The organism is Trinickia camelliae, from assembly GCF_053525655.1.
On record NZ_JBCHAA010000002.1, the window covers coordinates 170,997 to 286,339 of the forward strand.

93 protein-coding genes and 1 riboswitch (2 of these 94 cut by a window edge) are annotated in these 115,343 nt (G+C 63.2%); of the genes, 34 read left to right on the forward strand and 59 right to left on the reverse strand.

The features are described 5' to 3' along the window. Positions 1-818: the 3' portion of an efflux RND transporter periplasmic adaptor subunit gene (locus tag AAHK20_RS04270; RefSeq protein ID WP_449180197.1), read on the forward strand. The gene continues 298 nt to the left of window position 1, outside the view; only the last 818 of its 1,116 coding nucleotides appear in the window; the start codon falls outside the window, past its left edge; the stop codon is at positions 816-818. Next, positions 815-3,862 carry an efflux RND transporter permease subunit gene (locus AAHK20_RS04275; RefSeq protein ID WP_449180198.1) on the forward strand — a complete coding sequence of 1,016 codons (3,048 nt, stop codon included), beginning with the start codon at positions 815-817 and terminating at the stop codon, positions 3,860-3,862. The genes AAHK20_RS04270 and AAHK20_RS04275 overlap by 4 nt, the downstream gene beginning before the upstream one ends. On the opposite strand, the gene AAHK20_RS04280 is transcribed toward AAHK20_RS04275, so the two are convergent. Further along, entirely contained in the window at positions 3,836-5,446 is a 1,611-nt protein-coding gene (locus AAHK20_RS04280) for an EAL domain-containing protein (protein ID WP_449180199.1), read from the reverse strand. The two genes, AAHK20_RS04275 and AAHK20_RS04280, sit on opposite strands and share 27 nt — an antisense overlap. 240 nt (positions 5,447-5,686) lie before the next feature. Between AAHK20_RS04280 and AAHK20_RS04285 the strand changes: the two genes are divergently transcribed. From AAHK20_RS04285 to AAHK20_RS04295, 3 genes are all read left to right on the forward strand, one after another. After that, entirely contained in the window at positions 5,687-6,496 is an 810-nt protein-coding gene (locus tag AAHK20_RS04285) for a helix-turn-helix transcriptional regulator (RefSeq protein WP_449180200.1), read from the forward strand. A 139-nt stretch (positions 6,497-6,635) separates the two neighbouring features. Continuing rightward, the gene (locus AAHK20_RS04290) at positions 6,636-7,268 is read left to right on the forward strand and encodes an alanyl-tRNA editing protein (RefSeq protein WP_449180201.1); all 633 of its coding nucleotides are present in this window, start codon (positions 6,636-6,638) and stop codon (positions 7,266-7,268) included. A gap of 107 nt (positions 7,269-7,375) precedes the next feature. Next, complete coding sequence (locus AAHK20_RS04295) at positions 7,376-8,740, forward strand: TAXI family TRAP transporter solute-binding subunit (protein WP_449180202.1); 1,365 nt, start codon at positions 7,376-7,378, stop codon at positions 8,738-8,740. A gap of 7 nt (positions 8,741-8,747) precedes the next feature. Here the strand turns inward: AAHK20_RS04295 and AAHK20_RS04300 are convergent, their stop codons facing one another. Beyond that, the gene (locus AAHK20_RS04300; protein WP_449180203.1) at positions 8,748-9,518 is read right to left on the reverse strand and encodes an IclR family transcriptional regulator domain-containing protein; all 771 of its coding nucleotides are present in this window, start codon (positions 9,516-9,518) and stop codon (positions 8,748-8,750) included. A 234-nt stretch (positions 9,519-9,752) separates the two neighbouring features. Here AAHK20_RS04300 and shiA point away from each other — a divergent pair, with 234 nt between their 5' ends. After that, positions 9,753-11,060, forward strand: coding sequence for a shikimate transporter (gene shiA / locus AAHK20_RS04305; protein ID WP_449180204.1), 1,308 nt, complete (start codon positions 9,753-9,755; stop codon positions 11,058-11,060). A gap of 66 nt (positions 11,061-11,126) precedes the next feature. On the opposite strand, the gene AAHK20_RS04310 is transcribed toward shiA, so the two are convergent. The 10 genes from AAHK20_RS04310 to AAHK20_RS04355 all read right to left on the reverse strand — a co-directional run bounded on the left by AAHK20_RS04310 (position 11,127) and on the right by AAHK20_RS04355 (position 30,762). After that, positions 11,127-12,056 (reverse strand): glycine-rich domain-containing protein, encoded by a 930-nt coding sequence (locus AAHK20_RS04310; RefSeq protein WP_449180205.1) that lies wholly within the window; start codon positions 12,054-12,056, stop codon positions 11,127-11,129. A 19-nt stretch (positions 12,057-12,075) separates the two neighbouring features. Further along, the gene (locus AAHK20_RS04315; RefSeq protein WP_449180206.1) at positions 12,076-15,417 is read right to left on the reverse strand and encodes a bifunctional diguanylate cyclase/phosphodiesterase; all 3,342 of its coding nucleotides are present in this window, start codon (positions 15,415-15,417) and stop codon (positions 12,076-12,078) included. 504 nt (positions 15,418-15,921) lie between these two features. Further along, positions 15,922-17,010, reverse strand: coding sequence for a porin (locus AAHK20_RS04320; protein ID WP_449180207.1), 1,089 nt, complete (start codon positions 17,008-17,010; stop codon positions 15,922-15,924). A gap of 401 nt (positions 17,011-17,411) precedes the next feature. After that, positions 17,412-21,446, reverse strand: a complete 4,035-nt coding sequence (gene tssM, locus AAHK20_RS04325; protein WP_449180208.1) for a type VI secretion system membrane subunit TssM — start codon at positions 21,444-21,446, stop codon at positions 17,412-17,414. 37 nt (positions 21,447-21,483) lie between these two features. Beyond that, positions 21,484-22,740, reverse strand: coding sequence for a type VI secretion system protein TssL, long form (gene tssL / locus AAHK20_RS04330; protein WP_449180209.1), 1,257 nt, complete (start codon positions 22,738-22,740; stop codon positions 21,484-21,486). Between the two features lie 36 nt (positions 22,741-22,776). Next, positions 22,777-23,712 (reverse strand): hypothetical protein, encoded by a 936-nt coding sequence (locus AAHK20_RS04335; protein ID WP_449180210.1) that lies wholly within the window; start codon positions 23,710-23,712, stop codon positions 22,777-22,779. Positions 23,713-23,975: 263 nt separating this feature from the next. After that, positions 23,976-24,611 (reverse strand): hypothetical protein, encoded by a 636-nt coding sequence (locus AAHK20_RS04340; RefSeq protein ID WP_449180211.1) that lies wholly within the window; start codon positions 24,609-24,611, stop codon positions 23,976-23,978. Between the two features lie 66 nt (positions 24,612-24,677). Beyond that, positions 24,678-25,355 (reverse strand): hypothetical protein, encoded by a 678-nt coding sequence (locus AAHK20_RS04345; RefSeq protein ID WP_449180212.1) that lies wholly within the window; start codon positions 25,353-25,355, stop codon positions 24,678-24,680. Between the two features lie 618 nt (positions 25,356-25,973). Further along, positions 25,974-28,220, reverse strand: coding sequence for a M23 family metallopeptidase (locus tag AAHK20_RS04350; protein WP_449180213.1), 2,247 nt, complete (start codon positions 28,218-28,220; stop codon positions 25,974-25,976). A gap of 19 nt (positions 28,221-28,239) precedes the next feature. Continuing rightward, complete coding sequence (locus tag AAHK20_RS04355) at positions 28,240-30,762, reverse strand: type VI secretion system Vgr family protein (protein WP_449180214.1); 2,523 nt, start codon at positions 30,760-30,762, stop codon at positions 28,240-28,242. A 332-nt stretch (positions 30,763-31,094) separates the two neighbouring features. Between AAHK20_RS04355 and AAHK20_RS04360 the strand changes: the two genes are divergently transcribed. Continuing rightward, positions 31,095-31,799, forward strand: coding sequence for a TagK domain-containing protein (locus AAHK20_RS04360; RefSeq protein ID WP_449180215.1), 705 nt, complete (start codon positions 31,095-31,097; stop codon positions 31,797-31,799). On the opposite strand, the gene AAHK20_RS04365 is transcribed toward AAHK20_RS04360, so the two are convergent. Beyond that, entirely contained in the window at positions 31,750-32,643 is an 894-nt protein-coding gene (locus AAHK20_RS04365; RefSeq protein ID WP_449180216.1) for a LysR family transcriptional regulator, read from the reverse strand. The genes AAHK20_RS04360 and AAHK20_RS04365 overlap by 50 nt on opposite strands. A 128-nt stretch (positions 32,644-32,771) precedes the next feature. Between AAHK20_RS04365 and AAHK20_RS04370 the strand changes: the two genes are divergently transcribed. From AAHK20_RS04370 to AAHK20_RS04385, 4 genes are all read left to right on the forward strand, one after another. After that, the gene (locus AAHK20_RS04370) at positions 32,772-33,650 is read left to right on the forward strand and encodes an alpha/beta fold hydrolase (protein ID WP_449180217.1); all 879 of its coding nucleotides are present in this window, start codon (positions 32,772-32,774) and stop codon (positions 33,648-33,650) included. 39 nt (positions 33,651-33,689) lie between these two features. After that, the gene (gene leuC / locus AAHK20_RS04375; protein ID WP_449180583.1) at positions 33,690-35,108 is read left to right on the forward strand and encodes a 3-isopropylmalate dehydratase large subunit; all 1,419 of its coding nucleotides are present in this window, start codon (positions 33,690-33,692) and stop codon (positions 35,106-35,108) included. Further along, positions 35,105-35,719: a 3-isopropylmalate dehydratase small subunit gene (gene leuD / locus AAHK20_RS04380; protein ID WP_449180218.1), complete on the forward strand. Its 615-nt coding sequence runs from the start codon at positions 35,105-35,107 to the stop codon at positions 35,717-35,719. Before leuC ends, leuD begins: the two co-directional genes overlap by 4 nt. A gap of 121 nt (positions 35,720-35,840) precedes the next feature. Continuing rightward, a complete protein-coding gene (locus AAHK20_RS04385; protein ID WP_449180219.1) occupies positions 35,841-37,175 on the forward strand; it encodes a dicarboxylate/amino acid:cation symporter in 1,335 nt (444 codons plus the stop codon). Positions 37,176-37,184: 9 nt separating this feature from the next. Here the strand turns inward: AAHK20_RS04385 and AAHK20_RS04390 are convergent, their stop codons facing one another. The 9 genes from AAHK20_RS04390 to AAHK20_RS04430 all read right to left on the reverse strand — a co-directional run bounded on the left by AAHK20_RS04390 (position 37,185) and on the right by AAHK20_RS04430 (position 46,150). Beyond that, positions 37,185-38,996, reverse strand: a complete 1,812-nt coding sequence (locus tag AAHK20_RS04390) for a chloride channel protein (protein ID WP_449180220.1) — start codon at positions 38,994-38,996, stop codon at positions 37,185-37,187. 149 nt (positions 38,997-39,145) lie between these two features. Then, complete coding sequence (locus tag AAHK20_RS04395; protein ID WP_449180221.1) at positions 39,146-39,958, reverse strand: mechanosensitive ion channel family protein; 813 nt, start codon at positions 39,956-39,958, stop codon at positions 39,146-39,148. Positions 39,959-40,089: 131 nt separating this feature from the next. Continuing rightward, a complete protein-coding gene (locus tag AAHK20_RS04400; RefSeq protein WP_449180222.1) occupies positions 40,090-41,124 on the reverse strand; it encodes a C45 family autoproteolytic acyltransferase/hydrolase in 1,035 nt (344 codons plus the stop codon). A gap of 17 nt (positions 41,125-41,141) precedes the next feature. Then, positions 41,142-41,870: a glutamine ABC transporter ATP-binding protein GlnQ gene (glnQ, locus tag AAHK20_RS04405; RefSeq protein ID WP_449180223.1), complete on the reverse strand. Its 729-nt coding sequence runs from the start codon at positions 41,868-41,870 to the stop codon at positions 41,142-41,144. Continuing rightward, positions 41,867-42,523, reverse strand: a complete 657-nt coding sequence (glnP, locus tag AAHK20_RS04410) for a glutamine ABC transporter permease GlnP (protein WP_449180224.1) — start codon at positions 42,521-42,523, stop codon at positions 41,867-41,869. Before glnP ends, glnQ begins: the two co-directional genes overlap by 4 nt. A 60-nt stretch (positions 42,524-42,583) precedes the next feature. Next, positions 42,584-43,336, reverse strand: coding sequence for a glutamine ABC transporter substrate-binding protein GlnH (glnH, locus tag AAHK20_RS04415; protein ID WP_449180225.1), 753 nt, complete (start codon positions 43,334-43,336; stop codon positions 42,584-42,586). A gap of 282 nt (positions 43,337-43,618) precedes the next feature. After that, positions 43,619-43,909: a muconolactone Delta-isomerase gene (gene catC / locus AAHK20_RS04420; protein ID WP_137337489.1), complete on the reverse strand. Its 291-nt coding sequence runs from the start codon at positions 43,907-43,909 to the stop codon at positions 43,619-43,621. A gap of 121 nt (positions 43,910-44,030) precedes the next feature. Next, positions 44,031-44,936, reverse strand: coding sequence for a catechol 1,2-dioxygenase (catA, locus tag AAHK20_RS04425; protein WP_449180226.1), 906 nt, complete (start codon positions 44,934-44,936; stop codon positions 44,031-44,033). 53 nt (positions 44,937-44,989) lie between these two features. Continuing rightward, positions 44,990-46,150, reverse strand: coding sequence for a muconate/chloromuconate family cycloisomerase (locus tag AAHK20_RS04430; RefSeq protein WP_449180227.1), 1,161 nt, complete (start codon positions 46,148-46,150; stop codon positions 44,990-44,992). 93 nt (positions 46,151-46,243) lie between these two features. Here AAHK20_RS04430 and AAHK20_RS04435 point away from each other — a divergent pair, with 93 nt between their 5' ends. Next, entirely contained in the window at positions 46,244-47,131 is an 888-nt protein-coding gene (locus tag AAHK20_RS04435; RefSeq protein ID WP_449180228.1) for a LysR family transcriptional regulator, read from the forward strand. A gap of 18 nt (positions 47,132-47,149) precedes the next feature. Here AAHK20_RS04435 and AAHK20_RS04440 read toward each other — a convergent pair whose 3' ends face one another. Beyond that, entirely contained in the window at positions 47,150-47,806 is a 657-nt protein-coding gene (locus AAHK20_RS04440) for a lysozyme inhibitor LprI family protein (protein WP_449180229.1), read from the reverse strand. A gap of 18 nt (positions 47,807-47,824) precedes the next feature. Continuing rightward, positions 47,825-48,742: a LysR family transcriptional regulator gene (locus tag AAHK20_RS04445; protein ID WP_449180230.1), complete on the reverse strand. Its 918-nt coding sequence runs from the start codon at positions 48,740-48,742 to the stop codon at positions 47,825-47,827. A gap of 103 nt (positions 48,743-48,845) precedes the next feature. On the opposite strand from AAHK20_RS04445, the gene AAHK20_RS04450 reads away from it, so the two are divergent. After that, on the forward strand, positions 48,846-49,583 hold the full coding sequence (locus tag AAHK20_RS04450; RefSeq protein WP_449180231.1) for an SDR family oxidoreductase: 738 nt from the start codon (positions 48,846-48,848) through the stop codon (positions 49,581-49,583). 62 nt (positions 49,584-49,645) lie between these two features. Here AAHK20_RS04450 and AAHK20_RS04455 read toward each other — a convergent pair whose 3' ends face one another. After that, positions 49,646-51,280 (reverse strand): NADP-dependent glyceraldehyde-3-phosphate dehydrogenase, encoded by a 1,635-nt coding sequence (locus AAHK20_RS04455; RefSeq protein ID WP_449180232.1) that lies wholly within the window; start codon positions 51,278-51,280, stop codon positions 49,646-49,648. An 87-nt stretch (positions 51,281-51,367) separates the two neighbouring features. Here AAHK20_RS04455 and AAHK20_RS04460 point away from each other — a divergent pair, with 87 nt between their 5' ends. Continuing rightward, positions 51,368-52,249 carry a DMT family transporter gene (locus AAHK20_RS04460; protein WP_449180233.1) on the forward strand — a complete coding sequence of 294 codons (882 nt, stop codon included), beginning with the start codon at positions 51,368-51,370 and terminating at the stop codon, positions 52,247-52,249. Here AAHK20_RS04460 and AAHK20_RS04465 read toward each other — a convergent pair. Then, positions 52,221-53,066 (reverse strand): urea carboxylase-associated family protein, encoded by an 846-nt coding sequence (locus AAHK20_RS04465; RefSeq protein ID WP_449180234.1) that lies wholly within the window; start codon positions 53,064-53,066, stop codon positions 52,221-52,223. The genes AAHK20_RS04460 and AAHK20_RS04465 overlap by 29 nt on opposite strands. Positions 53,067-53,124: 58 nt before the next feature. After that, positions 53,125-54,870, reverse strand: coding sequence for a serine hydrolase (locus AAHK20_RS04470; RefSeq protein ID WP_449180235.1), 1,746 nt, complete (start codon positions 54,868-54,870; stop codon positions 53,125-53,127). Between AAHK20_RS04470 and nuoN the strand changes: the two genes are divergently transcribed. Further along, a complete protein-coding gene (gene nuoN, locus AAHK20_RS04475) occupies positions 54,850-56,325 on the forward strand; it encodes an NADH-quinone oxidoreductase subunit NuoN (protein ID WP_449180236.1) in 1,476 nt (491 codons plus the stop codon). The two genes, AAHK20_RS04470 and nuoN, sit on opposite strands and share 21 nt — an antisense overlap. A gap of 97 nt (positions 56,326-56,422) precedes the next feature. On the opposite strand, the gene AAHK20_RS04480 is transcribed toward nuoN, so the two are convergent. Further along, positions 56,423-58,636, reverse strand: a complete 2,214-nt coding sequence (locus AAHK20_RS04480; protein ID WP_449180237.1) for a TonB-dependent siderophore receptor — start codon at positions 58,634-58,636, stop codon at positions 56,423-56,425. A gap of 183 nt (positions 58,637-58,819) precedes the next feature. On the opposite strand from AAHK20_RS04480, the gene AAHK20_RS04485 reads away from it, so the two are divergent. The 4 genes from AAHK20_RS04485 to AAHK20_RS04500 all read left to right on the forward strand — a co-directional run bounded on the left by AAHK20_RS04485 (position 58,820) and on the right by AAHK20_RS04500 (position 62,262). Beyond that, positions 58,820-59,458, forward strand: a complete 639-nt coding sequence (locus AAHK20_RS04485; RefSeq protein WP_449180238.1) for a LysE family translocator — start codon at positions 58,820-58,822, stop codon at positions 59,456-59,458. A 266-nt stretch (positions 59,459-59,724) separates the two neighbouring features. After that, positions 59,725-60,273, forward strand: coding sequence for an RNA polymerase sigma factor (locus AAHK20_RS04490; protein ID WP_449180239.1), 549 nt, complete (start codon positions 59,725-59,727; stop codon positions 60,271-60,273). Beyond that, complete coding sequence (locus AAHK20_RS04495) at positions 60,270-61,181, forward strand: anti-sigma factor family protein (protein ID WP_449180240.1); 912 nt, start codon at positions 60,270-60,272, stop codon at positions 61,179-61,181. The genes AAHK20_RS04490 and AAHK20_RS04495 overlap by 4 nt, the downstream gene beginning before the upstream one ends. 259 nt (positions 61,182-61,440) lie before the next feature. Then, entirely contained in the window at positions 61,441-62,262 is an 822-nt protein-coding gene (locus AAHK20_RS04500) for a hypothetical protein (RefSeq protein ID WP_449180241.1), read from the forward strand. A gap of 17 nt (positions 62,263-62,279) precedes the next feature. Here the strand turns inward: AAHK20_RS04500 and AAHK20_RS04505 are convergent, their stop codons facing one another. Beyond that, entirely contained in the window at positions 62,280-63,134 is an 855-nt protein-coding gene (locus AAHK20_RS04505) for a helix-turn-helix domain-containing protein (RefSeq protein ID WP_449180242.1), read from the reverse strand. Positions 63,135-63,509: 375 nt separating this feature from the next. Between AAHK20_RS04505 and alr the strand changes: the two genes are divergently transcribed. Further along, complete coding sequence (gene alr / locus AAHK20_RS04510) at positions 63,510-64,640, forward strand: alanine racemase (RefSeq protein WP_449180243.1); 1,131 nt, start codon at positions 63,510-63,512, stop codon at positions 64,638-64,640. A gap of 72 nt (positions 64,641-64,712) precedes the next feature. Here the strand turns inward: alr and AAHK20_RS04515 are convergent, their stop codons facing one another. Continuing rightward, positions 64,713-66,923 carry a xanthine dehydrogenase family protein molybdopterin-binding subunit gene (locus tag AAHK20_RS04515; RefSeq protein ID WP_449180244.1) on the reverse strand — a complete coding sequence of 737 codons (2,211 nt, stop codon included), beginning with the start codon at positions 66,921-66,923 and terminating at the stop codon, positions 64,713-64,715. Between the two features lie 3 nt (positions 66,924-66,926). Next, positions 66,927-67,388, reverse strand: a complete 462-nt coding sequence (locus AAHK20_RS04520) for a (2Fe-2S)-binding protein (RefSeq protein ID WP_449180245.1) — start codon at positions 67,386-67,388, stop codon at positions 66,927-66,929. Positions 67,389-67,768: 380 nt separating this feature from the next. Between AAHK20_RS04520 and AAHK20_RS04525 the strand changes: the two genes are divergently transcribed. Further along, a complete protein-coding gene (locus AAHK20_RS04525; RefSeq protein ID WP_449180246.1) occupies positions 67,769-69,040 on the forward strand; it encodes an MFS transporter in 1,272 nt (423 codons plus the stop codon). Here the strand turns inward: AAHK20_RS04525 and AAHK20_RS04530 are convergent. Further along, positions 69,037-70,074 (reverse strand): AraC family transcriptional regulator, encoded by a 1,038-nt coding sequence (locus AAHK20_RS04530; protein ID WP_449180247.1) that lies wholly within the window; start codon positions 70,072-70,074, stop codon positions 69,037-69,039. The genes AAHK20_RS04525 and AAHK20_RS04530 overlap by 4 nt on opposite strands. A 186-nt stretch (positions 70,075-70,260) precedes the next feature. Between AAHK20_RS04530 and AAHK20_RS04535 the strand changes: the two genes are divergently transcribed. Then, the gene (locus AAHK20_RS04535) at positions 70,261-70,545 is read left to right on the forward strand and encodes a hypothetical protein (RefSeq protein ID WP_449180248.1); all 285 of its coding nucleotides are present in this window, start codon (positions 70,261-70,263) and stop codon (positions 70,543-70,545) included. A gap of 144 nt (positions 70,546-70,689) precedes the next feature. Here the strand turns inward: AAHK20_RS04535 and AAHK20_RS04540 are convergent, their stop codons facing one another. Further along, the gene (locus AAHK20_RS04540) at positions 70,690-71,490 is read right to left on the reverse strand and encodes an NAD-binding protein (protein ID WP_449180249.1); all 801 of its coding nucleotides are present in this window, start codon (positions 71,488-71,490) and stop codon (positions 70,690-70,692) included. A gap of 182 nt (positions 71,491-71,672) precedes the next feature. Continuing rightward, positions 71,673-71,776: riboswitch (SAM-I-IV-variant riboswitch) on the forward strand. Between the two features lie 43 nt (positions 71,777-71,819). Between AAHK20_RS04540 and AAHK20_RS04545 the strand changes: the two genes are divergently transcribed. Continuing rightward, positions 71,820-72,161: a hypothetical protein gene (locus AAHK20_RS04545; protein ID WP_449180250.1), complete on the forward strand. Its 342-nt coding sequence runs from the start codon at positions 71,820-71,822 to the stop codon at positions 72,159-72,161. 793 nt (positions 72,162-72,954) lie between these two features. Here AAHK20_RS04545 and AAHK20_RS04550 read toward each other — a convergent pair. Both AAHK20_RS04550 and AAHK20_RS04555 read right to left on the reverse strand, forming a co-directional pair. Then, positions 72,955-73,077 carry a hypothetical protein gene (locus tag AAHK20_RS04550; protein WP_449180251.1) on the reverse strand — a complete coding sequence of 41 codons (123 nt, stop codon included), beginning with the start codon at positions 73,075-73,077 and terminating at the stop codon, positions 72,955-72,957. Positions 73,078-73,374: 297 nt separating this feature from the next. Next, on the reverse strand, positions 73,375-73,731 hold the full coding sequence (locus AAHK20_RS04555; protein ID WP_449180252.1) for a hypothetical protein: 357 nt from the start codon (positions 73,729-73,731) through the stop codon (positions 73,375-73,377). On the opposite strand from AAHK20_RS04555, the gene AAHK20_RS04560 reads away from it, so the two are divergent. Continuing rightward, positions 73,697-75,412, forward strand: coding sequence for a hypothetical protein (locus AAHK20_RS04560; protein ID WP_449180253.1), 1,716 nt, complete (start codon positions 73,697-73,699; stop codon positions 75,410-75,412). The genes AAHK20_RS04555 and AAHK20_RS04560 overlap by 35 nt on opposite strands. A 24-nt stretch (positions 75,413-75,436) precedes the next feature. Here the strand turns inward: AAHK20_RS04560 and AAHK20_RS04565 are convergent, their stop codons facing one another. From AAHK20_RS04565 to AAHK20_RS04595, 7 genes are all read right to left on the reverse strand, one after another. Continuing rightward, positions 75,437-77,623: a prolyl oligopeptidase family serine peptidase gene (locus AAHK20_RS04565; protein ID WP_449180254.1), complete on the reverse strand. Its 2,187-nt coding sequence runs from the start codon at positions 77,621-77,623 to the stop codon at positions 75,437-75,439. A gap of 147 nt (positions 77,624-77,770) precedes the next feature. After that, on the reverse strand, positions 77,771-78,202 hold the full coding sequence (locus tag AAHK20_RS04570) for a DUF1801 domain-containing protein (protein ID WP_449180255.1): 432 nt from the start codon (positions 78,200-78,202) through the stop codon (positions 77,771-77,773). 161 nt (positions 78,203-78,363) lie between these two features. Next, positions 78,364-79,017, reverse strand: a complete 654-nt coding sequence (locus tag AAHK20_RS04575) for an OmpA family protein (protein ID WP_449180256.1) — start codon at positions 79,015-79,017, stop codon at positions 78,364-78,366. Further along, the gene (locus tag AAHK20_RS04580) at positions 79,017-79,781 is read right to left on the reverse strand and encodes a flagellar motor protein (protein ID WP_449180257.1); all 765 of its coding nucleotides are present in this window, start codon (positions 79,779-79,781) and stop codon (positions 79,017-79,019) included. Before AAHK20_RS04580 ends, AAHK20_RS04575 begins: the two co-directional genes overlap by 1 nt. Position 79,782: 1 nt before the next feature. Next, on the reverse strand, positions 79,783-81,030 hold the full coding sequence (locus AAHK20_RS04585) for a cyclic nucleotide-binding domain-containing protein (RefSeq protein ID WP_449180258.1): 1,248 nt from the start codon (positions 81,028-81,030) through the stop codon (positions 79,783-79,785). 226 nt (positions 81,031-81,256) lie between these two features. Beyond that, positions 81,257-82,849, reverse strand: a complete 1,593-nt coding sequence (locus AAHK20_RS04590; RefSeq protein ID WP_449180259.1) for an MFS transporter — start codon at positions 82,847-82,849, stop codon at positions 81,257-81,259. Between the two features lie 124 nt (positions 82,850-82,973). Continuing rightward, the gene (locus tag AAHK20_RS04595) at positions 82,974-84,455 is read right to left on the reverse strand and encodes an MDR family MFS transporter (RefSeq protein WP_449180260.1); all 1,482 of its coding nucleotides are present in this window, start codon (positions 84,453-84,455) and stop codon (positions 82,974-82,976) included. Between the two features lie 205 nt (positions 84,456-84,660). Here AAHK20_RS04595 and AAHK20_RS04600 point away from each other — a divergent pair, with 205 nt between their 5' ends. Genes AAHK20_RS04600 through AAHK20_RS04620 form a run of 5 tightly spaced genes read left to right on the forward strand, consistent with a single transcriptional unit; the run spans position 84,661 to position 90,605 of the window. Further along, the gene (locus AAHK20_RS04600) at positions 84,661-85,137 is read left to right on the forward strand and encodes a ferritin-like domain-containing protein (RefSeq protein WP_449180261.1); all 477 of its coding nucleotides are present in this window, start codon (positions 84,661-84,663) and stop codon (positions 85,135-85,137) included. Between the two features lie 25 nt (positions 85,138-85,162). Further along, a complete protein-coding gene (locus tag AAHK20_RS04605) occupies positions 85,163-86,173 on the forward strand; it encodes a Vgb family protein (protein ID WP_449180262.1) in 1,011 nt (336 codons plus the stop codon). Positions 86,174-86,202: 29 nt separating this feature from the next. Beyond that, positions 86,203-86,892, forward strand: a complete 690-nt coding sequence (locus AAHK20_RS04610; RefSeq protein ID WP_449180584.1) for an ABC transporter ATP-binding protein — start codon at positions 86,203-86,205, stop codon at positions 86,890-86,892. Between the two features lies 1 nt (position 86,893). After that, positions 86,894-89,434, forward strand: coding sequence for an FtsX-like permease family protein (locus tag AAHK20_RS04615; protein ID WP_449180263.1), 2,541 nt, complete (start codon positions 86,894-86,896; stop codon positions 89,432-89,434). A gap of 4 nt (positions 89,435-89,438) precedes the next feature. Continuing rightward, on the forward strand, positions 89,439-90,605 hold the full coding sequence (locus tag AAHK20_RS04620) for a lipocalin-like domain-containing protein (protein WP_449180264.1): 1,167 nt from the start codon (positions 89,439-89,441) through the stop codon (positions 90,603-90,605). A gap of 31 nt (positions 90,606-90,636) precedes the next feature. On the opposite strand, the gene AAHK20_RS04625 is transcribed toward AAHK20_RS04620, so the two are convergent. The 3 genes from AAHK20_RS04625 to mdtD all read right to left on the reverse strand — a co-directional run bounded on the left by AAHK20_RS04625 (position 90,637) and on the right by mdtD (position 93,611). Continuing rightward, complete coding sequence (locus AAHK20_RS04625; protein WP_449180265.1) at positions 90,637-91,482, reverse strand: GNAT family N-acetyltransferase; 846 nt, start codon at positions 91,480-91,482, stop codon at positions 90,637-90,639. 21 nt (positions 91,483-91,503) lie between these two features. Further along, complete coding sequence (locus tag AAHK20_RS04630) at positions 91,504-91,983, reverse strand: YbhB/YbcL family Raf kinase inhibitor-like protein (protein ID WP_449180266.1); 480 nt, start codon at positions 91,981-91,983, stop codon at positions 91,504-91,506. 227 nt (positions 91,984-92,210) lie between these two features. Beyond that, entirely contained in the window at positions 92,211-93,611 is a 1,401-nt protein-coding gene (gene mdtD, locus AAHK20_RS04635) for a multidrug transporter subunit MdtD (protein ID WP_449180267.1), read from the reverse strand. Positions 93,612-93,715: 104 nt separating this feature from the next. Here mdtD and AAHK20_RS04640 point away from each other — a divergent pair, with 104 nt between their 5' ends. Next, positions 93,716-94,576: a LysR family transcriptional regulator gene (locus tag AAHK20_RS04640; RefSeq protein WP_449180268.1), complete on the forward strand. Its 861-nt coding sequence runs from the start codon at positions 93,716-93,718 to the stop codon at positions 94,574-94,576. Positions 94,577-94,626: 50 nt separating this feature from the next. Here AAHK20_RS04640 and AAHK20_RS04645 read toward each other — a convergent pair whose 3' ends face one another. From AAHK20_RS04645 to AAHK20_RS04655, 3 genes are all read right to left on the reverse strand, one after another. Then, a complete protein-coding gene (locus tag AAHK20_RS04645; protein WP_449180269.1) occupies positions 94,627-95,064 on the reverse strand; it encodes a DUF29 domain-containing protein in 438 nt (145 codons plus the stop codon). Between the two features lie 86 nt (positions 95,065-95,150). Then, on the reverse strand, positions 95,151-95,528 hold the full coding sequence (locus AAHK20_RS04650; RefSeq protein WP_449180270.1) for a type II toxin-antitoxin system VapC family toxin: 378 nt from the start codon (positions 95,526-95,528) through the stop codon (positions 95,151-95,153). Next, entirely contained in the window at positions 95,528-95,764 is a 237-nt protein-coding gene (locus AAHK20_RS04655) for a type II toxin-antitoxin system Phd/YefM family antitoxin (protein WP_449180271.1), read from the reverse strand. The genes AAHK20_RS04650 and AAHK20_RS04655 overlap by 1 nt, the downstream gene beginning before the upstream one ends. Before the next feature lie 196 nt (positions 95,765-95,960). Between AAHK20_RS04655 and AAHK20_RS04660 the strand changes: the two genes are divergently transcribed. Both AAHK20_RS04660 and AAHK20_RS04665 read left to right on the forward strand, forming a co-directional pair. Next, positions 95,961-97,979 carry a bifunctional DedA family/phosphatase PAP2 family protein gene (locus tag AAHK20_RS04660; RefSeq protein ID WP_449180272.1) on the forward strand — a complete coding sequence of 673 codons (2,019 nt, stop codon included), beginning with the start codon at positions 95,961-95,963 and terminating at the stop codon, positions 97,977-97,979. Positions 97,980-98,018: 39 nt separating this feature from the next. Continuing rightward, on the forward strand, positions 98,019-99,071 hold the full coding sequence (locus AAHK20_RS04665; RefSeq protein WP_449180273.1) for a VTT domain-containing protein: 1,053 nt from the start codon (positions 98,019-98,021) through the stop codon (positions 99,069-99,071). Here AAHK20_RS04665 and AAHK20_RS04670 read toward each other — a convergent pair. Continuing rightward, complete coding sequence (locus AAHK20_RS04670; protein ID WP_449180274.1) at positions 99,068-100,378, reverse strand: aspartate aminotransferase family protein; 1,311 nt, start codon at positions 100,376-100,378, stop codon at positions 99,068-99,070. The two genes, AAHK20_RS04665 and AAHK20_RS04670, sit on opposite strands and share 4 nt — an antisense overlap. A gap of 176 nt (positions 100,379-100,554) precedes the next feature. On the opposite strand from AAHK20_RS04670, the gene AAHK20_RS04675 reads away from it, so the two are divergent. Further along, positions 100,555-101,454: a LysR family transcriptional regulator gene (locus AAHK20_RS04675; RefSeq protein WP_449180275.1), complete on the forward strand. Its 900-nt coding sequence runs from the start codon at positions 100,555-100,557 to the stop codon at positions 101,452-101,454. Between the two features lie 76 nt (positions 101,455-101,530). Here the strand turns inward: AAHK20_RS04675 and AAHK20_RS04680 are convergent, their stop codons facing one another. Next, positions 101,531-103,570, reverse strand: coding sequence for a M3 family metallopeptidase (locus tag AAHK20_RS04680; protein ID WP_449180276.1), 2,040 nt, complete (start codon positions 103,568-103,570; stop codon positions 101,531-101,533). A gap of 302 nt (positions 103,571-103,872) precedes the next feature. On the opposite strand from AAHK20_RS04680, the gene AAHK20_RS04685 reads away from it, so the two are divergent. After that, positions 103,873-105,237 carry a sensor domain-containing diguanylate cyclase gene (locus AAHK20_RS04685; RefSeq protein WP_449180277.1) on the forward strand — a complete coding sequence of 455 codons (1,365 nt, stop codon included), beginning with the start codon at positions 103,873-103,875 and terminating at the stop codon, positions 105,235-105,237. A gap of 98 nt (positions 105,238-105,335) precedes the next feature. Here the strand turns inward: AAHK20_RS04685 and AAHK20_RS04690 are convergent, their stop codons facing one another. The 9 genes from AAHK20_RS04690 to AAHK20_RS04730 all read right to left on the reverse strand — a co-directional run. Continuing rightward, the gene (locus tag AAHK20_RS04690; protein WP_449180278.1) at positions 105,336-105,488 is read right to left on the reverse strand and encodes a hypothetical protein; all 153 of its coding nucleotides are present in this window, start codon (positions 105,486-105,488) and stop codon (positions 105,336-105,338) included. Positions 105,489-105,586: 98 nt separating this feature from the next. Then, positions 105,587-108,880 carry an efflux RND transporter permease subunit gene (locus tag AAHK20_RS04695; protein WP_449180279.1) on the reverse strand — a complete coding sequence of 1,098 codons (3,294 nt, stop codon included), beginning with the start codon at positions 108,878-108,880 and terminating at the stop codon, positions 105,587-105,589. A 9-nt stretch (positions 108,881-108,889) separates the two neighbouring features. Next, on the reverse strand, positions 108,890-110,083 hold the full coding sequence (locus AAHK20_RS04700) for an efflux RND transporter periplasmic adaptor subunit (protein ID WP_449180280.1): 1,194 nt from the start codon (positions 110,081-110,083) through the stop codon (positions 108,890-108,892). A 28-nt stretch (positions 110,084-110,111) separates the two neighbouring features. Continuing rightward, the gene (locus AAHK20_RS04705) at positions 110,112-111,707 is read right to left on the reverse strand and encodes an efflux transporter outer membrane subunit (protein ID WP_449180281.1); all 1,596 of its coding nucleotides are present in this window, start codon (positions 111,705-111,707) and stop codon (positions 110,112-110,114) included. Between the two features lie 97 nt (positions 111,708-111,804). Then, on the reverse strand, positions 111,805-112,455 hold the full coding sequence (locus tag AAHK20_RS04710) for a TetR/AcrR family transcriptional regulator (RefSeq protein ID WP_449180282.1): 651 nt from the start codon (positions 112,453-112,455) through the stop codon (positions 111,805-111,807). A gap of 125 nt (positions 112,456-112,580) precedes the next feature. Then, on the reverse strand, positions 112,581-113,135 hold the full coding sequence (locus AAHK20_RS04715; RefSeq protein WP_449180283.1) for a flavodoxin domain-containing protein: 555 nt from the start codon (positions 113,133-113,135) through the stop codon (positions 112,581-112,583). Positions 113,136-113,336: 201 nt separating this feature from the next. Beyond that, positions 113,337-113,726: a membrane lipoprotein lipid attachment site-containing protein gene (locus AAHK20_RS04720; protein WP_449180284.1), complete on the reverse strand. Its 390-nt coding sequence runs from the start codon at positions 113,724-113,726 to the stop codon at positions 113,337-113,339. A 119-nt stretch (positions 113,727-113,845) separates the two neighbouring features. Continuing rightward, complete coding sequence (locus AAHK20_RS04725; protein WP_449180285.1) at positions 113,846-114,265, reverse strand: DUF1810 domain-containing protein; 420 nt, start codon at positions 114,263-114,265, stop codon at positions 113,846-113,848. 178 nt (positions 114,266-114,443) lie between these two features. After that, positions 114,444-115,343, reverse strand: partial view of an MFS transporter gene (locus AAHK20_RS04730; protein ID WP_449180286.1) — the 3' portion only. Its footprint extends 363 nt past the window's final position; 900 of the gene's 1,263 nt are visible here — the last part of the coding sequence; the start codon falls outside the window, past its right edge; its stop codon occupies positions 114,444-114,446.

The following is a 115,343-nucleotide window of genomic DNA, read 5'->3' on the forward strand; positions in this document are numbered from 1 at the left end:
TCGAAGCCGATCCGTCCGCCGTACTGGCTGCCACGCAGGCGAAGAGCGCGCTGACGCTCGCGCAAGGCGAACTCGGCCGCACGCAATCGCTGTACGACAAGGGCCTCGCCACGCAATCGCAGCTCGCCGCCGCGAAGAAAGCGCTGCTCGACGCGCAGCAAGCGCTGCGCGCACAAGACCTGATGGGCGTCGCCGCGGGTAGCAAAACGATCGTCGCGCCGTTCGACGCGGTCGTGCTGCAAGTGTCGGTCGCGCCCGGCGATCAGGTTCAGGCGGGCGCCCCTCTCATGCAATTGAGCGCGTCGGCCAGCAGCAAGGACGCGCGCCCGAACGTGATGCTCGGCATCGAGCCGTCCGATGTGGCCGCCGTGCATGTCGGCGACACCATCACGCTGCACGGGCTCTCGACAGCGCTCGCGAAATCCTCGGTGACGGGCCGCGTGGTCATGGTCGGCGCGTCGGTCGATGCGCAGAGCCAGCTCGTCAACATCGGCGCCAGCGTGCCGGTCAACCAGACCGCGTTCATCCCCGGCACGCGCGTGGCCGCCGATATCGCAACGCTCGCCGGCACGCACTGGATCGTGCCGCGCTCGGCGGTGTTGAAGGATGACAAGGGCGAATACGTCTACCAAATCACGCCGAATCACAAAGCGCGCCGCGTCTCCGTTGCGACGAAGATTGAAGACGGCGACCACTACGGTGTCGACGGCACGCTCGACCCCTCGCAGCCGCTCGTCGTCAGCGGCAACTATGAATTGAAGGACGGTATGGCGGTACAGCTCGCAGGCAACGTTGCAGTTGGGGGCGCTGCACGATGAATTTCGGCCAATGGATGCAGATGCACCGGCGGTCGTTGCTGTTCGTGATCGCGCTCGCCGCGCTGGCCGGCGCGCTGACCGCCTTCCGTCTGCCGATCTCGCTGTTCCCGAACGTCGCGTTTCCGCGCGCGGTCGTTTCGCTCGATGCCGGCGACCGCCCCGCCGAACAAATGGCGACGCTCGTCACGATGCCCGTCGAGGAGGCGCTGCGCCGCGTGCCGAACGTGCTCGACGTGCAATCGACCACGAGCCGCGGCTCCGCTCAGATCTCGCTCAACTTCGCCTGGGGCACGGACATGGCGCAGGCCACGCTGCAGGCGCAATCGGCGATCAGCGAGATTCTCGCGTCGCTGCCGCAAGGCACGACCATGCAGGTGCGGCGCATGGACCCGACCGTGTTCCCGGTGCTCGCCTACAGCCTCACGTCGAAAGCGCAGTCGCTCTCCGCGCTGCACGATCTCGCGCAGTTTCAGATCCGGCCGTTGCTGTCGTCGGTGGCGGGCGTGGCGCGCGTCGACGTGATGGGCGGCGCGCAGGACGAGTTCGAAGTCGAGACCGATCCCGAGCGCCTCGCCGCGTACAAGCTCACGCTCGCCGATGTGTCGAAGGCCATCGGTGCGAGCAACGTGCTGTTGGCGACGGGCCGCATCGAGGATCACTACAAGCTCTACCTCGTCATCGCGAACACGACGATCACCCAGCTCGACGAGTTGAAGCACGTCGTCGTTGCCACGAACGGCGCGACGCAGATCCGCCTCGGCGATGTCGCGACGGTCCGCCAGGGCGTGATACCGCAATGGATGCGCGTGACCGCCGACGGTCAGGACGCCGTGCTCATCAACATCTACCAGCAGCCGGGCGCGAACAGCGTGGCGATGGCCAAGGCCATCCGCGCGAAGCTCGGCGGCTTCCAGAAGCAGATGCCGCCCGGCGTGCATCTCTCGAATTGGTACGACCAGAGCGAGCTCGTGGTCGCGTCGGCGAGCAGCGTGCGCGACGCGATCATGATCGGCGTCGTACTCGCCGCGTTCACGCTGTTCGCGTTCCTGCGCAACTGGAAGATCACCGCGATCGCGGTGGCGCTCGTGCCCATCGTGATGGCCGCGACCATCCTGCTGCTCGACGTGTTCGGCATGGGCTTCAACATCATGACGCTCGGGGGCATGGCGGCCGCCGTCGGCCTCGTGATCGACGATGCGATCGTGATGATCGAGCACATCGTGCGGCGCATGCGCGAAGCGGGCGCGCACGCCTTCCACGGCCGCGTGATGAGCGCGGCGCTCGAATTCACGCGGCCGCTCGCGGGCTCGTCGGCGGCGACGCTGATCATCTTCGTGCCGCTCGCGTTCCTGTCCGGCGTGACGGGCGCGTTCTTCAAGGCGCTTTCGGTGACGATGGCAAGCGCCCTCTTCATTTCGTTTCTCGTCACGTGGCTCGCGGTGCCGATCCTGTGCGACCACTGGCTGAAGGCGAAGGACGCCGAAGAGCACACCGAATCGCGCTTTGCGCTGTGGATGAACCGGCGCTACGCGTACCTGATCGAGCACGTGACCGCGAAGCCGTTGCTGGTGCTGATCGGACTCGTGCCGCTCGTCATCGTGGCGGCGCTGGCGTTCACGCGGGTCGGCAGCGGCTTCATGCCGACCATGGACGAAGGCGGCTTCGTGCTCGACTACCACACCGAGCCGGGCACCTCGATCACCGAGACCGACCGCCTGATGCAGCAGGTCGAAGCGATCATCCGCGCGAATCCGAATGTCGCCACCTACTCGCGCCGCACGGGGGCGGGACTCGGCGGCGACCTCAACGAGCCGAACAAGGGCGACTTCTTCGTGCGGCTGAAATCGGGCAAGCGCGAGCCGATCGAGACCGTGATGGAGGAAATCCGCACGAAGATCGAGACCCAGGTGCCGGGCGTCAACATCGAACTCGCGCAGTTGATGGAAGACCTGATCGGCGATTTGACCGCCGTGCCGCAGCCAGTGCAGATCAAGATCTATTCCGACGATCAGGACACGCTCGACACGACCGCGCAAAAGGTTGCGGCGCGCATCGGCAAGATCCCCGGCATCGTCGACGTCGACAACGGCATCAACCCCGCCGGCGACGCGCTCGAACTGCACATCCGCCCCGACGCCGCCGCGGCGGAAGGCATGGACCCGCAGTCGATCGCGCAAGCCGTGTCCGACATGGTCGAAGGCAACGTCGCGACGCAGTTCCAGACGGGGCCGAAGACAGTCGGCGTGCGCGTGCGCGTCGCGAATGCGATGAAGCTCACCGATACGCAACTGTCGCAGTTACAGATCCGCGCGCCGGACGGCCACCTGTTCGCGCTGCGCCGCGTCGCGGATCTTTTGAAGGTGACCGGCCAGCCCGAGATCAGCCGCGACAACCTGAAGCGAATGGTCGCGGTAACAGCGCGCATCGACGGCCGCGATCTCGGCTCGACGATCGCCGATGTACAAAAGGCGCTCGGCGAACCCGGCCTGCTGCCCGCGAGTCTCTACTACGAACTCGGCGGCCTCTATCAGCAGCAGCAGATCGCGTTCAAGGGCCTCTTGACGGTGTTCGGCGCGGCGGTCGCGCTCGTGTTCGGCTTGCTGCTGTTCCTGTACGAGCGCTTCCGCGTCGCGCTCGCAGTGATGGCGATGCCGTTGCTCGCGGCGGGCGCGGTCTTCGTCGGCCTGTGGGTGACGGGCATCGAACTGAACATCTCCGCGATGATGGGCATGACGATGATCATCGGGATCGTGACCGAGGTCGCGATCTTCTATGTGTCGGAGCTGCAGGGGCTCGTGCGCGACGAAGGCGTGCCGTTCAGGCAGGCGCTGATCGACGCGGGCCGCAACCGCCTGCGTCCGATCGCCATGACCACGATCGCCGCGATTCTCGCCTTGTTGCCGCTCGCGTTCGCGCTGGGACAGGGTTCCGCGATGCAACAGCCGCTCGCGGTCGCGATCATCTCCGGCCTGATCGTGCAGTTGCCGCTTGTGCTGCTGCTTCTGCCGGTGCTGCTGCTATTGCTGATGAAAAAGGTCGACTGACCGCTGAGCCGCCGGGGCGGAAGGCGCGCAGCGGGTGCGCAAGTATTCGACGAGCGCGCTTGCCGGCATCGGCGCGCCGAAAAGCCAGCCCTGGCCGTATTGAACGTCGCGCTGCGCGAGGTAATCGGCCTGCGAGGTGTGCTCGACGCCTTCCGCAACGATCGCGACACCGAGCGCATGCGCCATCGAAATGATGTGCGGCGCGACGATGCTGGTAGCCGCTTCTTGAGCGATCGTATCGATGAACGACTTGTCGATCTTGAGCACGTCGACTTTGAAGTTCTGCAGGTAGGCGAGGCTCGAATACCCGGTCCCGAAGTCGTCGATATAGACCGGGTGCCCTGCGTTTCTGAATGCCTCGATGGTTTTGCGGGTCGCGTCGGCATCGAGGAAACTGCGCTCGGTCGCTTCGATGCGAACCTGCTCGGGATGGATGCCGGTGTCCTTCAAGCGCGACGTCAACACGCGCAGGAAGCGATCGCTCTGAAGATCCGCGACGCCGACGTTGATGGACACGTAAAACGCGGAGTGCGAACGCAAGAGCGGCGTCAGCTCGGCGAGCATTTTCCGCAGGACGAGATCGGTTAGCGGCTGGATCAGGTCGCTCTCTTCGGCAACGGGAACGAACATCTCGGGGGAGATGTAGCGCCCGTCGACGAGCCACCTGACGAGCGCTTCCGCCCCGACGCATTCCCGGTCCGAGAGCCTGACGATGGGCTGGTAGTACACGTCGATGTCCCCGCGCTTGATGGCCCGTTCGAGCAACGCCGGAAACGACATCCGGCGCGACAGCAGCCGGAACACCCTCCACCCCACCAGCGCGCCCGCCAACACGCCCAGCGACAACCACGCCGCAAGCAGGTTGGCCGAGCCCGACAGCAAGCCGACGCGCGGCGACTTGACCACCACGCCCAACGATCTCGCCGGCGAACGCGCCACCGCGTACAGCCAATCGCGGCTCGACACCCTGCCCTGCCGCTTCCAAGCGTCCAGCATCTCGGCGCTGTCCGCGCCGGGCGAGAGCGCAAAGATCGCATTCGTCTCGACATTGACCGCCGCGACCGGCCGGTGAACCTGGTCGACGACATCGACGTACGACTGCGGATCGATCGACACGTACTCGCCGTTGCGGCCGATCATGAGATCTTCGCGCGCCACGCCGAGCGGGCTCTTTTGATGGAACCACACTTGGTAACCGTCTTCGCTCTGCCAATCGGGCGGGGGCAGCGTGAAGTGTTTGTCTCTGACATCGCCGAGCAGCGGGGAACATTGATATTCCCCGCCGCCGTAGACACCGGAATCCTGAACGTAGCGGTAAGTGAAGCTGACGCGGGCCAATTGCTGGAGAAAGGCCGGCGAGCATTTTTGCTCGGCTATCGCGGCGATGTCGGCGATCGCGGTAAACGCCTGACGCGTGACGAGTTCCGAACGCAGCACGGCTTTGTCCGCGTACTCCTGGAGCTCGCTTTGCTCCCTGCGCGCCGCATCGCGATTGGCGACGTAGAGGCTGGTGACAACGGGGGCGAGAGTCGCGACGCAAGCGACGAAGGCAACGGAGACGGAGATCAGCGAGAGACGGCGCATAAAGTTTGCCTCTGTCAAACCCGGATACGTGCCTGCGCGTGACGCGCGCGCTTCAGTGGGTCGCGGCTCGAACCGCACTCATATGATCATATATCCCGATGACGTTTTTGCGCGGTGATTTTGTCGTATCACGCATCCCTAACGGGCAAAATGCGCCCTCGCTCGCGGCGCTATACTTAGCGGCACCACCTCTAGCCGCCTTAAGTAAACCTTAAGGCGCCTCAAGCGCTCCCCCCCGAAATGGCCGATCACGTTCAGTACCAACACATCGCCGAAGTCCCCGGCCTCGTGCTTGGCGCTGCGCGATTTTCCGAGTTCAGCTTCGAGCGCCACTTCCATCTCGACTATCACATCGGCTTGGTCACCGAAGGCATCCAGCGCCAGAGGTTCGGGGGGAAGACCGTTTTGCTCGGTCCCGGCTGCGTATCGCTGATGCCGCCAGGCGTTATCCACGATGGCGTTGGCGAAGGCAGCGGCGCTTTCACGCTCAAGACGTTCCGGCTCTCCCCCGACCTTCTCGGCGACGTTGCCGAGGAGATCGGCGGCTCACCACGTGAGCCGGAACTGGCCGGAACCGTGCTCGAAGATCCGGTGCTGGCCGGGCATCTGCTGCGCTTGCACGACGCCATGCGGCGCAACAACGGCGCGATCACGCTGGACGTGCAGTCGCAATGGCTGACGCTGATGGAGTGCTTGTTCGAGCAGTCGCGCGCAGTGGTTCCGCAAGATGTCAAAGGCGCGCTTTTGCCGGTGCAATGGCAGCGGGTCAGAGACTACTGCTTTGCGCATCTCGACGAAAAGATCACGCTGGAGGAATTGGCCTCGGTGTGCGGCTTGGGGCGCTTTCACTTCCTGAGACAGTTCAAGCAAACCGTGGGCATGACGCCGCATGCGTGGCTCGTGCGGCTGCGTCTCGAACAGGCGTGCTCGCTCCTGGCGCAAAGCTCGCAAACGATCGCCGAAGTCGCGCAGGGCGTGGGCTTTTACGATCAAAGCCATTTCAATCGCGCTTTCCGGCAGGCGTTCGGCGTGCCGCCTTCGAATTACTAGGCTCGCTAAACTCGAAGCACGCCGCGCCTGCACTTCTTTCGTCCAGTCAATTTTTTACAATCGCGCCCGCTGCGATCCCACTACGATGCGCCCATCGTCGGGGAAACGGTTTCCTCGCAGAAAGGAAGGATGTTCGAACATGACGGAACGGCACTATCTGCACAGCGACAAACTGGAGATGCACGCCTCGGTGATCAGCTGCTCGCCGGCGGAAGACGGGACCTATCAAATCGTTTTGTCGGCGACGCTGTTTCATCCTCAAGGTGGCGGCCAGCCGTCCGATCTGGGAACGATCGCGGACGCCAAAGTCATGCGAGTGAGTCACGCAGACGACAACGTCATTCACTACTGTGATCGGAGCGTCGCGCTGGGCGACGCCTATCTCAAGGTAGCCGCCGAGCCTCGCGCCTTGCACGCCCGGCTGCATTCCGCCGGCCACTTGATCAGCTATTGCGGCGAGCCGCTCGGATGGCGCGCCGTGAAGGGCCATCACTGGCCGGGAGAAGCACGCGTCGTTTTTGAAAGCATGGACGACGCGCCGGCGTTCACCGCCGATGCGATCGAACAGCAGGCCAACGCTCAGATCGCGTCGGATCTGCCTCGCCACATGTCGCAAGAAGGCGAAACACGCAAAGTCGGTTTTGGCCACCTGCCCGCCTATCCCTGCGGCGGCACGCACGTTGCGTCATTAGGCGTCTTAGGAAAGGTCAGGATTCTCAAGGTCAAAGAGAAGAAAGGCCAACTGTGGGTGCACTACGATGTCGAAAGCTGAGCGCGGCTCCTATACTGAACACTTGGCCCCGCCAGATGTGACGCAAGTGGCGGCATGGATGCGTCGCGCTGCACGACGCGGCTCGATGCCTCCACTCAGGAGGCCCGATGATGTCTTCCGACGACGACCGCCCGGAGCCTGAACATCCCCACCCTGCCCATTACGCGGCAATCTCGTGGCTCGACCTGGGCGTGTCGATCGGCTTGACGCTGATCGTCGGCGCCGTCGCGATCTGGGTGGCCATCCGCGTGATCCAGCCGGCGCCGCCGAGCACGCTGACCATCACCGCCGGCCCCGAAGGCGGCTCGTTCTGGAACACCGCCCAGCGATACAAGGAGATCCTCGCGCGCAACGGCGTGACGCTGCACGTGCTGCCGTCGCTGGGCTCCCTGCAAAATCTGCAGCGTCTCGCGAGCCCCGGCTCGCATGTCGACCTCGGATTCGTGCAGAGCGGAGTCGGCAGCCTGCCGAGCGTGATCGCGCCCGATACGAAGTCGGCGGGCTTGATGTCGCTCGGCAGCATCGGCTATTCGCCGCTTTTCATCTTCTATCGCGGCCCGGAACTGACGCGGCTCTCGGAATTCAAGGGCAAGCGCCTCGCGATCGGCCGCGAAGGCAGCGGCACCCGGCAGCTCGTGCTGTTGCTGCTGAAGGCAAACGGCGTGACGACCGCCGGGACGCAATTGCTGCCGCTTGCCAACGAGGACGCGGTACACGCGCTGATCGACGACAAGATCGACGTGGCATTCCTCACCGGCGATGCGGCGCAGCCGGAAGTCATGGGACAGCTGATCCGCACGCCCGACATCCGGCTTTTCAATTTCACGCAGGCCACGGCGTATACGCGGCGATTTCCGTTCTTGAGCCAAGTCGAGGTGCCGATGGGCGCGTTCGATCTCGGCGAGAACCTGCCTGCCGAAGAGACCCACACGGTCGTCACCGATGTCGAGCTGATCGCCCGCAATACGCTGCATCCCGCGCTATCCGACCTGCTGGTCGCGGCGGCGTACGAGGTTCATTCAGGCGCGGGATTGCTGGAGCAGGCGGGAGAATTTCCGTCGGCGGTGGCGCACGATTTCCCGTTGAGCCCGGACGCCGCGCGCTACTACAAGTCAGGCGAGCGCTTCCTGTATCGCACGCTGCCGTTTTGGCTCGCGAGCCTCGTGGACCGGCTGATCGTCTTGATCGTGCCGATCGTCGTGGTGCTGATCCCCGCGGTGCGCTTCGTGCCGCCGCTGTACGCATGGCGTGTCAAGTCGCGTATCTATCGCCGGTATGGCGAGCTGATGGAGCTCGAGCGCGACGCGCTCGAAGACCCGACGGGCGCAAAGCTCGGCGAGCTCGCCGAGAAACTCAACGCGATCGAAAAAGCGGTGAACACGATCAAGATGCCGCTCGCCTACGCCGATCAGTTCTACATACTGCGCGAACATATCAGCTACGTGCGCGAGCAGATCGGCGCGACGCGGTAGCCGGCCGCTACAACACGTTCATCACCGCCAGCGCCGTCTCCTGCAACGGCCCCAGCACACGCTTGAGCGCCGCCTCGACCGTCTCCCCGCCGAGCGGCATGTTCGTGCTGAGCGCGGCGACGACTTCGCCGCGCCGGTCCTTCAGCGGCACCGCGATGCCGCGCACGCCGAGTTGCAATTGCTGCTCGATGACCGCGTAACCATCGGCGCGCGCCTGGGCGATTTTTTCGAGCAAGCGCGCCTTGTTGGTCAGCGTGTGCGGCGTGAACGGCGCCAGCTCGGTGCCGTTCAACCATTCGCGCACGGCCTCCTGATCCGGCAGGCCCGCCAGCAGCACTACGCCGGGCGACGTCAGCGGCACCGGCACGCGCGCGCCGAGCACGAACCCCGTCGACATCACGCGCGACGTGCCGTTGCGCGCGATGAACACCAGTTCCCATTCGTCGAGCACGCTGACGTAGACCGATTCGCTGATCGTCGCGCTCAATTGCTGCAAATACGGTTGCAACATCCGAGGCAAACGCGCCGAATCGAAATACGACCAGCCGACTCGCAGCACGCGCGGCGTGAGGCCGAAGAGCTTGCCGTCGCTTTGCACGTAGCCGAGGTGTTCGAGCGTCAGCAAATAGCGCCGCGCCGCGGTGCGCGTCATGCCGGTGCGCGCGGCGGCCTCGCTCGGCGTCATGCGCGCGTGCTCGGCGTCGAACGCTTCGAGGATCGCCAGGCCTTTTTCGAGGCCGGCGATCCAGTCGCGCTTGTCCAATGGTGGCTTGGTCATGGGTGGATGCCTCTCTCCCGCTGTCTCCGGACTAACCCGCAAAGCGCGCGATAATCGCACACTTCGTTTCGATAATCGCACAACTTTGAGCCCGTGAGCATTGCCTCGCCGGGCGCGCCTCCCTATTCTCTAGTCACCGCGCAGCAAACTAACCGTTCCGGTCACGTCGAGCCAGCCCGCTCCAGAACGCCTCAACGCTCGCGCGCGCATTTTTCCAACATTTGAGACATCGTCATGACCTTCGCCATCCGCACTCCCCACATTCCAGCCGTGGCCGACCGCGACAAGAGCCGGGCTCGCAAGGCAGCCGTCGGCAGCTTCGTCGGTGCGGTCGTCGACTGGTACGACTTCCTGCTCTACGGCATCGTCGCAGCGCTCGTCTTCAACACCGAGTTCTTTCCAAAGGTCAGCCCCGCGATGGGCACGCTCGCCGCGTTCGGCACCTTCGGCGTCGGCTTTCTGTTCCGGCCGCTCGGCGGTTTCGTGTTCGGCCACTTCGGCGACCGGCTCGGGCGCAAGCGCATGCTCGTCTTGACCGTCATGATGATGGGCCTCTCGACCGCGCTGATCGGCTTGTTGCCGGCCTTCTCGTCGATCGGCTGGTGGGCGCCCGCGCTGCTCGTCGCGCTGCGCGCGATCCAGGGCTTCGCGGTGGGCGGCGAATGGGGCGGGGCCGCGTTGATGGCCGTAGAAAGCGCGCCCGAGAAAAAGCGCGCGTTCTACAGCAGCGGCGTGCAGGTCGGCTACGGCGTGGGCTTGATCCTCGCGACCGGCATCGTCTCGATCCTCGAAGCCAAGCTCGGCTCCGACACCTTCAAGAGCTGGGGATGGCGCATTCCGTTCGTGTTCAGCGTCGTGCTGGTGCTGATCGGCTTGTGGGTGCGGGCGAGCATGGAGGAATCGCAGGAGTTCATGCACGAGGTCGTCGAAAAGAAGCACCGCAGCAAGCTGCCGATTCTCGAAGCGCTGCGCCAGCATCCGAAGGCGTTCCTGCTGATCATCGCGCTGCGTTTGGCCGAGCTGTTCACGATGTACATCGTCACCGCGTTTGCGCTCAGCTATTCGACGACCAATCTGCACATGTCGTCGCAGTTCTTCCTGAACGTCGGGCTGCTCGTCGGCGCGATCAGCATCTTCACGATTCCGACCTTTGCGGCCCTCGCGGACCGCTACGGCCGCCGCCGCGTGTACATCATCGGCGCGGTGATCGGCTTGCTGAGCGCGGTGCCCTTCTTTGTCGCGCTCGAAGCACGCTCCACGCTCTGGATCGTGATCTTCGCCGTGATGCTCGCGAACGTCGCGCACGACATGGTGGTCAGCGTGCAGCAGCCGATGTTCACCGAGCTCTTCGGCACCGAGTACCGCTATAGCGGCGCGGGCGTCGGCTATCAGGTGGCGAGCGTGGTCGGCGGCGGCTTCACGCCGTTCATCGCGGTGGGGCTCGTGAGCCTCGCGGGCGGGTCGTGGCATCCGGTGGCCGCGTATCTCGCGATCGGCTGCCTGCTGTCGGTGCTCGTCGCGGCGCGGATGAAGAAGAGTTGAGCGGACGGCGCGCGTGGGCGTGCCGCCGCTAAAGTGCGTTGATGCCTTTTTCCCCGGTAAGCAAGATCAGGCGTTCAGGGCCCGCAGCGCTGCGGGCTCGATCGTTGTGGCCGCAACGATCTGGACGGCGCAGTAGGCAGGGGTCTCGGCTACGGCGCAGTAGGCGGGTTTGGTCGATGCGGATACTGCGCAATACGCGGGTTTGCTCGATGCGGATACTGCGCAATAAGCAGGCTTGCTCGACGCGGATACCGCGCAATAGGCCGCCTTGCTTGAAGCCGACACGGCACAATAAGCCGCCTCGCTCGACGCGGACACCGCGCAGTACGCGGGCTTGCCGGCCGCCGACACCGCGCAATACGCAGCCTTGTTCGATGCCGACACTGCGCAATACGCCGGCTGGCTAGCCGCAGATACCGCGCAGTAGGCCGCTTCACTCGATGCGGACACTGCGCAATAAGCAGGCTTGCTCGAAGCCGACACCGCACAATAAGCCGCCTTCCCCGACGCAGACACCGCACAATAAGCCGCTTTCCCCGCAGCCGACACCGCGCAATACGCTGCCGCCTCCACCACCGGCTTCGCGCAATACGCCCCCGCCTCTGCCTCCTCCGCCTGAAACTCCGACGCCATCAGCTTGTTGGTCTCCTCGGCCATGCTCAAGAGCCGCGCCTCGTCTTCCGGCCCATCGATGCCGACATACGGATCGTGATGCAGCACACCCCCGAAAATGCGCTCGCAATCGGCCGCATAGCGCTGCGTGTCGAGAATGTGCGCGTGCCAGAAATCGTCGACTGCCTCGCTCGGCACGACCGGCATCCGCGGATACTTCGCCGCGAGCTTCAAGAAGCGCCGATACCCCTCTTCCGCGTGCGCGAGCGTCTCGGTCGTCCACGTGCTGCGCTTGCCGTGCAGCATCTTTTGCTTCATGCGATCGAAATCCAGCTCGTCGATGGCCTGCCACAGCGCGGTAATGTCTTGCCCCCGTTGTTCCATGATTTTTGCCCCCTTCCTTTCAGGTGTGATACGCGCGTTCCAGGTTGTCGTCCTGGACGCGCAACGCAGCCGGCCTGCGCCTTTCGGCGAGACCGGTTTCCAGCCTTCGATTGACGAAACTGCCAACCTCGTCGGCGGGAATGGGTCGGCTGAAGAAGTACCCCTGTACTTCGTCGCAGCCTTCATTGCGCAGGAAATCGACCTGCGCCTCGGTTTCCGCGCCCTCGGCGATCACTCGGAGCCCGAGGCTGTGCCCGAGCGCGATCACGGCGCTCGTGATCTGCGCGTCGCCGCGGCTGTCGGGGATGTCGCGAATGAAGGAGCGATCGATCTTCACGACGTCGATCGGGAAACGCGTCAAATACGCGAGCGATGAATACCCGGTGCCGAAGTCGTCGATCGACAAGCGGACACCGGTTTGCTTCAAGCTCGACAACCAGCGCGCCGCCTGTTCCGGCTGGCGCATGACCATGCTTTCGGTCAGTTCCAGCTCGAGGAAATCGCCGGGCAAATGCGCTTCGTCGAGCGCTTCGAGAATGTGGTCGAGCAGATCCGGCGTCGCGAATTGCGCGGCGGACAGATTGACCGCCACGCGGATCTGCCCGACGCCGGCCGCGCGCCATTCGGCGCTTTGCCGGCACGCTTCACGCAGCACCCAAGCGCCGAGCGGCACGATCACGCCGGTCTCTTCCGCGAGCGGAATGAAATCCGACGGCATCACGAGACCCAGCGCGGGGCTCTGCCAGCGCAGCAGCGCTTCGACGCCCGTGCAGCGGTTCGTCGCGAGGCACACGCGCGGCTGGTAGCGCAGCGTGAACTCCTGGTTCTCGATGGCCTGCCGCAGATGCGCCTCCATCTCGACGCGCCGCTGCAGCGACATGCTCATCTGCCGCTGATAGAGCTGATAGGTGTTCTTGCCGCGCTGCTTCGCGCCGTACATCGCGATGTCGGCGTGCTTGAGGAGCGTTTGCGCGTCGTCGCCGTCGTCGGGGAACGAGCTGATGCCGATACTCGCGCTCACTTGCAGTTGCAAATCGCTGACCAGTACCGACCTCGCAAGCGCGGCCTGGATGGCGTCCACGGTGCGGATAATGCTGGCGTGATCGCTATGCTGCTTCACGAGCACCGTGAATTCATCGCCCCCTAAGCGCGCGATCATTTCCGCGTCCTTGACCTCTTCGACCAGACGGTCGGCTACCGCGCGCAGCAGCGCATCGCCGACGTTGTGTCCGAGCGAATCGTTGATGTCCTTGAAGCGGTCGAGATCGATGAACAACACGTGCAGCGTCGTGCCGTCCTCGCGTGCGTGCGAGAGCGCGTCGTCGAGGCGCTCCTTGAACATCAGGCGGTTGGGCAAGCCGGTCAGCGCGTCGTGATTCGCGATGAAGTGGAGATTGTCTTCGGCCTGCCGGCGCTGCAGGAAGTGGCTCATCTGGCTTGCAATCGAGCGCGCCATCGCGAGCGCATGCGGCTCCGCGTGGCCCCGCTCGCGCGAATAGAATTCCGCCGCCCCGAGCACCACCGAGCCCGTGCGAAGCGGAAACGCGAACACGGTGAGGATGCCCGCATCGGCAAGCCAACGCGCGTGCGCGAGCTGTGCCACCTGTTGTCCCGCGTACCAGGACGGCGCGGCAGGCAGGTCGTCGGTATCCGGCGCGATCGGCGAGCGCGACGCCAGCCACGGTTCGAGCTCGCGGCATGGCGCGACGTACGTCGGCCGCAGCGACTGCTTGAGACCCGCGCGCGACGGCCAGAACGCGCCGGCTTCCCAGCCCATTCCCTGCGCGAGCGAAGCAACCACTTGCTCGAAGATTTCGACTTCGTTCGTCGCCGTCGCAAGCTGCAGCGTGATCGCATGCTCGAGTTCGCGCACCCGTTCCGCCGATTTCTGCTTCGTGATTTCCAGCGCGGTGCCGCGCAGCATGCGCTGATCGTTCGAGCCGTACGCATAGCCGATCATGCGCAGCCACCCGCGCCGGCCGCGCTTCGAGCGATAGCGGCACTCGAATTCGAATGCGGCGCGAGTTTGCAGCGTGTGCTTCACACGCTCGATCAGCGCGAGCCGGTCCGCCGGTTCGATCGCGCGCATCAGCGCCGTCAGCGTCGGCTTACCGCTGTGCCAGCCGATGAGGCGCGCCATCTCGTTCGAAAGATGGATCACGCGGCGATCGAGGTCAACGCGCCAATCGCCCAGATGCGCGATGCGCTGCGCTTCGGCGCGCGCCTTTTCGCTTTCGCGCAGCGTGTGCGTGATCTGATTCGCGAGCTTCACGGCGCGCACGCGCGAAGTCGAGAGTGCGTAGGCGAGCCCCGAGAGCAGCATCGTGATGATCGCGCCCACCAGGAACGCGAGCCCTGGCAAGAAGCGCTGTGGACCGCTCAAGGCCATCGGGTCCGCGTCGAACACGATCAGCCAGCGGCGTCCGCCGAACGACTGCACGACGCGGCGCTCGAGACGCGGATTGTCGCGAGCGATCGCCGAGACCGCATCGGCCGATTTCGCGCGGGCAGGCGAGGACTGGACAATGCCGCTCGCGGCCGCCGCCGTCCGTTGCGCGCTCGTCGCGGTCGAGACGCCCGCGATGCTGTCGAAGAGCAGCGTCGACGGCGTGGGCGGCACAGCAGGCTTGCGAAACGAGCCCGCATCGTAGATGCGGAATTGAATCAGGCGCAGCGTTTCTTCGCTAAGCAGACCGGCCAGTAGATCGCTCACGCGAATGCCCGCACCGACTGAGCCGATATACGCGCGGCGCCGCTCGTCAACGGTCGTGAGCGGCAAGCCCCGTCGATACACCGGCATGCGCACCGCGAGCCCCACTTCTTGCCCGCCGCCATCGACGAAGATCAGCCGCCCGCTGCTGATCGCTTCGTTGTTGTCGCGCGAGCGCTCGAGCGCGGCGAGCCGGCGCGCGTCCGCACCCATGTCGATGCCGAGCGAGTGCAGATTCTTCGCAAGCGGCTCGACATAGCTCAACACGTAATACCCGGCGCGCGCACCCGGCGGGCGAATGGAGAAATCGATGCCGGCTTTCTGCAAAACCGGATCGCTCTTCTGGTGCGCGACGAATGCGGCCATGTCCTCGCTACGCACATAGGGCGCGTAATTCAAGGTCTGAAAACCCGGATAGCGGCCCGGCAAATCAAGGCCGTCGACAAAATCGCGAAACTCGACGCGCGCGACTTCGTCCTTCGCGCCAAACAGCGCCTGCATCGTCACGAGCACGTCGGAATAGAGCCGCACGCGCATGGCGATCTTCTGCTCGGCATCGCTCGTATCGTTGTCGAAGCGCAGCCTCGACTCGCGATAGACCAACTCGGAGCTCACGAGATACATCGTCACCGTTGCGCCCATGCCCAGCATGAGCACACCAAGTGCAAGACCGGTAGAGCACCGGTTTCGTATCAGCCGGCGCATGAGTCCGAGTGTTTTGCGCATACCTCCCCCGAGGCGGGTCCCTTTCTCGCGCTCATGCTGGTGCGCGCTGTCAATGCATGCCCCGATTCAGCGCGTAATACACGCACTAAATCGCAAAGGCTGAACTTATATCGCTTTCAGAAAGACGAATTGCGTGGTTTAGCCGGTGGCTTCGGCGATTTAAAGTAAAACTATTTCGCCAAAGTGAACCGAAAATGTGCAGCGCGGCCTCTCGCGGTCCTGGGTCTCAGGGAGGGAATCCGTTAATCGGTTTGTTTTCTTTAGTATGGTATCGACGTTCGATCGGATTCAATCCGGCGAATACCCTAACGAAAACCCCGCAAGTCGATGAATTGGCGTGCGCCCTGAGATCTCTGCATTGCAAACAACACGATCGTTCTTTTCAATTGCTCGAAAAAGCCGTTTTTTTGCTTGGTTTCGTGTAAGCGGCTAGAACAAATGACGTATGCCAAGCGAAACGACCGTCTGGGTGTTGGTGCTCGACGCCGGCAACAGGAATAACTGAGCTCGTGTACCGCTGTTTGCGTGTAAATACACCGCATTCAAATAGACGTCGGTACGCTTCGAAAATGAGTAATCGGTACCGATTGCCACCTGATTCCAATGGTTTTCCCCAAGCTTGGAATACGCATAACTGGCCGCCAGCGCCCACGCATAAGTCACGAGATATTTCGCGCCGCCTTCCGCGGTGCGCAACACGTCGGATTCGCCGTGCTGCTGTAAATCGACTAACGTAAATAGGCCATGAAGATTAACCGGCCCGAGCTGATATCCGGCGCCGAATCCCGCCACGGTGACTTTGTCGAACGTCGCCGGTTTCGCCAACAGGCCGAGCTGACCCGTGCCTACCAGCGATTCGCCGAGCACCGAAGTGCCCATGCCGAACGTCTGCACGTAGTTGTGCATCGCCACGTAGGCCGCCGCGAGACGTAACTGACCAAGCGCGTACTGCAGGCCGAATGCATTCGCGCTATCGGCCGAAAAGTTTCCTGCCTGCCCGCCGAACGAATACAGCGCACCGGCCCGCAGGCCATAGAACTCCGGCGTCTGATACTTGACCGCGTTATTGATCCGCTCGCCGCCCAGACGGTCGAGATCGCCCAAGTGAAATGCAAAGACCGAAGGCGTGATCGACCCCGCCGAAAACTCCGTCAGATACGGCGTCATGAAGTCGTATTGGCGGCCGAGCGTGAGGCTTCCGAAACGATCGCTCTCCACGCCGACGAACGCTTGCCGGCCCCACTCCAATCCGCCTTGGGCCAATTGACCGTTATTGAGGGTGAAACCGTTTTCGAGCCGGAATATCGCGCGATAGCCGCTGCCAAGATCTTCCACACCGCGCAACCCCCAGCGATCCGATTGGCCGACGCCGCTGAATTGCGCCCATGCGCGGCCGCCGCCTTCGTTGCTCACGTAAGTCAGCGCGTCGTCGACGATGCCGTAGAGTTGTACGCTGCTTTGCGCCTGCACCGTATTCGCGAGCGCAAAAAACAACGCGCCCAAAACGAGGCGTTTCATGTTTTCCCCCGGTCGACGGTAAGCCGTCTTGTTTAAGCGACGAATGGCTGCGGCAATGCAACTGGCTACAGAGAAATCGTTTTTGCGCGAAATTGTGCGCGGCTGGTTTTCGCGAGACGGGTACGAATGTTAGGTAACGACTATAGGAGACGATGAGATCGAGGCGGTCCGATGGAAAAGCATGAATCGTTCTTGATAGCAGTAATTCCAGCACTTATTGCGCCACGGCAATACCTGCTAGAGATGACAGGCCGGGTTGTTCCCGATCGTGTGTGTTCGTTCTGCTTTTTCTATCTGCTATCTATATAGCGAATGCGAATGCGAATGCGGCAAGGCGATGACGCTGCAGACGATCGGGGGCATGGACGGACTACTCGTTCTTCGTCGAAGGCACTGCCGGGCTAAGCGCCTCCTCCCGGCAAGCCGGGCGGCAATCCCGGCGGCGGCCCGGTATCGATCAGGCCGAACGTTGGCATCGCGCTCGGACATTTGAAGCTCGTCAACACGTCGCTCGTCAACGGATTGGCGACGCTGCCGGGGCTCGCGATATCGAGCACCGCGGTGCGCCCGTCGAAGTCGAAGGCGACACGGGTGCGTCCCGGCACGGTGGAATCGACAATGTGCCCTTTGCGCAGGAGCCGCATCAACGCCCAGGGGCCGTCCGCCTCGACGGCCGAGGTTTCCGGCCGGATGCGCGGACTCGCCGAGATCACCGCATGCACGCCGCCGCGCGGACCCGGCCAGCTCGCCATCAAGGGCACCACCGGGCCATGCTGATAAAGCAGCGTTTGCCCGTCGATGTCGATCACGAGGCTCGTCACGTTCGGATCGAGCTCGGGCACGCGGATCTCCGCCTTCCACGTCTGCTGCTTCTGGCCGGCGTCGGCGAAGAACACGTCGCGGATCGCCTTGGCGTGCTGGAACGGTTCGAGATCGGGCCCCTGCACCGGCTCGGTCGCGCCCGGCAGCGTCTTGTAGCGCCACGGCCGCGCCGAGGTATCGACGAACGGCGCAAGCGTCTTGGTAAAGAAGTCGTCGATCACGCCGCCTTGCGCGAAGAGACGCGTGAAATCGGCGTTGCCGATTTCACGCTTGCCGTCCGCTGCGAACGGGTAGTTGCCGTCGACCACCAGCCTGCACGTATCGCCGATCACCGCCTCCATCTGCCGCGACAGCAATTGGCCGATGCCGCGATTGACCTCGCGCGAGCCCTGCACCGCCAAGTCGAGCAGCACCGCGCGGAACGGCGTGGGCATCGCGTTGGCCGTCATCTTCAGCTTGGCTGCGGTGTCGCTCGCGGGCGGCATGCTGTTGTTGCCGAGCGCGTTGTCGGCGACGGTCAACGCGGTGTAGTAGTCGTTCAGCAGGTTTGAGATGCCGTCGAGGCCGGTTTTGTTGGCTTGTGATGCCGCGGATTGCGTGGCGTCCTGCGTGTCGGCGCTGCCGGTCACGACCTCGCGCAGCGCGGCGAAACGGTTATCGACGAGTTCGCGTTCGATTGGCTCGATCAGGCGGATGGAGGGCGGCTGGGGAGTGCCGGTTTTCTCGCTGAGCGGGTTGGCGGGTTTGTCGTCGGGTGCTGCGACGGAGCGGGTTAGCGTGGTTTCGTGAACTGCCGCGCGCGCCAAGCGTGTAAGCGGGGAATCGGGGGCGGCGAAGTCGCGCAGGACTTTGAGGCTGAATTCGAGGCTTGTGCCTTTGATTGTGCGAATGTCGGCTAGAAAGGCGTCCCAACGCTGGGCGTATTCGGTCAGGTATTGCTTGCGGATCGCTTCGGTCAGTGGATCGTTGGTAAGAAGCTCGTTGCTTCGTTTGCCTGTCGTTTTTTCCGGGCCGCCGTCGAGATATTGACGGCCCATGACCCACGCGTCGTCGGCGCGCGCTGCTTGCACGAATTCGGGCAAACGCTTGTCGAACAGATTGCGATAGCCGTCGAAGGTGAAGAGGCCTGGGACGCCGCGCGAGAGCGGTGAGCCGCTCGCGCGTGTGAAGACCGTGCCCGCTTGCGGGCTTACCGCGCGAAGTAGTGTGAACTCGTCGGGCGCTTCTTTTTGCATCGCGGCTTTTGCGCGTTCGTAGAGGCGCTCTGTTGCGTTGCTGGCGTCTAGAAAGGCGCGTGCTTGCTGGATCAGGGCGTCGTTGCGGATCAGCGGTGATTGGACGATGCGCGCGCCGGAGAAGAGTTGTTGGAGATGGTCGAGCATCGAGGCGCGTGCGCCGAATGCGGCTGCGCTGTCGGGTTTGGACCAATCGTTGAGTACCCATGCTTTGACGTCGTCGGCGTTGAATCTTTGCTTGTCGTAGAGCATCAGGTAGACGCGCAAGGTGTCGTAGGCGGTTTTTGCGTCCTGCTGGGCTATCGCTTGGGAAATGACGGATTCCTGGCGGTGGACGATTTGCGGCAGGAGGAGGTTGTCTTCGAGAGCATCGTAGAGGCCCTGACTTTCCGCTACGAAATCGGCGAGCGTGTAGAGGCCGAAGCGATAGCTCATTGGCGGAGCCGTTAGATCGAGGCCGGGATAGGCGGGTAACTTTTGCGCGTCGGTCAGAGTGTCGGGTATCGCGTCCGACTTGGGCTCTTTGTAAAACTGCTCGACGCGTGCGGCTAGCAGCCGGGCCTTGCGGGTGCTCGAATCGAGGTAGGCGCGGTTGTTATCAAAGCTGATCCAGAGTCCTGCTGCAAGGCCTGTAAAGAGCAGCGAGGCAACCAGGTGACCGGATGTGCGCAATAGGCGCTGGCGGTGCTCGAAGCGGCGGTTGGGACGGACCAGGTTGGCGTCGCGAAGAACCTGCTTGGTAAGCAAGTCGTGCAGGAAATAGCCCTTGTTGCCGACATAGTTCGAAGCGCGCGACGGCAATTGGGCTCCCCTTGCCGTTTCCAAATTGCTGATGATCGCCCGCGTTTCGGCTGGGTGTTCATCCCCGGTCTGCGCTGCACTTGTGAAATACACGCCACGTAGCGTCGTGTACTTCTGCGTGTCGTCATACGGCGAATCGGCGAATACGCGCCCTACCAACTCATTGACCCGAAGCGTCAATGCGGAGAATTCTTCGGGAAACACTTCGAGCTTGCGACGTGCGAGTACGTCGTACTCTTCTTGCAAGCGCGCGTTGACGCCATCAGAGATTCGGTCGGCAAGACGCCTGAACTCATCGCGGCAATAATCGCGAATGTTTGCCGCTATGAGCGTTTCCTTGCCGTACGGCAGCGCGAAACCCCATGTCTGGGCGCGACCTTCCAAAGTAAGAGGACTGAAGTATTCGGTGAATCCCGGCAACTGATCCATTTTGGTGATCAGCAGGTAGACGGGAAAACGAATGCTCAATTGAGTCCGCATCTCGCCAAGGCGCTCGCGCAGTGAGGCCGCACTGGCACTGCGCGCGTTTTCGTCCTCGCTCACCAGCTCCGCCATATCGACCAGCAAGAGCGCACCGTTGATCGGCGCACGCGGCCGGTGCTTGCGCAGAAGTGCTAGAACGTTTCTCCATTCTGCTGCGTCTGCATTGTTCGAAAGCTTTTCTGTATCTCTTGAGATGGAAGGCGTCTCAAGCGGCTCAGCCACCGTCCCCTGATCGCTGACGGGCTCGTCACCCGCTTCGTGTGCCCCACCGTATTCGCCAGAAGACGAATGCTCTGCTTGAGCGCCTAAGGGTCGAGCCAACGCTTCCGGTTTCGACGCTCCGGCATTACGCGTATATCGGCCCGCGGTATCGATCAGCACCGTGTCGTTTGTAAACCACCAATCAACTGACTTAGTGCCCTTCGCGCGACCGCTCACCATCTGTTGCATCTGCTGGGCAAGCGGAAAGGAAAGACCGGCATTCAGAAGGGCGCTAGTTTTGCCAGAAGCCTGTGCACCCAGCGCGATGTACCAGGGCATCTCATACAGATAGCGGTCACGTTGAAACAGTCGCCTAACCTCGCCAGCGCCCATGCGCATCTTTTTTAGCTGCCCCAACGCGCTGTCAAAGATATCGTCGACTTGCTCCAATTGACCGGCAGTGTGAGGTTGCTCCTTTTTTGCACCATATCCGAGAAGCTTCTTGACGAATCGCTCGTTGTTAAGCGCCTTTCTCCATAGCCGGAAAATGCTGTAGACCACGAATACCGTCAGCACGATCGCGACCGCGATAACCCGAACCGAAGTTGGCGCAAACGGCTCTGCGTGACGAAAGCTCAGCAAGGGGGCTGCGTACCAGATCAGCAGACACAGGAAGGCGATGAACACCACACCCGTAGACCAGCCTCTCAACCACAGACAGGCACCGGTAAATACCAAGGTGATCATCACGACGCGTGCCCCCACGCTCGCGAACGGTTCAACACCACCAAACGCGATGGACGGCCCATAAAACCAGATGAGGAGCGCAACAGCTGCCAGTGAGATGACCGCTAACGACTGGCGTGTCGCCAGTAACGACAAATACTTCTTCATACTCGAATCCTGAGTGACCTTATTTTTCTTGGGCGCGTCATGACCGTGCGACGGTGATCTCAACCCGCCGGTTCTTTGCCCGTCCTTGTGCAGTAGCGTTGTCGGCTATTGGATCGACATCGCCCATGCCGACTGCCACCATGCGACTCGCGGGAATACCGAGGGACTGCAGCATTTGCGTGACGTGGATGGCGCGCGCTTCGGAAAGCGTCTGATTCGACGTAAATTCGCTATGAGTCACAGGTACGCTATCGGTGTACCCTCGCACCGTGACGTTGCCCGGCACTTTGACCATCTCGCCGGCAACTTTGATGAGTAGAGGATGTATCGCTGGATTGATGGCGGCTTTACCGGGCAGGAACATCGCGTCGCCACGCAGCGTTACCGTGCTGTGTCGACCGCTTTCGTCCACGGTCACCATGCCGGCATCGATCTCTCGCTGCAGCAGGGCATCGAGGTGTAATGGCGGCGCGGCGGGGAGCGGCCTCATATGCTCGATTACCGTAAGTTGCTCCCGTGCGATCGCTTCATGTCTCGCCAGTTCGAACTTGTAGTATCCGAACATGACAAGCAAAACGATCGAAAGTACAACGACCGTGACCCAAACCGGAAACTGAAAGAACGACATACGCTGGCCTCGGATATCGGTCCCGATACCTACGGAGAGTGCAACCGGCACCGGCTCGCGACGCGACATGATTTCCTCATAAAGCCGTTTGCGCACGGTTTCGTGCTTTCTGTGGCCGTCAGGATCATGCCGATACTGCCCTTCAAAGCCATAGCTGAGTATTCGATAGACCACTTCGAGCAGGTTCACGTGATCGTCCGGATCGCTCATTAAACGGCCAATCAGAAGGTAGATCTTTTGGCCGCCATGAACGTCCTCGTGGAAAGCGGTAGCGAGCCCGTTGGCAATCCATGCGACGCCGCTGTCGCTCTTTCCCCAGGCGGTTTGCGCTGCGATCTCGTCGAGCGCAGTGCATAGGCAGTAGCGTGCGCCTAGCATGTGGTCCCGGCGAATGTTCGCTGCTTCGCATAGCACCTGAAATGCTTGTAGTTCCCGTTCAAGCAATGACCTCAACGTCACTATGTCATCGGGTTCGAGGTATTCAGGCATCTCGACCAACGCACGCAGCAGAGGGTGTGTTGCTTCGAGCAAAGGGTTCTTTGCGCGCTTGATGGCGATTAGACGGATGTCGAAATCGGTGGTTGGTCGCGGTGAACCGTTTGGCAACTTCGAGTGGGTTGCCCATAAGGCTCTCGGGTTCGGATGGGTTGTATTTTGGTTATTCATTTGGATCTTGCTATATCGATGCCCGTACGGAAAGCCCTACCGGCAACGCACCTTGGCGATCGGCCCCCCGTCTACTGCGATGCCTATGTCATTTCGGTTATCGTCAGTGCCGACACTCATTCTTGTATAGCCATATACGGGCAGGTATCGCTTACCGTCGTATCGATAGTAGGCGTACGAATGCTCGCCCATATTCATTCGCGCAGACGTGACGAGATCGGGCATGCCATTGCAGACGGTTTCCAGGACACTGAACGGGCCATCATCGATAGCCAAGAGTCGCTCAAGCCTGGCGTGGCGCATATGGAAAAGCCATTCGGACGTGTTGACCTGACTTCCTTCCATCGCACACCTCACGAACAGCAACCGGCCGCGCGGACCGTGGCAAGTTCGAGCAATCACGTCTGCTCCGCCGCAAGCAATGGAAAACTCCTTGCTCACTGCCGCGTCAAACGGCGTCAACGCCTTCGCAATGGAAGTATCAACCGGATCTGCATCGCATAGCCTACCGTCCCGCGATGTGGGGTTCGCTTCTACATACACCGGTGACAGCGTATCGATGACTGCATTCAGCTCACTATCCAAGCAGTGGGTGTTTCCGCAGCGGCCAATAACCCGGTTCTGCGCCTTGATCTTTGCATCGAGACTCCATGGGTCATTCACGACCGCGATCGATGCGTACTGGAGAAAGCGTGCCTTGAAAAGCTTTTCGACCAACGCCGGATTGTTGCATGTACCTGGCGGTAGTGCTTTCCGCGCCTCGGCCACATCATGCTTTATAGAGTTATCGTCTAGGTCAAAGCCAGACACACCAACATCCGAACAGGGCTTAAGCAACAGCTGCGTCGAAAGGTAAGCGCCATGAGCTTGTTCGCTGCGCGGAATCACAAACTTTCCCTGTGACCAGGTAGGGCATACGGCCATGATGCCCAATATCAAAAAAGCAAGTTTTGATATTTTTATATAGTTCATTGATTCAGTATTTCCATTAGTTTAGCTGATCAAATTTCGAAGACCACTTTACCGGGCACAGTAAAGACTTGATACTCAACAAGCGGTCTGAATCAGATTTTCTGCTTACTGCGACGCTCGGAGCCTTTGAAGCAATTCGAGAACGAATTAGTTCAGTTTCTTATCCAACGCAGGATGCGGCGTGCATACTCGATTCCTTTATCTCGGCTCTTTTCTCGATCGTGCGGGCCTACTATCGCAACGAATCCGAAAGACATTTGCCTTTACCAACAAGAGCTCTCTCCGTTCATACAAGAAGTTGCACGCCGAATCGACATAGTTCTCCGACGCTTCGTAACTGTCTCATTAGATGGCAATAGATCCATCATCACGGCAGTGACCGTTTTGTCGTCAACGTCACTAAATCCAACAGCTTTTGTCGGAATAAGTCTCCCACCCCTCAATTCATAAAAATATCGAGTGGCTCGATACGTCCCTGTACTCGACACAAGTGCCGAATATGCGCCACGCACGAACTTATCAGGTTGCAATTCTGGCGCTTCACCAAGATCAACGACGGACACTCTGGTGGAAGAGATTTTCCAATAGTGCATACCATTACCATCTCGCCCCTTCCCCGTTGAAACACCTAGTCCTTGACTATTGCCCTCTCCGAACTTAATCGCTGTATCGAGAACCAGAACATAAGCGGAACCGTCATAGCTCGCCCGAAGTTCTTCCCTCTCTTTTCCATTCACCACGATGCTTATCGATATAACCCCCGTGTTGTCTGAATCACCGCATGCTATTGCACGGGCTTGCCCATCGACAATATTAGGCAAATTCGCAGTGACCACTTGTCGTTCTGTACATTGCTCAACCGCATTACCTTGGTCGATGAAGCAAACTATCAACAACATACCTATTACCTGGCGTCGCATAACGCTCCTTACACGCACTCTATCCTCGATGATCACTTATTCTTTTTAGCTTCCGCTTTCTATTGATCTTCTCAGGTTTGCGCACGTATTCAGGGCCACAATTTCTCCCTGCTGCTTGCGATACTCAATGCAAATTGGCTTTCTTTGGCTAGCGAAAATCCGTTTCGCTGCGCACTGTTCTTTCCAAGCAACCGCACCAAATTTATCGGTGCAGATTGAGCCAGCCCTCATCAACCGCAGTTCTCGCACGGTGGCGAATTTATCACCGACTAACGAATCGGTTCGCTCCCAATAACTATCGGCGTCGGCACTGTACGATCGGTAGTCAGTATCTGAAATCCTATCTGCCCTTATGAGAATATTTCCGGCGAATGAAACAGTGCCTCCTCTTATGAGGAACGTCGTGAGCTGTGCATTCAATCCCATACGTCCCGGATTAAGCATGACTAGCGCGGAAGAACTATCGGAGTCGAATTTCTCTAACAGCCATGTGGCTTGGCCGCAGTCATCGACATCATCGAGTTGATATGTCAGTAAAGGATAGACTCCGATTGACGCTGAACGACTAACTATCACGTGAGGCAAGTCGGCCGTATCGTCGCAGCGAAATTCCAGAGCATCCTTTCCTAAAGTGACAACGAACGACCGCTCCGAATCTATCTGAGCATGCGCCGCCGAAGCGGAAATCGCCAATAATTGCATAGCAAGACGCAAATACCTCATTACTAAAACCCCTTAATTCAGCCTGAAAATTCTCCAATCTTTTCTGGTCCGCGTAAATTCTTCGGGTACTAAGGAAATTCAATCTTGTCCAAAGTATTCAGAAAACGCTCTCTATTCGCGTAGTCAAAACACTCGGATGCGGCCATAGGTTCTTTTTTCGACAACTGGTTTCGTATAGCCGTTCCACACTCCATTCCATACCCAGCCACCTGACCTTGGGCCACATACCGGACATCCTCAAATAAAACGACCCAATTTCTATACCTGACCCTTTCTTTCAATACACGCCGACTGAAAATCAGATCTGACTCTGGTGGAATAGCAAGTAACGTAGAAATTAGCGACACCCTTCCATTTACTACTCGCACTCCAACTCGCTTAAATAGGGCCTCCTTACTGCTCGATAGCGCCATAAAGAAGTACCGCTTGTCGAACTCTGTTGAATATAGCGACATCGGTTCGGCTTGCTGATACTTCAGCACGAGCACCCCACCTTCATTCGCACAATTTGATAGATTTAGCTCGTCCAACGTTCCAACTACGCTCTTACACAGGGGGGCCAATGCCTGCGCATTGACGTGCGAAAACAGGATGAATAATACGAGTGAAACTAAAAATCTACTTATCATTAAGCGCTCTCCAAATTGAATCAAAAGCATCTTGTCGCTCTTTACGATGCAGAGGAACCTTGTTCTGATTACCTCTGTTCACAAGACCTCCAACCCTAGTAACATTTTCTGCGCTATCCCCTCCATCCGCCACACGATTTCCGACTTCCCTGGCCCAAAAGAATCCTGACGCGTCGCAAACGTTGTAATCGTTCGTTGCGAGCAGCTCAGGGTGAGGGTCCATCAAGAAATCACACCCCCTATATTTGCTGTATCCGGCATAATTTCGGCGACCCGTAATTTGTAGAAAACCTCTCCCACGAAATCTAGCCCCGTCGCCCTCTTTTCCTCCTGCATTTGCGTTCGCAACTCCGTTATCCATCCCCTTGGCCTTTTGTGCGACCTCGGATGGACGCCGAATCGAATAACTCGACTCGGTGTCACCTTCTCGAACCAGCCCCCGTCTTTTAGCTATTCCCTTACGAAAATCGGACAAAGCTTCGGCAGGGGTAATGACCTCATACATGGTTCGAAAATAGTCCTCACTGCCAGACTCCTGACGAAATTGCCACCACTCTGTTTCGTGACCAATTTGCGCGAGAAAATGTGCCATACGCAACCGCTTGCGTGCGATCAAGTACTTCCGGTTCAGTTTGTTCATCTCGGTTCGAAACGCATTGGCGCGAACCTTGCCGGATGATGAGACAGTCCTCAGCGTTGTAAGAAGATCCGTCTCGCCTAGCCAACCGCACTTTCCGAAGTGCTCCACAAACGCCTTCGGCGGAAACCGCCAGCACTGCTCAGCAGACGGCAACTCTGCATCGCGAATGTCTTCCCAGAACGCCAGCGCCTGAATGTGTGCCTTGAGTGCCGAGAACTCGTTATCCGATAGTGACCTCGGCCAAGCGTCACTGGGACGCTTCAGCCACCCCATGCGTGTCTCGATCAAGTTGTCGTCCTTCGACCACTCGCTCGGAAACTTGCAGATCGCGCGCGACAGCCGCTCTTGCACCACCGCGCTGTACAGCGCCTCTTTCGCCTCCGCATGTGTGACGTGACCATCGCCGTTCAAATCGAGCCACCGCTTGATGGTCGGCGAATCGCACAGGCTATCCGGCGTCACATCGTCGCTGATCAAGCTCCAGCCAGCCCAATGCGGAAAATCCGCGTCGCTGTACACGCCGATTTCCGGACCGTTCAAGTTGAGCCAGCCCGTCGCCTCAGGCGTAACGATCCGGCGCCAGTGGCCGAACTTCGCGTTCGCCGGCAGCTTGTCCGGCCCGACGATGCGACCAAACCTCAGCATCTCGTAGATCGAGCTCGCCGAAGGCACCGCCGCATAGTTCGCGCGCAGCGCTTTGTTCAGCTCGACATACTTAGCGCTTATGGTTGTCGAACGTTTGTACAGGTTGTATTCCTGCTCCGGCTCCCGCTGCTGACCAACCTCGACATATCGCCCGCCCTGCTCACGAAACGTCGTCAGCACACAGTCGCCGCGCTCATAGCGCATACGTACCAGCAACTCGCAGCGGGTGCCTCCGGCGACCAGCGATGCTTGTGGAGATAGCGCCGGACCGGGCACCGATTCGCTGTCGTCTCGTCGATAGGGGTGCGGCTCTTGGGCGAAAAGCTTAGCGCCCGCGGGCACCTTGAACCACATGTCGCCGTATATGGCATCTGTGCGCCCAGCGCCCGCGCTAAGCGTCGTGCTCGTGCGCCCCACTAGCTTCTTCAGATTCGCTTCATCACAGACAATCTCGAAGTGCATCTGCCCCAGTTGACCGTAGATCGCGCCCGCCACGCCCAGCACGTCCTTGCGGTAGACCTTCTTGCCTACCGCAAGCGCGCCGACCACCGTCTGCAAGTGCATGTAGATCGAGAAGTACGTGACCTTTGCGTTCTCCCCTTCGCCGATCTCGGTGGTGTGCTTGAGCACGACGCAGCCATCGTCGGTACGTACACCGCGATAGGACAACGCCGCCTTCTCCGTGTCATCCGTCTCGCGCACGAACACCACGACGCCATCGGCAATCGCGCGTACACGCTCGGCATCGCCCCTCGCGTCACGTGGCACCATCAGATGCGCACCGCCATGCCAGCCAAGGCTGAAGCTGACCGGATACGCGCCGTTGCCCGGCGCGCATTGCTGCATGCCCGCTTCGCAAACGTTGTGTTCCGGAGGTATGGCATCTCCGGCCACGACAGAATCCATTTCATGCCCCGCCGATTTCGGCAGGAATGGTGGGCTGATGATCATCGATTGAACCCTCGTGCTATCAAATCGAATACGGAAATGACCGGTCCATCGCTTGGGACGAAGACAGCGGGAATTCAAGCGGCTTAGCCTGAGCCATGGCCGTGTTGTGATCGGACGCGTGAACCATGTGCTGCCCATCCGTGAAGCCCAAGATGCCGGCCGGGCTGATCTCGAGCTCGGAACCGCCTCCGTTGATTCGGATGCCTTTTTTTGCCTTGAGGACGATCCAGTCGCTTGTGCTCATGATTTCGACCGCACGCTTCGCAATCACCTCTACATCGTCGCTTTGCGCCTCGACGCGGACCTTGCCGGACGCCGCAATCAACTTGATGCCGAGCTTGTGCACGAACACCGAAAAACGCTCGGCCACACTTGCGAACCACGACCTGCCTACCGCCACACCGACATGGCCGCCTGTCGTGAGCCCCAAGTGCTCATCGCTTGCGAGGTGCGTGCTGCCCGCGGTGGTCGTCTGTATGCCAACGGGACTTGCAAGCGTCAAATGCGGGGTCGTGAACTCGGGGAAGGCGCCGGCTGTTTTTCCTTCACCACGGATAGCATCGTTCTGGACCTTGATCGCCTTGGTGATGTCGCTTTGATCGGTGTTCGAATCCTGAGCCGAATGCTGCTGAGCAAGGCGCGTCAGGTTCTCTTGCTTCGCAAGAGCCTGTGCAAGACGCTCCACCGTCTCGCCCATGTCCTTTGCATGTCCTTGAGCGCCGGTGCGCGCCTCCGTCGTCACCAACATCCCCTGAGCTGCTCTGATGACCCCGTGCGCATCGGTCCTCAGCTCATAGCCCTCTCCGCGAGCATCCTGCCGCCCGACATTCCCCGGCACCCGCGTAATGCTCCCGAGATTCAACTGCGACAGCGCGTGATCGCTCGACAACTGCGCCTGGATCTGGCCGTGCGTGTCGTCCATCAACAGATGGTTGGCCCGCTCGCCTTCGATCTCGTGGCTGCGAAACCCGGACAGTGCCCGATTCCCCGGCAATTGCCACGAAGGCATGTGCAACTCGTTCACCGCCAGATTCGTGATGATCGGCAAATCCGGATCGCCGTTCAGGTGATTGACGACGACCTCCTGCCCGATGCGCGGTACGTGCATCGCGCCGAATTGGTCGCCCTGCCACGTCGACGCGACGCGCACCCAGCAACTCGAACGCTCGTCATTGCGGCCTTGCCGGTCCCAAATGAACTGCACTTTCACGCGACCGTAGGCGTCGGTCCAAATCTCTTCACCCTGCGGCCCCACCACGCGCGCCGATTCCGGCCCACGCGTATACGGCTTTTCGATGGAGCGCAGCGAGCGAAACACCTCGCTCGACGGCTGGATCTCAAAGTCGCACTCGCATCGATACCGCTGGCCGGTACCGCTCTCTTCGGCCACCTCGTCGACTTTGAGCTTGCTCGATACGACGAGGTACTCGCGATTGGCCGCTTCTTGCGGGTAGTGCGTGAGGTTGAAAGTCCGGCCGCACGTCAAGCCGCGCAAGTTGCCCTTGCCGTACGCGCGCAATCCTTGGCAGCGCTCCGCCTGCACTTGTACGAGCGCCAGATACTCGCCTTCCGTCAGCGGCTCGTTCGGCGTGCCCGCGAGCCCTTGCGCGCCCGCCAGCGGCTGTGCGTAGTCGCCCCACGTGTAGCGCTCGCGCATCGCGAAGCCAGTCTCGCGCGGGTCCTCGCGCTTCGTCGTGAGGTCGGCGCGCGGATGCGTGTAGTCGTAGTCGACGGTCGACACCGCGCCTGTCGTCAGCGCGTTTGTCACCTTGAGCGCGTGGATATGCTCCTCGTCGATGCGCTTGCCATCGGGCACCATGTAGCGGATCGTCTCGTAGGCCGGTCCGTGCGCCTTGTGCGCGCCGATCGAATCGCACAGCACGAGGCGGTGCTTGCCGCCGCTGTGCTCGAACCAGAAGTAGATCCCCCATTCCTCCCATAAGCGGCGCAGGAACTTGTAATCGCTCTCCCAGTGCTGGCGCTGAAGGTCGCGCTTGGGCCAGGCATCGTTCGGGCGCGGCGTCGTGAGGCGCCATTCCACCGGGAACGGATAGGCGGCGAGCACGGCATCGGTGATCTCCACCACCGACTTGTCCTGGAACAGCTGGCAGTCCCGATTCTTCGTGGCGAGCCACAGCCAGGACTGCAGCTTCAGCGCGTAGACAATCGAGCGGCCTTCCTCACGCACGAGGCTCGCCTCGGTGACAAGGCCCGTGATCTCGCGCGTTCCTGCGCCGATGTTCGCGCGGCCCTCGTCGCCCGCGAGACCCGGTATCCACTGGCCTTTGCCCTCGAGCTGGATCGATACGGTGACCTCGGTGCCGATCAGTTTGTCGAGTTCGAGGTTCGCGGCGACGCTGGGTGAAAACGCGAGCGAATCGGGAGTTTTGAGCTCCAGCGTGTAATCGAAGAGCTCGCCGAGTGCTTCCTCGCCGCTGAAGCGCACGGGTGTCAGCAGAGGCTGTCCGGCATACGCGGGTAACGCCGCGCCCGACACCGACAGCGTGCGCGCGGCGTCGAATAGATCGTTCATCGAACCCATGTTGGTCTCCGTTTTGCGTCGTGCTTGTCGATTGCTTCGGACGCAATTGGCGAAACGTGTGATTAGGCGGAGATCGAATTAATCACGATAACGACATTAGAAGTCAATTGAATAAGTACTCTCTCAGATTTTTCTAATTAGAAAATGCTATTTGCATGATTTTTTAAGAATTAAACACTTCATTTCAGCATGCCTCCGTAACAGAGCACAAGCGAGCAAGCCAATAAGAGAAGGCTTAAATTTCTACTTATTCTCAAAGAAGCGAGAATTCCCCATACTCTTCGCATTGGCTAAAATCCCATCCTTTTAAAAAAATCCCTCAAGCACATCGCATGCGAATCGCCAACCTATTCAAACGCAAAAACACACCGTCGATGCGCGTCGAGCCAACAACGCCTTTAAGCGCCGATCCATCACCAAACGAGCGCTACCACGCCCGCAACACGATCGACGCATTGCTTGCAAACGAGAAATACGATGGTTGGGAAAAACCAGAGAACGACGATCTACTCTTTGGCCTGATCGACACGCGGTTAGGCGCCGACCGTCGCGCGCACATGCTGCTTGCCGACGATAACGCGTCAGACGCCAACGACCTCATCGAAGCATTGCACGAGCAGTACCGCCGAGCCCTGAGCGGCCTCGAGCCTTCACTGATGAGCGCGGAGCCAGCTCAACGCACCGCGTCAGATAATCCGTCGCCGCTAGTGCCGCACGAAGCACCAACATCCACCGAATCGGTCGAGACGCTGCTTTCCCGCGCCCGCGTCATGGAGGACGCATTCGGCCCGCTACGCCAACGCGATGTCGAAGATCTCGCCGAGCTCGACTCACCCCCCGAAATCCTGCGGCTTTTTGCCCCCGCCGGATATCACGCCACGCCAGCCCGCAAACGGCGCGCTTTACCGCCTGAACTAACGCGGCGCGACCATCAGGCCGCGGGCATCGACAGCCCGCTCTCCGCACCCGACGCCGAGTTCCAGCACGTCACTGTGCCTTCTGCAAATACGCCCCCAGAAAATCAACAAACGTCCTGAGCTTCACCGACAACTGATTCCGCTCCAGATAAATCGCGTGGATGTTCGCGTTCGGCAGCGACCATTCGCCCAACAGCGGCACGAGTTCTCCACGCTGCAGATGCTCATCGATCTCCCACTGTGAGCGCACAGCAATGCCACGCCCCTCAAGCGCCCAGTTCAACACCGCGCTGCCGTCATTGCTCGACAACGGCCCGTCGACCTTAACCGTCTCCGCACGCTTGCCGCGCGAAAAGTGCCACGTTCCATAAGCCGAATCGTTCTCACGCAGCACGATGCACGCATGCCGGGCCAAATCATGCGGCACCGATGGCTTCCCATGCCGCGCGACATACGCCGGCGACGCGCACACGATGCGCCGGTTCTTCAGCAGCAGACGCGCATTGATGCGCGCATCAGGCACCTCGCCAAAGCGAATGCCCACATCGAAGCCCTCTTCCTGCAAATTCATCGGCCGGTCGGTGAGATGCAACTGGATCTTCATCGCGGGAAAGCGCGCGACGTATTCGGACACCGCCGGGGCAATGCGCGCCCGCCCGAAACCGAACGACGCATTCACGCGCAACAAGCCCGTCGGCTCAGCGCGGCTGCGCGTGACGAGCTGTTCCAGTTCGGACAAGTCGTCGAGGATGCGCGAGCCGTTCGCGAGATAAAGCTCGCCCTCCGGTGTGAGCGTAAGACGCCGCGTCGTGCGGTTCGTCAGACGCACGCCAAGGCGCCGCTCCAGTTGCGCGAGCCGTTTGCTGACGGCCGGCGGCGTCACGCCGAGCTCGCGCGCCGCCGCCGCGAGATTGCGATGCCGCGCCACCAGCGCAAACAAATTCAGATCGGAGAAGCCATCCATCACGTCACTCCCACGCGCCACTCGACGCGCGCTTCGATTCGTTCCTAAAAGTTACGACCGGATTGCTTTTGTGGAAACCCAATCGTTCATGGCAGCAATTAGACTGCAAGCACCCTCGGGAGACAACCATGTTCGAAGGCTTCAAGGATGCGTCGATCCACGTCGACGGCATCAAGATTCACGCAATCAAAGGCGGCAGCGGCCCCGCGCTGTTGCTCTTGCACGGTCATCCGCAAACGCACGCGATCTGGCACAAGATCGCGCCCACACTGGCCGAGCGCTTCACGGTGATTGCCGCCGACCTGCGCGGCTATGGCGACAGCGGCAAGCCGCAAGGCGCCGCCGACCACGCGAACTATTCGAAGCGCCGCATGGCGCTCGATCTGATCGAACTCATGCGCAGCCATGGCTACGCATCGTTCGCGGTGATCGGTCACGACCGAGGCGGACGCGTCGCCGCGCGCATGGCGCTCGATCATCCGGACGCCGTCACGCGTCTCGTCACGCTCGACGTCGCGCCGACGCTCGCGATGTACGAAAAGACCTCGTTCGATTTCGCGCGCGCCTACTGGCACTGGTTCATGCTCGTGCGGCCGGCGCCGTTCCCCGAAACGCTGATCCGCGCGGACCCGGACCTCTACCTCCAGCAGACCATCGGCGCGCGCAGCGCGGGTCTTGCGCCGTTCACTGCCGCGGCCTACGCGGAATATCTGCGCTGCCTGTCCGATCCCGACACGGCGCACGGCATCTGCGAGGACTACCGCGCAAGCGCGACGATCGACCTCGATCACGACCGTGCGACGCTCGAAGCGAAACAACAGATTGCCTGCCCGTTCATGGCGCTGTGGGGCGCGCACGGCGTCATCGAGCAATGTTTCGATCCGCTCGCCGAATGGCAGGCGTATGCGCAGCACGTGCAAGGCGAAGCGCTGCCTTGCGGCCACTACATCGCCGAAGAAGCACCGCAGCTTTTGTTGGATCGCGTGTTGCCCTTTCTCGTGCGATGAGCTTGCGCAATGAGCAAGCCGTCCCTTCAAGTGAACGCCATGTCGAACCGAACCCTCTACCAAAAGCTCGTCGATTCGCACCTCGTGTCGCGCATCGATGAGCAGAACGTGCTGCTGTACGTCGATCTGCATCTCATGAACGAGTACACCAGCCCGCAAGCCTTCAGCGCGCTCGAAGCCCGCCATCGCGCAGTGCGCCGGCCGCATCAGCAACTGGCTGTCGTGAGCCACATCATTCCGACGCACGCCGAGTCGCCGCGCGTGATTCGCGACGCCGCGTCGTTTCTGCAAGCACAGAACCTCAAGCGCAATTGCGATCGCGCTGGCATCCGTCTCTTTGCGGCCGATGATCCGCTGCAGGGCATCGAGCACATCGTCGCGCCGGAACTCGGGCTGATTCGCCCGGGCATGGTCGTGCTGTGCGGCGACAGCCACACCACGACATACGGCGCGCTCGGCGCACTCGGCTTCGGCATCGGCACGTCGGAGGTCGAGCATGTGCTGGCGACGCAGACGCTCGTCTACCGGCTCGCGCAAACCATGCGCATCACGATCGACGGCGCGCTGCCGTACGGCACGTCTTCGAAGGATGTCGTCATCTGGCTCATCAGCCGCATCGGCGCGCAAGGCGCGCGGGGCTACGCGGTCGAATTCGGCGGCTCGACGATTGCGTCGCTTTCCGCCGAAGCGCGCATGACGTTGTGCAACATGACTGTCGAAGCCGGCGCGCGCGCCGCGCTGATCGCGCCTGACGCAACGACGTTCGACTACGTGCGCGCCCATACCCCCTCGCTCGACGAAGCCGCTTGGCAAACAGCGCTCGAAGACTGGCGCGGCCTCTACTCCGACGCCGATGCCAGCTTCGACGCCGAGTACCACTTCGATGCGCACGACATCGCACCGTTCGTCACCTGGGGCACGAGCCCCGACCAGGCCGTCGCGATCGATCAGCCGATCCCCGACGAAGCCACTCAATCGACACCGGAAGCCACGGCGTCGCTGCGCCGCGCGCTCGACTACATGGGTCTCACCGCGCGCCAACCGCTTGCGGGCACGCGCATCGATCGCGTGTTCATCGGTTCGTGCACCAACGGGCGCATCGAGGATTTACGCACGGTCGCCGCCATCGTGCGCGGCAAGCGCGTCGCGAACGGCGTGCGCGCGATGGTCGTGCCGGGTTCGGGCAGCGTGCTCCGCGCCGCCGAACAGGAAGGCATCGCGCAGACGCTGATCGATGCGGGCTTCGAATGGCGCGAGCCGGGCTGCTCGATGTGCCTCGCGATGAACGACGACGTGCTCGACGCCGGCGAACGCTGTGCCTCGACGACGAACCGCAATTTCGAAGGCCGCCAGGGACGCGGCGGCCGCACGCACCTGATGAGCCCCGCGATGGCGGCCGCCGCCGCGTTGACGGGCTGCATCACCGATGTCCGCACTCTGGAGGCACACACGTCATGACGCGACTCACGATCATCGAAGGCAGCGCCGCGCCGCTGCCGATCGATAACCTCGACACCGACCAGATCATGCCGAAGCAGTTCCTGCGCATCATCGACAAGGCCGGTCTCGCCGATGGCCTGCTCTACGACCTGCGCTTCGACGAACACGGCGCGCCGCACGCCGAGTGCGTGCTCAACCAGTCGGCTTTCGCGAATGCACGCATCCTGATCGGCGGCGCCAATTTCGGCTGCGGATCGAGTCGCGAGCATGCGGTGTGGGGCTTGCAGCAATACGGCTTTCAGGCGGTGATCGCGCCGAGCTTCGCGGAGATCTTCTATTCGAACGCGATGAACAACCGCTTGCTGCTTGTGCAACTCGAACGCGCCGCCTTCGATGCGCTGTTGCGCGAATCGATCGAGGCGCCCGGCGCATCGCTTTCCATCGATCTCGAACGGCAAACGGTGACTAACGCGTCGGGACAGCAGTACGCGTATCCCATCGGCGCGCGTCACAAGCGCATGGTGATAGAAGGCATGGACACCGTCGATCTCACGTTGGCGTCAGTCACCGATATCGAAGCGTTCGAACGCGCGCACTTCGCACGGCATCCCTGGGCTCAGGTGATGTGACCGCCAGGCCGTCGCGTCATCACACGAAGCGACAAGGCCGCCCCTCATCGATCTGAACCGCCGATTCCCTTTCTCATGAAGAAGGGAACGGCCTCGCTTTGCCCGCAAAAACGGAGGAGACATGAAGCGCAGACCCTTTTACACGATTCTGTACGTGCAAGTGCTGTTCGCCATCGCCGCAGGCGTGCTGCTCGGCCACTTCGCACCGCACGCGGCCGTCGCATTCAAGCCGCTCGGCGATCTGTTCATCAAGCTCGTGCGCATGATCATCGGCCCCGTGATCTTCTGCACGGTCGTTACCGGCATCGCGGGCATGCAGGACATGAAGAAAGTGGGACGCGTCGGCGGCAAGGCGCTGCTCTATTTCGAGGCCGCGTCGACGTTCGCGCTGGCGATCGGCTTGCTCGCCGCGCACGTGCTCGCACCGGGCAAGGGCTTCAATGTCGATCCGGCGACGCTCGACGCCAGCGCCGTCTCCGGCTACGCCGCGCAGGCAACGCACGGCGACGGCATCGCCGGCTTCATCATGCACATGGTTCCCGAGACCTTCCTCGGCGCGCTCGTGCAAGGCGACATCCTGCCCGTGCTGCTCATCGCGATGCTGTTCGGCACGGCGCTCGCGCTAATGGGCGAGACCGCCGCACCCGTGACGAATCTGATCGAGACGCTCTCGAAGGCGTTCTTCCGCATCGTGCGCATGATCACGAGTCTCGCGCCCATCGGCGCATTCGGCGCGATGGCGTTCACGATCGGCCGCTACGGCATCGTCTCGCTGCTGCCGATGGTGAAGCTGATCGGCGCGTTCTATCTGACGTCGTTCCTGTTCGTCGCGATCGTGCTCGGCTTCGTCGCTCGGCTGTGCGGCTTCAGCCTGTGGCGTTTTCTCGGGTATATCCGCGACGAATTGCTGATCGTGCTCGGCACGTCGACATCGGAGGCTGCGCTGCCGCAGCTGATGGACAAGCTCGAGAAGCTCGGCTGCCCGCGCGGCATCGTCGGGCTCGTCGTGCCGACGGGCTACTCGTTCAACCTCGACGGCACCAACATCTACATGACGCTGGCCGTGCTGTTTCTCGCGCAGGCCACCAACACGCATCTCACGCTCACGCAGGAAATCACGCTGTTGCTCGTGACGATGTTGACGTCGAAGGGTTCGACCGGCGTCACGGGGGCGGGCTTCATCACGTTGGCCGCGAGTCTCTCCGCCGTTCCGACCGTGCCGGTCACCGCGATGGTGCTGATCCTCGGCATCGATCGGTTCATGTCCGAGTGCCGCGCGCTTACGAATATCGTCGGAAATGGCGTGGCGTCGATCGTCGTGTCGGCATGGGAAGGTGGTCTCGATCGCGAGAAGCTCGCTATGGCGTTGAATGACACGCCCTCAACCCGCCCCGCCCGACCACGTCAGCGCGGCGGCGCGCCTGCCCGCCTTGCGCCCGACGATCTCGCAGATTGACGCGGCTACTCAGTGCTTCACATCCGCATGCTCGCTGGATGTGTCCAGTGGTTTGTTGGTCGGCGCGAAAAGCGTGCTCCGCGGAATCCACACCTGGCGGAATTGCTCGAGTTCGCGCTCCTCGGTGAACACCGACAACGACGGCTTGACCAGATCATGCCGAGAAACGATGCCGAGCAATCGGTACGAACTCTTGTCTTCGACGACAGGAACGCGGTCGAGTCCCGTGATGGCCAGGCGAGCGGCCACATCTCGGCAGGTTTCGCCAGGCAGCGCGACTTCGGGCCGTGCGAGCGCGAAGATCGAGCCGATCGGGGTATCGCACTGGCCCGGCGGAATCCGATCGAGCAGCGTCCGGTCCATCATGCCCACCAGGAACCCCGAGGCGACGACGGGGTACGCACGAAACTTCTGCGTCGATCCGAAGTAATCGCGAAACACCTCGGCAACGGTTGTCTTGGCATCGATCGTCTTCGCCGCGCGGGTCATGACCTCGTCGACGTAGTGTCGTTCGAGCGGATCGATGCTGTACTCGCGATAGATGTGATAGCCGCGGCGCGCAATCTTCTCGGTCAGGATCGAGCGGCGCATGAGCAGGACCGTAAAGCCATAGGCGACCGCAGCCGCCGCCAAGAGGGGAAGCAAGGCATTGGCGTCGCCGGTCAACTCGAAGGCGAACACGGCGGCCATCACGGGCGCGCGCATCATGCCGCCGAGCGCGGCGGCCATGAAGATGAGCGGCCACACCGCCGGGTCGCCGCCGGGCATGTATGGCGCGGCAAGCGCGCCGACGCCCGCGCCCATCATCAGCAACGGAGCGAGGACGCCGCCCGAGGTGCCCGAGGCCAGCGCAATGACCCAAATGACGGCCTTGACGAGCACGATCGAAATCACGGCGTGCACAGCAAGATGGTTTTGCAGCAAGTCGCCGATGACGTCATATCCGACACCGAGCGTGCGCGGCTCAAAATATCCGCCGATGCCGACGGCGATGGCTCCCAACGCCGGCCACCACATCCAATGAATGGGCAGCTTGTTGAAGAGATCCTCCACTTTGTAGAGCGTTGTAGACAATCCCCACGACAACGCGCCGGCAATCACACCTGCGACGGCCGACGCGATAAAGCCGATCGGGCCGAGCGGCATCGTCTGCAGCGGGAACAGCGGACCGCTCCCCAACAGCAGCGGCCGCGTAAAGCCAGCCACGACACAGGCAATGGCGACCGGCAGGAGGCTGCGGGGCCGCAGCTCGAACAGCAGAAGCTCGATGGCGAGCAGCACGGCCGCGACCGGCGTGCCGAACACGGCGGTCATGCCAGCGACCGCCCCCGCCACGAGCAGCGCCTTGCGTTCGGCGCTCGACAGATGGAAGTGTTGCGCGACGAGCGAACCGATGGCGCCGCCCGTCATGATGATCGGGCCTTCCGCGCCGAACGGGCCGCCGCTGCCGATGGCAATGGCGGAGGCGAGCGGCTTCAAGACGGCCACTTTCGGCGACATCTTGCTCTTGCCGAACAGAATCGCTTCGATGGCCTCGGGTATGCCGTGGCCGCGAATCTGCTCCGAGCCGAAGCGCGCGATCAAACCCACGATCAGCCCGCCGATCACCGGCGCCGCGACGACGAACCACCCAAGCGTGTTCTGCGACGGAGAATGGTTCGCCGTCGATATCGTCTGGAAGAAGAACAGATTCGTGAAAAAGCGGATGAGGTGCAGCAGAAAATCGGCGGCGAGCGTGCTCAGCACGCCGCCGACGGCAGCGATGATGCTGATGCGCAGCAGTCGGACATCGGTTGCGAAATCGCCCTTGTGCTCGCCCATGATTTGCCTTGCCTGGTAGCCGAAGATCGGATGCGTCCGTGGCGTATATATATCACGTTGTGATGTAACACGCTCGAATGCGACCGCTGGCTGCCAGGCTGGCGCGCTTGCGTACCCTCACAAGCGCGCGGAACGTCAGGGCGACTGACTCAAGAGATCGTCCGCCGCGCCAGCGGCGTTTCCGGCGTCGGATAGCCGGCTTCGCGGAACGTCTCGATGATCGCGCGGTTCGTGTCGAAATAGACCTGCCAGTACGTGCCGTTGTGCGTAAAGGGACGCACGCAAAGCAGCGGACCTTCCGGCGTGAACGACAGCACTTCGATGTCGGGCGCGGGTTCTGTTGCAACGTTCGGAATGCGTGCGATAGCGGCGCGCAGCCGGTTGGCGGCATCGATCGGATCGACGCCGTTCGCGATCTTCGCCGTCAGCTCGACGCGCCGCACCGGCAGCGCGCTGAAGTTCGAGATCGTGTCGGAGAAGATCTTGTTGTTGCCGACGATCGTCGTCACGTTGTCGGGCGTGATGATCGTCGTGCCGAAGAGGCCCAGCTCCTTGACCGTGCCGGTCACCCCGCCTGCCGTCACGAAGTCGCCGACCTTGAATGGACGCAGTAGCTGCATGAAGATGCCCGCCGCGAAGTGCGCGAGCAGACCGCCCCAAGCGGTGCCGATCGCGAGGCCCAAGCCGGCGAGCAGCGCGGCGAACGAAGTTGTCTGGACACCGAACACCTGCAAGATCGCAAGGACCAGCAGCAGGGTCAGCACAGTGCTGAGAATCGAAGCGAGGTAGTGCGCAAGCGTGGCATCAACCTTGCCGTTCTTTGCGAGCAGCTTGCGCAGCAGGCCGGTGATCAGGCCGATGACCCATCGGCCGATGATCCACAACACAATCGCGCCGACGATTTTGGTCCCGAAGTCGATGCCCCGGGTCATGATGAATGCACGTACGCTTTCGAAGTCCAAGGTGCCCTCGCTGACGTTTTTAGTCTTCGCAAGTTATAGGCGAGGACTCGCGCGTTAGCAAGGGTCGTTCCTGTTTGGGACCATGGAAACCCGATGCAATTGACAATCCTTGTCGTTCGAAACGCTTCAGGCTAATGCGCCTCTCGCACGACGATGCGTTGCTGGTAACGAAGCTCGCCTTGCTGGCGAACTTCGAATTCCACCGCATCGCTTTGAATGGCGAACAGCGCCGTGGCAAGCGTGTTTTCGTCGTCGGGGTCGGCCGGGTCGTCGCGGTAGATCGGCAAGCCTGCGGGCGCTTTGTCGAACAGCACTTGCAGCAGGCTCAGTCCGCTCACGCCGTGGCCATCGGGCAGGATGCGTTCGAGGCGGGCTTGGCGGTCGCGTGACGAATCGGTGACGATCTGCACTTCGGTCTCGCAGCCGGCGTGAATCAGGTGGTTCGCGTGGCCGGAAATCTTCGCGACCTCTTGCACCGAACAGCGCGCCACGCTTGCCTCGACGCTCAGCAGCCGCTCGTCGCCCGCGCAGCCGAGCGTGTGATGAAACCCGCTTGCGCGCGGTGCGTCGGCGAGCACGCGCACGGCCGCATCGAGCGACGTTTCGTCGAGCACGGCGCGTGTGAGGATCATCCGCGGCACACCGGCAACCGGATGCTTGATGCGGATGTTGTTGATCGCCTGCACGAGACCGGCGCGATTCACGGCGAACGTGTGCCCCGGCAGCGAGCCCGGATAGTAGAAGCTCACGAAGCCCGGCTTGCCGTCGGGCCTGACGTCGACCAGCATGCACTTGTCGCGCAGATACGGGTCGCCGTCTTCGTTATGCGCGATGAAGCGCACGTCGCCGGTGCGTGCAGCCAGCGTGGTGCAGCCGTCCGGCGCGTTGTGGATCAACTCCCCTCGGCAGTTCCAGAGAAAGACGTCTTCGGCGGACCATCCGAGGCCCTCCGCCATCCCGTCGAGTTCGGCGACGATCGCCGGATACGAAGCCTCGGCGGCCTCACGCAACGCTCGCACGAATGCATGGCCGCGCCATCGGATCACGGCGCGCCACGCGCCGCTCTGCGCCATGTAGGCATCCATGACGGGCCGCGCAAGCGCGCCCAAACGCCGGCCGATTTCGTACGGCTCCCCGGAAATGACGGTGGGGTTCAGAACCTGCATGAACGGCACAACCTCGCTTAAGAAACGTGTTTGAGAAAGTCTTTGAGCCGCTGCGTCGGCGGTTGGTCGATCAATGCGGCGGGCTCGCCGTCCTCCGCGATGCCGCCTTGATCCATGAACAATAGACGCGTACCCACGCGTTTGGCAAAGCCGATTTCGTGCGTGACGACGACCATCGTCATGCCTTCGGTCGCCAAGTCCTGCATCACCTTGAGCACTTCGTGACGCAGTTCGGGGTCGAGCGCCGAGGTCGGCTCGTCGAACAACATCAGCTTGGGCCGGATCGCCAGCGCGCGCGCAATCGCGACGCGCTGCTGCTGCCCGCCCGACAATTCCGAAGGATAGTGATTGGCGCGCGATTCGAGCCCGACCTTGTCGAGCAGCGCCATCGCCTGATCACGCGCCTCGGCCCGCGACGCGCCGCGCACCTCGACGGGCCCGAACATGACGTTCTCGAGCGCCGTCATTTGCGGGAACAGGTTGAACTGCTGAAAGACCATGCCCGCTTCCAAACGAATGCTTCGGATCGTCGAGGCATGACCCTTCACGCTCTGACCATCGACGAGCAGCTCGCCGCTCGTGATCTTTTCGAGCGCGTTGATACAGCGAAGCATCGTGGACTTGCCCGAGCCCGACGGCCCGACCACCACGACCACTTCTCCCGCATCGATCCGCAGGCTGATGTCCTTCAGAACCGGCAAGTGCCCGAAGCTCTTCGAGACGTTATGAAACTCGATCATGCTCATAGGATGCGCATCCTTCTCTCGACGAGGCGAAGCATCAGCGTCATCACGCCGGTGAGAACCAGGTAGATCGCGGCGACGGCCGTCCAGATCTCGACGGCCTGAAAGTTGCCGGCGATGATCTCCTGGCCTTTGCGCGTCAACTCGCCGACGCCGATCACGATGAACAGCGACGTGTCCTTCAGGCTCACGATGCACTGATTGCCGAGCGGCGGAATGAGCCGGCGAAACGCAAGCGGGCCGACGATCTTCAGCAGCACGCGCGGCATCGAAAGACCCATCGAGAGCCCCGCTTCGGTGAGCCCCTTCGGAATCGAAAGCAATGCGCCGCGCACGACTTCGGCCAGATAGGCGCCGGAGTTGACCGTGATCGCGATGATGGCCGCCGTCAGACCGTTGATGCGGATATGCGCCAGCAGCGGCAAGGCGAAGTAGAGAAACATCACCTGCACGACGATAGGCGTGCCGCGTATCAGCTCGATGTAGACCTGAGCCAGCACGTTGAGCACCGAAGGCCCGTAGGCGCGAAACATCCCGGCGATCGCGCCGACGACGAAGCCGCCCACGAGGCCGAAGATGGCGATGAAAATCGTCAACCGGACTCCATCCAACAAGTCCGGCAACGCTGTCCAGATAGCAGACCAGTCGAATTGCACAACCCGCTCCTATTGAGTTCGACCTCGGCGAAGCACAAGCGCGCCGAGGTCATCCAACGATTACGACTTGGGCGGCTCGGCGCCGAACCACTTCTTGTACAGCTTCGCGTAGCGGCCATCCGCCTTGATCTTGACGAGCTCCTGGTTGACCGTGGCCACGAGCGGGCTGCCCTTCGGGAAGCCGATACCGTACTTGTCGCCGCTCACCGGATTACCCGCCACCTTCACCTTGCCCTTGCCTTCGTTGTTCACGAAATAGAGCACGTTCGGCGTATCGTGCATCGCCGCATCGACGCGGCCGGCTTCGAGTGCGAGATAAGCCTGGTCGATGTTCGGGAACTGGCGAATTTCCTTCGGCTTCAGGTGCGCCTTGATCCAATCGATGGTCGCCGTGCCCGTCTTGGCCGCGATGACCTTGCCGTTGAGGTCGTCGATCGATTTGATGCTCGTTTTGTCGGTCTGCACCATCGCGGCGAGACCGCTGTCGTAGTACGGGTCGGAGAAATCGATGGCCTTCTTGCGTTCCTCCTTGATCGTCATGCCCGACAGCGCGACGTCGATATTCTGCGTCTGCAACGCCGGAATCAGGCCGGCGAAGTCCATCGGCTGAATCGTGTATTTCCAGCCTTGGTCCTTGGCGATTTCGGTCCAAAGGTCGAGGTCGAAGCCGACGTATTTGTCGCCTTGCTTGAACTCGAACGGCATGAAGGACGTGTCGCATCCGACGATCAATTCTTTGCTTTCCGCGTGAGCGACGCTCGTACCGAGCATCGCAAGCGCGACGACAGACATCAGGAAGGAACGACGTCCCATGATTTTCTCCGCAGTGGTTGGCGATGCGCCCGGACAACGCCGGGGCAAACGACACACGTCAGGCCGCGCTTCAACATGCGATGTTTCATGCAGCGATCACGCAACAAGTGTTGTCAAGGCGGATACTACAACAACAAAAAGAACATCAACAAGAATTTGCGGAACGGAAAAACCCTGAGCACTGTCGGGCGCTCAGGGTTTCAAAGGGAGGGAACGGCTGGAGAAGGTGAGGCGGAGGCTCGTCTGACGAAAACACGCACCTGGGCGGTGCGATGCCGCTTTTCAGCGGTCGTCGTCGTGAATCGACGACGGATGCCGGCACAGCGCATCCACTTCGATTTCCATGAAACGGAACAGCGGCAGTTGGAACAGCAGATCGTTGAGCTGCGCCGCGCTCTCGACATCGAATACGCTGTAGTTCGCGTACTGTCCGGCGATTCGCCACAGATGCCGCCATACGCCTTCCCGCTGGAGCTTTTGCGCAAAAGCCTTTTCATCGGCGATGAGGCGCTGCGCCGTTTCGGGCGGCAGGTCGTGCGGCAGCTTAACGACCATCTTGACGTGAAATAGCATCGGATTCCCCGTTGGCAAGTTAGCAATCGCGTATCCGCCTTGTGGGCGGCCCGCTACGTATCAAAAGCGCTGCGGGCCTCGAGAAAGGCCCGCAACGCACTTCACCTGCTTCAAGCGACCTTTACGCGATCTCGGCGCGCACGCGCTCGACTTCGGTCGACGGCAAGCCTTGACGATCATGCACGAGCGTGAAGTCGAAGTCGATCAGCGAGAACTGACCTTTAACGTCGTACGGCTCGCCTGCCGCGCCTTCTTCCTTCTTCACCGCCGGCACGAGACCTTCGCGCGTCGCGAACGCGAAGTCGTCCCACAGGTACGGGTCGCCGTCGATGTTGATCTGCGTGGTCAGCTTCCGGTAGCCGGGCGCCGAGACGAAGAAGTGGATATGCGCCGGACGATGGCCGTGACGGCCCAGCAGATCGAGCAGTTGCTGCGTCTTGCCTTGGGGCGGCACGCTGTAGCCGATCGGCACCACGCTGCGGAAGCTGTACGTGCCGTCCGCGTTCGTGCGGATCGAGCGGCGCAGGTTGAACTCGGGCTGCGAGGCGTCGAAGTACGAGTAGTTGCCGAGATGGTTCGCGTGCCATACCTCGACGAGCGCGCCGCCGACCGGCGTGCCGTCTTCGGCCACCACGCGTCCGCGCATCACGAGCGTGTCGCCCGGCTCGTTGCCGTTGTCGAGACGCGCGTGTCCCAGCGATTCCGGCGCGCCGGCCACGTAGAGCGGGCCCTCGATGGTGCGCGGCGTGCCGCCCGTCAGGCCGGCTTTCTGCTCCGCTTCGTCGAGACGCACGTCCAGGAAGTGCTCGAAACCCAGGCCCGCGGCGATCAGCCCAAGCTCAGGAGCCGCCTCGCCGAGATAGTTGAGCGCGGCCCAGAATTCGCTCGGCGTCACGTCGAGGTCTTCGATCGTGTAGAAGAGGTCGCGCACGATACGATTGACGATCGCTTTGGCGCGCGCGTTGCCTTCTTGGGTGGCGCTTGCATCGAACGTGCTCAGCAATGCGTCAATAGCTTTCCTGTCCATCTGTGTCTCCTTGATAGGTTCAATGTGCTTGGCTGCAGTTTTAAGGCTTCGCGTCAACGGGTGACCGTCACGCTCGCACCACGTGTCGCGTCGCGGCGCAGCCGGCCGATCCGCTCCCAATCGAGTTCAATGCCGAGCCCCGGTCCATCGGGCAAGGCCAGCGAAAAATTCTCGTAACGCAACGGCTCCGTCAGAATCTCTTCGGTCAAGAGGAGCGGGCCGAACAGCTCGGTGCCCCATTTGAGCTCGTCGAACGTGCTGAAAAGCTGCGCCGACGCGATCGTGCCGACCGCTCCCTCCAGCATCGTGCCGCCGTACAGATCGATGCCCGAAGCGAGCGCGATGGCCGCCACGTCCGCGGCGCCGGTCAAGCCGCCCGATTGCGCGATCTTGACCGCGAAGACATCGGCGGACTTCGTGCTGGCGAGCGCAAACGCGTCGACCGGTCCATGCAGCGCCTCGTCCGCCATCACCGGCACGCGATCCAGCGCCGTGAGCCGCTTGAGCCCGCGCGGGTTGCCGGTATCGATCGGCTGCTCGACCAGATCCACGCCCGCGTCCGCCAGCCGTCCGATCGCCCAGACCGCTTCCGCTTCGCTCCACGCCTGATTCACGTCGACGCGCACTTCGGCGCGGCTGCCGAGCGCCGATTTGATCGCCGCGACGTGCGCCACGTCGTCGGCGACGGCGCGCGCGCCGATCTTCAGCTTGAACACGCGATGACGTTTCATCTCCAGCATCGCTTCCGCTTCGTCGATATCGCGCCGCGTGTCGCCGCTCGCGAGCGTCCAGGCGACGTCGACCGAATCGCGCACCCGTCCGCCGAACAACTCCGACAGCGGCACGCCGACCCGCCGCGCCTGTGCATCGTAGAGCGCGGTCTCGATCGCGCACTTCGCAAAGCGATTGCCCTGGAACAGCGCGCGCAGCTGCTTCATCGCCGCGCCGGGACGCGTCGGGTCCATGCCGGCGAGCATCGGCGCGAAATAGGTGTCGATGTTCGTCTTGATGCTTTCCGGGCTTTCCTCGCCGTAAGCGAGCCCGCCGATCGTCGTGCCCTCGCCCCAGCCCGTTATACCGTCCGAGCATCGAATTCCGACCAGCACCAAGGTCTGACAATTCATCGTCGCCACCGACAGCTTGTGCGGGCGAATCGTGGGCACGTCGACCAGAATCGTCTCGACGGCCTCTATTTTTAGGGGTTTTGCTATCATGCGGCTCTCTCCTCCTGTTGCAAATCATAGTAAGAGCAGCGGGCGGACGAGTCCAACACCGATTCGATCTACTTTCATACTCTGCGGGTATGCATGGAAATCCGTCTACTCCGGTACTTCGTGGCGGTCGCCGAGGAAATGAACATCACGCGCGCGGCCGAGCGTCTGCACATGACGCAGCCGCCGCTGTCCCGCCAGATTCAGCAGATCGAAGAAAGCGTGGGCCTGGCGCTGTTCGAGCGCGGCTCGCGGCCGCTGAAGCTCACCGAAGCGGGCCGCATCTTCTACGCGCAGGCGCAGCGCCTGATCGCCGAAAGCGATGAGCTGCTGCCGCTGACGCGCCGCCTCGCGCAGCTGGCCGATCGCATCATCATCGGGTTCGTGTCGTCGACGCTGTATGGGCCGCTGCCGGAGGTGATCCGCGCGTTTCGCGAGGCCGCGCCTCACATTCAGCTTTCACTCGTGGAGATGTTCACGATCGAGCAGTTGAGCGCGCTGAAAGGCGGACGCATCGACGTCGGCTTCGGCCGCCTGCGCTTCGACGACCCGCAGCTCGCGCGCGAAGTGCTGTTCGACGAGCCGCTGATCGCCGCGCTGCCGGAGGGGCATCCGCTGGCGGCGGGCGACACGCCGGTCACGCTCGAAGCGCTCGCGGCGGAAACGCTGATCGTGTATCCGTCGACGCCGCGGCCCAGCTTCGCCGATCAGCAGCTCTCCGCGTTTCGCGACCACGCGCTCGAGCCCGGCAGCACGCAGGAGGTGCGCGAGTTGCAAACGGCGCTGGGACTGGTGGCCGCGCAGGTCGGCGTGAGCCTCGTGCCTGCGGGTGTCGATGGGTTGCGAGCGCGCGGCGTCGTGTATCGCCCGCTCGCGGACGCGCATGTGAGTTCGCCGATCATCATGAGCCGGCGCGTGCAGGATCAGAGCGAAACGACGGCGCTGTTCTGTGAGATTGCGCGGAAGTTTTTTGCGCCGGCGTAGTCAGGATCAGCGGTGGGCTTAGCGATCCGGCGCGGCGTTCGGATCGCGATCGGCAGCCACGTAGGTGCCGTCGTAGAAAACATTGTGCCCGGCGCCGCACGTGGGGGCGTCGCCTTTCTGGTCCACCTCGAGATGGTTCAGCACGCGCTTGAAGATCAGCACGCAGCCTTCGGTGTCGCTGTCCGCGTCGCCGACGTAGCGCGCGGCGTCTTCATCCACGAGCGATGCCTTGCCCAGCAATTCGCCCGAATTCGAACCGGCCCACGCGCTGACTTCGAACTCGAACTCGCCCTTCTCGACGTCGCGAATCACCAATTCCGATGCCGCCATGCCGCTCGAATCCACCCGCCACCAATGCGCGTCCCACTCAAACGGCTGGCTGCCGGCGCGCAGCACCGTGAGGCGCTCCGAGTATTGCTGGCGCAGGCAGCCGTTGTCGCTCGCGCAGCGGTTGCGCTCGGCGAGCCACGCGAGCTGGTCGGCTTTCCAGTCGTCGGCGTCGTCGGAAGTTTTGAGCACGTGATCGTAAGCGTCGCCCAGTTCGCGGTCCATCTTGGTCAGCAGCGGGTCCGCGCAGACGCGCTGCTCGGTCGGCGACTTCGCCTTCGAGCAATCGAAGCCTGCCGCCGATGCCAGCATCGGCGGCAACAGCATCAGGAAGAGCAGTTTTTTCATCGAAATCCTTGGGGTCTCTCAGGCAAACACGTCCATTCCTTGCACGAGCCGCTTGGCCAGGCGCGGCTGCCGCAGTTGCTCCAGCCACCATTGCAACGCGCGCCCTTCGCGATCGCCGCGCCATCCTACATACAACACGTTGGGCTCGCGAGGATCGGCCGTGCGTTTTTCCACTAAATCGCCGCGCTTGAGCAGCGACGCCACGCGATGGCGCGGCACCCAGCCGACGCCAAGCCCGTCGCGCTGCGCGACGATCTTCGCATGCATCGACGGCACGGCGAGCGCCGCTTGGCCGCCGAGCACGCCATAGGCGCGCGCGCCGGAAACGCGCGCAGAATCGGCCACCGCGACAGAGCGATGCTGCGCGATCTGCTCGCGCGCAAGCGGCCCGTCGACGCCCGCCAGCGGATGACGCGGCGACACCGCGAACACCCACTCGACTTCGCCCAGTTCGAACCAGCGCAAGCCCGCAATGGCGGGGGGCTCGTTGGTCGCGCCGACGATCAAGTCGGCGCGACCGTCGCGCAGCGCCTCCCAGGTGCCGCCCAACACCTCGTGCGTGACACGCAGCTTGACGCCGGAATCGAGCGCATCGAACGTGCGGATCACCGGAATCAGCAGCTCGAACTCAAGAAGCTCGTCGGTCACGATCCATAGACGGTCTTCCCAGCCGCTCGCCACCTGCTTCACGCGCTGCGTGAGGCGCGCCACGTCCTGCATGAGCCGCCCCGCCTCGTCGACGAGCAGGTTCCCGGCCGGCGTCAGTTGCAGGCGGTAGCGCCGGCGGTCGAACAGTAGCGCGTCGAAGCGCGATTCGAGCTGGCGCGCCGCGTGCGAGATGGTGGACGGCGCCTTGCCGAGACGCGCCGCCGCGCGCGACAGGCTGCCGCTTTCACGGATCGCTTCGAGCAGCGCCAATTCGTCTTCGGACAACATATTCGATTCCTTCGAACGAGTTCATCGCGCCCATCGTATGGCAAACGCGTCCGGCGAGTCCACCATGTGCTCACCTCATTCGATTTTGTTCAAGGAGAACATCATGGCACGCTTCACTGGCAAAACTGTCCTCGTCACCGGCGGCAACAGCGGCATCGGCCTCGTCACCGCACAAGCCTTCGCGGCCGAAGGCGCACGCGTCGTCATCACCGGGCGCGATAGCGCCTCGCTCGCAGCGGCGCAAGCCACGCTGGGCGGCAACGCGCTCGCCGTGCAAAACACCACCGGCACGGTGGCCTCGGCACGCGAACTGGCGCGCGTGCTGACCGCGGAAAACATCAAGCTCGACGCCGTGTTCATCAATGCGGGCGTCGCGAAGTTCGCGCCGTTCACCGACGTCGACGAAGCCATGTGGGACTTGACCTTCGACAGCAACGTCAAAGGCGCGTACTTCCAGCTCCAAGCGCTCGTGCCGCTGCTCAATCGCGGCGCCTCGATCGTGCTCAACGGCTCGATCAACGCGCATATCGGCATGCCGGCGTCGTCGGTCTATGCGGCCAGCAAGGCGGCGCTGAACACGTTCGCCAAGACGCTGTCGGCCGAACTGCTGCCGCTCGGCGTGCGCGTCAACGTGGTCAGCCCCGGCCCGGTGACCACGCCGCTTCATGTGAAGCTCGGCCTCGATGAGAGCACGGCGGCAGCGATGAAAGGCCAGATTCCGCTCGGCCGCTTCGGCACGTCGGAGGAAATTGCCGCTACGGTGCTGCATCTCGCGTCCAGCGAATCGGCGTTCATCGTCGGCACGGAGATCATCGTCGACGGCGGGATGAGCCAGCTTTAAGCGGCGCGGGGGTAAATGGGGAAAGCCGTCGCTCCAGAGCGGCTTTCCCTCCCTTCATCGAATCAAAGAATGAACCCGGTGTTGATGAACTTCGATTGATGGTTGTTGACGATCGAATCGAGCAGCGCTTTGCTCGCGTCGGTTTCCTTCGCCGCGACCATCGAGCGGATCGAGAAACAGCGCAGCGCGTCAGTGACAGATAGCGTGCCTTCGGCCGAGTCCTTCCGCCCCGCGAACGGGAACGTATCAGGCCCGCGCTGACATTGGCAGTTCAGATTCACGCGGCACACCTGGTTCACCAACGGATCGACCAGCTCGCCGATCTGCTCCGGGTTCTGTCCGAAGATGCTGACCTGCTGGCCGTGATCGGACGTGATCACGTAGTCGAGCGCCGTTTCGAGGTCGTCGAACGGCGTCACGGGAATGAGCGGCCCGAACTGCTCCTCGCGGTAAAGCATCATGCCTTCGGTCACCGGATAGACCACCGCGGGATAGAAGAGCGTCTTGCAGAACACGCCGCCGCCAGCGCCTTCGTTCACCACCGTTGCGCCCTTGGCCTTCGCGTCGTCGATGGCCGCGGTCATGTAGGCGGTGCGGTGCATGCCGGGCAGCGGCGTGATGTTGACGCCCGCCTCCCACGGCATGCCGACCTTGAGCTTGCCAAGCTCCTCGACAAAGCGCTTCAAGAACGGCTCGACGATCGACCGATGGACGAGCAGCATCTTGAGCGCCGTGCAGCGCTGACCGTTGAACGACAGCGCGCCGAGCAGGCACTCCTTCACGGTCAGATCGAGATCGGCGTCGGGCAGCACGATCGCGGCGTTCTTCGCGTCGAGCCCGAGGATCGCGCGCAGCCGGTGCGACTTCGGATGCTGCTTCTTCAAGTGATCGGCGACCTTGCTCGAACCGATCAGCGCGAGCACGTCGATCTTGCCGGACGCGAGCATGTGCGGCACCACGACAGCGCCCGGCGCATAGATCGTATTGATCACGCCCTTCGGGAACGCGGTGCGGAACGCGTCGAGCAGTGGCTCGAACAGCAGCGTGCCATATTGCGGCGGCTTGAACACCACCGTGTTGCCCATCAGCAGCGCGGGGATCAGCGTCGCGAACGTCTCGTTGAGCGGATAGTTGTACGGCCCCATGCACAGCACGACGCCTAGCGGCGTGCGGCGGATCTGGCCGATCGTGTGCTCGTTGATGACGAAGCGCGAGTTGCTGTTGTCGAGATCCTTGAGGGCTTCGATCGTCTGCACCATGTAGGTGATGGTGCGGTCGAACTCCTTGGCCGAATCGGCCGCGCTCTTGCCGATTTCCCACATGATGAGGTTCACGATCTCCTTGCGCCGCGCGACCATTTGCCGGATGAAATCCTGCATGCAGGCAATGCGCTGCGCGACGGTCATCGTCGGCCATTCGCCGCGCCCGTGGTCGTAGGCGCGCACGGCGGCATCGAGCGCGGCGTCGCTCTCGGTCTCGCCCATGACCGGGTAGCTACCGATTTCGACCTGCTCGACTTCGCCGGATGCCGCGCGCACGCAGACCGGCGACAGCACCGTCTTGCACTGGCCGTCCCACGATTTGATCTCGCCGTCGACCAGCGACACGCGCTGATGAATCGGGGCCGGCATGCCGGCTGCCTCCGGCACGTGGCCCGCTTCGGGAAAGAGCTGCTTCAAGTCGTCAAACGTGATCATGGGTGTCGCTCCGCTTGAGGGTTGTCGGACTTCGGAGCCATGCTAACGCCAAACCCGCCGTTCACGGCCAGATCGCAAGGACGCAAAGTGAAAACGAACGAACAGCTGGCCGGAATCGGCTATGGATTGCTCGCCGCGCTAATTTGGGGCGGGTTCCCGGTCGTGACGCGGCTCGGCGTCACGCACTCGGGACTGGATTCCTACGATATCGCCTTCGTCCGTTACGTGGTCGCCGGGGTGCTCCTGTTCCCGTTTCTGCTTCGCCGCGGCCTGGGAGGCGTGAGTCTGCCGACCGCCGCGCTGATGGTCGTCGGGGTCGGCGCGCCTTACATCCTGGTGGTGGCCACGGCCTTGAGCCGCGTGCCGGTCGGATACTTCGCGCTGGCGCCAGGCAGCATGATCGCGTTCACCGCGATTCTCAGCCACTTCGTCGTGAAGGATCACCTCTCCGCGACGCAGAAAATCGGCATTCTGACCATCTTGATCGGCATGGGCCTGGCGGCAGACAGCGCGCTGTCAGGCGCCGGCGGCGGGCTTGCCATGTCGCTGTTCGTGTTGAGCGGGTTGTTGTGGTCGATCTATAACGTCACCGCGAAACAAAGCGGAGTCAGCGCGCTGCGGGCGACGGCCATCGTTTCGGTCGGCTCGGCGCTGCTCTATAGCCCGTTCTATATCTGGGACCGAGGCTTGGCGTTCCTCCATGCGCCGATCGGCGCCGTCGCCCTACAAGCGGTTTATCAAGGCGTGATGGTGTCGATATTGGGCCTCTACTTCTTCAGCAAAGCCGTCTCGATCCTCGGCCCGACGCTCGGCGCCACCTTTGCCGCGCTCGTGCCGCTCCTCGGGACGGTGGAAGCGGTCTGGCTGCTGAACGAGAAGCCACGTTGGCTGACGGTGATCGGTATCGTGGTCGTGACGATCGGCATGATCGCCAGCCTGATCACTTCCAATCGGGCACCTCGACTTTGAGCCCATGCAGCCCGCGATACTCGGCGATTTCCGGCGACTTCCATCCGGCGAGCAATTCGGGCGCGAGGCTGTACACCTCGATCCCCAGCGGCCGGCACACGTCGAGCGGGTCGCGCGCGTCGGCCCCCCACATCGGCACCGACAAATCGCCGCCCGGGCACGTCGACAGCGCGCACAACAAGTCGATTTCCGCGAAGAACTCCAGATAGTCGCCCTGCTGTGCCGGGCACGCCTTCATGAAGTACTGGTCGTCCAGATTGAGGCCCGTGCATTGAAAGACGTTGAGCACGTCGTGCACGTCGAACTCCGTCAAGCCGTACGGCAGGATCGCGCGCGTCAGGTTCGAATGGCAGTGGAAATGAAAGTCCTCGCCGGTCAGCATCCGGTTCACGTACGGGTCGCAGCGCGTGCCGAGCAGGTCGTGCACGCGCCCGCCGTGCTCGTCGACGCCGTAGTTCGCGAGCGTGTCGTCGGTGATGGTCACCATCGGGCGCAGGAACGGCAGCGTGGACCACAGCCGATCGAACGTGCTCACATGCGCCTGCTGCAACTGCCGCGTGCGCGACGCCCAAAAGCGCTCGCGCGGATCGTGCCGGTTCCACATATTGAGGTCGGCGACCTGCGGGCCTTCGATCGTGACGATCCGGAACACGTGACCGGCCGGCACCGTCCAGGCCTGGCCCGAGCGGATCGGCACCACGATCGATTCGACGAGCGTGCGCGTGTCGTGCCGCGACGCGATACGGCGGTAGAAGTCGCGGTCGACGTCGAGCGCGGAGCCCTTCGTGACCTGATACGCGGCGGGATAGTTGAGCATGGTCGATGTCCTCCTTGGCGCGGTTGCGCTCGGCGCGAAGATCCATCGCCTTCGGCCGCTACTGCGCGCGATCAAAATGTCCGTAGTTGGCCGTGAAGGCATGCGGCACCCTGCTGCCGTCAAAGCCGGTGGCGCGCGGATCGCCTTCCTTGAAAGCAAACGTGAGGAGGCCCGGCGGTATGTCGGGGTTCTCGAACGTCATCAGGAACGAATCGGCCGACCAATGCGTCAGCTTCCCAGGATAGTCGTGCGCGCCGATTTTCATAGCGAGGCTATCGCCGTCGCGTATCACGACAAGTTGTCCATACAGCGGGCTGACAAAGAGGCCGGTGTAGGCGTCGAGGTCGTGCGTGAGAGGCTTTGCGTCGGCCGGAGGCTTGGGCACATCGAGCAGCGCAATCCATCCTGGTTGCTCTTCGTGAATTTGCTTTTGCAAGTCCCGTCCAGACGGACCGAGTTCGCGCTCGAGAAACTCCGCACGAACGGCCTCGGGAAACACCGTCACTTGCTTGTTGGCGAAGATCGCAATGCCGATGTGACGCTCCGGAATCAGCGTGACGATGGTGCGCATGCCGTTCAGCGCACCGTTTTTCTCGATCACGCGCCAGCGAAGGAAGTGATAGCTTTCGCAGCCGAGCCCGGACGAGTCGTTTGGGTCGTTCAGCGGACCGCCGGCGCCCTGCACCATGCTCGCCGCGAAGATCTCCGTCACGGTTTCCTTGGTCAGAATCGATTTGCCTTCGAATGTGCCTTGCGCGAGCAGCATCGTCATCCAGTGCGCGATGTCGCGTCCCGTGGAAACGATCGCGCCCGCGCCGCTGAATTTGTCGACGTTCTCGTACGGCATGATCGAACCGTCGAGGTTGTGAGCCGTGGCTCGATTGTCGTCCTTGAAAAGCTCCGCCTGTACCGGACCGCTGCGCGTCATGCCGAGCGGCACGAGCATCGTGCTCGACAGCAATTGCGGGGGGCTCATTCCCGCAGCGCGTGCCGCGCTGTACTGCCCCAGGAAAATGCCGTAGTTCGAATAGGCCCAGTTCGACCGGAAGCTATGGTCGAATGGCTGGAAGCGCGCGCGGTGCAGGAGTTCGTCGGAGCTGAAGTCGAGCTGAGTGAGCAGGTCGTCGGTGTAGGCCGGCAGCCCGGTGCGGTGCGCGAAGAAATCCCGCAATGTGGCGCTCTGCGTGGCGTACGGTTCGGCGAGCGCGGTCTCGGGCGAAAAAGTCCTGACCGGGGCGTCCCAAGAAACCACGCCCCGATCGACCAATGCCCCGACCGCCGTCGCGGCGATGAACTTGCTCATGGACGCGATCTGGAATCGCGTATCCGCGTCGACGGGCGCCGCTTCGCCACGACGACGCACGCCGTACCCTTTCAGGAACGCCGTGCCCTCGTCGCTGGCCACGACGACAACCGCTCCGGGCACGCCATAGTCATCGAGCGTTTTCTTGATGAACTGGTCGAACGTCAGTCCGTTCATTTCGCGCTCAAGGGGATCTTGCGCACGCGCGGGCCGCAGCGGCGCCAGCGTCGAGGCCAGGAGCAGCAGCATCGCGATCCAGCGGGATCGTATTGCGATTGTCGCGGTCATCGCCGTCCTGAGCGGAACCCTTTGTCGTGCAACGATGCTGCGCCGCTCCGGTTGCAATTCAATGTAGGAACCCGTGTTGATCGAAGTAATTAGGGTATTCCGCGATGCAGCAGAGCCGACCGCCCGTTTCGAACATCCGTTTTTGGGCGCAAACTTCGCCCAGCCCCATCCACCGAAAGAGCCATCCCCATCATGCAAAGCGCACCGATGCATGTGCTGTTTCCCGACGGGCTCATCGTGCTCGCCATCGTGATCGGCTCCCGGACAGGCGACTTCTGGTCCGAAGCCACCAACCGGCGTCTGACTTACCTCATCGCACTGTGGTCTTCGACCGCCGCGGGCGTGGCGTTCGCGCTCCAATCGCTGGACCCGCACCAGTACTTTTTCTTCTCGCGCACGATCGTCGTCGATCCGTTCGCCAGCGTAATGAAGGCCGCCGTGTCGCTCGGCTTCGCTGTCACGCTCGTCTATTCGCGCCGGTACCTCGAAGATCGAGAGCTGTTCCGCGACCACGTGTTCCTGCTCGCCATGTTCTCGCTGCTCGGCCAGTTGATCATGATCTCGGGCAACCACTTCCTGATGCTGTACCTCGGCCTCGAGCTGATGTCATTGCCGCTGTACGCCATGGTCGCGCTGCGCCGCGACGTCGCGACATCGAACGAAGCCGCGATGAAGTACTACGTGCTTAGTGCATTGGCGACGGGTTTCCTGCTGTACGGCATCTCGATGCTCTACGGCGCGACGGGCTCTCTCTACTTGAACGAAGTCCTGAAGACGGTTGCGTCAGGCAGCGCCAACAATGCCGTGCTGCTGTTCGGCGTCGTGTTCCTCGTCGCGGGCGTGGCGTTCAAGATGGGCGCCGTGCCGTTTCATATGTGGGTGCCCGACGTCTATCAGGGCGCGCCGACCGCGATGACCCTGTTCGTCGGCGGCGGACCGAAGGTTGCGGCGTTCGCGTGGGGGCTGCGCTTCCTGGTGATGGGCTTGCTGCCGCTCGCCGTCGACTGGCAGCAAATGCTGGTGATTCTGGCGGCGCTGTCGCTGATCGTCGGCAACATCACGGGGATCGTTCAATTCAACGTCAAGCGCATGCTGGCGTATTCGGCCATTTCGAACATGGGCTTCGTGCTGCTCGGACTCTTGGCGGGAGTCGTCGACGGCAAGGCCAGTGGCGCGGCCGGCGCTTACGGTTCGGCGATGTTCTACAGCATCGTGTATTTGCTGACGACGACGGGCACGTTCGGCGTGATCATGCTGCTCGCGCGCCGCGATTTCGAAGCGGAGACGCTCGACGACTTCAAGGGCTTGAACAAGCGCAGCCCCGTGTTCGCGTTCGTGATGATGATCATGATGTTTTCGCTTACCGGCATTCCGCCCACGGTCGGCTTCTACTCGAAACTCGCCGTGCTCGAAGCGACGTTGAACGCCGGCCTGCTGTGGCTCGCGGTGCTGGCCGTGATCACCTCGCTGTTCGGCGCGTTCTACTACCTGCGCATCGTCAAGCTGATGTACTTCGACGCGCCGCCCGACACGGCGCCGATTCTGGAAGGCGCCGGCAGCCGCGCGATCCTTGCGCTGAACGGCGTGGCGGTGCTGGTGCTCGGCCTCGTTCCGGGCGGGCTGATGGGGGTTTGCTTGAAGGCGATCTCGGATACGTTGGCGTTTTGAACGGCGCGGCCCACCTAGCCGGCCACAGCTACGCGCCCCGCCCTAGGCGGGCCCAGCTACGCGCCCCGAGCTAGGCGCTCCCACCTAGCCGGCCGCCTCAAAACTCCAGCCGCCCGCTGAACCTGAACTCACGCTCCGCCCCGATCGTCACGAACGGCAGGCCCGTGCAGCAACTCGACGTGTAATACGTGGAGTTGAAGATGTTATTCACGTTGAACTGCCAGTCGATCGTGCGCCCGAAAATGCGCGAGTCCCACGCGACGAACGCATCGGCCACATGCCCCCACGGCAGGTGATACACCTTGCCCGTGCCGTCCCCGACCGCGAGACTGCTGAACACACGGCCGCCCGCGCCCGCGCGCAGACGCCCGCTCACCGGGCCCGAGCCGATCACGCCGAAGTCGCGCGTCAAGTACAGCGCGGCCTCGTGCTTCGGCGCGTTCGGCAGGGGGTTGCCCGCGATCTTCGGATCGTCCTGATAGCGCGCCTCGGTGTACGCGTAGCTGCCGATCACGCTCCACCGATCCGTGAGCTTGCCGTTCATCTCGAGCTCGACGCCGCGCGAATATGCGCGCCCCGCGTTGCGCGTGTAGTTGATCCCGCCGATGGTCTCCGTCGTCTGGATGTTTTTCTTGTGGATGTCGAACAGCGCGACGCTCGCGGTCAGGTTGCGCGACACGTACTTCGAGCCGACCTCGTACGCTTTCGCTTCCTCCGGCGGCAAGTCGCCGATCGGCTGCGCAATCGACGTGTTCGGCCGGAACGATTCGCTGTAGCTCGCATAGAGCGACCAGTCCGGATCGATCTTGTAGACGACGCCCGCGCGCGGCACGACTTTGCCCGCATTGACGTGCGAGCCGACGACAAACGGCCTGCCCTTGCCGGTCAGTTCGTCGAACGATTCGTAGCGCAAACCGCCGAGCACGATCCAGCGATCGCTCAAATGCAGCGAGTCCTGAATGAACGCGCCGCGCGAAATCAGCTTGTCGGTCTGGTCGCTGTCGGCGTTCGACAGCGTGCTCGTCTGCGGCAGCAGTCCGTACACCGGCGCGTACATATTGAACGTCGAGTTGTTCTTGCCGCGATAGAGGTCGCCGAGCAGGCGGTAGTTGTGCATGTAGTCGACACCGGCAAGCACGTCGTTATCGAAGCCGGCGATCCGCAGCTTGCCCTCGACGTTCAGCGTCACGTTGTGAACGGTTTGCGTCGCGTTCTGCGTCGAGTCCACGCGCCGCGTCAGCACGCCGGTATTGAAGTTCGCCGAGAGCACGCGCGCCTGCCAGTCGTTGTAGTACGTGCGGTTGTATCCGTAGCCGAAGTGCAGCGTCCAATCGTTCGCGATCTTGTGATCGATGCGCAGGTTGACCGCGTCCGAGCGGCCGGCCGAGATGTTGTAGGGCTCATCGAGCCGCTCCGTCGTCGGGATCGCCACCGGATTGCCGGTACGCGGATCGATGATCGTGCCTCGGTCGAACGGCACCGAGTAGCTCATGTGCTCATAGGCGACGAGCACCGTCGTATCGCGGCCGTACCAGGCGAGGGATGGCGCGATCACGTCCTGGCGCGTCTGGCCGTAGTTGCGCCAGTAGTCCTCGCGCTGGTGATCGGCGATGAAGCGATAAGCGAGCCCCGAGGCGCCGATGGGCCCGGTCAGGTCGACCTGCGCGCCGCCTCCGCCGTAGCTGCTTCCGAAGCCGGAGACGCTGCCCGCGAAGTCCAGTTGCGGCTTCTTCGTCACCACGTTGATGATGCCGCCGGGGTCCTGGATGCCGTACAGCATCGACGCCGGCCCCTTCAGCACCTCGATGCGCTCGGTCGTCGGCGTGAAATTGCGCGGCTGCACCGACTGCATGCCGTCGCGCAGGATCGAGTTGTCGCGGTTGTCGCCGAAGCCGCGCTTGACGATCGCGTCGAGCGTGCCGCCGAGCGTGTTGCCCATGCGCACGCCCGGCACGGCGTCGAGGGCATCGGCGAGACTCGCGGGCGCGCGGTCCTCGATCGATTGCTGCGCCACCACGTTGACGGCCTGGGGCACGTCGACGAGCGGCGTGTCCGTGCGCGTCGCGACCGATGCGCGCCGCGGCTGGTAGCCGACCTCGTCGACCGCCCTCGCGCCCTGCACCGTGACTTCGGTCAGCGTGTGACCGGTTTCGACCGCCGCTGTTGTTTGAGCGGCCCCGGCGGCGGTCGCCGTCACGGTTTCCTGTGCAAGCGCATGCCGCGCCGCCGCCAGAAGCAAACCTTGCGACACGATCAGCGACCCGAGACGCGCCACGCGCCGGCGCTGGCCACACCGTTGCCAACCCTTCATATCCCCGACTCCCGCATTGCAAATGTAATTTTCGAGGGGTCGGATATTATCCGTAATGGGAATTATTCTCAATAAATAAATTTCTGAACGCTTACAGCGAGCGGCTGGGTTTACCGGAATCGGGCGCTCAGGAGCAGAATGACGGGCCCGATTCGCCGCATTTCCTACCCCTGGAGACGACACATGAATGCAACAACCGCGATCGCCACCATCCTGGTCACGCTGCTGGTAGGCGCCATGAGCCCGGGACCGAGCTTCATCATGGTCGCGAGAAACGCGATCGGCCTGTCGCGGCGCGACGGACTGGCAACGGCGTTGGGGATGGGGATCGGTGGCGTCTGCTTCAGCAGCCTCGCGCTGGTCGGGCTGTATTCGCTGCTGCAGTCGGTCGAGTGGCTGTACGCAGGCCTCAAGGTGGCGGGCGGCGCCTACCTCGTCTACATGGCGATCAAAATCTGGCGCGGCGCGGCCACGCCGCTCGATTTCAAGAACGAACGCGCGGCAGGTCATGAAAATGCGCGCAAGTCGTTCTGGATCGGGCTCAGCACGCAGTTGAGCAACCCGAAGACGGCCATCTTCTACGGCAGCATCTTCGCGGCGCTGTTGCCGCAGCATCCGCCGCTGTGGGCTTACTTCATCCTTCCGCCCGCCGTGTTCACGATCGAAGCCGGCTGGTACACCGTGGTCGCGCTGTGCTTTTCGAGCCGGCGTCCACGTGAAATCTATCTGAGCTGGAAGACGGGGATCGACCGCCTCGCGGCGGGTGCGATCACCGCGTTGGGCTTGCGATTGATGTTCACGGCGTTCAAGCGGGGGATTTGACGGACTGAGGGCGCGATCCGAATGCTTCGCGACGCTTGACCTCCGCTTCGCACTCGCCCGCATCGCGTCATCGAAATCGGGTATGAAAGCGAGAAGGAATATTTCTCAGCTTCAAGCGTTTTCAAAGGTGAACCCACAGCCATGAAGTTTTCTTTGCCAGAGGCTACGTTCGGACGCTATTGTCTATCTATACAAAGCGGCCAGACCGGTATTGCCTCGCGCCGCGTCACGCAAGCGCTTCAAGGGACACACCAGGACCTCTGTCGATGACCGGCGTAGATTTACCGAGCATGCTTCCTGAGATGCTCCCGCGGCTGTGGGCATTTGCACTTCGTCTGTCAGGCGACAGGCACGACGCTGAAGATCTCGTGCAGCGCGCATGCGTGCGCGCGCTTGAGCGCACGCATCAGCTTCAGCCCGGCACGTCGCCTCTCAGTTGGATGTTTGCGATCGTCCACACCACGTGGATCAACGAGATTCGGGCCCGCTCCGTGCGCAGCCGCACGGGTGCGGAATGGGATGACAGCCTGCTCGAAACCGTCGCCGATCCTGCCGCGCGCACGCCGGAAAACAACGTGATGATGGCGCAGATCGTCAGCGCGGTTGAACGATTGCCGGAGGCGCAGCGCGTGGTCATGCTGCTCGTGGCGGTGGAAGGTCTGAGTTACAGCGAAGCGGCCGAAGCGCTCGACGTGCCTATCGGCACGATCATGAGCCGTCTTGCACGAGCGCGTCAGACCATCGGCCTGCAGTTCGGAGCGCGGGAAGTGAAGAAAGTGAAAAACGGGGAAAGAAGCGAGGGCTCGTTCTCATGAAAACGGACGACATCTTGCTGATGGCGTATGTCGACGGCGAGTTGCCGGCGGAAGAACGCGAGGAAGTCGAGAAGCAGATTGCCGCGTCGGCGGAGGTAGCTGAGCGCGTCGCGCTTTTCGAGGCATCGCGCCTGCCGTATGGCGATGCATTCGCCCAGCAAAAATTGCCGCCTGTACCCGAGAGCTTGAAAAAAGCGATCGAGGACATGACGCGTAATTACGCGGCCAATGCTACGGCGCAGGATAAAAGCGCCAACGACCCGGTGCTGAAGCACGACGCGCAATTGCCGCCGTCGGCGCCGGTCCGCTCGCGCTTGCGCGTCGCGCCGATGTGGCTCGCGGTTGCGTTCGTGGCGGGCGTCTTTTGCTGTGGCGCCGTGTTGCGCTTTACGCCCGGCGTGAATTCGACGGCGGATACGACGGTCGCGTCCGCGAACGCGTTGCCGTGGGTCAAGGCCGTCGTTGGTTATCAAGCGATGTATGGGCGGGAAACGCTCGCCAACGCCACCCTCGATGCCGATGGGCTCAAGCAAATCGCGAGCGTCGTGCGCAGCGACGACGGTATCGCGCTTAGCGTCCCCGATTTGCGCGACGCCGGACTCACGCTGAGGCGCGTGCAGCGGCTCAATTTCCACGATCGCCGCGTCATTCAGATCGAATACCTGCCCGAGCAAGGGCCGCCGATCGCACTGTGCATCATCAAGGATGCGAAACCGGATCAGACGGTGGCCGCGCAGCGCATCAGCGATATGAACGTCGTGACGTGGCGGCAAGCGAATCTCGGCTATGTGCTGCTCGCCAAAGACAGCAGCGTCGATCTCACTGAGTTAGGCAAGCGCATCGCCGGTCACGGCGTCAGCGAGCTCATCGGGCAGGCTGACGTTTTAGATTTGAGCTTCCTCGGTTAAGCGCACCAATCATGCTTAAAGCGCATTCTTAAAGCGCTTAACGAAGCACTCGCTTTTGTGCTGCTCACGATTCAGCGATCACGCGGCATCGGACATTCCCTAAGACGCACATTTTCCCCTTCAGAACTCAAGAACGCCGCCGATATCGCAGGGACGCGGTGGAATCGAAGGCCCGAAGCAAAAAGCTAAAGCCTGCACGGCATCCGGCGGCCGCCGGTCACCATTCCCGCGTCGTCGCATAGCGAATCGAGGTGAAATCATGGGAATGAAATTGGCGCTTGGGGTGTCGATGGCACTGGTGTCGTTGACGGGTGCGCTGCAATCGGCGAGTGCGCTGGCCGATGGTCCGAAATCAGCCTACGAGAATGGCGGCGTCACCAATGCATCGCTCGATCCGGGCGAAGAGCAAATGACCGCCGATGAAGAGAACACCGCGCGCCTCAAGGACTTGAGCGACGCCTATCACAACGGCTACAACGCACGCGCGAAAGAAGACGCCGAAACGTATTCATCGCTACGCGATCAATTGAAGCATCCGCCGCAGCAAACGTCGGCGCAACTCATGCCGCCGCTGCCCGAGGGGGTGCCGCCGGGAGAGGGCAACGCGCAAGTCAAGCCGGTGCAACGGACTCAGGTCGCGCAGCGTGCGTTGCCGCCGCAGCCTCAAGAGCAGGCTCAGTATCAGCAACCGCAGCCTCAGTATCAGCAAGCGTATCAACAGCCGCAGTACGCACCGCCGCCACAAGCGCCGCGATATCAACCCGCGCCGCAGTACGCCGCCCCGCCCGCTTATGAAGAAGTCACGCAGGAGTATCAGGAGCCTGCGTATCAAGAAGCCGCGTATGCACCGCCGCCCCCTCCGCCGCCGCAGACGTATCAATACGTGCCGGTGTACACGCAGGCCGCTTACGTGCCCCAGCCGCCGGTTCAAGTGGCAATGCAACCCGTGGTGACGATTGCGCGACCGGTTGCGTATCCGGTCTATCAATCCGCGTACTGGGCGCCCCGCTATCGGCGCGCGTACACGGTTCGCTATGCCTATCCGGCGCAGCAGATGGCGGGGTATGGCGGTTGGGAGTGAACGCTTCCCCCGAACGCTCAATGCTCGCTTGAGTAGTGTTCCATCAATTGCAGATGACGAGCCTCGGTCTCGTCGTCTGCAGGGAACATGCATTCGATACGCAGTTCCTGCGCGGCGACGCTGATCGGCGTCCCCACACTCGTGACCATTGAAAAGTAGTTGAGGACCTCGCCGTCCTTGACGAAACCGATCGGTATCACCGGCAGGCCGGACGCCGCGCTCTGCGCGCCCAACGCGCCCCGCGACTTCCACTCCGCTTGCACGTCCGGATAGGCGAGCAGCTCGGCCAGCAACTGCTGCGTCTCGCCGTCGATCACGCGCCCCACCGATTCACGATGCACGCGCTGGATCAGGCTCTTCGCCACCGCTTCCCAATCGGCAACGAACGGACGCATGCCGTCCGGATCGAACACGAGATGCAGCATGTTGCGCGGCCCTTTGCGCGCATTCATGTCGAAGAAGCAATTGAAGAAGCGCGGCGCGGATTCATTGGTCATCAATACATTCCAGTACCGGTCCATGACGATGGCTGGAAACGGCTCGTGCTGACGCAAGATGCGTCCAAGCGCTTTGGTGATGCCCTGCATCTCCTGCGCATTCCAGGGCGCTTCCGGATACATCGGCGCGTACCCCGCCGCCAATAGCAGCGTATTGCGCTCGCGCAGCGGGACGTCGAGCGTCTGGGCAATGTCGATCAGCATCTGACGGCTTGGCACGCTGCGTCCGCTTTCGATGAAACTGATATGCCGCTGCGAGACGCCCGCATCGAGCGACAAATCCAGTTGACTCGTGCCGCGCAAATCCCGCCAATGACGCAGCAGCGCGCCGAGATCGCTGGACAAGGCTTGTGTGCCGGACTCTGCGGTTTTCATTGGCCTTTGCGTTCAAGTGGTGAGGTTGAGGATCGTTGGTCGATCGGGTGATGCGGGTAAGCATACGCTTCGCCGTTACCGCGCCAATTACCTCTCATGTAATAGAAAGTGCGCCGGCGTCCATCTCATCGCGCTCTTGATGTACGTCGCCTGGGGCATGTACATCGTGCTGTCCCGTCAGGCTCGCAGAATCAAGCGATGAGCCAAATCGGGCGCATTGATCGTATAAGTTCTTCCAACCAAAAACAGAAAAAAATACATTAACAAGAACTGGCTGCGAACCAATACTATTGCGGAAATCACCAGCCACCATTGAATCGGCAGACTCCCCGAAACGGTCCGCAAAGGACCGTTTTCTTCAGCCAAGGTACGCCCATGCCACGCCCGATCATCGCCCGCATTCAGCCCGATGCCGTCCGTCACAATCTCCAGCTTGCTAAACAGTGCGCGCCAAACTCGCGCGTCTGGGCCGTCGTCAAAGCGAACGCCTATGGCCACGGCATCGAGCGGATCTACTCCGCACTGGCTGAAGCCGATGGCATCGCGCTGCTCGATCTCGATGAAGCGGTGCGCGTGCGAGAGCTCGGCTGGACGAAGCCGGTGCTGCTGCTCGAAGGCGTCTTCGAGCCCCGTGACGTCGAGATCGCCGACGCGCGTCGCCTGACCGTCGCCGTCCATTGCGACGAGCAACTCGAGCTGCTGTCGGCCGCGAAGCTGCACCGGCCGATCGACATCCAACTGAAAATGAACTCCGGCATGAACCGCTTGGGCTTTCGCCCCGGCGCCTACGTGCAAGCCTGGCAGCGCGCACGCGCAACGGCGGCGATCGGCGAAATCGGCCTGATGAGCCACTTCGCGAATGCCGACGACGGCGCCATCGATTGGCAAGTCGACGAGTTCGACGCGGCCACGAAAGACCTCCCCGGCACGCGCAGCCTCTCGAACTCGGCTGCCGTGCTTTGGCATCCGCACGCGCACCGCGACTGGGTGCGGCCCGGCACGATCTTGTACGGCGCGTCGCCGACGGGCTCGGTGCGGCATGTCACGGGCTTCCCGCTGCGCGCGGCGATGTCCCTGACGAGCAAGATCATCGGCGTCCAAACCTTGGCGCCCGGCGAGACCATCGGCTACGGACGAACCTTCCAGGCCGAACGCGAGATCCGCATCGGCGTGGTCGCGTGCGGCTATGCCGACGGTTATCCGCGCCATGCGCCGACCGGCACGCCGATCGCAGTCGACGGCATCCGCACGCGGATCGTCGGACGCGTATCGATGGACATGCTGACCGTCGACCTCACGCCGTGCCCGGCGGCCGGCATCGGCTCGCGCGTCGAGCTATGGGGCGATCAGGTGAAGGTCGATGAAGTGGCGGAGGCGTCCGGGACGATCGGCTACGAGCTGATGTGCGCGCTGGCTCGGCGCGTGCCGGTCGAGATCGACGACGCGAGCCCCACAGAAGTTACGGATTCGCTGCAGGACGACGCTCGCCGACCGCAGGCGGCATAAAGCACAAAAAGCACGAAGGCCGGGAAACCCGGCCTTCGTGTTACTGCGCGTCACACTTCTCGGCTCACACCCTCAAGCCTCGCTCTTCCCCACATACGGCAGCGCATGAATGCGCTTGCCCGTAGCGGCAAAAATCGCATTCGCCACGGCGGGCCCGACCGGCGCCACGCCCGGCTCGCCCACGCCGGTAGGCGCTTCGCCCGACGGCACGATCGCCACCTCGACCTTCGGCATGGCGTCCATGCGCAGCACTTGGTAGCCGTCGAAGTTGTTCTGTTCGACGTGGCCGTCCTTGAGCGTGATCGCACCGTAGAGCATCGCGCCGAGGCCGAACCCGATGCCGCCTTCCATCTGCGCCGCGATGATGTCGGGGTTGATCGGCGTGCCGCAATCCACCGCGCAGACCACGCGATCGACCTTGACCTTGCCGTCCTTGTCGACGGTCACTTCGGCGACCTGCGCGACGTACGTGTCGAACGCTTCGGCGACCGCGATGCCGCGGCCCTTGCCCGCCGGCAGCGGCGTGTTGCTCCACCCAGCCCGCTGAGCCGCCAGGTCGAGCACCGCCTTCATGCGCGGCTCGTGATCGAGCAGATTGCGCCGGAACGTGTAGGGGTCCTGTCCGGCCGCGTGCGCCGCTTCGTCCATGAACGCTTCGACGGCAAACGCGGTATGCGAGCTGCCGACGACCCGCCACCACAGCACCGGCACCGGCGACTTCGTCGTCGTCAATTCGACGTTGACGTTCGGAATCGCGTAGGCGATGTTCGCGGCGCCTTCGACGGAAGTCGAATCGATGCCGTCCTTGACCATCACGGCCTCGAACGGCGTGCCCCCGAGGATGGACTGCCCGACGATGTGGTGATGCCAGCCGATCAATTGACCCTTGGCGTCGAGGCCCGCTTCGAGCTTGTGGAAATACATCGGGCGATAGCGGCCGCCGTGGATGTCGTCCTCGCGCGTCCATTGCAGCTTGACCGGCGTGCCGTTCGCGCCGAGCGCCTTGGCGATCGACACCGCTTCGACGATGTAGTCCGACTCCGTATTCGCGCGCCGCCCGAAGCTGCCGCCCGCGTAGAGCGTGTGGATGCTCACCTTCTCGGGCGGCAGGCCCGCCGTGTGCGCGGCGTTGGCCTGGTCGACGGTCTGGAACTGGTCGCCGGCCCAAATCTCGCAGCTGTCGGCCGTGAGCTTCACGACCGCATCGAGCGGCTCCATCGGCGCATGCGCGAGGTACGGAAATTCATAGGTGGCGGAGATTTTCTTGGCCGCGCCCTGAATCGCTTGCGACGCGTCGCCCGTGACGTGCGCAGGCTTCCCCGGCTGCTCGGCGAGCTGGCGATACGAGGCCATGATGTCCGCCGAACTGCGCTTTTCGGCGTTGGTGTCGTCCCACTCGACCTTGAGCGCATCGCGCCCCTGCTTCGCGGCCCAGAAGCTCTTGCCGACGACGGCCACGCCGCGCGGCACCTGCACGACATCCACCACGCCGGGCACCGCCTTGGCGGCGGTCGCATCGAACGACTTCACCGTCGCGCCGAACTGCGGCGGGCGCTGCATCAGCGCGACGAGCATGCCGGGGAACGTGACGTCGATCGTGAACTGCGCCGTGCCGTTCGACTTCGCCGCCGCGTCCACGCGCGGGATCTTCGCGCCGATCAGCTTGAAATCCTTGGGGTCTTTGAGCGTGACGGTATCCGGCACGGGCAGCTTGGCCGCGGCGGAGACCAGCGAACCGTAGGTCGCGCGGCGGCCGCTCGCCGGGTCGACGACGCTGCCGTGTTCGGTACGCAGCCGATCGGCCGGCACCTTCCATTTCGCGGCCGCCGCCGAGACGAGCATCGCGCGTGCTTTCGCACCGGCTTGGCGAAGCTGCATCCACGAATTCGCCATGGCCGAGCTGCCGCCCGTGCCCTGCATCGTGCCGAACGCGAGATTCGCGTAGCGCTTCGCATCGGCCGGCGCGCTCTCGACGCGAACCTGCGACCAGTTGGCGTCGAGCTCTTCGGCGACGATCGTCGCGATGCCCGTGTAAGCGCCTTGGCCCATCTCGACGTGCTTCGCGATCACGGTCACGCTGTCGTCGGCGCCGATGCGCAGGAACGCGTTGGGCTCAAACGTGGCGCCGGCGTGGGCGGGCGCCGCCGCGAACGCGCGCCGCGACGGGCCGGCCCATTGGAAGCCGATGGTGAGCGCCACGGCCACCGTGCCCGCGCCTTTCAAAAACGTGCGCCGCGCCGGGCGCGCGACGTCATCAACGATATCGGTCGTATCGGTCGTCATGGCTTATCCCTTGATCGAGTCGGCGGCGCTGTGGATGGCCGCGCGAATGCGCGTGTAGGTCGCGCAGCGGCAGATGTTGCCGCTCATCGCGGCGTCGATGTCGGCATCGGTGGGCGCATGGTTTTGTTCCAGAAGCGCCGACGCCGACATGATCTGCCCGGATTGGCAGTAGCCGCATTGCGGCACCTGGTGCTTGACCCACGCCGCCTGCACGGCCTTCGCAGGCTTGCTCTCCAAGCCTTCGATGGTGGTCACGTGCCGGCCGGCGACAGCCGCGAGCGGCAGCACGCACGAGCGCGTGGCCTGCCCTTCGAGATGGACCGTGCACGCACCGCATTGCGCCATGCCGCAGCCGAACTTCGTGCCGTGCAGCCCCGCGACTTCGCGGATCGCCCACAGCAAGGGCATGTTGGGATCGGCATCCAGCGTGGTGGGCTTGCCGTTGAGAGTGAACGAGATGGACATCGACAGCTCCGTTGGTTGTACTCGACGCGCTCGCTTGCAAGGCGCAGTCAACCGGGCCGGAGTCTCATCGATCGGCGGGCCGCAAGCGGAGGCGATCACGTGGGGGGCGTCGGCGGCTCTCAGGCGCGGCATAGCGTGCGGGTCGGGCCGGGGACGAACTGCTGGAGTGTGCCGCGATCGCGCAAGATTGTGTTTGATCGATTCTCTGAATTCCTTGCCCAATTCTGTTGGGCGCATGCCCCATGAATGAGTGGCGAGTTTCGCAGCCATGCGGCATAAAGTTTTCTGGCCGCCGACCGTAAAGATGGAGACGGAATATTCCATTTAGCGCACCGCTCGTCACTCGCAGCCATGCAGTCGAGCTGCGCACCACCTCACTCATGCACAACGTAGCCGACAAGATCGCCGTCCCGACCCGAGCCGATTTCACGCGATACATCGTTGCGATCGTGATCGGCAACGGCTTCGTCACGTACGACTTCACTGTCTACAGCTTCTCCGCGGTCCTGATCGGCAAGCTGTACTTTCCATCGAGCAACCCCGCGTCATCCGTTCTGCTCTCGCTCGCCACCTTCGGCGCGGGCTTCGTGATGCGGCCGCTCGGCGCGATCCTGATCGGCCATATCGCCGACACGCGCGGCCGCAAAGCCGGCATGACCGTGTCCTTGCTGCTGATGACGATCGGCACGTGGACCATCGCGTGCCTGCCGACGGTTGCGTCGATCGGCGCCGCGGCCACCGTGCTCATGGTCGCCGCGCGATTGACGCAAGGGCTCGCGGCGGGGGGCGAGATCGGGCCTGCGTCGGCGACGCTGATGGAGTCGGCGCCCTACGAGCGACGCTGTTTCATGGTGAGCTGGCGCGGCGCGAGCCAAGGCGCGGCGGCGTTCGCGGCGGCGCTCGTCGGTGCGATGACCGCCGCGCTGCTGTCGCCTGCGGCGATAGAAGCGTGGGGATGGCGCATTCCGTTCGTGCTGGGCGGCCTGATCGGCCCGGTCGGCTGGTATCTGCGGCGCCACATGCCGACGGCGAACATGGATCGGCAGCCGCGCGGCCCCACGCCCGCACGCTTGCTGGCGGAGCATCCGCGCACGCTGGTCTACGGCATCTTGAACACGGCCGCGACAACGGTGAGCATCTATCTGACCGTGTTCTACATGCCGGCCTATCTGGTGCGCACGCTGCACCGGCCTGCCGCGTTCAGCATGCTGACCGCGTGCCTGTCGGGTCTCGTGATCATGGTGGCGACGCCGCTGGTCGCCCGCGCCGCCGACCGGCACGCGAGCCGCAAGACGCTTCAATATGCGTTGCTCCTGGCCTCGCTCGCTGCCGCCTACCCCGTGTTCTGGGCGCTGAACCACGGCGTCAGCGACATCGCCGCGCTCGTCATCATCACGGTCTACGTGGCGGTGGCGGTGAACAACGCCGGCGCGAGTTCGACGATGATGCTCGAAGCGTTTCCGAAACATCAGCGCGCGGCCGGCGTCGCCGTGATCTACGCGCTCGGCGTGGTGATATTCGGCGGATTCTCGCCGTTCCTCGTGACGTGGCTCATCGAGCTGACGCGCAACCCGATGGTCCCCGCGTGGTATCTGATGGCGGCGACCGTCGTCACGCTCGTCGGCTTGAATCGCTTTCCCGAGTCCGCTTAAGCCGCCGCTGCCGCGCCATGCTGCAGCGCGAGCGCACGTGCGCGCATTTCCTGCGGGCTCATCTCGAAGGCGCGGCGAAACGCGCGGGAAAAATCCGAGGTGCTGTTAAAGCCGAGCCCATAAGCGATTTCCGTCACGGGGAGATGCGGATAACGCACCAGTTCGTCCGCAGCCGCTCGTAGCCTGCTATTGCGGATATACGCACCAAGTCCGCCTTCGTGCTCGAACCAGCGATAGATCGTCGAGCGTTTCAACTGCAGCCCGTCGACGACGCTCGCCGGCGTCAGATCGCCCCGGTGCAAATTGGCCTCGACGTAGCGCCGAACCTTCCCGATGACCGCGGCTTGCAGCGAGGCACGGTCAGCACCCTTCAAGCTCGTGTCGTGCCGGAACGCGGCGATCAGAAGGTCGGCGCTGGTGTTCAAAGCATCGGCTGCGCTGCCGGAGTCGAGCTTGGCAATGTCCCCGACGATCCCGGCCGCGTGATCCAGGATCAGACGCACAAGCGGCGACTCCTGCGGGACGACCCGGCCATGAATCGAATCGACGTCCGGCACCCCCTCGGCCACGATCTCTCTCGGCACGAACATCGTCAGCACACGGCATGCGCCTCGTTCGACTTTGAACGGCTGGTTCAAATCCAGCGCGACGATGCCCTGCTGCGGATCGGCGGCACTGCGCTTCTTGTGCATGCCGGTGACGCTGCCGACGCCACCCTCCAGAAACATATGGAAGGCGATATTCCGGTTCCTATCGGTGGAAACGCGCGCGACCGAGCGCTCGAGGACCATCGCGTCGGTGCTGCAATCGGTAAAGGTCAGGCCGCCGGCGCCGTAAAAATCGATGTGTCCGTTGAATCCCTCTGAAAGCTGCTGCTTCGACGGCGGCACGTCCACCACGTGCCCCACGCGAGCGCGCCAAGCCAGCAATTGTTCGGTGGCGATGAGCGAGCGGGTGCTGAAAGTGTGCGTCACGATGCCGTCACCAAGTGCGGCGTCGCGGGTGGTGCCGTTCAGCTTCGAACGCTCGGTCATGGTGCCTTTCGACAAGGGAAGAAATGCGGTGCCGCTTATGGCGGCAACTTTAAATGGTTAACGGCTGCCGGCACCAAGAAGTGAGACGCACGGTCAAGCCTAGCAAAAAAACCGCGATATCGTTGCTGCGGTTAAGGCTTCCAAAGCCTTTGCACGGGAAGCGGGGGCTCCTGACATGAGATCGACATGACTCTCACCAGCGACCAACCAACAGCCAAGACTGGGGCACTGCTGCCAGCGCGGCTCGCGGACAGCCAGCTCGATCACTTCGAGCACATGGTCCAGCTCGTCACGCGCGCCGACGCCGACATCGCGGCGATCCGGTTCGATGCCGAGTACTGGGAAAAGCGCATTCGCGCGTTCGTCAAAACGTACGATCTCGTGCCCCTTCAACGATGCCGCGTGATCGCGATGCTCGACCTGCTCGAGCGACACGCGCTGCTCAAAGCACACCAGGGAACGTCAGCCTGAGAGAAGCGGTAGAAAATGCACGGCTTGCATTGCGCGCGACGACGCGCATGCGAATAGGGGCCGGCTAGTTAAAAAACAAAAACCTATGATGGGCCGAAGATTCACGCAATCTTCGGCCTTTTTTTCTGATGAGCACGACGGGCGTCATTTCGTGGCCTCGGCGCGAGCCGCAAGTTTCCCGACCAGCGCATCCGCGACGAGTTCATCCATGATCACGACGTTGGTTGCGCCGGCGCTTTCCAGCAAGGTCTTCCTCAACCCGTTCTCCCCCGGCACCGAGATCGCGAGCGAGCCGTTCAGCGTGTGCGACAGTAGCGTAACGGCGAGATTGTTATTGGAGTCGGGGGTCGTCACGACAAGCGACTTGGCGCTGTCCAGGCGCGCATTCTTGAGCACGTCGTCGAACACCCCGGGCAATCCGAGCACGACCATGTGGCCATGATCCGTGGCTCGGTCTGCCTGAGCCTGATCGCTGACGAGCACGAGCACGGTCTCGCCCGCTTCGCGCAGGCGCTTGGCGACCAGCTCGCCAAGCGAGTGGAAGCCGACGACCACGACATGGTTGGAGAGTTGCGCGAGCTTGCGTTCCATCACCCTGTTCTCCTTGTAGATCATCACGTCGTCGCCGGACAGCATGCCCGTGAGCCTCGACACGGCGTATCCACCGACCACCAGCGTGGCGAACATCGCCAGCACCATGAACAGCTTCTGAGGCTCGTTGAGTTCGGAAAAATCGCCGAGCGTCGTGATGAGATTCGCGCTGTCCCACAGGGCCGCGAAGATTTTGTTCGCGAATGGCGCATTCGATTGATCGAGCAGGACGAGCCCGACGGTCGCGCCGCCCAGGATCAGGAACAGCAGGCCGACCGTGCGGCGCGCGCGGCGCGTCCACTCGCGCACCCGGATGGCGCCAAGACGCGGCTCGTTAACACGAAAAATCCACATTGGCCCCTCGTATGGTCGAACTTGGAATAAGCGCGAACGCAAGGCTGCGGGTGCGCCGCAACAACGGCAGCGCGGCCTGACGCGGCATCATTGCACAGCGTCTTCGTGCTTGTCATGCGCCCCACGCCCATCGAGCGGCCGATTGCACGCTTGGCCGAGCACGACGGCATTTGCTATCATGCGTTCTGCATCCAGAGTCGGACGAGTCCGACGCCAACCTGCCTTCCCGGGCAAGGTGGAAGCCTTCGGGCGATGCGGCCGATTGTCGGCAACGAAGCGGGAGCGGCATAGCTTGCACCGGTTCGAATCACTCACTTTCCGGAGCTGCTATGCGTCAAACCCTCGCCTCACAACCCGCAGTGGACCACGTCGAAAACTGGTCAGCCTGTCTGCCGGGTTCTCAACTGACTCACATCCTCCATCTCGTCTCCGTTGCACGCCAGGACGTCGTGTCACGCGTCAAAGCGCATCTCAAAGCGCAACAAGCCTCTGTCAGCGATTTTGTGGTGTTACGAAGCGGCGACGTCCTCGATCAGAAGATCGTACTGGACGGCATCGGCGAGCGAGGGGCCAACGCACTGCGCGAGCAGCTTTTGATTCTCGACGGCGTATTGCGCATTCGCCTCGAGCATCGTTTTGTGCGCGGGCGCAGGGTAAACGGCAGGGCTTGAGTGGACGCCGGAGCGGCGCGTTATTGATTTGCGCGTTCGTTCGGTGTGCTCGCGCAACGTGAGCACACCGAGCTCAAGAATTCCGCCAATAACCGTTAGCATTTTGAATGACAAAGAAAGGCAAATGAATTAATTTGCATATTCAAATCCTTTCACCGTGAAAGAATAGCGATATCCGGGTCGAAATCAAAAGGCGCTTTTGGAATCATCCGGCGCAAATCCTACCTGCTATACTCCCGCAGCTTTAAAAAGTCGTCGAAATCCAATTAGGATAATCATGCCAATTCGCATTTCCGAATTGGCAAATCAATACTAATGGCGGAATTGGATAGTATTTCGAAATGCTATTTTTAAAGAGGGTCGAAAACTTAAGGCCCATTTTGACACGCACCAGGTCCGTTTCCGACGGGCAAATGTCTGCTAAATACAGGGACCTTCAGGGATATTGGCCCGCAATTCGGGTTTGATTAAAGCATTTATTTCCGAAGCAGCCCGGTCAATAACATCGATTCCCATTCGAGTCACGTCATTTTTTGAGGATTAATTGCCTTTTTCCAAATTTAGATTTCCATTAGCATGCGACGTGCCTAAATCCTCAGACTCAACCACGCAAAAAGGGTCACGTCGTGTCGAATCGAGAAGCCATAAATCTTCGTCTATCCGCCATTCCAATTTGGCGGATCAATACTAGAGTACGTTTTACCGAAGTCCTGTTCGGGTTGATGTTGAGCCTCGCGGCGCTCTGGACTACCAGCGCTCACGCTCAGAGCACCCTCAACGTCGGCGGGGTCACTTACACGCTTTGCGCGCAAGAGAACCAGTTCTGCTCGTTCTCCGGGTCCGCCAAAGTGATCTTCGGCACCAGCACCTCGTATGACGTCAACGGACCGTTCACGAACGGCGTGAGCTGCACCAACGGCGTCGTTTCCTCAACCGATCCGGCCTACGGCTATTCGAAGAGCTGCTGGTACGCCAGCGGGACGTCGAGCAGCACGGGCTCCAGCTCTGGCTCCGGCTCGACCACCAGCACGGGCACCGGAAGCTCCACGACGGGGACAACCTCGTGGACCAAATGCGCGTCTGAAAACGGCTACTGCTCCTTCACGGGGACGGTGAACGTGATCTTCGGCGCCAGCACGACCGCTAACAACGTGACGAAGAGCTTCACGAACGGCGTGGCGTGCACGAACACGGCGTTCGGCGGCGATCCCGCCTACGGCACGAACAAGAGCTGCTGGATTCCGTCGACCTCCACCGCCTCCACGGGCTCCGGTTCGACGTCGGGCACCAGCACGGGCAGCACTTCCGGCTCGACGTCCGGCTCGACGTCCGGCTCGACGTCCGGCTCGAAGACGGGCTCGAGCACCGGCTCGACCACGGGCACGGGTAGCACCACGGGTTCGGGTTCGAGCACCGGCACGAGCAGCGGCTCCGGATCGTCGTCGACTACGGGCAGCTCCTCGACGGGCACGTCGTCGAGCGGCGCCATCAGCTGCGCCGCGCCCGCGACGTCATCCGGCGGCAGCACCAACGGCGTGATCACCGCCGATACGCCGAGCTCGGATGGCACGCGCCTGTTCGCTGCGGGCAGCACGTTCCCGATGCAGTTCGTCACCAACGCGTCGTCGTCCGATACCGTCACGTGGTCCGTTCAAGATGCCCTCGGCAACATCAAGGGCAGCGGCACGTTCCCGGTCGCAAGCGGCGCGCAGACGAACACGCTCTCGTGCAAGTCCTCGCTCGGCGGCTACTTCGCCGTGACCGCGACACTCGCCAACGCAGGCGGCACCCTGCCTGAAGCCGGCACGCGTCCGTCCGGCATTGCCACGTTCGGCATCATGCCCAACGTCTCGAGCGCCATCCCGACCGTCTCGTACGCGCACCAGGATCAACACCGCTTCGGCATGCAGGGCTTCAACAGCAATGCCGCCGCGCTGTCGGATCTCGGCATCTCGCAGACGATCGACGACCGCGAGCTCTCCACGATGGAGCCGAGCGGCCCGAACACGTGGACGCCGTCGCTCTCGAGCCTCGACTCGGCCTACACGAGTGGCAAGGTCATGCGTCTCGTGCGCCTCGACGGCATTCCCGCGTGGGCCAGCCCCACCGGCGGCTATCAGGACGACACGAACGCGCCGACCAACATGAGCTACTACCAGAGCTACATGCAGCGCGTCGGCACGGATACGGAAGCGGACCGCAAGGCTTACTTCCCGAACCAGTCGAAGAACTACTACCAGGTGACGTGGGAGCCGCAGTGGGTGGATTCGCAGGCGAACTTCGTCTCGATGTACGCGGCGGTCTACAAGGGCCTGCATGCGACGGACCCGAACGCCGTCGTCATGGGCACGACCAACCCGCTGGTGGCGAACTGCTCGACCGAGTGCACGAGCGGCTATCTGCAAACCTACGCGGCACTGGGCTTGGGCCAGTACATCGACGGCGTCACGACGCACGGCTACTACAACGCCGGCACGTACCCGGCGCATCCGCCGGAGCTGTATGACACGGACTCGAACCCGGCGAACGTGGCCAACGCGCTCGACAAGCAGATGCAGCAACTGCGCTCGGAAATGCAGACGATCAAGCCGAACATGAAGCTCTGGTCGACCGAGCTCGGCATCAGCTACGACTCGAACGTGAACTACGGCCCGAACTCGCCGTCGGCCAACCAGCTCTACGCACAGGCTGCTGTCGCCGCGCGCGCACACCTGATCATCCTCGGCGAAGGCGCACAGGTGACGTACTTCTTCTACGGGCCGGATTACCCGGGTGAAGTCGGCTACGGTTCGTTCTTCGACATCGTCGATGCGCAGGGCAACTACGGTGCAACGAACCTGAGCCCGAAGCCGGAAGCGATGGCGTTCGCAGCCATGACGCGCATTGTCGACGGCACGCAGACGCTCGGACGCCTGAACGGCTTGCCGTCGATGGTGTACGGCTATGCGTTCCAGCAACTCTCGGGCAACACGGTCATCACCGCCTTGTGGACGCACAACAATGCGCAGTGGCCGACGTCGGCGGGCAGCTATAGCTCGACGTACAGCACGAGCTACTCGCTGACCGTCGATTCGAGCGGCGCGAGCGGCAACGTGACGGTGCTCGACATGATGGGCAACGCGAGCACCGTGCCTTACACGAACGGCGTGGTGAATCTGACGCTGACCGAGGCCCCGATCTACGTCGTGTCCTCGAATCCGAGCGCGATCAAGGCCAACGTCACCGTACCGACCGGCTACACCGGGCAATAACGGCTAAGGAAGACGCCGCGGCAATCACTGCCGCGGCTGAAACCCTGCCACTCCCATCTGCCACAACGCGAACGACCACGAGTCGGCCAGCTGGTTCGCGCGTTGCGCGGTGCTCGAACCCATGCCGTGACCGGCGTCGTAGTCGACGCGCAACAGCACCGGACGGCCGCTGCTCGTGGCTTCTTGCACGCGAGCGGCCATCTTCATCATGTGCCACGGCGACACGCGCGGATCGTTGGCTCCCGTTGTAAACAGCACTGCGGGATAAGGCGTGCCGTCATGGATGTGCGCATAGGCGCTCATCGCATACAGGCCATGAAAACCGGCTTCGGTTGAAGTCGAGCCCATCTCCGGCACATTCGGCGGACCGTTCGGTTCCGTCTCGAAGCGCAACGCATCCGACACGCCGACGTCGTCAAGCACGACGCGGAACAGCCCCGGATCGATCGTCAGCGCACCTCCCATCACAATCCCGCCCGCGCTCCGGCCATTGGCAGCCAGATACTTCGACTGCGTGTAGCGTTGCCCGATCATGTGGCGCGCGGAAGCGATGAAGTCGAGCATCGTGTTGATCTTCGTGAGCTTCTGTCCCGCGCGATGCCATGCGTCGCCGTATTCCCCGCCGCCGCGCATGTGCGAGACCGCGAGGATGCCGCCCTGGTCGAGCCACGCTTGCCACTCGGGCCGGTACGCCGGGTCCAGCGACAGGCCGTAGCTGCCGTAGCCCAACACGATCGTCGGGTGCGAGCCGTCGCGCGTTACGCCCTTCTTCGCGATGATCGACACCGGCACGCGCGTGCCGTCGTAGCTCGTGGCGAACTCGTCGTGCGCTTCGTATGCGTCGGATTCCGTCTTCGACGGCGGAACGAGGCCGGTGTCGGTAGCGGCAGCCGCGCCCGGCTGATACGCCATCTCGCGAGGCGCCTTGACCCAGCCTTGCAGGCCGAACATGACGCCAGGCGCGTGCGCGTCGGTGGCCAGGCCGCGGATGGTGCCGTCAAACGGAAGCGCGATCGACTTGCTGTCCTTGCCGTCGAACGACACGCGCTGAAGCTGGAAGCTCGCGCCGGCGCGTTCGGACACGTAAATGGCGTCGCTCGCGAGTTCGAACCCGTCGATCACGTTCGCGCCTTGCGGCACGACCGTATCGGCAAGCGCAAGATCCGGATGGGCGAGCGGCATCGACACAATCTGGAAGCGCGGTGCGCCTTTTTCCGTCAGCACGTAAAGACGATCGCCGCGCAACTGCACATCGGTCACGCCGTCTTCGGGCGTCGCGATCTTCTTCCACGGCGTCTTTGCACCATTGATCTTGTCGAGCGGCGCGACGTAGAAGGTGTTCGGGTTGTCGTCCATGTTGCGATTCGCGACAGCGACGGCATACCGCGAATCCGGCGACAGCAGCACATAGGTCGCCTGACCTTCCGGCACCTCGACATCCTTCGATACGCCTTTGCCGAAGACCGCTTCGTCGCCGTCGCCTTCGGGGTGCTGGCCGAGCACGTGCAGGAACGTCGCGGCGTTGTACTCGCTCAACGCGGGCGGCGTGTCGGGCCCGGCTTTCGGATAGCGCAGGTAGAAGAACGACTGGTTGTCGTTGCGCCACGACACGACGCAATCGCTCGTGCGGTCGATCGACTCCGCGAGCGCCTTGCCGGTCTTCAAATCCATCACGTGCAGCACGCTCTTTTCCGAGCCGCCTTCGGAAATGCCGTATGCGACATAGCGGCCGTCCCACGACGGCGAATACCAGTCGAGCGCGAAGTGGTGTGCGCTGTCCGTGGAGAGCTTCGCCGGATCGACGAGCACATGCTCCTCGCCGTTGATGCCGTCGCGATACGCGAGCTTCGGCACGCTGGCGCCGGGCTCGAACAGGTCGTAGAAGAGCCGGTCGCCGCGACGCGTGAAGTTGTCGCGCCGCAAGTCGTTGCCCATCAAGCTCTGGATGCGCTGGGCCATCGTGGCGCGCCCCGGAATGCTGTCGAGCACCTTTCGGGTGTAGTCAGCTTGCCCTTTCATCCAGTGCTGGACTTCCGGGTCTTTCAGATTTTCCATGTAGCGGTAGTCGTCGACGACCGGCGTGCCGTAGTAGGTATCGGTAACGGGACGGATCGGGGCGACTGGGGGACCATCAGCGGACCATGATGCGCTGGAGGCGGCGAAGAGGGAGGAAGCGAGCGTTACGGCAAGTAGAGGCTTTGTTGATTTCATTCGGGCTCTCGAAGTAACAATGCGCGAGACGGTTGTCGCGCGTGCTTGATCGGCCTTGTGGGCCGAAGCGTCGGCGTCTTTATATACCGACAAAATTCGGCAATCTTCAGAACGCGGATGGGTGAGGCGTCAACTAGAGCGTCACGCCTAGCCAGCTTTGTCTACTTTCTTCGCGCGACTTGCCGCGGGCGCGGTCTTCTTCGGCGCGTTCTTCTTCAGATGGGTGTGGTTGTATTCGATGGCGGCGCGCACGAGAGTCTTCAGCGCGCGCTCGTTGATCTTGTCGCCCTCGAAGAAATCGATGGCTCGCCTGGCATTGCCTTCGAGGCCGGCGTTGAAAAGATTGTCAGGATCGGGCAGGCTCGCCCCATACATAAAGGTCAGCTTCACCTTCCCTTTGTGAGCGTCGGCGACCGCGATGATGCCGTCGCGCTCCCACACCGGGCTTCCCATCCACTTCCACTCCTCGATGATGTCCGGGTCGGCGGCCAGGATGGTCTTGCGAACGCTGGCGAAGGTTTTACCGCGCCAGTCCGTGATGCCGGCGATCAACTCGTCGATACGTTCCGATGGATTCATAGGGTCTCCGTGCCTCGAATTCGGGTCCCCTTTTTGGGTGACCGCGGTGGACCGAATATAAGCACGGAGATCGTAGAGGAGTAAAGCGTAAGCGTGAAACGGCGCGGGGCTCCCGATCTAGTCGCGGGAACCACCGGCCATGTCGAGTGAGAAGGACGCTCTCAGTACTGAACCAGGATCGTCACGCGTCGATTGGCTGCGCGCGCCGCTTCATCGTCACCGATGACGAGCGGGATATTGTCGGCTCGGCCGATCGCCGCGAGCCTATGAGGCTCGATGCCCTTGTCGACGAGAAACCGCACCACGGCCCCCGCGCGCGCCGACGAAAGCTCCCAGTTGGACTCGTATTTTTCGGTGGCGATGGGCACGCTATCGGAATGGCCTTCGACGAGGATATTGCTCGACGAATAGTTCTTGAGCACCGTCGCCACCTGGCTCAGCACATCCATCGAATCCGGCAGCAAGCGCGCATCGCCCGAATGAAACAGGACCTTCGCGTTGATGCCGATTTCGACGCCCTGCGAGTTCTCGCTCAGCGTCAATTGGTTTTGGTCGCGAAGCGCACCAAGCAGCGATATCAGCTCCTTCTTCGCCGCTTCTTTCTTGCCGCTTGCAGCGTCCGTAGTCTCGACGCTCTTTGCCGCCTTGACGATGCGCTGCGTCTCGACCGTCGTCTCCAACTGACGATACTTGGCCAGCTCCAGCGCATAAAGCGCGAGGAACAGCACCATCAGCGTCGTGATCAGATCCGAATACGAAATGAGCCAGCGCTCGGTGCTGCCTCCGGCGTCCTCGTCTTTATGCAACTCGTTCATCACGCGAGCACTTCCTTCGACCGTTGACGCACATCGCCGGTCAGACGCGTCTCGATGGTTTGCGGAGACTCCCTGCGGGAAATGGCGAGAAAGCCATCGAGGTAGAGCTTTTGCAAACGCAACTCGCTATCCACCTGCGCCTTGATCTTCCCGTACAGCGGCAGGAACATCAGGTTCGCAAAGCCGAGCCCGTAGAGCGTCGTGACGAATGCCACCGCGATCCCTTGCCCGAGTTGCGAGGGCTCGAGAATGTGGCCCGTCACCTGGATCAGACCCAGCACCGAGCCCAGGATGCCGAACGTCGGCGCATAGCCGCCCGCTTGCATCCAAATCCGCGCGGCCGCCATGTGATTGCGCTCGTAGGCCTCGACTTCGCGCTGCAGCGCGTCTTCGAGCACCGCCGTCGATACGCCGTTTGCCAGCAGCTCCAAGCCTCTTCTCGCGAACGGATCGATGCCTTTGACGTCCATGCCTTCGAACGCGAGCATGCCGTTCAGCTTCGCGTGATCGCCCCATTCGAGCAGCCTGGACAAGCTGTCCTGATCGACCGCCTTCGCCTTCGTGAACGCGAGGCCGATCTGCTTGACGCCGTCGAAGAAACGCGCCCAGGTGTTCTGAATCATGACCGCGCCGATCGTGCCGCCAAGCACGATCACGAACGCTTCAAGCTGAAAGAGCGTAGCGAACCGGCCGCCTTCGAGCGAAAAGCCGAAGACGATCGCCGTCACGCCCAGCAGCGCGCCGCATAGCGTCAGGATGTCCATGTCATTCCTTGAAGGCGGGCATTGCCGACGACGACGAATTGAGCGCAGGAGACTTGATCGCCTTCACCGTCTCCATGAACCGCTGCTCGATATCCTGCACTTCGATCGGATCGACCTTGATGTCGCGCCGCATGATCCACGAGACTTCTTTCTTGCGCGCTTCGGTCATGACACCGAGCAGCCGCTCGGAGATCGACTCTTCCGCGATCGACGCAAGCAGCTTCGCGAGATCGTAGGTATCGAACGAGCTGACCGCATCGAACAGCGCGCGCTCGTCGACGAACTCGAGATCGCTGAGCGACTCCAGCTCCGTGACCGCACGGCGGCTGCGCCGCGAAAAGTACGAGACGCCCTTCTCTTCGACGTAGTTCAGCACGCTCGATTTGCGGAACGCGAAGATGTCCTCGGCGATTTCGCCATGAGACAGCTTGTTCAGAATGACCTTCTTTTCCACGCCGATCAGCGCTTCGAGATCGGACAGCTCGATCAGTTCGAGCTCGCTGGAGATGGCGAGATCGAGATCCTGATCGGCCACTTGCTGCGCGCGATCGGTGATCCGCACGGGATCGAACGTGACCATCTGGCGGTTGAGCGCGCTCGTGCTTTCGTCGGCCGACTGCGACGTCGCCGCTTTGCCCAGGTACTCCGAGCGCCCGTGCTCCATGGAGATCAGATTGAGCTTCTCCATGCGCCTGAGCATCGCCATCACGTGCAGGCGCGAATGACCGGCAATCGCGCGGCACTTCTTGACGACTTCGCCCAGCGGCACCGACGCCTCATCCTGGCGTGCGCGTCCGAGACGCTCCTCACGGTACTCGGCGCCCGCCATCAAGGACAGCACGTGCGCATACGACAGCACGCCCGGCAGGAACTCGGCATGCGTGTAAGTCGCGAGCAGATCGTCCTTCTTCTTGATGCGTCGAATCATCGTTCGCATCATGTGGCGCAAGAGCGGCGACACCCTTTCCAATTCTTCCTCGATCACGCTCACGTCGATGACGCTCAACTGGCAGAACGACAGCGCCTTGGCGGTGGACGTGCGCGGCTCCTGCGGCAGCAGCGCCGCCTCGCCGAAGAACTCGCCCTTGCCGAGCGTCGCCAGCACCACCTTCTTTTCGTCGCAACGCGTGGAGATTTCGACTTTGCCGTCCGCGATCACGTAGATCACCGGCTTGCCTGCGTACCCTTCGGAATAGATGACTTCGCCCGGAGCCGCCGTGCGCGACCATGACGAGTTTTGCTGCTTCACGATGTTCCCCTGCGGATATTGTTATGTGCCGTTCGGCACCGTGCGGACACGCTCACCGTCGCTACCGGTCCCCAGTCGCGGTGTCCTCAGTCACTACTTGGGATATCGACCTGACCCTCGCAGACTTTAGCGTTTTGGCCGTCGTTCAAAGGGATGAAATCGCGCGCAAACGTTTGTCTTTTCAAACGCGAGCAATAGTCTTACGAAAAATCTGCTTAATAACGCGTCAACTTTGTTGTGGCTGCGCCTCGAGAAAGCCCACTTTCACGGGCGGCACGAACCACGCGAGGCACAGCCCGATCAACGCCGCCGCGGCGGCGACCGTCAGGCCCACGTGTATCGAATCCACCAGCGCGCCACGCGCGGAACTCATCATCGCGTCGCCGGCGTGGCCCGCGCTCACGAGGCGGTTGATCAGCGCGGCCTGCTCCGCGCGATCGACGAGCAACTCGGGGCTCGCGAACGACTTGAACCACTGCGTCGCCTGATAGGAGTCGAGCGAACGATGCACGCCCATCGCGTAGAGATGGCCCAGGAGCGCCCCCGTCATCACCGTGCCCAGCATGCCGCCGAACGTGCGCAGCGATTGCAGCAATGCCGTGGCCGCGCCCAGGTGATCGCGCGAGACGATCTGCTGCGAACACACGGTCAGGCTCGTCCCCACCAGCCCGAGGCCCAGGCCGCTCGCGCCCATGCACGCCATCCACACGAGATGCGGCTCGTTGCCCTTCAACGCGACCACCGACAGGCTCGCGAACGCGGCGAGCGCAAAGCCGATGTACATGAGCGCGTTCGCGCGGCGGATGCGCGTGACCACGCGATTGTTCACGACGCTGCCGAGCGTCGTGCCGAGCAGGAGCGGCGTGATCAGCGTGCCCGAATCGTGCGGCGACATCGCATACCCGCCTTGGAACAGGAGCGGCACGTAGAACACCAGCGAGAACAGCGCAAAGCCGCCGAGCACCGACATCGCGAAGAGCGCGAAGAGCTTGCGGTCGAGCAGCATGTCGACCGGAATGATCGGGTAGCCCATGCGCTTTTCCCAGAAGAACAGCGTGAGCGCGCAGACCGTGACGAGCGTGCCGAGCATCATCGTCACATTGTTCCAGCCTTGCTTGGGCAACAGCTCGATCGTGAGCTGCAGCGCGCCGAACGTGACGGCCACGACGATCGCGCCGACCCAGTCTAAGCGCATTCGCGCGCCTTCACGCGAATGGCGAAGATGCGGTAAGAAACGGCGGACGAAGAAGAGCGCGACGATGCCAATCGGCACGTTGACGAAGAACACGAGGCGCCAGCCGCCGTATTGCGTCAGCATGCCGCCGAGCATCGGCCCGACCATGTTGGCCACCGCGAACGCCGACGTGACGAACACCAGCCAGCGCAGGCGCAGCTTTGGATCGGGAAAGAGATCGGCGACCGTTGCGAACACGGTGCCGATCATGATGCCGCCGCCGATCCCCTGCAGGCCGCGCGCGAGCACGAGCTCGAGCATGTTGGTGGCTATCCCGCACAGCACCGAGGCGACCGTGAAGACGATGATCGCGGCCAGCATGAACGGCTTGCGGCCGTACAGGTCGCCCAGGCGCCCGAAAATCGGAATCGTGATGACGGACGCGAGCATGTAGGCGGTCGCGACCCACGCGTAGAGATCGAAGCCCCTCAGCTCGGCGACGATGCGCGGCAGCGCGGTGCCGACGATGGTTTGATCGAGCGCGATCAGCATCGATACCGAGGCCACGCCGAGCATGGCCAATACCGATTCGCGAAACGGCAGCAGTTGCCGGCCTTCTTCGTGAACATCGATGCCCGTAGACATGACACGCTCCCAAGCGGTTCAATTCGAAGCCGTATACGAACCATCCCCCGCGAACGGATGCGCTAATGGATTCGCATTGCGCGCCACCAATTCGTTAACTGTTCACTCAAAAACGCGCAATACGCTAGACCGCTTCGGTCGTGGACACGCGCCGCGCGTGCTGCCCGAGGCGCACCGGCGGCACGAACAGCAAGGACACGACCGCCGCCACGACGATCACGAGCAAAGCCACAAACGTCTGATGAAGCGATTGATGCAGCACGAGCCGGATCGCCTGGTTCTCGACACGCGCCGCCGCCCCCGCGTCGAGCAGCTGGCGCAATTGATCGTTCGTGACCGCCGCCATGCCCTTCGCGTGGCCCAGCCCATAGTTGAGCACCGCACCGAAGATCGTAGCACCGAGCGTGCTGCCCAGATTGCGCGAGAAGAGGTTCGACGCCGTCGCGCTGCCGCGCTGCGACGGGCCGACGATTTCCTGAATCAGCACCAGACAGCAGACGCTCGACGTGCCCATGCCGAGCCCCATCACGAGCGAACCCACGCCCGCAAGGACCGGCGAGCTGGCCGGGTTCAGCACGACGAACGGCAGCGCGCCGATCGGCAGGAACAGACTGCCGCCAATCAAGATGCGCCGCAGCCCGTAGCGATGGAACGTGCGCGCGGCGAGCGTCGATCCCGCGGGCCAGCCGAGCATCATCATCGTCAGCGCGAGGCCCGCGACGACCGGCGAACGGTGCAGCACGCCTTGCACGTACATCGGCAGAAACGTCGTCAACCCCATCAGCGCCATGCCGCAAAAGAGCGTCGCCGCGTTGGCGGCCGCGATCGGCCGGTGCGCCCACAGCGAGAACGAGATCATCGGCTCGGCCGCGCGCCGCTCCTGCCAGACGAACAGCACCGAGCACACGAAGAACAGCGCGAACTCGAACCACTCGCGCTCGGCGCCTGTGCTGATGTCGGTGAGCCCCATCATCAGCGCGCCGATCGCGATCGTGAAGAGCGCGGCGCCCGCGAGGTCGAGCGAACGCCGCTCGTGCCGCTCCTCTTCGTGCAGGTACGCCATGAATCCGAACATGGACGCGAGACCGATCGGCACGTTGATCCAGAAGATCCACGCCCACGACAGATCCTTGATGATGAGCCCGCCCGCCATCGGCCCGAGCACCGCCGAGATCGCCCATACGCTCGCGAGCCAGCCCTGCACTTTGCCGCGCTCGTGCGCGGGATAGAGATCGCCGATGATCGTGAGCGTGACCGGCTGGATGCAGCCCGCGCCGACGCCCTGGATGAGCCGGAACACGATCATCGCCGGCATCGACCATGCGAAGCCTGCCAGCACCGAGCCGATCAGGAAGATCACGAGCCCCGCGAGCATGATGGGCTTGCGCCCGTACAAATCGGCGAGCTTGCCGAACATGACCGTCGTGGCGGTCTGCGCGAGCAGGAACGAAGCGAAAACCCAGCTATAGAGACTGAGGCCGCCTAAATCGGCCACGATTTGCGGCATGGCGGTGGAGACGATCGTCGCTTCGATGGCGACCATCGCGCTCGCGGCCATCACGGAAGCCACGACGAGCGGCCGGGAAGTTTGCGGTTTACCTGACATGGGGCTCGCTCGATTGGCGAATAGTTGGAGTAGTAATTCGACGGCTGAAACACGAATTATGAGCGCTTCGCGAAAGGCGTGCTGAAGGTGCCCCAAGCGAGTAACGGGTTCGTAAAGTGGCAAAACTCGGCGGCAAAACTCGATAAGTGCAACAATCGACATCGTCAGCGCGGTTGCAAACTCTTTCGTCAACACGGAGGCGGACATGGCTGAGATCGAGAAGGAACCGGTCGTGGCAGTGCTGAACAAGATCCTCGAATCCGAACTGGCCGGCGTGGTGCGGTACACGCACTACTCGTTCCTGGTGTTCGGATTCGGCCGCATTCCCATCGTGTCCTGGTTGCGGCAGCAAGCGGACGAATCGCTCGTGCATGCCCAACAGGCCGGCGAATGGATCACGACGCTCGGCGCCTATCCGTCGCTTGCCATCGGTCCGCTCCTCGATTCCCATACGTTCGATATCGGCTCGATCTTGCGCGAGTCGCTCGAGGCCGAGCAGGTCGCGCTCGGCCTTTATCGCGAGCTGCTCGCGCTCGTTGAAGACCGCTCCGTTGCGCTCGAAGAGTTCGCGCGCCAGATGATCCAGGTCGAAGAGCTGCACGCGGGCGAAGTCGACAAGATGCTGCGCCGCCCCGGCTCGACGACGACTTCGCCGCAGCATGGCATGGGGCTCGCCGAATAGGCGTTGCCTCACGCGAGATCACGTCATGAAGATCGGATGGATTGGCGCGGTGCTTGTCGCGCTCGTTTGTGGAAGCGCGCTCGTTAGCGGAACCTCGGGAACCGCGTACGCGCAGCAGCCGCCCCCGTTCGACAGCTTCGCGGTGCCGGAAGGCAGCGCGCCGCATGACGTGGCGCCCTCGCCCGACGGCACCGTCTGGTACACCGCGCAAGCGCAAGGCGTGCTCGGCAGGCTCGACCCGACGAGCGGCAAGATCGTGCAGGTGCCGCTCGGCAGCGGATCGGCGCCACACGGCGTGATCGTCGGCCCCGATGGTGCGGCATGGGTCACCGATGGCGGCTTGAACGCGATCGTGCGCGTCGATGCGAAAACGCTTGCCGTTACACGCTTTCCGCTGCCGCCGAACCGGCCTGACGCCAACCTGAACACCGCCGTGTTCGACAAGCACGGGCATCTGTGGTTTACCGGGCAAAGCGGCATCTATGGCGAACTCGATCCGCAGCGCGGCAACCTGCGCGTCTTCGATGCGCCACGCGGCCGCGGCCCCTACGGCATCTGCGTCACGCCGGACGGCAGCCTCTATTTCGCGTCGCTCGCGGGCAGCTATCTCGGCCACATCGATCCGGTTAGCGGTGCGGCGCAAGTCATCGAGCCGCCGACGCCGAATCAAGGCGCGCGCCGCGCGTGGGCCGATTCGAAGGGACGCGTGTGGATCAGCGAGTGGAACGCGGGCAAGGTCGGCGTATTCGATCCGCAGACGCGTCAATGGCGCGAATGGAAGTTGCCGGGCAGCGACCCGCACGCGTACGCGATCTTCGTCGATGCGCACGACATCGTCTGGTTGAGCGAATGGAGCGCGAACGCGCTCGTGCGCTTCGATCCGCAACGCGAGCATTTCGATGTGTTGGTATTGCCGCGCCAGCATGCGAACGTGCGCCAGATGATGGGACGCACGGGCGAAGTCTGGCTCTCGGAATCGGGCACCGATCATCTGCTGCGCTACCGGTCCGGCGCGGCGACTTCAAACAGCAATTAGCGGCAACTAAGGGAATTCATCGACCCATGATGCTGACGCTCGCCAACGTCTCGAAGCACTACGACGGCAAAACACCGCGCAACGTGCTGCGCGGCGTGAATCTCGAACTGCGCGCCGGGGAGTGCGTGGCGATCATGGGCGAATCGGGCGTCGGCAAGTCGACGCTGCTCAATCTCGCGGCCGGACTCGACCGGCCCGACGCGGGCCAAATCGTCTTCGACGGACACGATCTCGCCACGCTCGACGACGACGCCGCCACCCTGCAGCGCCGCCAAAAAATGGGCTTCGTGTTCCAGGCCTTCCACGTGCTGCCGAATCTCTCGGCGGCCCAGAACATCGCGTTGCCGCTGCTCTTGAACGGCATGCGCCCGAAAGAGGTGCCGGTGCGCGTGTCCTTCGCGCTGCTCGCGGTGGGGCTCGGCGGACGTGAGCATGCGCTGCCGCGCGAGCTGTCGGGCGGCGAGCTGCAGCGCGTGGCGATTGCGCGTGCGCTCGTGCATCAGCCGCGGCTCGTCTTGGCCGACGAGCCCACGGGCAATCTCGATCACGACACCGCAATGCGGATTCTCGAGCTGCTGCGCGAGCTCGCGCAAAAGAACGGCGCAGGCGTGCTGCTCGCCACGCACTCGGCGGCCGTGGCCGCTGCCGCCGACCGCGTGCTGCGGCTCACGCCCGACGGGCTCGAGCCGCTCGGGCCTGTTAAGCCGCTTGAGCACTGACATGCCTGCGGGCGGACTGAGCGCCGCGTTCCTCATCGGCGAAATGCGCGGTCATCCGCTGCGCACGTTGATCGGCATCCTCGCCATCGCCGCCGGCGTCGCGATGGGCTACGCCGTGCAGTTGATCAACCGCGCGGCGCTCACCGAACTGTCGGCGACCGTCAATGCGCTGATGGGCAACGCCGATATCGAACTGCGCGGCCCGCGCGCGGGCTTCGATGAAGCGCTGTACCCGCGCATCGCGAGCTTGCCCGAAGTCGCGGCAGCAAGCCCGGTGGTCGAAGTCGATGCGCGTGTCGCGGGCCGCGATGAATCGCTGAAACTGCTTGGCGTCGACGTGTTTCGCGCGCAATACGTCACGCCGAATCTCATCGGGCGGGTCGATCGCGAGGAACAAGCCAAGCACGGCAGTCTCGATCTGCTCGACCCCGACACCGTGTTTCTCTCCCCCGCCGCGCTGACCTGGCTCGCGCTCAAGCCCGGCGATTCGCTGACGGTGCAGGTCGGGCTCGCGCCCGTTGCGCTGCGCGTCGCGGGCGTACTGCCCGCATCGGGAGAAGCGGTGCGGGTCGGCGTAATGGATATCGGAGCTGCGCAATGGCGCTTGCAGCGGCTCGGCACGCTGCAGCGCATCGATATCAAGCTCAAGGCCGGTGTCGATGCCGACGCGTTCGCCCATTCGCTCGCGCCGGTCTTGCCCGCGGGCGTCGCCGCCGTCACGCCGCGCGAGAGCACGCACCGCACGTCGATGCTCTCGCGCGCGTATCGCGCGAATCTGAACGTGCTCGCGCTCGTCGCGCTGTTCACGGGCGCGTTTCTCGTCTTCACGATGCAGGCGCTCGCCGCACTGCGGCGCCGCGCGCAATTCGCGCTGCTGCGCGCGATCGGCGTGACGCGGGGCGGCGTGCTGCGGCTCGTCGTCTCCGAAGGCGCCGTGCTCGGCGTGCTCGGCGGCGCCGCGGGTCTCGCGGTCGGGTTCGCGCTCGCGGCCGCCGTGCTTCGCTATGCGGGCGGCGATCTCGGCGGCGGCTATTTCGAAGGCGTCCAGCCGCGCGTGCATTTCGATGCGATGCCTGCCGCGATATTTTTTGCGCTGGGCGTGGTCGCATCGATGCTCGGCAGCCTGGCGCCCGCGCTCGAAGCAGCGCGGGCGCGCCCCGCGCAGGCGCTGAAGGCGGGCGACGAGGAAGTCTCCACGGCGCGGCTACGCACGAAGCGAATCCTGACCGGTGCGCTTGCGGCCTTGTGCGCGGGGCTCGTGTCGACGTTCTTGCCGCCGGTGGCCGGTTTGCCCGTGTTCGGCTACCTCGCGATCGCGCTGCTGCTCCTGGGCGGCGTGCTCGCCATGCCCGCCGTCGCACGCTTGGTGTTCGCCACGCTGCCCCGCTCGCGCCACGCGCTGCCGCAACTCGTGCTGTCGCAGCTCGCCAACGCGCCCGGCCGCGCCACGATCGGCCTCGCGGGCATCGTCGCGAGCTTCAGCCTGATGACCGCCATGGCCATCATGGTGTCGAGCTTTCGGGTGGCGGTCGACGACTGGCTGCAATTGCTGCTGCCCGCGCCGCTCTACCTGCGCGCGTCGCCGGGCGGCGACAGCGCATTCCTGTCGCCGGGCGACCAGGCGGCCATCGCCGCCACGCCCGGCGTCGCGCGCGCCGAATTCCTGCGCGCGACGCAAATCTCGCTCGACCCGAGCCTGCCGCCCGTCAGCCTGCTCGCGCGGCCGATCGATCCGCGCAATCCCGCCGCGCGTCTGCCGCTCACCTCGGCGCCGCTCGTGCCGCGCGATGGCGACCCGCCGCCCGTGTGGATCAGCGAAGCGGTCGCCGATCTCTACGGCATGCGGCCAGGGCAACGCATCACGCTGCCGATTGCGGGAGAACGCTTGCCGTTCACAGTGGCGGGCGTCTGGCGCGACTACGCGCGTCAGTTCGGCGCGATCGCGATCAACGCCAGCGACTATCGCCGGCTCACTCACGACACGCGCGAGACCGACGCCGCCCTGTGGCTCGCCTCGGGCGTCGCGCCCGCGCAAGCCGCTGCGCGCTTGCGCACAAGCGTGTCCGGCGGCGAGCGCCTCGAATTCGCTCAGCCAGGCGAGATCCGCGCTGCGAGCTTGCGCATTTTCGACCGCAGCTTCGCCGTCACGTATCTGCTGGAGGCGGTCGCCGTGATCATCGGACTGTTCGGCGTCGGCGCGAGCTTCGGCGCGCAAGCGCTCGCACGCACGCGCGAGTTCGGCATGCTGCGGCACCTCGGCGTGATGCGCCGGCAGATCGGCATCATGCTCGCGATGGAAGGCGCGCTCGTCGCGCTGCTTGGCGTGATGGCCGGTTTGACGCTCGGCTTGAGTCTGGCGATTGTGCTCGTGCACGTGGTCAATCCACAGTCGTTTCATTGGACGATGAGCCTGCATATGCCGTGGGGGTTGCTTGCGGCGCTCGCGTCCGCGGTTGTGGCGGCCGCCGCGCTGACGGCGCTCATGAGTTCGCGCGCGGCGATGTCGGTGGATGCGGTGCGCGCGGTACGGGATGATTGGTGACGCGATGAAACGGCGCTTGTTCCTGTTATCGGCGTTGACGATGTTGTTAGCCCGGCGTCCCGCGTGGGCGCGCATGCCGGACTTTCCAGCCGTTTCGGCCGGACAGCCGCTTGTGTTCCCGCGCGACTACGGCGCGCATTCGAGCTATCGCACCGAGTGGTGGTATGTGACGGGCTGGTTGCAAAGCGACGCGGATGCCGCGCTTGGCTTCGAGGCGACGTTCTTCCGCTCGCGCCCCGCGCTCGACGATGCGAACCCCAGCCGCTTCGCGCCGAATCAATTGCTGTTCGCCAACGTGGCGTTGAGCGATCCGCGCACGGGCAGCTTGCAGCATGAGCAGCGCGCAGCGCGGCGGGGTTTCGGCTTGGCCGACGCGAGCGAAGCGGACACCGCCGTCCATATCGAGGACTGGTCGCTCGAACGCGATGTGGACGGCCGCTATCGACTGAACGTGGCCACGCCCCGCTTCGGTTTCGCGTTCACGCTGCAACCGACTCAGCCGGTGCTCGTCAACGGCGCCGGCGGCTACAGCCGCAAAGGCCCGCTGCCCAGCGAAGCGAGCTACTACTACAGCCAGCCTGGGCTGCAAGTCGATGGCGTACTCACGCGCGGCGGCCATTCGAGCGGCAACCAAGTGCACGTGCGCGGGCAGGCGTGGCTCGATCACGAATGGTCGTCGGCGCCGCTCGCGGATGAAGCCGTAGGCTGGGACTGGATCGGCATCGATCTCGACAACGGCGGCGCGCTGATGGCGCTTCAGATCCGCGACAAGGCCGGCCGCAAGTTCTGGGCTGGCGGCACGCTGCGCGCGGCCGACGGCAGTACGCATGCGCTGTCGCCAGACAGCGTGAGCTTCACGCCGCTGCGCTGGTGGCGCTCGCCGCATACGGGGACGCGCTATCCGGTGGCGATGCGCGTCGATGCGGAGGACGTGCATCTGACGCTCGTGCCGTTGATGGACGATCAGGAGTTCGATAGCCGAGCGAGCACGGGGGCGGTGTATTGGGAGGGGGCGGTGACGGCGTTTCGGGCGGGGGCTGAAACGGTCTCTCCGGCTGACGCAGGCGTCAGCGCGACCGCCAGTGGCGCCGCTCAAGCCGTCGGCGCGGCAAAACCGTTGGGGCGCGGGTATCTCGAACTGACAGGGTATTTTCAGCGACTTGATCTTTAAGATCTGGCTCGCCGCTAATGCTAAAGCCCCCTCACCCCAGCTCAAACGACGTCACCCCAAACACACGATCGATCGCAATCGAAGGCACATCCTTCGTGTACATCCGCGCCGTTTCGAAAACGCTCGTCATCCCATGCCGTTCCGCGAGCGCGACCGCAGCAGGATTCGTCTCCGGCACATCGAGCACGATGACCTCGCCCGGCATGCTCGCCGCCAGCGCACGAAAGAGCCCGGTCGCCACGTCTACGTCGTCGGCAAACAGCGGCCCGATCTTGCAGCCGGCCTGACAGCGTCGCACAACGCCGTATCCGGCGACGCGTCCCTCCTCGACCGTCGCCATCGCCACTGCGTCCGGCTGCGCAATCCACGCCCTGATGAAACGCTCGCGCTCAGCAGGAAAGCACTGTCGGTCGTAAGCAAGCAGCTGCTCGAACGGCGCATCGGCCGCCGCAATCACCTGCGCGCACCCGATGCCCCGCACAAGCCCTTGATATCGGACATTCCGATAAGCCAGCTGAAAACCCGATTTCTTGTAATTCTCCTGCTGCGCGACGACACCATCGAGACCGACGTTGCGACCTCCGAGGTAACGCATGCCATGCTGCCAAACTCGCATGCCGAAGCCCTTGCCGCGAAACTCCGGCTTCACGATGTAAAGCCCGATGAAGCCAAAGCGCTCGTCATACGCAACAGCCGCGATGCACGCGATGGGCTCGCCGCGCCATTCGCCGACAAAAAAACCGCCCGGGTCGGCTTCCCTGAAACACTGCGGGTCGTGCCACCCCGGATTCCATCCCTCCGCTGCCGCCCATTCGACCGACATTTCCACCTCGCCGGCCGAGGCCCCGCGCACGATAAAGTCGCCGCTCTCATCCATGGCTCGCCCCGTCGTTTCGGTTCAGTGCTTTTGATAAGTGCCGACCAGCTCGCCATGCGCGAGGACGTGCCCCTTCATCGCGGTTTCAAGCGCGGCCTTATCAGGCTTGCCGAGATCGGGCAGCACGGTATCGAGCGCATAGAGCTTCACGAAATAGCGGTGGCGGCCAACCGGCGGACACGGTCCGTTGTATTGAGCGTGCTGAAAATCATTCACGCCCCGCCGCGCGCCCGCCGGCAACGTCGCGCCGCCCGCGCTCCCGGCGTTTTCCTGCAGCGAGCTCGCACTCGGCGGAATGTTGTAGAGCACCCAGTGCACCCAGACCATCTGGGGCGCGGACGGGTCCGGAGCATCGGGGTCGTCGATGATCAGCGCGAGGCTCTTCGCATGGGACGGCACGCCAGCCCATGCGAGCGGCGGCGATACGTCGGCGCCCTGGCAGGTGTGGCGCGTGGGGATTGAGCCACTCGGTTCGAAGGAAGAAGTCAAGGTCAAGGACATTGCAGACTCCTCGCCGGAAGCGTTGAACGCCGGCGCTGCAAGGCAGGCCAGCGTAGACAGCAGGACGGCTTTGTGAAGGCGCATAGAGTTGGGCAGATCGCTGAAATCGATGAGGGTCAAAACTCGATCAAAAAGCGAACGCATCGCCAGCGCTTGCAAGCGTCGACGATGCGGACATGCCCAGAAATTAGATCACGTTCGCGCCAATTTCAATGGCGTCCTTCGGATCAGCGCCCCGCGCCCTGCGGCGCCCGGCGGATGACTCGCGCCGGAGCGGGCTCGTTTTCGAGCCGCCGGAACACCAGCGCCGAAAGCAGCGTGATCACGCCGACGCAAACGAAGCTGAGTCGAAACCCCATCGCGGCCGAGTCCAACTGCGCGGAGAACACGTTGACGAGGCCGCCGCCGATCGATACGCCCAGCCCCATCGCGAGCATCTGCACCATCGAGAACAGGCTGTTGCCGCTACCCGCGTCCGCACGCGACAAGCCCTTCAACGTCACGCTGTTCATCGCGGCGAACTGCATCGAGTTCGCGGCGCCGAACACGGCGAGCACGGCGATCTCGACGGCTAGCGGCGTGCCCTTCGAGATCAGCGCAAACGCGACGATGGCCCCGCCGACGATGAGCGTATTGACGAGCAAGAACGTGTCGTACCCATAGCGCTTGATGAGCGGCGCGATCCAGCGCTTGGCGACGGTGCCCGCGAGCGCGGCAGGCAACATCATCAGACCCGAATGCAACGGCGTGAAGCCGAGCTGCAGCTGCATCAAGAGCGGCAGCAGGAACGGCACCGCGCTCGAACCGATGCGGCACACGAGATTGCCGATCAGGCCCACGCTGAAATTCGGTTCGCTAAAGAGCGCAAGCCGAAAGAGCGGATTCTGGCGGCGCTTCGCATAGGGGATGTACGCGAGCGCCGCGCTGAGGCCAACCGCGAAGAGCCCGGCGGACCACGCGGCGCGATGCGTGTGCACAGGGGCGTCGGTGGCGAGCGAAAACGCGATCATCGCGAGCGACAGCAACGCGCAGCCGACGATGTCGAACGGCGGCGCCGTGCCCGACGTGTCGCGCGGCAGATAGCGATGCACGGCCGCGAGCCCGATCGCGCCGATCGGCACATTGATGAGGAAGATCCAGTGCCACGAGATCGCCTCGGCGAACCAGCCGCCAAGCGTCGGCCCGACGATCGGCCCCACCTGCCCCGCAACCGAAACGAACGCGAGCGCCGACACGTACTGCTCGCTCGTCACGCTGCGCAGCACCGCGAGCCGCCCGATCGGCAGCAGCATCGAGCCGCCGATGCCCTGCAGCACGCGCGCAATCACGAGCTGGTTCAGCGAATGCGCGCTCGAGCAGCAGATCGAACCGAGCACGAAGATCAGGATGGCGGCGAAGTAGACGCGGCGCGTGCCGAAGCGGTCGGCGAGCCAGCCCGAGGCCGGCGTGAGGAGCGCCATCGTGAGCGTGTAGGCAACGACGATCGGCTGCATCGCCAGCGGCGATTCGTGCAGGCTCTGCGCGATGGAAGGAAGCGCGGTGTTGACGATCGTCGTGTCGAGGGCTTGCATGAAGAAGCCGGTGGCGACGATCCACAGTAGCGCGGTTTGTGAGGAATCCTTGTTCATGACGGGCGTTTCTTTCAACAGCCTTAATGATATTAACTACCTGGTCAATCGGGAACCCCACTAACGGCGTTGACTGTCATCGGATTTGCCGATGACAATGGCGCATGCTCAATCCCATCTGGCTCAAGACTTTCGCGACCGTCGCGGCCTGTCACAGCTTCACCGAGGCCGGGCGGCAGCTCGGCCTCACGCAGTCGAGCGTGAGCGAACATATTCGGCGGCTCGAAGACAGCGTCGGCCGGCGGCTCTTCGTGCGCGACACCCATTCGATCGCGATGACGCCCGACGGCGAAGCGATGCTCGCGCATGCGAGCGTGATCCTGCAGGCGATGGCGCGCGCGGAATCGCAGTTTCGCGGGCCGCGGCTGAAGGGCCGCGTGCGGCTCGGCTCGTCGGACGACGTCGCGCTCGGTCCCCTGCCCGCCGTGCTGGCCGCGTTTCGCAACGCGCATCCCGATGTCGAGCTCGAAATCACGATCGCGATGACGGGCAAGCTCTACGAGCTGCTCGATGCGGGCTCGATCGATCTGATGGTGGGCAAGCGGCGCATGGGCGGCCGGCGCGGCGTACCGCTCTTCACATCGCGGCTGGACTGGCTGGCGAAAGCGGGCACGCTCGTCGATCTCACTCAGCCGCTGCCGCTCATTCTCGTTGCCGAGCCGAGCGTCACGCGCGCCGTGGTGCTCGATGCGCTCGCGGAAAAAGGCGTGCGCTGGCAAGTGGTGTGCACGAGCAGCAGCTATGCGGGGTGTGTCGCTGCCGCGCGCGGCGGGCTCGGCGTGACGGTGCGTTCCCAATACCTTGCGGCGCGCGGTTTGACGCCGCCGGTGAACATATCGAGCCTGCCTTCGCTGCCCGATGTCGAATTCATCTGCCTGGCGGCCAAGCGGCTCAGCCGTCCGGCGGGGACGTTGCTGGAGTTGCTGCAGGAGAGCGATCTGCGGGGAGATTGGGTGGGGGAGTAGCCGCAGCAAGCCGAGGCTCTATTGCGTGAGCCGGGCTCGCGGCTGTTCTATCAATCAGGATGAAACTCTTGGGAGAGCACGTCATCCCCGGCCCAGGGCAAGACCTCCGGGAACACGTCCAAGTCGAGCCCGGTTTCATTGCTCGCCAAACTGCGCGCTTTCGACCAAACGATATCGAGCCAAGCGGCATCGCCGAACTTGCCACGAAGGCTCGGTGCTTCGTTCAGCACGTAGGCCACTTCCTTGCGTTGAGTGCGGATCGTGAACTGCCAGCTCTTGCTGCGACGCGAGGGTTGAAACTGCCATTTCAGCAGATGAGCCAATAGAACCGACATCCGGCTCGCCAATTCGCGCTGCTCGCTCTTGCCCACGTCCTCGATCTCCTCGGCGATATGCTCGACGTCGATGGCCGACAACTTGCCGGCGCGCAGCAGGGCGGCTTGCTCGCTCGCCCACGCCACTACGTCCTGCTCGTATCTCGTTCCCATGATCGTTCCGTCAGTAAACACGTGCGCAAAGAATAGCATGCAGGTACGCGCCAAAGCTCGCGCGAGGCCCGTTGGGCGGGCCTGCCTTATACGGTGATAACCAGATCGGTGTATTTCGACAGGTGCCCGTCCGACGTCATCAAACGTAGCGGCTCCGATAGCGCCTGCGCGACGAGAATCCGGTCGAACGGGTCGCGGTGAATGTCGGGCAGATCGCGGACCAGCGCGGCGTGAACCGCCCGCACCGGCAATTCCGAATAGCCGCTGGCTTCGATCTCGGACACGAGAAGATTCACGTCGACCTCGAGCTTGCCAAGACCCGCCTTGATCGATGCTTCCCATATGCTCGCGCTACTGATGAAAACTTCGTCGGCATCGAGTATCAGCTTGCGTGCGGCTTTGGTCAGCTTGCGGTCATCGGTGACCGACCAAAGGAAGACGTGTGTATCGAGTAGCAAGCGCATCAACGGCCCTCGAATGCAGCGATCACGTCATCGGGCAGCGGCGCATCGAAGTCATCCGCAATGCGAACCTTGCCTTTCAGACCGCCGAAGCGGCGCACAACCTTGGGCCGTTCCATCGGCACCAGTCGCGCGGCCGGTTTGCCGGCCTTGGCAATCACAATTTCCTCGCCGTTAGCCGCCGCATCGACCAAGCGCGAAAACTGGGTCTTCGCTTCATGAATATTGACCGTTTGCATAACTGCTCCTAGTGGACTTAGTCCATGTTAGTCCACATCGATGCGTGAGTCAACGCTCCCGGCAGATCGCCGCACCATTCACCAACCGCGAAATCCGGATACGCTATGGAAGTCGGCGGTCAACCGGATCGCTGGTTGACCTGCCGCAGTATCCAGCCCACCCCACCCGAGCGCCCCCCACCCGCCGGAGACCCAGATGGAGCATGCGTACGCCCAACTCTTGCACGCGCTCGCGGAGCACGCAGGCTGGGCGCTGACCGTCGTCTTCCTCGCGGCGTTTCTCGAAGCGCTCGCCGTCGTCGGCACGTTCGTCCCCGGCAGCACGATCCTGTTCATCGCTGGCGCGCTCGTGGGCACGGGCGCGCTGAATCTCGGCTGGCTCTTCCTCAGCGCGATCGCCGGCGCCGTCTGTGGCGACGGCATCAGCTATTGGATCGGCCATCGCTACCGGGACTCCATCGCGGGCCGTTGGCCGTTCAGCACGCATCCGGCCATCCTCGAAGGCGGCCGTCAATACTTCGCCAAGCACGGCGCCTTGAGCGTCGTCACCGCGCGCTTTTTCGCTCCGCTGCGGGCCATCGTGCCGGTCGTCGCGGGCATGCTCGGCATGACCCCCGCGCGCTTTTACACGATGAATGTGGTGTCGGCGCTGCTGTGGGCGCTCGCGCATATCCTGCCGGGCGTCGTGTTCGGCGCATCGATCGAACTCGCGGGCGCGGTGTCGTTCCGTCTCGTGACCGTCATTGCGATTCTCGCGGCCGCGCTGTGGGTCAGCGTGCAGGTGGTGCGCGTCGTGCTCGACCACGCGCGAAACTGGGCGAATGCATCGCGCGCAGCGCTGACGCAGTGGGCGCGTCGACACGAAGGCAAGCTCGGCTGCAATGTGATGCGGCTGTTCGACCCGGCCCGCCCCGTCATGGGATCGCTGTTCGCGCTCACCGTGCTCGTCGTGCTGGCCGCCGCGATTTTCTTCACCGTGTTCGCGGGCGTGATGAGCGGCGCGCCGCTCGTGCAAGTCGATCTGTCCGCGTACCGCTATTTGCAGTCGATCCGCTCGCCGTGGGCCGATGCGGTCTTCTCCGTTCTCGCCACGCTCGGCGCCGTGCCGACGCTCGCGACGCTCGTCGCGACCACCACGCTCTTGATGGCCTATGAGCGCCGCTGGCGCACCATCGCATACTGGCTGACTGCGGTCGTGTTCTCGCAGATGCTGATCATCGTGATCCAGTTGAGCGTGCTGCGCGTGGCGCCCGGACACGCCGGCTCCGACGTCTACACGTTCCCGAGCAATCACGTCGCCGCGACGGTCACGATCTACGGCTTTCTGGCCTTTTTGCTCACGCGCCGCGTCGGCCGCATCCAGGGCGTCGCGGTGAACGTCGTCTCGACGGGCATCATCGTCGCCGTCGCGTTCGCGGGTCTCTATCTGGGCCGCTTCGCCCTGTCGGACGCGCTCGGCGGCGCGGCGTTCGCGGTCATCTGGGTGGCGATCGCGGGAGTATTCGCCGTCTGGAGACATCCCGATTCGCCACCGAGCCGGCCGCACATGCCCGCCGTATTCCTCGCGATGATTGGCTTGAGCGTCGCGTGGCAGGCGAGCGGCAGCGTGTCGGGCAACGCCGCGTCCGAAACGCCGCCGAGCGTGCCGATCGCCGTCACCGAAGCGAAATGGGCCGACTCGGTCTGGAAGACCTTTCCGTGTTATCGCTCCGACATGGTCGGCGACCGGCGCGAACCCATCACCGTGCAATGGGCGAGCGATCCCTCGCAGCTCGCGGCGCAATTGGAGAGCCGCGGTTGGATCGAAGGCACGCGCCTGACGACGCGCAGCCTGCTCTCGCTCGTCTCGCCCGATGTCTCGGCGATGTCTCTGCCGGTGCTGCCGAAGCTCAACAACGGCATACCGTCGACGCTCGTCTTCACCCGTTCGCACGCCACGCGCGACGAGCGCGACGTGCTGCGCTTCTGGCCGACCGACTATGCAGTCGAACGGCACGACGGCAATCCGCCGGCGCCGATCTGGCTCGGCTCGCTCGTGCACGAGCGCTTGCTGCGGCCGTCGTGGCCGTTCAACATCTTGCGTCCCGACAAGCGCATGGAGCCGCTCATCGCCGAGTCCGGCCAGCCGGCGGCATGGCGCGCGCTCGAAGTCTCGAAAGATACGGGCTGCAACGGCGTGCCCGTCAATTTGTTATCGTCGGACCTGCGGCAGTAGCTTGCCATGGCGAACATGAAGTAACGGGAATCGAAGCACATGCATCCAATTCCTCCTGAGATGATTGCAAGCTGGGGCGCCGGGGTCGTCTTCCTGAACGTTCTGTTGGCCCGGCTCGGCGTTCCGATCCCGGCCGTGCCGATACTCGTGCTGGCGGGCACGGCGATCGCGAGCCACACGCTGTCGTTCTGGCCCGTGCTGCTTTGCGCGGTACTCGGCGCGCTCATCGGCGACGGCGTGTGGTTCGCCGCGGGCCGCCGCTACGGTGAGCGCGTGTTCGAGGCCATCGCGCGGCTGTCTCCGTACATTGGCGTCACCGTGCGCGCGGCGCGCTCGTTGTTCGAGCGCTTCGGCGTGTCGATCACGGCCGTGTCGAAATTCGTCCCCGGTCTCGCGTTCATTACCCCGCCGCTGATGGGCACGACGCGCGTCGATACGCGCATCTTCGTGGCCTGGGACGTGGTGAGCGCCACGACGTGGGCGGCGTGCTGGCTGCTCGGCGGCGTGGTCGTGCAAAAGGAATTGCACCTGTTGCTGAGCGTCGTCAGAGGCCATGGCGCCACGCTCATCGACGTGGTCGCCGCCATCCTCGGGAGCTACTTCGTGCTGCGCCTGATGCAACGCTGGCGCATGCGCCGGATGCTCGTGCGGTTGCGGCGCGCCGCGCATGCGATGGAGGCGCAGTGGGCGCACGCCGCGCCGTCGCCATCGCCATCGCCTGTCGTGCTCGATGCGCGTCCCGAGCCGATTCGAAGCCACGCGGCGCATCGCATTCCGCGCGCGACGCCGCTCGATCCGGCTTGCGCGGACAACGTGGACGAGGCGCTCGCCGCCGACGACGCCGTGGTCTACTGCGTCTGCCCGGATCACGCCACCGCCGACGAGATCGGCCGCAAGATGCGCGAGAAAGGGTTCACGCGCATCCGCACCGTCAAGGGCGATCTCGATGCGTGGCGGCGGCGCGGCTATCCGATCAGCACGTCGTCACGCGTCGAGGCGGGCGGCATCGAAACATCCGCTGCGCCCGATCTGCCGACTGAACACACGCCGCTCACCGTGCGATGCATCGCGCCCAAGCGGCCGCGCACTTAAGCCGCGAGGCGGTCCAAACTTTCGCGCAACGCCTGATCGAGAATCGAAATCCCGCGATCGATTTCGTCGTGCGATACCGTAAGCGGCGGCGCGATGCGCCAGACCGATCCGCGCTCGGGCCGCCGCCGAATATTCATGCTCAGGCCCAATTCGAAGCACCGCTGCGTGGTGAGCGCGCCCAACGCGTGATGAGGAAGCCGCGATTCGCGGTCCTTCACGAGTTCGACGCCAAGCAGCATGCCTTCGCCGCGCACGTCGCCGATCACTTCATAGCGCGCTTGTAATTCAAGCAAGCGGTTGCGCAGATAAGCGCCCGTCGAGCGTGCGCGAGCGATCAGATCCTCTTTCACGATCGTATCGAGCACGGCGAGCCCGACACGCGCCGGCAGCGGATCGGATACGTGGCTCGTGTAGTACGTGAAGCCCTTTTCGTGGACGTCCGCTTCGATCTTCTCGGTGGTGATCGTGGCGGCAAGCGGCAAGCCGCCGCCCATCGTCTTCGACACGCTCATGATGTCCGGCACGACGCCGAAAAAATCCGAAGCCGTCCGATGGCCGATGCGTCCGAACGCGGTTTGCGCCTCGTCGAAGATGAGCAGCATGCCGCGCTCGTCGGCCGCGCGGCGTAGCGCCTGCATGTACGATTTCGGCGGCACCAGCACGCCGCCCGCGCTGATGATCGGCTCGACGATGATCGCGGCGCCGCGCCCGGTCGACGCCATGTCGAACATCTTGAGGCCCAGTTCCAGGCACGCAAGCGCCGATGCTTCGCCCGAAAGCCCCTTGATATACGGACGATATTCGTTCGGCTCCGGCATCACGAACACGCCCGGCGGCGGCACGCCATAGCCCTTGCGGTCGCTCGCGAACGAGACGCTGCTCGCGCCGCCCGTCACGCCATGCCACGAGCCGCCCACCGCGAGCACCTCGTAGCCGCCGGTGAACATCTTCGCCATGCGCAGCGCGACCTCGTTGCTTTCGGCCCCCGTGTTGACGAAGATCGATTTCTTCAACGGACTGTTCATCCACTCCCGAGCAAGGCGCTCGGCCAGCTCGGCCACGACTTCGGGAATCATCCCGCTGAACAGGTGGAACGCTTCCTGCCCCGCGCGATTGACGGCCGCCACGATCGCCGGATGGTTGTGGCCGATCGTGGCGCACATCTGGCCCGATGTGAAGTCGAGAATCTCGCGGCCGGTGTCGTCGACCACGATCGCGCCCCTGGCCGAACGGAACAGATTCGGAAACGTGTCGCCGCCGTAGCGGACCAGGAATTCCTTTGCAGCGGCGCGAAGATCGTGTTTCATGGGCCCATGTCCTGTTGGAAAATGCATCGTCGATGCGGGTGCAACGACGTTATCAATCTCTGCGCCGCAGCGTCCAATGTTGAATTCGCATCCGCGGCTCATGCGCCAAACGCATCGCGTGCTGCGTTTCTTGCATGACGCCCTACGCCAAACACCTTTCGCTCACGGAGCCTCAGATGGACACCCGGTGGTTTCAGGACTTCCTCACGCTCGCCGAGGTGCGCAACTTCACCAAAGCCGCCGAGATCCGCAATCTGTCGCAAGCCGCGTTCAGCCGGCGCATCCAGGGTCTCGAACAATGGCTCGGCGCGAAGCTCGTCGAGCGCAACGCGTTCCCCACCACGCTGACCGATGCCGGCGAGCGATTCCGCCAAACCGCCGCCGAGGTGACGGCCAAGCTCGCGGACGCCAAAGCGGAACTCGGCGCGGCCCACACGCGCAATCACGTCCGCATCGCGTTGCCCTATGCGCTGGCGACGACGCGGCTTCCCGCGTGGTGGAAGCGCTGGTCGAGCGGTCAACCGCTGACCTGCAGCCTCGAACTCGGCAACGTGCACGACACGGTGTCGGCATTGATGTCGGGCACGGTCGATCTCTTGATCTGCTTTCAGCAGGCGCAGCATCCGATCCGTATCGACGAGGCCCGCTACGAACAGGTGAAGCTGGGCACCGAGGTCGTGCGGCCCTATGCGGCGCGCGCGGAAGTCGAAAGCGGCCGCCTGCGCATGCCCGGCACGCAGGCGCAGCCGCTGCCGCTGCTCATGTACTCGCCGACCGTGTATTTCGCGCGCGTCGTCGATATCGCCATGGAGCAAGCGTCGGAAAAGATCGCGGGGGTCCGCGTGTTCGAAGCGGAAATGTCGGACGTGCTCGGCGATTTGGCGTCGAGCGGTCTCGGCGTCGCCTGGCTCGCCGACAGCTCGTTCGAATCGGACCGAGGATGGGACCTCGTCGCGCTCGGCGACGGGAAATGGGATGTCGAGGTTTCGGTCTGCGCGTATAAGGCGGCGGGCAACCGACAGGCGGGGGTCGATGGGCTTTGGCAGGCGATCTGCAGCCAAAGCGATCGGCGATAAAAAAAGCGGGCACCGCAGTGCCCGCTTCATCGATTGCTTTCCGCTTGCCCGGCTCGCTCGGCCTACCGCGCAAACCTCAACCCGCCAGCAACCCCCGCTTCCTCAACATCGGCGCCGCTTGCGGATCGCGTCCGCGGAACGCGCGAAACGCCGCGCGCTCTTCGCGGCTGTCGCCCGCGCTGTAGATGTAGCGATGCAGCTTCTCGGCCAACGCCGGATCGAACGCGTTGCCGGCTTCCTCGAACGCATCGAACGCCTCGGCCTCCAGCACTTCCGCCCACATGTAGACGTAGTAGCCCGCCGCATACTGCGAGCCGCTGAACACATGCCCGAAATGCGGCAGGCGGTGGCGCATGCCGACTTCGCGCGGCACGCCGAGGCGCTCGCGCTCTTCCGCTTCGAACACGGCGATATCGATACCGGCGGGGTTTTCCTGCAAGTGCAGCGCCATATCGATCAGCGCAGACGACGTGTACGCGACCGTATTGAAACCCTGATTGAAGGTCTGCGCCGCGCGGATGCGCTCGATCAGCGCAGCAGGAATCGGCTCGCCCGTCTTCACGTGACGCGCGTGCTTGGCGAGCACTTCCGGCACCGTCGCCCAGTTTTCCATCAATTGCGATGGCAGCTCGACGTAATCCCACGGCACTTGCGTGCCCGACAAACGCCCGTAACTCACGTCCGACAACAAGCCGTGCAAGCCATGGCCGAATTCATGGAACAGCGTGCGGACGTCCTCGAAACTCAGGAGTGTCGGGCCATCGCCGCCGCGCGAGAAATTGTTGTTGTTCACCACGATCGGAATCGACTGGCGGCCGTTCTTCGACTGATGGCGATAGACACTCATCCACGCGCCGCCCTGCTTGTTGGGCCGCGCATAGTTGTCGCCGAGGAAGATGCCCGCCAGTTCGCCGTCGCGGCGCACTTCCCACACTCTCACATCCGGGTGATAGAGCGGCACGCCGGTCTGCTCGACGAACTGCAGGCCGAACAAGCGGCCCGCGCAATCGAACATAGCGCCGATCATCGCGTCGAGGCTGAAATACGGCTTCACCTGCGCATCGTCGAGGGCATAGCGTTCGGCGCGGACTTTTTCGGCGAGGTAGTACCAATCCCACGGTTCGATATCGGTGGGTTCGCCAAGCGTGGCGGCTTGCTCGGCCAGCGCCTTGCGCTCCTCGCGCACGCTGGCCTTGGCGGGCTCCCATACCTGCCGGAACAAGTCATAGACGGCAGACGGCTTGCCCGCCATCCGGTTCACGAGCGCGTAGTCGGCGTAGCTGACGTAGCCGAGTAATTGGGCCTGCTCGTGACGCAGCGCCAGGATTTCGCGCGCGAGCGGACGGTTGTCGCGCTCCGGCGTTTCGCCGCGGCCGGTCCACGCGCGCCACGCGGCCTCGCGCAGATCGCGGCGCGTGGACCACGTGAGAAACGGCAGCACCAGCGAGCGCGACAGCGTGATCACGTGGCCGTCGACGCCGCGCTCCTGCGCGGCGCTCTTCGCAGCCTCGCGCAGGAATTCGGGCAGGCCCGCGAGGTCGGCCTCGGTTTTCAGGGGCAACTGGTAGCTCGATTCGTCGGCGAGCACGTTTTGCGCGAACTGCGTTTGCAGATTCGCGAGACGCTCCGCGATCGCTGCAAAGCGCTCGCGCGCGGCGCCTTTCAGCGTCGCGCCCGTACGCACGAAATCGGTATGCAGACGATCGACCAAGCGCTGCTGCTCTTCGCTCAACGATAACGCGGCGGCTTGCCGGTGAACGGTATCGAGCCTTGCAAAGAAGCCCGCGTGCATCGATACCTGGCTCGCGTGCGCGGCCAGCAGCGGCGCCATTTCGCGCTCGACCGCCTGCAGTTCGGGCGGCGACTCCGACGAGCACAGGTTTTCGAAGACCAGTTGCACACGTTGGAGGCGCGCGCCGGCGGCATCGAACGCGGCGACCGTGTTGTCGAACGTGGGCGGCGCGGAATTGGTTGCCAACGCATCGATTTCGTCGAGATGCTCGGCGAACAGCGTCGTGAAGGCGGGGATGAAGTGTTCGGGTTGGATTTGCGCAAACGGCGGCAACTGGTAGGGGGTTTGCCAATCTTGCAGCAGCGGGTTGCTGGACTCGGTCATGTCGATTGCCTTGTGGGCGGTCAGCTTGAGGAAGCGGACATGATATGCCAGCGCGCGCGCCGCCGCAGGCGCCCCTTCGCGAAGGAGGGCTCTAGCAACGGACGGGCGGGCGCTCAGTCCGCACTCGAACCACTAGACAAAGCGTACGCGCTTATACAGTACAAACCACAATCAATTGCGGTTCGATATGTAGGACAATAAGCAGTCTGTAGGCGCAAATAACAAACTCGGGAATGACCGCAACAAAAGCCTCATTGCTCGCCGACAGCAAAGGCAGCACGACTACAACCGGGACACGTGGGATGGAAGACTTGCTGATACAGCGCGCCACGCGCAAACAGGCCGCGGTGGCCGGCGTCTTCGCGCTCATCATCCTGCTCACGCTGGCGATCGCCGCGCCGCGCGCACACGTTGCGCTGCCGCCCGTCGCCCCGTTCCTGCCGATGTGCGCGCTCACGGTGTTCACCACCGCATGCATCGCCGCCTATCTCCTCAACGCCCGTTTTGCGGCGACGCGTCAATTGATGCTCTGCGCGCTCGGCGGGGCCTACGCTTACACGGCGGTGGCCGTGGCCTTGCAGCTGCTGACGTTTCCCGGCGTCATCACGCCTGCCGGCCTCTTCGGAGCGGGGCCGCACAGTTCCGGGTGGATCTGGGTGTTCTGGCACGGCGGCTTTCCGCTGCTCGTGATGGTGGCGGCCTTGATCCGCGAGCGCGTCAAACAGCGGCCCGTCAATCCCGCGCACGTCAATTCGTGGGCCTGGGCGCTGATCGGCGGCCCGGTGGCGATTGCCGTCGCGCTCGGGGCACTCGCGATCCATCTGCAACTGCCGCAAGCACTGAACCCCGCGGCCGACGCCGGCAGCCTCTCCAGCGATCACACGGCGCTCGTCATCCTGCTGCTCAATATCGTCGCGATCGTCGTCGTGCTGTCGACGGGCCGGCTGCGCTCGCTGCTCGACCTATGGCTCGCGATCGCGGTGCTCACGTGCTTCATCGACACCTGCCTCAATCTGCTCAGTGCAGACCGCTTCACGGTCGGCTGGTACATCGGGCGCGTGTTCAGCATGCTGGCTCCGGGCATCCTGGTTTGCGTGCTGGTATGGGAAGTGACGGTGCTGTACCGGCGGATGTCCGATGCGTACGCGTCGCTGCTGCAAAGCTCGGTGCTCGATGCGCTGACTCGCATTTACAACCGTACTTACTTCAACGACCAATTACGCAAGGAGTTCGAGCGCGCGAAACGCAATGTGGCGCCGCTATCGCTCGTCATGTTCGACGTCGACAACTTCAAGCCCTACAACGATGAATTCGGACATCTTCAAGGCGATGCCTGCCTGAAAGCAGTGGCGAACGCACTGGCCGGCGCCGTGCGCCGCCCGTCCGATTTCGTGGCGCGCTATGGCGGCGAGGAATTTGCGCTCGTGTTGCCCGATACGGACGCACAGGCCGCCTTGACCATCGCCGAGCGGGCGCGGCAAGCGGTGGTGCTGCTGGGCCTGGGCGCGCCGACGCAGCTTGGCTGCGTGACCGTCAGCGCGGGTTGCGCCACTCACGAACATGGCACGCTGACGAGCCCCGACGAACTGGTCAGCGCGGCGGACGCCGCGCTTTACGCCGCCAAGCGCGCGGGACGCAACCGGGTTCAGCGCGCCGGAGCGGAGTGACATAAAAAAGGCGCCGTGCAAGCACGGCGCCAGAAGATTCCGGCCCAGGAAACCGGAATCCGAGAGAAAGAGGTTCATCCACGGAAAGCGATGGATCGCTACGCGGCACCCGCCGTTTCGAGGGCTGTCAGCAGGACATTCGTTTGTTCCAGCAACGTCGCGTAATAGGCGGCAGGTAAAGCGGCATTGCCGGTGAATGAAAGGACCGCTTCGACGGCAGTGGAAGAAGCGATGATTAACGCATGGATCATCCTTCAAGCCGCTTTCGCGCACAACGGCTAACGGCTTAACGCGAATTCAGGAAGGACGGAATTTTTTGTAGGGATTTTCTTAGGCGGCGTAAACGCGCTCACCGATATCCACCGATATCGCCACCATCCTCGTGCGGGCGCGCATGCGCTGCCGTTGCCCCGCCATGGTGATGCTTCAGCTTGTGCGTGGGCTCTTCGAGCTTGTCACCGAGCAGCCGCCGCACCGTCACGTAGAACACCGGAATCAGCAACAGCCCGAAGAACGTCGCGAAGAGCATCCCGCCGATCACGCCAGTGCCGATCTCGTGCCGCGACGAAGAACCGGCCCCTGTCGAGATCACGAGCGGGAACACACCCAGAATAAAGGCCATCGAAGTCATCAGGATCGGACGCAAGCGCAGGCGTGCCGCAGTCGTGACCGCATCGTAGAGCGTCATCCCGTTCGCCTGCCCTTCGACCGCGAATTCGACGATCAGAATCGCGTTCTTCGCGGCCAGGCCGATGACCGTGACGAGCCCGATCTTGAAGTAGATATCGTTGGGCACATCGCGCCACAGACAGAACGCCAGCATGCCGAGCATCCCGAGCGGGACCACGAGCAGCACCGCCGCCGGAATGGACCAGCTCTCATAGAGCGCGGCCAGACACAGAAAGACCACGAGGATCGAAAGCGCCATGAGCGTCGTCGCCGAGCTTCCCGCCAGGATTTCCTGATAGGACTGCCCGGTCCAGTCCGCGTCGAATCCCCGCGGCAGTTTTTCATTGACGAGGCCCTGCAGCGTCTGCATCGCCTGGCCCGTCGAATAGCCGGGTGCCGAGTTGCCGACGATTTCGATGGCGGAATAGCCGTTGAAGCGCGGCAGCACGGTCGGGCCGTTGTACCAGCTGGTCTTGACGACGCTCGAAAGCGGCACCATGTCGTACGGGCTGATCGACGGATTGGCCACCGACGGGTCGACCGGCGTCAGATACCCGCTCGTGTTGGTCACCAGCCCGGCCGTGCTCGTTGTCCCCGACGCGGCGTTGGTGATGCCGGCCGGCGTGTAGAGGTGCTGAAACGCGTCGAGGCCCATCCGGTAAGGCGCATCCGCCTGGATGAACACCTTCTTCACGCGGCCGCCGTAGGTGAACTGGTTCACGAAGAACGGCGCCAGTTCCATTTTGATGGTGTCGTAGACGTCCGTCAGCGACAGCCCCATCGACTGCGCCTGCGGGCGATCCACCGCGATCTGCAGTTGCGGCGCGTTCGGCAGCGAATTCGGCCGGATGCCGAACAGCACGTTGCTCTTGCCGGCGTCCGCGAGCAGCGTCGCCTCGGCTTGGCCGAGCTCCGCGCGCGACTGGCCGGCGCGCGCCTGCAGGTACATATCGACGCCGCCGAACTGACTCAGCCCGCGGATCGTCGGCAGATTGACGACGAACAATTGCGCGTCGGGAATGCTGTGCAGAATCTGGTTGGCCTGGGGAATCAGCTGCATCGCCGTTCGCCCGCGCTTGCTCCAATCGACCAGCTTGATGAACGACATGCCGACGTTCTCGCTCGTGCCGACGAAGCTGAAGCCTTCCGGCTGGAATATGCCGTAGATATCCTTGCCGATATCGCTATGCAGCAGCTTCTCACGCACTTCGGACATCACGCGGTTCGTGCTCTGCAGCGTCGAGCCCGGCGGCAGGTTCACGAGCGCCAGCATGAAGCCCTGGTCTTCGTCGGGCACGAAGCCCGTCGGCAGTTTCGTGTAGAGGAAGCCGGTCAGCACGACCACGAGCACGAAGGCCATCATCCAGCGGGGCGCATGGCGCACCGCCCGTCCGACGTGTCCAAAATAGCTGTGCGACATCCGGTCGAAGCCGCGGTCGAACCAGCGAAAAATCACACCCTTCTCGTGCGCGTGAACCGGCCTCAGGAACGCCGCGCAGAGCGACGGCGTGAACGACATCGCGAGAAACGCGGAGAACACCATCGAGACGGCGATGGTCAGCGCGAACTGCGCGTAGATGATGCCGGTTGCGCCAGGCTGCAGCGCGGACGGCACGAACACGGCGGACAGCACGACCGTAATCGCGATGATGGCGCCTGTGATCTGCGCCATGGCCTTGCGCGTGGCCGCTCTCGGCTCCGTATGCTCCTCGCTCATGATCCGCTCGACGTTCTCGATCACCACGATCGCGTCGTCCACGACGATCCCGATCGCGAGCACCATCCCGAAGAGCGTCAGCTGGTTCAGCGTGAAATTCAGCGCCGCAAGCCCGATGAACGTGCCGAGCAGCGCAACCGGAATCACGAGGGTCGGGATGATCGTGGCCCGGATGTTCTGCAGGAAGATCAGCATCACGAAGAACACCAGTATGACGGCTTCAACCAGTGTCTTGACCACGTCGGTGATGGAAGCCGTGATGAACGGCGTGGTGTCATACGGAATGTCCCACGTCACGCCATATGGCAGGTCATGCGCGAGGTCCGCCATCGCGGACTTGACGGCATTGGCCACCTTGAGCGCGTTGGCGCCAGGCAGCAGGTAAACCGCCATACCACCGGCGGCCTTGCCGTCGTAGACCGGCGCCAGGCCATTGGTCTGCGCGCCGAAACTGATGCGCGCGACGTCCGAGAGCCGGACCGTCGTGCCGTTGCTGTTCGACAGCAGGATGATGTCGCGGAACTGCTGCAGCGAAGAGAACAGCGAGTCGCCGGAAACCGTCGCCGTGAAGACCTGCCCCTTCACCGCCGGATCCGCGCCGAGCGAACCGGCCGCGAACTGCGCATTCTGCGCATTCACCGCGTTGAGCACCTGGGTCGTCGAGAGTCCGTAACCCTGCAGCTTGTCAGGGTCGATCCAGATGCGCACCGCGTATTCGGAACCGAGCAGCGTGGTGTTGCCGACGCCGGTGATACGCCCGATCACCGGCTGGATCTGGGACGCGAGGATGTCCGAAAGCCGTGCCGCGTCGACGCCCGGTCTATTCGAGCGCAGCGCGATGAACAACAGGATGTCGGGGCTCGACTTCGCGACCACCACGCCCAGTTGCTGCACCTGCGAGGGCAGCAACGGCTGGGCGATCTGAACCTTGTTCTGCACTTGCACCTGCGCAATGTCAGGGTTGGTGCCGGTCGCAAAGGTGAGCGTAATGACGCTCTGGCCGTTGGAGCTCGAATTCGAGCTGAAGTACAGCAGGTTGTCGATGCCGGTGAGCTGCTGCTCGATGACCTGGGTCACCGTCGATTCCATCGTTGGAGCGCTCGCACCCGGGAAGGTCGAGGTGATCGTCACCTGCGGCGGCGCGATGTCGGGGTACGAATCGATCCCCATGCTGCGCATGGAGATGATGCCGAACAGCGAGATCAAAATGGCGACCACCCAGGCAAATATCGGCCGTTCAATGAAGAAACTCGGCATGGAATGCTCCTATTGCGCCGCGCTGGCCGGCTGGCTGCCGGATGCCGCCGCCAAGGGTTGACCGGCCGGCTGCCATGGGGTCGCGGAGACCTCGCTCCCCTCATGCACGCTCTGCACGCCCGTGACGACCACGCGGTCGCCCTCGGCAAGGCCCTTCGTGACGATCCAGTCAGTGCCGAGGCTGGCGTTCGTCTCGACGTCCTTGCGCGCCACCTTGTTGTCCGGCCCGACCGCCAGCACATACGGCCCCTCGGTATCGCGCAGCAGAGCCTGTTGCGGGATCAGGATGACGTTGTTTTGCTGGCCTAGGCGGGCAATCAACGTCACATACATGCCGGGCAGCAGCAGGTGCTGCGGATTGGCTACTAGCGCGCGCAGGTTGACGGTGCCCGTCGTCGCGTTCACAGCCGGATCCGAGAAGTCGAGCTTGCCGGTGTGGTCGTAGGGCGTGCCGTTGGGCAGGCTCACCTGGACGGTCATCGAGCTTTGCTGCGCGAGATCGACCCCGTTGCCCTGGGATTGCCGCAACGTGATCAGGTCGGCGGCGCTGATCGTGAAGTTGACATAGACCGGGTCGACCTGCTGGACAGTGGTCAGCAGCGTGCTGCTCGACCCGGTGTCGGTCGTGCTGTTGCCGACCAGCGCGCCCGCCGTCACGAGCTGCTGCCCGGCAATGCCGCTGATCGGGGCGGTCACGCGGGTGTAGCCAAGGTTGATGCGCGCGCTCTCGATCAGCGCCTGATCCGCCTTCAGCTTGGCGGCCGCGCTGCGCTCGGCCGCGTCGGAATTGTCGACCGTCTGCTGCGACACCGAGCCGATCGGCAGCAGCTTGCGGTTACGCACCGCGGTGGCGTGGTTGTTGACGTAGGTAGCCTGGTCCTGCGCCAGCTGGGCGATGTCGTTATCGAGCTGGGCCTTGTAGTACACCGGATCGATCTCGAACAGCACCTGGCCTTGCTTGACTTCGCTGCCCTCGGCATAGACGCGTTTCACCAGCACGCCCGACACGCGCGCGGTCACGTTGGCGCTGTAATAGGGCGAAAGACGTCCGACGAACTGCCGCGTCAACGGTACGTTTTGCACGTGAGCCGTCGTCACGGCCACCTTTGGCGGGGGCGGCGCAGCCGGCTTGTTTTTCGAGCAAGCTGCGAGAGCGATGAGGCTCAGACACAGCACCGACACGCGATTTGAAAGTGACTTCATGAAGTGGAGACTCCAGTCAGAAGCGCCTTCAGTTGGGAGGCGATCCAGCGTCCTGTTGGCGCGCCTGCGAATCAATCGTCGAATACGCCGTCGACGACAGCGGATGGCCTGCTGCCGCTGCGGCCTTGTTCTCGTCCCATTGCCAACCGCCGCCGAGGTTCTTGACGAGCGTGACGCTGCTCTGGGCCAACACCGACTGCGTGTCGCGCAGGCTCTGCTGCGCCTCGACCAGCGTGAGTTCCTGCGTGAGGAGGTCTTGTTCGCTCGCTGCGCCAAAGTCGCGCTGCGCCTGCATGCTCGAAAAGAGCTGCTGGTTGCGGCGAAGGATGTTGGCGAATGACGCTTCCTGGACGCGCAGATGGTTGACCGACGACAGGCTGTCCTCCACGCTGCTGAAGGCGGTGAGCACGGTGTTGCGATAGGTCGCCACGTCCTCGTCATAGGTCGCGCGGGCCTGCCTCACCGCGGCGGTGCGCGCGCCGGCATCGAAAATGGTCTCGGCGATATCGGGGCCGAGCGTCCAGAACCGGTTCGGCAGCGAGAAGAGATGCGCCAGCGTGTTGTGCTGGAAACCGCCTTCCGCCGACAGCGTCACGCTCGGAAAGAACGCCGCCTCGGCCACGCCAATCCTGGCATTCGCGGACGCGGCCGTGCGTTCGGCGCTCACCACGTCATAGCGCCGCTCGAGCAGTTCCGAGGGCAGCCCGAGCGGCACATCCGGAATCACGAAGGCGTGATCCGGGTCCGGCGCGATTTCAAAGTTCGCCGGCGGCACGCCGGCCAGCACGGCCAACGCGTGCTCGTCCTGCTCGCGGGCTATCTTGGTGGTCTGCAGCGCGGCCACCACGGCTTCGAGATTATCCTGGGCCACGAGCACCTGATCGCTCGATGCCGCGCCTTCACGATACGAGGCCTGGGTCATGTCGAAGATCCGGCTGTCGATCTCCTGCTGCCTCGTCAGCGACTGGATGTCGTAATCGCCCTGCCGAAGCGCGAAATAGTCGAGGACCACGCTCGCTTCGATCGAGAGCCGCTCGCCCGCCAGCTGCGCATCGCTTGCCTGCGCACTCTCCTTCGCGGATTCGATCTCGCGGCGAATCGAGCCCCACAGGTCGAGCTCCCAGCTCGCCGAGACCAGCGCGCTCGTGCTGTTGACCACGCGCCCACCCGACCCCGCCACGGACGACGAACCGCCGGGCACCTGGGTCACGCCCGGGCCGACGCCGGTGCGCGAGCCCGAAAGGCTGCCCGTCACGACCGGAAAGAGGCTCGCGGTGTTGGCCTCAACCGTCGCGAGCGCGACGCGGTAGGCGGCCTCGGCGGCCACAATCGACTGATTGGCTTTCAACGAGCGGTCGACGAGGTCATCGAGCGTCGCGTCCTGATACATCTGCCACCAGGTGCTGGATAGCGACGCCGCCGGATTGACCTCGGCGCGCTGCCAGTCGACGCCTTCCTTGAAGCCTTGAGGGATCTGCACCTCGGGCTTGCGATAGTCGGGGCCTGCCGTGCAGCCCGCGACCGAGACGGCGATCGCAACCGCCACGCCACCGCAGAAGCGCCGCCATCCCGGCCGCGGGATGCCGCTCGCTGCAAAACCGGCGGTCTGCGAATCTGTCTTCATGCGCATTTCTCCATGGACGCATGGCAAAACTGGCAAACGATCTACATTTATTCTGATTCCTACACAATCAATAGACGAAAACAAAAAAAACGGTGCTTTACGCGGCGTATCCCGACATGAAAATGCTGACCGCCTGATGCGCGATGCGCCGCCGGCTCGCCGCGTTCGGGCGGCGCGCACAGCCGAGCAGCATCCGCGCACGCACACCGCCGAGCACGAGATGGACGAACTGCTCCACGGCAAGATCGACATTCTCGATCGTGAGCTCGCCCTGCTCCACGCTGCGCCGCAGATAGTCCGTCAGCGGCTCCATGCCCATAAACTTGCCGCAGCGGTCGCGATACGGGTGGACTAGCGCCGGAAATCGGCGCGATTCGACCAGCAGCAGCCGATACAACTCGATCATGTCACTCCGCGTGCCGATATCGAGAAGATGCAGCGCCGCTGCTTCGAGCACGGCAGCGTGCCCGTTGTCGATCGCAACGATTTTCCGGAGTTCCTGCACCCACACATCGGTCAGCGTCCGCACGATGGCATCGAACAGGCCAGCCTTGCTGCCGAAGTGGCAATACAGCGTCTTCTTTGCCACCCCGGAGTCGCGGGCGATCGCATCGAGGCTCGTTTCCCGATAGCCGGCCGAAAGGAATTTTCCCTTCGCCACTTCGAGCACCACTTGCACACGAACCTCCGCATCGTGCCGCGAAGGCCGACCGCCTCTGCCCGACTTCCATGCCACATCGTGATCCATGACGCTCCCCGTTCATGGCGCATGTGCCGGAAACTCCACCGGTGCGTTTCGTCCAGACTAGTCTTTCGGAAGCCCGAATTCAATGTCGGTTTTGTAGCGACCGAGCGACTTTTGTCGGGAGAATGTCACCCGTGCAAGCGGCGAGCCACATCCGCCACGCGAGCCCCATAGAGCTTCGCGGTTTCCAAATCGCCCGCCGCCATTTCCTCGACCGCCGCGTCTGCCGGCGATTGCACGAGCAGCCCGACCGAGCCGCCGAGGTTGTTCACGTCATGGCGCGTGGCCGCCTTCGTGTTCGACGGCGGCAGCCCCAAGCTCACCCACACGCCGCCGTGTTGCGACGCGAGTGTCTGCAGGTAGATCAGCGTCACTTGCTTGTCGCCATTGAAGCTCGCGCTGTTGGTGAAGCCGCCGAATACCTTGTCCTGCCATTCGCGCGTGAACCACTTCTTCGACGTCGCGTCAGCGAACTTCTTGAACTGCCACGGCACCGAGCCCATGTAGGTCGGCGCGCCGAGGATGATGGCGTCGGCATTCGACAGCAAGGTCCAGGCGTGGTCATCGACGTTGCCGTCCGAATCCACTGTGATCAAATCGGCGCCGGCGCCAGCGGCAACCGCCTCGGCAACCCGCTTGGTGTGTCCATAGCCCGAGAAATACACAACGGCGGCTTTCGCCATAAAACCTCCTTGTTCTGAGAATGAATTGAGTTCGAGGGAATGCGCGACGTGGTTGACGTCGCGCGGCCCTGGTGCCCGCTTCCGATGTCGGCCATCGAAGCGCGCACATTAATGTTACTACATCAGTTACAGTTATGCATGCACGCACTGTCTCCGATGACGGGCAATTACATTAGCCGCACAGACAGGAGCGTTGCGTTGTTAGAGACGAACCAGTTCGACAGGGCCGAACCACGTCACGGCGAAGTACCCCGAGCGGGTCGAGAATGTGCCTTCGGTCCAGCCTTCCGGCACCTTGAAAACGGCGGCGACACCCGACTTCAGCCCGGTCACGTCGCCATGCACCGGATGGCGGACGATCTGTTCGAGATCGGTCTTCGACGCCAACATCACATAGTCGGTCGTGCGAATCCAGCGTCCGTCGGCGGTCGTGAAAAGCACGTAATGCCCTTTGGACTTCTCGATCTTGAGCAACGGAACCGTCTGCCCCTGAACGGATTCGCCCCAGGTGCCGACGAGACTGTCGGGATCGTTGCGTGAGCACGCGGCGAGCGCGACGGCCAAGGTAAAGAGGAAAAGCAGTCGTTTCATTACAGCGTGCAAGAGAACTGGCTGTATAGCGTGAGGAAGCGGGTTGACGCGGGTACCCTTGCAGGTAAACGGCCTGCACGAGAATTTCTTGAGGCCGGGAGGATACCCGATTTGGCGGGCTAGATTCGCTGCAGCGTCTCTCGATCGGGTTCGCTGTCGAAGTACTTGCGCAGCGCTTCGACAAATACGGCGTTGTCCTCGGTCGCGCGGGCAAAGAGCGTGATCGACGAGCGAAACTTGAGGTAGTCCGGGTAGCCGAAGATCTCCTTGATCGAACGGCCTTCGACGAGATTCACGAGCCTCGTCGATTCGCGCAAGCGCTCGCCGAGCAGAGGGTGGTTCAAATAAGCCTGAGCCTCGGCCAGCGATGAGATCGCATACCGCTGCGCCATCGCGCTTTCCCCGAGCCCCTCTATCTGCGGAAACACGAACCACATCCAGTGGCTTCGTTTGTGGCCGGCGCGCAGTTCGTCCGCTGCCTGCGCGTAGATCCGGTCCTGTGCATCGACGAAGCGCTGTAGGTCATGGGGATCGTCCATCTCGCCCTCCCTGCCGGCTGATGCGGCGTGCCGCTCGCGAGCCTTCATTCTCGCGCCCGCCAGCGACGCATGCAATTGCATCGCAAGAACCGGAGTGCCACCCTCATGCGCGCGGGTCAACATGAAGACTCGAACGGGCCAAGGAAGCGCAGCGGGTCGGCGCGCTTTAGTTGGCCCTTCAGTTGGCGGGATTCGCGGCACGGCGGGCGGCCTGGGGCCGCCGCCACAGCCGTATCGCCAGCCCAGCGGACGACGTCGCGACCGCCAGCGCCGTCACCGCCATCCAGCCCCATTGCGCAAGCAGCATGGCGCCAAGCGCGGCGCCCGCCGACATGCCGATGAACATGCCGACGAACAGCACGGCGTTCAACCGGCTGCGCGAATGCGGATCGATGCCGTAGATGATGGTCTGGTGCGCGACCAGCGTGACCTGAAAGCCCAGATCGAAGCCGACCGCGCAAATCGCCAGCAAGACCAATTGCGCACGCGGCGGCAGCAGCGGCGCGAGCGCCATCGCCGCGAACGACACAATGGCGAGGCTCGCGCCGAGCCGCGTGACGAGCTCCGGTCCACGGCGATCGGCGAGGCGTCCCGCGAGCGGCGCGGCCAGCGCGCCGGCTGCGCCCGCGAGGCCGAATGCACCCGCCGCCTCGCTGCCGAGGTGGAACGGCGCGCCGTGCAGCATCATCGCGAGCGTCGACCAGAACGCGCTGAAGCCCACCGCGATCATGCCTTGCGCAAACGCGGCGCGCCGCAGCGCGGCATGGTGCTGCCACAAATGCCCAAGCGAGCCGAGCAGCTTGCGGTACGAGAGATGCGTGGTGGGCGCGAAGCGCGGCAGGCCGCGCGCGGAGGCCACGCCGATGGCCGCGACGCTCGCCGCCGCGATCAGGAACATCGCACGCCAGCCGAAGTGCGCGGCGACGAAGCCGCTCAGCACGCGCGACAGCAAAATGCCGAGCAAGAGCCCGGTCATCACGGTTCCGACGGTCTTCCCGCGATGGGCCTCGGGCGCGAGCGTCGCGGCGGCGGGGACGATGTCCTGGGCCATCGTGGCCGCCACGCCCATCGCGAGACT

Bases quoted from the DNA above. Each gene is read 5' to 3' on its own strand.
- AAHK20_RS04490 (WP_449180239.1), top strand. From the start codon at position 59,725: ATGACCGGCGTAGATTTACCGAGCATGCTTCCTGAGATGCTCCCGCGG.
- AAHK20_RS04535 (WP_449180248.1), top strand. From the start codon at position 70,261: ATGACTCTCACCAGCGACCAACCAACAGCCAAGACTGGGGCACTGCTG.
- glnH (WP_449180225.1), bottom strand. From the start codon at position 43,336: ATGGGACGTCGTTCCTTCCTGATGTCTGTCGTCGCGCTTGCGATGCTC.
- tssL (WP_449180209.1), bottom strand. From the start codon at position 22,740: ATGAATAACCAAAATACAACCCATCCGAACCCGAGAGCCTTATGGGCA.
- AAHK20_RS04695 (WP_449180279.1), bottom strand. From the start codon at position 108,880: ATGCCGAGTTTCTTCATTGAACGGCCGATATTTGCCTGGGTGGTCGCC.
- AAHK20_RS04355 (WP_449180214.1), bottom strand. From the start codon at position 30,762: ATGGGTTCGATGAACGATCTATTCGACGCCGCGCGCACGCTGTCGGTG.
- AAHK20_RS04315 (WP_449180206.1), bottom strand. From the start codon at position 15,417: ATGCTGGGCATGGGCGCAACGGTGACGATGTATCTCGTGAGCTCCGAG.
- AAHK20_RS04690 (WP_449180278.1), bottom strand. From the start codon at position 105,488: ATGATCCATGCGTTAATCATCGCTTCTTCCACTGCCGTCGAAGCGGTC.
- AAHK20_RS04360 (WP_449180215.1), top strand. From the start codon at position 31,095: ATGCGAATCGCCAACCTATTCAAACGCAAAAACACACCGTCGATGCGC.
- AAHK20_RS04470 (WP_449180235.1), bottom strand. From the start codon at position 54,870: ATGCATCGGTGCGCTTTGCATGATGGGGATGGCTCTTTCGGTGGATGG.
- AAHK20_RS04350 (WP_449180213.1), bottom strand. From the start codon at position 28,220: ATGATCATCAGCCCACCATTCCTGCCGAAATCGGCGGGGCATGAAATG.
- AAHK20_RS04580 (WP_449180257.1), bottom strand. From the start codon at position 79,781: ATGGACATCCTGACGCTATGCGGCGCGCTGCTGGGCGTGACGGCGATC.
- AAHK20_RS04455 (WP_449180232.1), bottom strand. From the start codon at position 51,280: ATGATCACGTTTGACGACTTGAAGCAGCTCTTTCCCGAAGCGGGCCAC.
- AAHK20_RS04300 (WP_449180203.1), bottom strand. From the start codon at position 9,518: ATGACCAAGCCACCATTGGACAAGCGCGACTGGATCGCCGGCCTCGAA.
- AAHK20_RS04710 (WP_449180282.1), bottom strand. From the start codon at position 112,455: ATGGATCACGATGTGGCATGGAAGTCGGGCAGAGGCGGTCGGCCTTCG.
- leuD (WP_449180218.1), top strand. From the start codon at position 35,105: ATGACGCGACTCACGATCATCGAAGGCAGCGCCGCGCCGCTGCCGATC.
- AAHK20_RS04430 (WP_449180227.1), bottom strand. From the start codon at position 46,150: ATGATAGCAAAACCCCTAAAAATAGAGGCCGTCGAGACGATTCTGGTC.
- AAHK20_RS04565 (WP_449180254.1), bottom strand. From the start codon at position 77,623: ATGAAATCAACAAAGCCTCTACTTGCCGTAACGCTCGCTTCCTCCCTC.
- AAHK20_RS04365 (WP_449180216.1), bottom strand. From the start codon at position 32,643: ATGGATGGCTTCTCCGATCTGAATTTGTTTGCGCTGGTGGCGCGGCAT.
- AAHK20_RS04295 (WP_449180202.1), top strand. From the start codon at position 7,376: ATGATGTCTTCCGACGACGACCGCCCGGAGCCTGAACATCCCCACCCT.
- AAHK20_RS04715 (WP_449180283.1), bottom strand. From the start codon at position 113,135: ATGGCGAAAGCCGCCGTTGTGTATTTCTCGGGCTATGGACACACCAAG.
- AAHK20_RS04280 (WP_449180199.1), bottom strand. From the start codon at position 5,446: ATGCGCCGTCTCTCGCTGATCTCCGTCTCCGTTGCCTTCGTCGCTTGC.
- AAHK20_RS04640 (WP_449180268.1), top strand. From the start codon at position 93,716: ATGCTCAATCCCATCTGGCTCAAGACTTTCGCGACCGTCGCGGCCTGT.
- AAHK20_RS04615 (WP_449180263.1), top strand. From the start codon at position 86,894: ATGCCTGCGGGCGGACTGAGCGCCGCGTTCCTCATCGGCGAAATGCGC.
- AAHK20_RS04665 (WP_449180273.1), top strand. From the start codon at position 98,019: ATGCATCCAATTCCTCCTGAGATGATTGCAAGCTGGGGCGCCGGGGTC.
- AAHK20_RS04530 (WP_449180247.1), bottom strand. From the start codon at position 70,074: ATGACCGAGCGTTCGAAGCTGAACGGCACCACCCGCGACGCCGCACTT.
- AAHK20_RS04320 (WP_449180207.1), bottom strand. From the start codon at position 17,010: ATGAAACGCCTCGTTTTGGGCGCGTTGTTTTTTGCGCTCGCGAATACG.
- AAHK20_RS04465 (WP_449180234.1), bottom strand. From the start codon at position 53,066: ATGCTCAACTATCCCGCCGCGTATCAGGTCACGAAGGGCTCCGCGCTC.
- AAHK20_RS04345 (WP_449180212.1), bottom strand. From the start codon at position 25,355: ATGAGGTATTTGCGTCTTGCTATGCAATTATTGGCGATTTCCGCTTCG.
- AAHK20_RS04605 (WP_449180262.1), top strand. From the start codon at position 85,163: ATGAAGATCGGATGGATTGGCGCGGTGCTTGTCGCGCTCGTTTGTGGA.
- AAHK20_RS04370 (WP_449180217.1), top strand. From the start codon at position 32,772: ATGTTCGAAGGCTTCAAGGATGCGTCGATCCACGTCGACGGCATCAAG.
- AAHK20_RS04290 (WP_449180201.1), top strand. From the start codon at position 6,636: ATGACGGAACGGCACTATCTGCACAGCGACAAACTGGAGATGCACGCC.
- AAHK20_RS04610 (WP_449180584.1), top strand. From the start codon at position 86,203: ATGCTGACGCTCGCCAACGTCTCGAAGCACTACGACGGCAAAACACCG.
- AAHK20_RS04450 (WP_449180231.1), top strand. From the start codon at position 48,846: ATGGCACGCTTCACTGGCAAAACTGTCCTCGTCACCGGCGGCAACAGC.
- AAHK20_RS04595 (WP_449180260.1), bottom strand. From the start codon at position 84,455: ATGTCAGGTAAACCGCAAACTTCCCGGCCGCTCGTCGTGGCTTCCGTG.
- nuoN (WP_449180236.1), top strand. From the start codon at position 54,850: ATGCAAAGCGCACCGATGCATGTGCTGTTTCCCGACGGGCTCATCGTG.
- AAHK20_RS04505 (WP_449180242.1), bottom strand. From the start codon at position 63,134: ATGAAAACCGCAGAGTCCGGCACACAAGCCTTGTCCAGCGATCTCGGC.
- alr (WP_449180243.1), top strand. From the start codon at position 63,510: ATGCCACGCCCGATCATCGCCCGCATTCAGCCCGATGCCGTCCGTCAC.
- AAHK20_RS04650 (WP_449180270.1), bottom strand. From the start codon at position 95,528: ATGCGCTTGCTACTCGATACACACGTCTTCCTTTGGTCGGTCACCGAT.
- AAHK20_RS04390 (WP_449180220.1), bottom strand. From the start codon at position 38,996: ATGGGCGAGCACAAGGGCGATTTCGCAACCGATGTCCGACTGCTGCGC.
- AAHK20_RS04335 (WP_449180210.1), bottom strand. From the start codon at position 23,712: ATGAACTATATAAAAATATCAAAACTTGCTTTTTTGATATTGGGCATC.
- AAHK20_RS04340 (WP_449180211.1), bottom strand. From the start codon at position 24,611: ATGTTGTTGATAGTTTGCTTCATCGACCAAGGTAATGCGGTTGAGCAA.
- AAHK20_RS04500 (WP_449180241.1), top strand. From the start codon at position 61,441: ATGGGAATGAAATTGGCGCTTGGGGTGTCGATGGCACTGGTGTCGTTG.
- AAHK20_RS04680 (WP_449180276.1), bottom strand. From the start codon at position 103,570: ATGACCGAGTCCAGCAACCCGCTGCTGCAAGATTGGCAAACCCCCTAC.
- AAHK20_RS04285 (WP_449180200.1), top strand. From the start codon at position 5,687: ATGGCCGATCACGTTCAGTACCAACACATCGCCGAAGTCCCCGGCCTC.
- AAHK20_RS04670 (WP_449180274.1), bottom strand. From the start codon at position 100,378: ATGAAACACGATCTTCGCGCCGCTGCAAAGGAATTCCTGGTCCGCTAC.
- AAHK20_RS04310 (WP_449180205.1), bottom strand. From the start codon at position 12,056: ATGGAACAACGGGGGCAAGACATTACCGCGCTGTGGCAGGCCATCGAC.
- mdtD (WP_449180267.1), bottom strand. From the start codon at position 93,611: ATGAACAAGGATTCCTCACAAACCGCGCTACTGTGGATCGTCGCCACC.
- AAHK20_RS04540 (WP_449180249.1), bottom strand. From the start codon at position 71,490: ATGTGGATTTTTCGTGTTAACGAGCCGCGTCTTGGCGCCATCCGGGTG.
- shiA (WP_449180204.1), top strand. From the start codon at position 9,753: ATGACCTTCGCCATCCGCACTCCCCACATTCCAGCCGTGGCCGACCGC.
- AAHK20_RS04630 (WP_449180266.1), bottom strand. From the start codon at position 91,983: ATGTCCTTGACCTTGACTTCTTCCTTCGAACCGAGTGGCTCAATCCCC.
- tssM (WP_449180208.1), bottom strand. From the start codon at position 21,446: ATGAAGAAGTATTTGTCGTTACTGGCGACACGCCAGTCGTTAGCGGTC.
- AAHK20_RS04700 (WP_449180280.1), bottom strand. From the start codon at position 110,083: ATGAAGTCACTTTCAAATCGCGTGTCGGTGCTGTGTCTGAGCCTCATC.
- AAHK20_RS04625 (WP_449180265.1), bottom strand. From the start codon at position 91,482: ATGGATGAGAGCGGCGACTTTATCGTGCGCGGGGCCTCGGCCGGCGAG.
- AAHK20_RS04685 (WP_449180277.1), top strand. From the start codon at position 103,873: ATGGAAGACTTGCTGATACAGCGCGCCACGCGCAAACAGGCCGCGGTG.
- AAHK20_RS04400 (WP_449180222.1), bottom strand. From the start codon at position 41,124: ATGCAGGTTCTGAACCCCACCGTCATTTCCGGGGAGCCGTACGAAATC.
- AAHK20_RS04590 (WP_449180259.1), bottom strand. From the start codon at position 82,849: ATGTCTACGGGCATCGATGTTCACGAAGAAGGCCGGCAACTGCTGCCG.
- AAHK20_RS04600 (WP_449180261.1), top strand. From the start codon at position 84,661: ATGGCTGAGATCGAGAAGGAACCGGTCGTGGCAGTGCTGAACAAGATC.
- AAHK20_RS04720 (WP_449180284.1), bottom strand. From the start codon at position 113,726: ATGAAACGACTGCTTTTCCTCTTTACCTTGGCCGTCGCGCTCGCCGCG.
- catC (WP_137337489.1), bottom strand. From the start codon at position 43,909: ATGCTATTTCACGTCAAGATGGTCGTTAAGCTGCCGCACGACCTGCCG.
- AAHK20_RS04570 (WP_449180255.1), bottom strand. From the start codon at position 78,202: ATGAATCCATCGGAACGTATCGACGAGTTGATCGCCGGCATCACGGAC.
- AAHK20_RS04440 (WP_449180229.1), bottom strand. From the start codon at position 47,806: ATGAAAAAACTGCTCTTCCTGATGCTGTTGCCGCCGATGCTGGCATCG.
- AAHK20_RS04655 (WP_449180271.1), bottom strand. From the start codon at position 95,764: ATGCAAACGGTCAATATTCATGAAGCGAAGACCCAGTTTTCGCGCTTG.
- AAHK20_RS04480 (WP_449180237.1), bottom strand. From the start codon at position 58,636: ATGAAGGGTTGGCAACGGTGTGGCCAGCGCCGGCGCGTGGCGCGTCTC.
- glnQ (WP_449180223.1), bottom strand. From the start codon at position 41,870: ATGAGCATGATCGAGTTTCATAACGTCTCGAAGAGCTTCGGGCACTTG.
- AAHK20_RS04385 (WP_449180219.1), top strand. From the start codon at position 35,841: ATGAAGCGCAGACCCTTTTACACGATTCTGTACGTGCAAGTGCTGTTC.
- AAHK20_RS04545 (WP_449180250.1), top strand. From the start codon at position 71,820: ATGCGTCAAACCCTCGCCTCACAACCCGCAGTGGACCACGTCGAAAAC.
- AAHK20_RS04660 (WP_449180272.1), top strand. From the start codon at position 95,961: ATGGAGCATGCGTACGCCCAACTCTTGCACGCGCTCGCGGAGCACGCA.
- AAHK20_RS04725 (WP_449180285.1), bottom strand. From the start codon at position 114,265: ATGGACGATCCCCATGACCTACAGCGCTTCGTCGATGCACAGGACCGG.
- AAHK20_RS04525 (WP_449180246.1), top strand. From the start codon at position 67,769: ATGCACAACGTAGCCGACAAGATCGCCGTCCCGACCCGAGCCGATTTC.
- AAHK20_RS04495 (WP_449180240.1), top strand. From the start codon at position 60,270: ATGAAAACGGACGACATCTTGCTGATGGCGTATGTCGACGGCGAGTTG.
- AAHK20_RS04515 (WP_449180244.1), bottom strand. From the start codon at position 66,923: ATGACGACCGATACGACCGATATCGTTGATGACGTCGCGCGCCCGGCG.
- leuC (WP_449180583.1), top strand. From the start codon at position 33,690: ATGTCGAACCGAACCCTCTACCAAAAGCTCGTCGATTCGCACCTCGTG.
- AAHK20_RS04705 (WP_449180281.1), bottom strand. From the start codon at position 111,707: ATGAAGACAGATTCGCAGACCGCCGGTTTTGCAGCGAGCGGCATCCCG.
- AAHK20_RS04620 (WP_449180264.1), top strand. From the start codon at position 89,439: ATGAAACGGCGCTTGTTCCTGTTATCGGCGTTGACGATGTTGTTAGCC.
- AAHK20_RS04645 (WP_449180269.1), bottom strand. From the start codon at position 95,064: ATGGGAACGAGATACGAGCAGGACGTAGTGGCGTGGGCGAGCGAGCAA.
- AAHK20_RS04675 (WP_449180275.1), top strand. From the start codon at position 100,555: ATGGACACCCGGTGGTTTCAGGACTTCCTCACGCTCGCCGAGGTGCGC.
- AAHK20_RS04445 (WP_449180230.1), bottom strand. From the start codon at position 48,742: ATGTTGTCCGAAGACGAATTGGCGCTGCTCGAAGCGATCCGTGAAAGC.
- AAHK20_RS04435 (WP_449180228.1), top strand. From the start codon at position 46,244: ATGGAAATCCGTCTACTCCGGTACTTCGTGGCGGTCGCCGAGGAAATG.
- AAHK20_RS04275 (WP_449180198.1), top strand. From the start codon at position 815: ATGAATTTCGGCCAATGGATGCAGATGCACCGGCGGTCGTTGCTGTTC.
- catA (WP_449180226.1), bottom strand. From the start codon at position 44,936: ATGGACAGGAAAGCTATTGACGCATTGCTGAGCACGTTCGATGCAAGC.
- AAHK20_RS04520 (WP_449180245.1), bottom strand. From the start codon at position 67,388: ATGTCCATCTCGTTCACTCTCAACGGCAAGCCCACCACGCTGGATGCC.
- AAHK20_RS04485 (WP_449180238.1), top strand. From the start codon at position 58,820: ATGAATGCAACAACCGCGATCGCCACCATCCTGGTCACGCTGCTGGTA.
- AAHK20_RS04575 (WP_449180256.1), bottom strand. From the start codon at position 79,017: ATGAACGAGTTGCATAAAGACGAGGACGCCGGAGGCAGCACCGAGCGC.